The following is a 115343-nucleotide window of genomic DNA, read 5'->3' as shown; positions in this document are numbered from 1 at the left end:
ACTTGGAAGCGTATGAAAGCTTCTGCCAACTTTTGACCATATTTCATAATTTGGGGTTGAACAATGGGTACAACGCGCGACTCATTACTCCAATAAAGACGACTACGATGAATTTGACGATAAAGATTAGAAGATTTGAATAATGCTTTACTCAAGCGAGAGTATTTGCGTTCATCTCGTGGTATTACCCAAGCTGCTGTTCTTTGGAATACATAGAGCTGTTTAACATTTCCAGCTATTTCTGGAATATATTGAATCGCGCTACCACCAGTACCAATAGATGCGACTGATTTACCATTTAGGTTATAGTCATGTTTCCACTGTGAGGAATGAAAAACTTTTCCTTTGAATTTTTCGATGCCTTGAATATGGGGGATTTGTGGGATGTGTAGGGGGCCTGATGCAAAAACAACAAATTGAGCTTCAATGGAAGGCTGATTTTTAAAATCAAGAGTCCACAGGTGACGCATTTCATCATATTGGACATGAGTTACATAGTGGTTGAATTTACAGTAATTTTTAATCTTATATTTTTCTGTAATATCTTGAATATATTCAAATATCTCTGGTCCCTCAGCATAACGTTTCGACCAGTCTGTTTTAGGGGCAAACGAGAGAGAATACATATGAGATTGAACATCACATGCCGCACCAGGGTAACGATTTTCGCGCCAGGTTCCGCCGACATCGTTTGATTTTTCTAAAATAACAAAGTCTTGCTGTTGATTTTGCAGTAAGCGAATTGCCATTGCTAGGCCACCAAATCCAGCACCAATAATAGCGATTTTAGTTTTTTGAATAGCATCTTGCTTTGTGTTTAGCATTGGAAACCCTGCATAAGCTGAAAAGAGGATTGCAGGCAAGACTAACGTTTTTTGATCAGTTTAAACATGATTGTATCGACGTGAAAATTGATAGATTCGGCAATTAATTTTCTTTCTTCTTTATAGTAAAACATTTGAGTCTAGGGAAATTGATAGAAGAATGAAACGGTCGATACTTGGTTTAATGTATTTAATTCAAGGAATGCGCAATGCAGGCATTGATGTCGACTCACGTTTGGCTGGTATAGGAATTAAGGTTGATGCTTTAGATCCGAGTTCTACAATTCATGATCGCCTAGAATGGGATATACAACAAATTATTAGCGAAAATGTTGAGCCTGAAAAGGGTCTATTCATTGGACAGCATTATGCTTTGGCCGGTTACGGACCACTACTTATGTTGCTTGTAACAAGTAATGATGTTCAAACTGCATTAAGTAAAGGAATAAAATATCAAAGACTTACTCATTTGTTTGGTGCTTTAGGGCTTTATGAAACGGATGAGCGAACCATCTTAAATTATTTGCCTATTGATTTGAAAACCCAAGTGGGACAGTTGCGGGCACAATGTGAAGTTTCAGGAACTTATAAATTTATTCAAGATATTTATATGATGATGGGGTTAGAAATGCCCGCTATGCGTATAGAACTTCCATTTGAAAAACCAACGGATTCAGAGACCTTATCTCGCTATTTTGCATACTATGGCGATGATGTGCACTTTAATGGTAAATATGCAGCATTTAGCCTAAGCAAGGATGTGCTTGAAATCAAAATCCCTTCTGCAGACATCATTACACATCGTATTTATGAATCAAAATGCATTACAGAAATAACAAGATTAAATCAACAAGATCACCAAACTCCACATATCATACAATGTGTGCAAGATTATCTTGAGTTGCAACAAGGAATTATCCCGAGCATGGCGGAAACAGCTTTTGCATTGAAAATGCCTGAAAGGACTTTAAGGCATCAATTGCAACAGTTAAATACGAGTTATAAGCAAATTCGTGAACAAATTATCAAGAATAAGGCATTAAAGCTTATGGAATATAGAGAATACTCAATAGAAGTTATTGCCGACTTACTCGGTTATTCTGAACCAGCGGCATTTAATCATGCATTTAAACGATGGTTTGGGCAGAGTCCTCGACAATATGGTAAAGAGTCATCGTCGTAATTCTTGATGCTAAAAGCTAATGTGGTTGAACAAAATGTTCGCTATACTCCTATCAGTTAAAATTGAAATAAAACGATATGTTAAATTTAAAATCTTCTCATAGTACTGCATTCTCACCTTCTTCCCCAGCAGAACGCTATGCTGAGGCTTTAGCTTCAGGCCAGTTTATGGCAGATGAAGCGCAAGCACAGGCAGTGCAAGAATTAGACCGTGTATGGAAAGAACTTTTAAACCGTTATAAAGCCTCTAAAAAAGCTTTCCGTCGTTTTCGCCGCCAAACCTCACCTAAAGGTGTCTATATGTGGGGTGGAGTAGGCCGTGGAAAAACTTGGCTTATGGATCAATTTTATGAGTCAGTGCCATTTCGTCGTAAAACACGTATGCATTTTCATCATTTTATGCAACATGTTCATAAAGAATTAAACAAGCTTTCTGGTCAACGTAATCCACTTGAAATTGTGGCTGACCAAATTTATAAAGATGCAGTCGTTATTTGTTTTGATGAGTTCTTTGTATCAAACGTAACTGATGCAATGATCTTGAGTGATTTATTCCAAAAATTGTTTGTTCGTGGTGTGACATTGATTGCAACATCAAACATTGCACCAGACGGTTTATATAAAAACGGTATTCATCGTGACCGTTTCTTGCCAACAATTGAAATGGTTAAAAAGAACTGTACTGTTTTAAACGTAGATGCCGGTGTGGATTATCGTTTACGTGTCTTAAAGCAAGCTCAATTATTTAAATCACCATTAAGTAATGAAGTGCAAAGTTGGATGGCGGAACGTTTTAGCGCTTTAACTCACACACAAGCTCACTCTCAAGAGCCGATTGTGATTAATAATCGTGTGGTCGAGACTCTAGGACATACAGAGGATGTGTTGTGGTGTGAGTTTTCTGAACTTTGCTTTAAACCACGCAGCCCAGCAGATTTTATTGAAATTGCAAATATCTATAATACGGTTCTGGTAAGTAATGTTCCGCATTTAACAGATTTCTTATCTGAAGGTACACGTCGTTTTATCTACTTAGTCGATGAGTTTTATGATCGTGGAGTAAAATTACTTTTAACTTCTCAAGATAGTATTATTGATATTTATCAAGGTGAAAAATTAGCCTTTGAAATTGAGCGTACTCGTTCGCGTTTATTGGAAATGCAATCGGATGAATATTTGCATTCAGAACATCGCCATATTGATGAAACTAAAAACGCATAAAAATAGATTTAAAAAGCGCTCTTTATAGGGCGCTTTTTTTACAACAAAAATAGATAATTTTAGTTAAATAATGCTTTTTCATGCTGCAAAGTTTGATATAACTAAATACGCTTTAGAAAAATAAGATAGTGGAATTTTTTGTCTGTTAACAAAAAGTCTAGTTTCAGTATCTTTAAATATTGAATAAATTGTTGGGAATCCTAGTTAGAATTTTAATATTTCCTATATAGAAAAATTTATCTTTGTCAATAGTTTTACAAGGGAAAATGCTTACTATTTAGGAATGTGATATTAGTATTCAGCTTAATTTAAATCGGTATACTAGGATTCTCTTGGTATAAAAAGTAGCAACTTCAGGAAAGACAATGACTGCACGTATTCAAAAAGGCAAGTTAGCGATTGCTAAAGAACTTTACGATTTTATCGAAAATGAAGCTTTACCAGGTTCTGGTTTAGATAGTGAAACTTACTGGAAGAACTTTGAGCAAGTTGTTGTCGATCTTAGCCCAAAAAATAAAGCATTATTGGCTAAGCGTGATGAATTACAAGCAAAAATTGATGAATGGCATCGCAACAATAAATTTGAATTAGGTGCTTATAAGGCGTTCTTAACAGAAATTGGTTATTTATTGCCAGAAGTTGAAGACTTTCAAATTACAACTGAAAACGTTGATGAAGAAATCGCATTATTGGCAGGGCCGCAGTTAGTTGTACCTGTACGTAATGCACGTTATAGCTTAAACGCAGCAAATGCTCGTTGGGGCTCTTTATATGATGCACTTTATGGCTTCGATGTAATTTCTGAAGAAGGCGGAGCTGAAAAAGGTAAAGGATATAACCCTGTACGTGGTGCAAAAGTGATTGAGTTCGCTAAAAACTTCTTAAATGAAGTTTTCCCACTTGCACAAGGCTCACATGCAGATGCGACAAAATATGCGATTGAGCAAAACAAACTTGTTGTGACTTTGAAAGATGGTTCAAAAACAGGTTTAGCTCATGAAGCTCAGTTCGTTGGTTTCAACGGTGAAGAAGCGAACCCTACAGAAGTTGTTCTTTTAAGTAATGGCCTTCATGTCATTATCGAAATTGATGCATCTAGCCCAATTGGTCAAACTGATTTAGCGGGTGTAAAAGACTTAACATTTGAAGCGGCTGTAACTACTATTCAGGATTTAGAAGATTCTGTTGCGGCAGTAGATGCTGAAGAAAAAGTTGAAGGTTACCGTAACTGGTTAGGTTTAATGAAAGGTACGCTTCAAGAATCTATCGAGAAAAATGGTAAAACGATTGTTCGTGATTTAAATAAAGATCGCGAAATTAAAAACTTAATTGGTGGTACAACGAAACTTCATGGTCGTTCACTTATGTTACTTCGTAATGTAGGCCATTTAATGACTAACCCAGCGATTTTAGTAGATGGTGAAGAGATTTTCGAAGGTATTATGGATGCATTGGTAACACCATTGTTGTCAGTTGCGGACATTCGTAGTGAAAACGAAAATAAGAACTCTCGTAAAGGTTCTATGTATATTGTTAAGCCAAAAATGCATGGTCCAGAAGAAGTTGCGTTTGCTGTAGAGTTGTTTGAACGTGCTGAACAAGCGATTGGCTTACCGCCTAAATCGTTAAAAATCGGTATTATGGATGAAGAGCGCCGTACATCTGTAAACTTGAAAAACTGTATTGCTGCTGCAAAAGACCGCACGATCTTTATTAATACTGGTTTCATGGACCGTACTGGTGATGAAATTCATACTTCAATGGAAGCTGCACCAGTTGTTCGTAAAGAAGCCGTAAAAACACAAAAATGGATTGCTGCTTACGAAAACCGTAACGTTGCAATTGGTTTGAAGTCAGGTTTACAAGGTAAAGCACAAATTGGTAAAGGCATGTGGCCAAAACCAGATAGCATGAAAGATATGTTGGCAACTAAAGCTGCACATCCAAATGCGGGTGCTTCATGTGCTTGGGTTCCATCTCCAGCAGGTGCAGTACTTCATGCGATGCATTACCATCAAGTGAATGTTAAAGCACGTCAAGATCAGTTGAAAGCTGAAGAAATGTTGTCATTAGATGACTTGTTAACTCCTCCCTTTGCACCAGAAACAAACTGGTCAGCAGAAGAAATCAACAATGAGCTTGAAAATAACTGCCAAGGTATTTTAGGTTACGTTGTTCGTTGGGTTGACTTAGGCGTGGGTTGTTCGAAAGTTCCTGACATTAATAATGTAGGCTTAATGGAAGACCGTGCAACATTACGTATTTCTTCTCAACACGTAGCAAACTGGTTACGTCACGGTATTGTGACTCGTGAACAAGTTGAAGAAGTACTTAAACGCATGGCAAAAATTGTTGATGAGCAAAATGCGAATGATCCATTGTATAAACCAATGGCTGCTAATTTTGAAACTAACATTGCTTTCCAAGCCGCTTCTGATCTCATCTTTAAAGGTTGTGAACAGCCTTCAGGTTATACTGAGCCGTTACTTCATGCTGCTCGTTTAAAGTTAAAAGGTTATACAGGTGACTAATTTTAACCTGTCATAAAAAAAGCCTCTTCGGAGGCTTTTTTTAGTCTCGGTATATTTTTTGCTTAAACTAAGAAAATGTATCTCTAAAGGATTTTTGAATTTGATTAACTTGAAAAGTCTAGATCGTGAGAATTGGCTTCTATGCGCAAAATTATCATTGGATGAATCTCAAAAAGACTATGTTGCACCAAATGTTTATTCTATTGCTGAGTCTAAAGTGGAAGAACATTACTGTCCAAGAGTGATCTGTTTCAATAATGACGTCATTGGGTTCTTAATGTATTGCGTCGAAATTGATCCACCTGATGAGACATTATTCTGGTTATTTCGTTTTATGATTGATAAAAATAATCAAGCTAAAGGTTATGGTACCGAAGCATTGCAAATTGCAATTGATGAAATATTTACAAAAGGAGCTAAACAAATTCGAACTATGTATAAATCATCTAATCATTATGCTGGAAAACTTTATAAAAAATTGGGTTTTATAGAAACTGGAGAATATGATGAATGTGGAGATATTATTTTAGAGTTGAATATTTCCCTTCAAAAAAAACGCTAACCGAAAATTCCAGTTAGCGTATGAAGTAATAGAATAGATTTAAAAGCAATATTAGTTACTGCTCACAATTCCAATTTTGGTGACACCTAAACGCTGCGCTGTAGCCATGACCATCGCTACATTCTTATATTCAGCCATTTGATCTGGTTTAAGTTTGATCTGGTCTTGATCTTTTTTGGCAACCACACTTTGAAATAAAGTCTCTAGTGCGGTGCGGTCTGAAACCTGCTGGTTATTCCAAAACACTTTACCTGCTGCGTCAATTCTTACATCAATCACTTCAGGTGGCTTTTCATTTGTTGGAGGCGGTGTGCCGTTTGGCAAATTAATATTAATCGCATTGTTTGGTGCTGGGATGGTAATAATGAACATAATAATAAGTACCAACATGACATCAATAAGAGGCGTCATGTTAACTTCTAACATCACATCGTCATCATTATTTGAACCGACATTCATACCCATAAAATTCTCCTTAAAATAATTACTGGGAGGCTGGAGGGGTAGTAACAAATGCAATTTTGCCAATACCAGCTTGTTTGGTCGTGCTAATGACCTGATCTATCGCCTCAAAATGAGTAAGCTGATCTCCGCGAATATGAACTTCTGGCTGAGGCCTTTTTTGCGCAACTGCTTGAAGCTTTGATAGCAATATTTCTTTATTAGGCACATAACTTTCATTCCAGAAAATATCTCCTTTCTTGTTCACAGAAAGTTGAATATTTTCAGGTGTGGTGGCATATGGCGTATTTTTTTCTTCTGGTAGTTTCACTGGAACCGTATGTGTAACTACCGGAATCGTAATTAGAAAAATAATAAGTAAAACCAACATGACATCAACCAGAGGCGTCGTATTAATTGCACCAATCATTTCATCGTCATCTTCAGAACCAACACTCATACCCATAACGTTTGCTCCTCGTTATTTAATGCTGCGGTTAACCGAATTATTGGTACTAATTTCTCCGCTTAATAAAACTGCGTGTAAATCTGAACCAAATGAACGAACATTTTCCATAACGGCTTTATTACGGCGAGTTAGCCAGTTGTAACCAAGTACAGCGGGTACTGCGACTGCAAGACCAATAGCTGTCATAATTAAAGCTTCACCGACAGGACCAGCAACTTTATCAATAGATGCCTGACCTGAAATTCCGATGGCAGTTAATGCGTGATAAATTCCCCAAACCGTACCAAAAAGACCAACAAAGGGTGCCGTTGATCCAACGGTTGCTAAGAAAGCTAAACCACCACCTAAATGATTTTGTATTTTTTCAATTGCACGTTGAATTGATATGCTCACCCATGTATTAAAATCGATTCGCTCAAGTAAAGAGCCACCGTGCGATTTAGTTGAGTTAATGCCTTTTTCAGCAATAAAGCGATATGCGCTACTTTGTTCTAAATTATCAGCTGCATTATCTAGTGAAGTTGCTTCCCAAAAACTTTTCTCTGCCTCTTTGCCTTGTCGTTTTACTTTAGCTTGTTGTAAGAATTTTGAAATAATGATGTACCACGTGCCAATAGACATCAGTACTAATATAAATAAGGTAGATTTAGCGACTAAGTCTCCTTCACGCCAAAGCGCTTCTAGACCATAAGGGTTTTTAACAGTTTCGCTTGTTGCTGGTTTCGGTGGTGGAGTTGGAGTATTTGCATTTGAAGTAGCTTCAGCGGTTGCTGTTGCCACAGGAGTATTACTCGTTTCTTCTGCAAAAACCGAGTTTAATGGAAGTAATGAGCAAGCTGCGATTAAACTTGCAGAAGCGAAACGTACTAGCGGTTGAGTTGATTTTTTCATCATATTATCTCCAATATTTTTTAATTTCTGACTAATTCAATTGTTTATTCAATTACGAATGGATATTCAATTTCATACCAGTCTTGCTGAGGCACGCCATCTTTCATTGCTGGTTTGAATGTACATAAGCTGTAAGCTTTAGTTGCTGCTTTATCTAAGGTTTTGCTGCCACTTGATTTTTTTACTTTGGCATCAATGACTTTGCCTGAAGTATCAACCAAAACACGTATACGCACCGTACCTTGTTCTTCATTCATCAGTGCTTCACGAGGATATTCCGGTTTTTCACAGCCAGCAGAACCTTCCGAAACACCGCGAGTTACGCCAGCTGGTTTAGGAGCTGGGGCAGCTGCCACTGGAGCTGGTGCGGCAACAGGGCTTGGTGATGGGGTGCTAGGTGCAGCAGGAGCTGGAGTAGCAACTTTAGTTGGTTGAGCTACTGGTGTCGTTTTTTGTACCGGTGTCGCTACTTTCTCTACTTGTTTAGGCGGCTCAGGAACTTTGGCAACTTTTTCTACCATTTTAGGTGGCTCAGGTGGTTTTTCCTTAGGTTTTGGCTCCTCCGGTTTAGGTGGAGGAGGTGGTTTAATGTCTTGAATAATTTGTAATTCCACAGGTTTTTCTGCTGGTTTTTGAATATTGTTTGCTAAACCTGACATCAGAATATAGGCAACAATAAGATGCAGAAAAAGTACTGCGGCAATACCAATAAGGCGCTTTGCAGATTTATTTTCTATGTCTGTAAAAGTCATGCCCATAGTTACTCCTGAAACTTGAGACAAACAATTCTTAAATTAATGTTTGACTAAGGGTGAGTATTTGTTCTGCAAACACGATGTTTAAGTCATGTTTGCAGAACAACCATTTAGAACTTATATGTACCTCGTACAAAGTACGTACGCCCTAAAGGATCTGCGTAACGTGGGTCATATCCCATTTGAAAGTTATCAATTACATTAGAAGCAGGAGGGTCTTCATCAAAAATATTTTTAATACCAGCGGTCACTTCTAGATTTTTAAAGCCTTTATAAGTGCCTGAAATATTGTATGTTGTATAGTCGCTGACTCTATGGTTTTGGTCGTTAGAGTTTTGATCTTGGTACCCACGAGAGAAGTTTTGTTGCAGATTTAAAGCCCAGTTTTCATAATTCCAATTTAGGTTTGCGGTATGTTTCCAACGCAGAATAATAGATTGATAGTCTAAGCCGCTATATGACCCAGCAACACCTATCCATTCTCCATCTGGCTCGGCTTGGTATTTGTAGTCTGTTATATATGTACCATCAATGTTGAAACCGAATCGACCTGTAGCAGTCATTGGAGAAACCCAACTTAAGCCGACGTCGAAACCAGAAGTTTTAATTCCACCTAAATTTTGTTGTGTTGTAATAATATAATCTAATGAGCCATCAGGATTACGTACAAATTTGTCTGCATATTTCACAGGGTCATTAAAAATAGCAGTTTCCGAAAGTGTAGCAATTTGCTTGTCGACTTCGATATTGAAGTAATCAAGAGTGAAGGCTAAATTTTTAATTGGTTCAAATACTAAACCTGCAGTAAAAGACTTTGACTCTTCTGGATCTAGAGTTTTATTACCTCCATTTTGTCTATCAAATTGCATCTTACAATCACGTTCTTTTTGCCCTCCTGGTTGTACAACTCCACCAGGGCAAAGCAGTGGATCATTATATGATGCACCTGTATTGGTTATCGAATTTGCGCCATTAACTTCCCAAAGTGTTGGTGCTCTGAAACCTGTACTATAAGTTGTACGGAACATTAACTGTTTAATAGGTTCCCAACGAAGTGCAAATTTTGGATTAAACGTATCACCAAAATCGTTGTAGTCATCATAACGAGCGGCAATTTGAGCTTCTAAAGTTTTAAGAAGTGGGATATGAAATTCAGTAAATACCGATTTAATATTACGATCGCCAGTATTTACTGGTTCATCAGGATCGACACCTGTACTAGGTGCTACTCGGGCAACATCAGTAACGACTTTTGAAGTCCAATCTTCATAACGATAGCTTGCTCCAACTGCAAAACCAACATCTCCAGCTGGTAATTTAAATATAGGTCGGCTTGCAGTGAAATCAACCGTAGTTGTATCTAGGTTGGCTTTTAAATATTTACCTTCAACTCCTAACTCATTCCATACATTAGCATCTTCAGGGTTTTGTGGTCCGAATGGGTTTAAAATACCATTATTTAAAGCTTCTTGTGTTTTATCAAAGTTTAAATAGCCACTTACGATAGCATCCGATGCACTACTATGTGCATAGGTAACGCCTGAATTAATGTCCCAACCATGAGTTTCACCTTCAATACCAGCAAACAATCTATGTGATTGGTTAATACTGTTACTTATACGATTACCCGATTGTGAACGCAGATATAAAGGGATAGTTCCCTTCGCGCCTGCTAAAGCTGGAGTTATGCCGTTTCCTGGATAATATTTACTATTAGAGTCAAGCGTCAGATCAAAAAATACATCTGGCGCAACTGAAGTAGTGACTTCACTTCTTGCATATAAATATTCTGCAATCGCGTTAAAATTATCATTTAGTTTAAATGTAGCTCGGCCCATAGCTGAGATGTCTTCTGTTTTTGGAACAATTCCAATCACAGCTTGACTGTTATATCGACAAGTTCCATCATCGACACTATTAAGAGGGTTATTACCACAACCAGTGGATGCGTAAGGGTTACCTAAACCTGGGACATTGGCAGGGAATGAACCACTACTGGTTCTATTGACACCTAATTCGGGTAATATGCCTCCACGCCGACTAACTTTACGGTCTTTGGCCATGACATCATCGCCTTTGCGATAGTCCACCACACCAAAAACGTTATAGCCATTTTCGTCTAAATCACCGAAGCCACCAAAGATGCTGTAGTCTTGCTGCTCACCGCCTTTTTGTTCTGGTTTTTGATAACCAGCGGTCAGATTAAGTCCGGTAAATTGCTTTTTGGTAATAAAGTTAATTACCCCGCCAATTGCATCTGTTCCATAAATGGAAGAGGCGCCATCTCTTAGAACCTCAATGCGGTCTAACATTGCGAGTGGGATAATATTTAAGTTTGTGACGCCACTGTCATATGCATTTGCAGCTAATCGACGACCATTAAGTAAAACAAGTGTTTTATTGGCACCTAAGGCTCTCAAGTTTGCCGCTGAACCAGCTGTTTTACTTGCACCCACGTTACTGGCAGTAACAAAATTAGATTGGTTTGCACTAATTTTGGCTAAAGCTTCTTCAGTTGTAGTTACCCCTTGTTTTAAAATTTCATCCACTTTTACGATAGTAATTGGTGAAGCACTTTGAGCTGCAACTCCCTTGATTGAAGAGCCTGTCACAGCAACTTTTACAACTTTGACGGGTTTATCATCATTGCTTGATTGTTCTGTTTCTGCTGCTTGTGCCATGGTAAGACACATCATGCTTAAACTAAGGGTACTTAATTTAAGAATTGTTTTGCCAATCTTGGGGGTTACCTGAGATCGAACATTGTATTTTTTTTTCATCGTGGATTTGATCCCTTTTTGTTGTAGTTAGCGATATTGCTGGAAAGTTTTTAAGCAAAGCAAGTGCCAACTATATATTTTTCTTTTTTTAGTTTATGCAAAATATTGATATATATTGATTTTATTATGTTTGTGGTGAGGATTTAGTGTTTTATCTTCACCTAAAAAATTTTCCATTTGGTAAGTTTTTATACAGTGGCCAAAAGTTCCAAAATTATTTGTACAAAAAGTAATCATTATTGGATTGTTCATGTATCGATTCGTATCTTTTGTATCTTTTTAGAACTTTTTTAAATGTAATTGTATAATGTAACATTTCTTTTGTTTTTTTATTTTTTAATATAAATTAGTATCTTATGTTGATATTTCTTGTTTGGTCTATAAAAAAATTATGAACTAGAATGAAACATTCATGACTTTTAATTGTGCATTATAGGCTAATAATGGATAAGTTATATAAATATAATATTTGGCAAAAACTTACTTTTATTTATATAGTCCCAGAAGTTTTAAGTGCCTAATTAAAATGTAAATTTTAAATATTTCTATATGAATTATTCTTGATCATAAAATATGGCATGAAATTCGCTTTATATTAGATAGTTACAGCTTTCTAATTTCATTATGATGTTTTCCATTCGATCAAATAAAAGATTGAATAGAAAGGTTAATAATTTACAAAGAAGAAAGTAGTCCATTGAGAAAGAACTTTTCTTATTCGGATTTAGATGTTACTCAAAAGGATAATATCTTTAAAAAATTAATTAAGTAGGTAGGAACTTGAAATTAAAAATTTTTAAGCTCGCAATTCTAAGTCTGGCTATTACATCAGTTTCTTGTGCTTTCGCCCAAACGCCTGCGCAACCAAACAAAATATTACACGTTGCCTATGAAGCCCCAGATGATGGTTTTGACATGGTTAAAACCACCAATTTTTATAGTGCCAGTATCGCGGAAACCATATTTGAGCCTTTACTCAAATATGATTATTTAGCTCGTCCAGTACAGTTAGTTCCATATACGGCTGAAAGCCTGCCTAAGGTTGAACAAGACGGTAAAGTTTATACATTTAAAATTAGGCCCGGTATTTATTTTACCAATGACCCTGCTTTTAAAGGTAAACGCCGTGAGCTAGTAGCTGAAGACTACGTCTATACAATTAAACGCATTTTAGATCCTGAAAATAGGGCACCTTCAGTTTCTTTTATTGAGGGTAAATTATTAGGTGCAGATGCAGTTGTAGCTCAAGCAAAGAAAACGGGAAAGTTTAATTATGCTACTCCAATTACTGGGGTTAAAGCACTTGATCGATATACTTTACAATTTACTTTGACTCGCCAAGATTTTAATTTTCCTTATATTCTTGCCTATATTACCTTTGGTGGCGTTGCAAAAGAGGTTGTTGACTATTACGGTGACCGTATCGGTATGCATCCAGTTGGTACCGGACCGTACATGCTAAGTAAATATGTACCGAGAAGTAAGGTCGAATTAGTTGCCAATCCTGATTATCGAGGTTTTGTCTGGAATTTTAAGTCAACAGGCACGCCGTGGGATAACCAGCTTATTAAAGAAATGAGCGGTAAGAAAATGCCCCAAATTGGTAAGGTTGTAGTCAGTATTATTGAGGAACAACAGTCACGATGGTTAGCTTTTCAGTCTGGTCAATTAGATTTTGACAGACTTACAGCAGATGCTGTTCCTCAAGCTTTAGATGGAAATCAACTTAAGACTTCTTTTCAGAAAAGGGGAATTAAGCATTTTCCAAATAAAGAACCTGAAATGACCTATACGATGATGAACATGCGTGATCCGGTCATTGGTGGTTTTAGCCCAGAAAAGATTGCACTTCGTAGAGCAATTACGTTGGCATATAATCAAAAAGAAAGTATAAGACAGGCTTACAAAGGCCAAGCTGTTAGAGCAGAAATGTTCATACCTGAAGGTGTAAATGGATATAACCCCAAGTACAGAAGTAGCGTAGGGTATAATCCATTATTGGCAAATAAATTACTTGATTATTATGGTTATAAAAAAGGGGCTGATGGCTATCGAAACTTGCCAAACGGAAAACCTTTGGTTTTAAAAATTAATAATGAAAATAGTTCAGCATCGGTTATTCACTCCGAACTCTGGAAAAAAAATTTAGACGCGATTGGTATTCGCGCAGAATTCAAAGTGAGTAATTTTGCAGATAACTTAAAGGCTGCAACTCAATGTAAATATATGATTTGGAGCGGCGCATGGATTGCTGACTATCCTGAAGGAGACAATTTTGCACAATTACTGTATGGACCAAATGCTGGTCAGGGAAACCATGCTTGTTACCAGTCTAAAACATATGATGCCCTTTATAATCAAGCCACTCATTTACCACCCCAACAACGTCTACCATATTATGAAAAGCTTAACCGCCAGATTGAAGCTGATAATCCCTGGATTATTCATGTAACGCGAATTCGTAATTGGTTGATACGGCCACAAGTTCAGGGTTTTAAACCTCATCCAATAATGAACACAAACTGGCAATATCTTGATATTACCCCTGATAAAAAATAATTTTAGATAAAGATAAATATGACTGAAAATTTAATAAAACAGCTCAAGCATTGTGGTGTCAGTTTTTTACTTGCTAGCATGGCATTAACTGGTTCTACAGCTCTATGTGCTAAAAGCCCAGCCGATCCCAATAAAGTTCTACGTTACGTATTCCCGACAGCAGAAACAGGTTTCGACCCAGCTTATATTCATGATCTATATTCAGCACATGTAACCACTTCAATATTTGAAACTTTATATACCTATGACTACTTAGCAAGGCCAGCAAAACTTGTTCCGAAAATAGCCACAGCCATGCCAGAAGTCAGTCCCGATGGTCTGACTTATACCATTCACATAAAAAAGGGTATTTATTTTACACAGGACCCTGTTTTCAAAGGTAAACCACGAGAATTAACAGCCAATGATTATGCGTACTCTTTTAAGCGTTTATTGGACCCGAATTTACGTTCTCCAAATAGCTGGTTGCTAGAGAACAAAATTGAAGGTATGGATGCATTAATAAACGCAGCCAATAAAACTGGAAAATTTAACTATGACCAAAAAGTAATTGGTTTACAAACACCAGATAAATACACCTTGGTGATTCGTTTAGTTAAGCCAGATTATAACTTTCCTTTGTTACTGGCACATGACCCTACAGGTGCGGTGGCACGTGAAGTCATCGAAAAATATAAAGATAAAGCAGGTTATGTAATGGGCCATCCTGTAGGGACTGGACCTTATGTACTCAGTAAATGGGTACCAGCATCACGAATTGTTTTAAAAGCGAATCCTGATTTCCGTGGTTTTACTTGGAACTTTGCTGCCAGTAGCCCTGAGGATGAGGCAATTGTAAAACGCCTTAAAGGTAAAAAAATGCCTCAAATAGGCACAATTGATATTCAGGTTATGGAAGAAAATCAATCGCGATGGCTGGCATTTCAGCGTGGTGAAGTTGATATATTTCAACTTGAAGGTCAACTGATCGCAAAAGCAATTAAAGACGGTAAATTAAGACCTGAACTTGCTAAAGAAGGTGTGCAGCTATCTCGTATTGTTGATCCTGAAATTAGCTATATCTATTGGAACCTTAAGAATCCGGTCGTTGGCGGAATGAGTAAAGAAAAGATTGCTTTACGCCGCGCAATAGCAATGTCTCGTTCAATAGATCAAGAAATTAAATTAGTAAGAAATGATGATGCTCAGCGTTTAGATTTTCCAGTTCCACCAGGGGTAGTGGGTAACGATCCACAGTATAGAAGCAGTACGCCATATTCCGTGAAAGCAGCAAATTTACTATTAGATCGATATCACTATAAAAAAGATGCCTCAGGTTGGCGTACACAGCCAAATGGCAAGCCTCTCGTCATTGAATATATGGCGCGCAATGACAGTATTGGGCAGCAAAGTGCTGAGCTTTGGAAAAAGAACTTTGATAGTTTAAATATTCGCATGGTCTTTAAACCCATGCTTTTTGCAGACCTCATTCGAGCGCAAAAACAATGTGAAGGTATGTTTGGTTCTTCTGCATGGATCGCTGATTATCCAGATGGGGATAATTTTATGCAGAATTTTTATGGACCCAATACGCATATGACGAACTGGTCTTGTGGTTCGACACCAGAGTTTGATCAGTTATATCGTCAGACACAACAAATGCAAGCAGGTCCTGAGAGAGATGCGCTTTATCGAAAAATGACACGTTTATTAGAAGTGTATATGCCTGTTCAGGTCTCTTATGCACGCTATCGAAATATGCTGGCTCAACCACAAATCATTGGGTATAAAAAGCATCCAATTTTACATGCTGAGTGGATGTATTTTGATATCGATACACATACTAAATCTAATCATTAAATGAAAAAAATTGGAGATATGATGAAAAATAATGCATTGAAAATGACAACTTTATGTATGTTGACCATAGGTATAAGTCAGTTTGCAACGGCAGAGACAACACGTCCTACTTTGCCATTACTTAAAGCACAACAGCTCCCAGCATGGTGTGATGCTAATTTAAAAAAGATTCAACAGCAGATTACTATTTTTGAAAAAACGCCTGTTAAAGATAATGCAGCAGCAGCACCTATATTGGCAAAATGGGATAAAATTTTTGCGCATTTTGAGGATTTTTCAGGTCCGATAAGTCTATATAGTAACGTAGACCCAGATGCAAAATTACGTAAGGCAGCTGAAGACTGTGAAATCAAAATTAATCAGTTTCACACTGATATATTTCAGAACCCGAAGCTATATAACTTAATTAAAAATACACAAGCAACAGACCCAATTGACCAAAAATACCGCCAAGATATTCTAGATCAGTTTGAAGACACAGGTGTTCAACTTGAACCAGTAAAGCGTGCACGAATGAAGGCCATTCTGGATGAGTTGACCAAACTCGAACAAGAATATGCCCGTAATGTCCGTGATAATCCGGAGAAACTTGAGTTTACTCCTGAAGAGATGAAAGGCTTACCTCAAAGTTATATTTCAGCATTAAAGAAAAATGCTAAAGGTAATTATTTATTAGGTTTTGAATATCCTGAATATCGCCCTTTTATGGAGTTAGCAGATAATGATGATGCCCGAAAAAGATATCAAATTGCCTTTACTCGACGTGGTACTGAGCAAAATTTAAAACTACTCAAACAAGCAATTGATTTGCGTTATGAGCTTGCGCAGTTATTTGGAAAAGCAAGTTATGCAGATTGGGTTTTAAAAGATCGTATGGCTAAAACGCCTGAGGCTGTAAATCAATTTTTAGCAGAAGTCCAAAAAACAGTAGCACCACTTGAACGTAAAGAAGTCGAAGAACTCCGTGAATTTAAAGCACAAACCTTAAAAACCCCATTAGAAAAAACCGAGATCACACGTTGGAGTGAAGCTTACTGGAGCGAAAAACTTCGTAAGAATAAATATCAGATTGATCAGGAAAAACTTCGTGATTATTTCCCAACTTTAGCTTCTCAAAAATGGTTATTTGCCATTTCATCTGACCTTTATGGCATTGATTTTAAACCTGTCAAAGTTAAAGCATGGCAGGATGAAGTTGAATATTACGATGTAGTTGACAAAAAAACAGGAAAGCTTCTTGGCGGCTTATATATGGATAAATTTCCTCGTGAAGGAAAATATGGCCATGCTGCCGTTTGGGGAGTATACGGTGGCAGCACTTTAACCAATCGATTACCAGTTTCAGCATTAGTCACCAATTTTAACCGTAAAGGTTTAAACAGTGATGAGCTTGAAACTTTTGTTCATGAGTTTGGTCATGCTTTACATGGCATTTTATCAAATACACGTTATGCCAGTCAGTCAGGAACATCCGTAGAGCGTGATTTTGTAGAAGCACCGTCTCAAATGTATGAAGAGTGGGCACGCCGTAAAGAGACTTTATCTAAAGTGGCCGATTATTGTGATCCAGCATGTCCACGTGTTGATGACGAACTAATTGCCCGTTTAAAAGCTGTACATAACTATGGTCGTGGCTTGCGCTATGCGCGTCAGACTCTTTATGCACAGTACGATATGTCATTGCATACTGCCGATGCATTAAAAGTAAAACCTTTAGAAAATTGGCAAAAAATGGAAGCTGCTACAGCCTTAGGTTATGTACCAACAACAGAATTTCCTGGGCAGTTTGGGCATTTGATGGGCGGTTATCAAGCAGGTTATTACGGCTATATGTGGTCTGAGGTTTTAGCTTTAGACATGCTTTCTGCCTATGGTGACAACCTTAATAACCCGCAAGTTGGACAGCGTTACCGCCAAACTATTTTGTCGCAAGGTAGTCAAAAGCCGGCAGCTGAATTAGTTAAAGATTTCCTTGGCCGTGAACCTGATAACAAAGCGTTCTTTAATGAAATTACCGGACAACGGGTTAAATAAGGAATTATTACTATGCTGGCATATGTTATTCGGCGTTTATGGCAGATGGTTCCAACCATGTTGGGGGTAGTCTTACTTATTTTTATTCTTTTTAACTGGGTAGGTGGCGATCCTGCTTATATTTTAGCGGGCAAGATGTCTAATCCTGAGCAGATTGAAAACATTCGTAAGCAGCTAGGTGTCGATCAGCCTTATTACGTTCAGCTCTGGATTTTTATTAAGCAGATTCTCACTTTTGACTATGGTGCAAGTTGGAGTACTGGCGAACCTGTTTCTCAAATTATTTTAACCCGATTAGGACCATCGCTCACACTTTTAATTCCACTGACTATATTGCAGACGGTTATTTCAATTATTTTGGCATTAGCTGTTGCTGCGGTACGGGGATCTCTAACTGACCGTATGGTCATGATGTTATGTACCATCGGCATGTCGATCAGCATCTTAGTTTACATTATCGTTTTTCAATATGTTCTTGCGTATCAGCTAAGTTGGTTTCCTGTACAAGGCTGGAGCGATAGCTTTACTGATAATTTATTTAAGTTTGCCTTACTACCGATTCTAATCATGCTGGTGGTGAGTATTGCACCGACTTTACGTTTATATCGTAGCTTTGTGCTTGATGAAATTAATCAGGACTATGTTCGAACAGCACGTGCTAAAGGTGTAGGTGAAAGCCGAATTTTAGGTGTACATGTACTGAGGAACGCTTCAATTCCTATTATTACCGATGTGATGTCAACTTTACCTGCATTGCTCATAGGCGCATTTTTAATTGAACGTTTTTTTGGTATTCCCGGGATTGGTCGAGAGGTGATTATTGCAGTTGAGCGGAGTGATTTTCCTGTTATTAAAGCAATTACAGTTTACATCGCAGCTGCAACCATGATTTTTAACCTGATTGCCGATTTGGTCTACAAAGTGGTTGATCCACGTGTACAGTTGAAGTAGGTGGGCTATGCTGAGCGTTTTATCAAAAAGAAAACAACAAACAAAAGCCGAAGCTCATTCATCTGGCCTGTGGAAACTTGCCATGCGTCGTCTTCGGGCTGACAAGATCGCAATGTCATCGCTAGTGATTGTATTGCTTTATTTTATTATCTTAGTTCTATCAATGACGGGTGTGATTGCATCTGACTGGAATAAAGAGGTTGCAGTAAGTTATGCACCACCTACATTTATAGGCGCAGATAAGACAACAGGTGCAGGGCAAAATGCAGCATCGATTGAAGAAGAGTTACCGATAAATCCAGTTGATCCTTTAAAAGATGTAATTCACCAACTCAAGGCTGAAATTAAACAAGAAAAGAGCGCTGGAAATGCAATTGATTATTATGGTGTAGTTGACCCTTTAGCTGATGATATGAAAGCAATTGATCAGCAGCTGGGAGGACATTTACTTGATCAGCAAAGTGAACTTAAAAGCACACTTATATTTGGAGCTGACAAATGGGGACAAGACGTCCTTAAAAAGACTATTAAAGGTGCTGAAACATCAATTATTGTTGGGGTGATATCCGCTTTACTTGCGGTAGGCATCGGTACACTTTTAGGCGCAATTTCTGGATATTTTGGTGGTTGGGTTGATGACATTCTCAACTGGTTTTATAACATTTTTACTTCAATTCCATATTTATTATTAGTGCTTGCTATTGCTGCCGTACTTCAACAAAAAGGCATTTTATCCATTGTTCTGATTTTAGGTTTAACGGGCTGGACGGGTATTTATCGTTTAATTCGTGCCGAATATATGAAACATACTGCACGTGAGTATGTTCTTGCTGCTAAAGCAATTGGCGTTGGACACTTTCGCCGTATGTTCATTCATATTTTCCCTAATGTCAGCCATATCGCTTTGGTCCAAATGTCAATTTTGGTGGTGTCTTTCATTAAATCTGAGGTCATCTTGAGTTTCTTGGGCTTTGGTGTACCAGTAGGCGTAGTGTCTTGGGGGAGCATGTTAAATGAAGCACAAAGTGAACTTCTTTTAGGTAAGTGGTGGCAGCTTGTCGCAGCCTCTGTCGCGATGGCTGTTTTGGTAACGGCATTTTCAATGTTTACTGATGCACTTCGTGATGCATTAGATCCAAAACTAAAATAAGAGGAAGATCCAAATGATCGAACAAGAAAATAAGAATGCGCCGTTATTGCACGTTAAAAATCTACGAGTAAGTTTTAAAGGTGAAGATAAACAATATATTGAAACCGTAAAAGGAATTAGCTTTGACATTCCAGAAAATACCACGGTTGCTTTAGTAGGAGAGTCGGGTAGCGGCAAATCGGTTACTTCTTTGGCAACTATGGGATTACTGCCTGTAGGTCAGAGTAAAATTGATGAGCAAAGTAAAATTATATTTGAAGGTAAAGATTTGCTCAGCTTATCTCGTACAGAGATGCGTAAAATTTGTGGCAAAGATATTGCGATGATTTTTCAGGAACCGATGTCATCATTAAATCCTGTTTTTACGGTTGGCAATCAAATTGCAGAAGTGTTGTGTTTGCATATGGGATTGAGCCGTAAACAGGCCCGACAACGCGTTTTAGAGTTGCTTAAAGAAGTAGGTATTCCTTCACCTGAAACTAAAATTGATGCCTATCCAAACCAACTTTCGGGTGGTCAACAACAACGTGTCATGATTGCTATGGCGATTGCGTGTGAGCCTAAATTGCTGATTGCCGATGAGCCGACTACGGCACTTGATGTCACCATCCAAAAACAGATTATTGATTTACTCGAGTCATTGCGTAAACGCCGTCAAATGTCGATGCTTTTTATTACTCACGATTTAGCATTGGTCGGTGAAATTGCAGATAAAGTTATTGTGATGCGTCATGGGGAGATTAGAGAGCAAGGTGCTGCTGAAGAGGTTCTTGAACAGCCTAAAGATGTATATACGAGAGCTTTGCTCTATTGCCGACCGCAAATGTCACAACGACCTTATCGTTTACCAGTGACGAGCGATTTTATGCGTCAAGAAGACAACATCTTGGTCGAACAAAGTTTTGATGCTTCAGAAATTCCCGAGCGCAAACGTGGCTTAAATGGTGATGAGCAAATCATCTTAGAAGTAAAAGATCTGAAAAAAAGTTTTTATAGTCGTAAAGGTCTATTTGGCAAAGAAGAGTTTCAGGCAGTTAAAGGAGTTTCTTTTAAACTCGCTAAAGGAAAAACCTTGGGTTTAGTCGGTGAGTCAGGTTCAGGTAAAACGACTGTTGGACTATTACTCATGCGCTTACATCAGGCATCTGGTGGGCAGGCTTTCATCGAAGGTAAAGATATTCTTTCATTAACTGAAAAAGAGTTTGCAAAATATCAGCGAAAGATTCAGATCATTTTTCAAAACCCATATGCCTCTCTTAACCCACGTTTTACCATTGGGCAAATATTATTAGAGCCTATGCAAATTCATGGTATTGGTAAAGATGATGCTGAGCGCAAACAAATTGCGCTTGGTTTACTTGATAGAGTCAATTTACCTGAACAAGCTTATTATCGATACCCGCATGAGTTTTCGGGTGGACAGCGTCAACGTATTGCGATTGCACGTTGTTTAACATTAAAACCTGAAATTTTGATTTGTGATGAATCAGTTTCTGCGCTCGATGTTTCAGTCCAAGCGCAGGTACTTAACTTATTACAAGACTTACAAGATGAGTTTGGACTCAGTTACATCTTTATTTCACATGACTTATCGGTTGTGAAATATATCTCTGATCAGGTCATGGTCATGAATCATGGTGAAGTTGTGGAAATTGCCAATTCGGATGAGCTCTATGCACATCCTCAACATGATTACACTAAACGTCTATTGCAGGCGATTCCTCAAGGGATTCAAAACATTTCATAAGCGTAAAGTTATGTCGTTAAGGGCACTTTCGAGTGCCTTTTTATTTGGTTTATTGCCTAAATGCTTATAAAATAACAGAAGTAAATATAGAGTATTTTATTCTTGCTATGTGTGCCAACTTTAAACCTTTAACTCTTGCTCAATTACAGCAACTTCAGTTGCCTGTGGTTGGCTTTAGTTATGCCGAAGAGGTTTATCCTGCGGGAACAATGCCACTATTATTCAAATCACCACAAGGTCTTGAATGGCGTGAAGTCATGTTTGGCTTGGTTCCAAAGTGGGCTGAAGATACCAACATAGCGAAACATACCTACAATGCCCGTCATGAAACGATTTTCCAAAAACCGAGTTTTCAAGAGGCTGCTCTTAAATGTAAGTTTGGTGTAATCCCAGTGACCGTGTTCTATGAAAGTAAATATATAAATGATAAGCCGGAACGATGGGGTGTACGCCGTAAAGATGGGCAAGCTTTTTTCATTGCAGCGATTTATGAAATTTGCAAAATTAATGAGACGGTTATTCGTTCTGCAAGCATGTTAACTATGGATGCCATCGACCATCCCATGATGAAAGACTTTCATGAACCAGGCGATGTAAAAAGATCAGTGATTGTGATTCCACATGACCGACTAGAAGAGTGGTTAAGTTTAGAATCACCTGATATTTCCAGCTTTATCGAAGGCTTTCCGGTTGAAGAATTTGAATGCTCTCATGTGCCAAAAGAAAAAGTTATAAAACCGACACCACAGTTAAGCATGTTTGACTAATCTATCTAAAATAAGATGAGGTTATTGATATCAACTCTGAATCAATAACCTATATTGTTTATTCAATATTTTTACTTAATGTTTGTACTTCAGAATCCTGAGCTAGATAACTTAATTCAATGGGTGAAATAACAAAAGTTGTATTATCTGAGGTCTGTTTAAATACAAAACCATATTCAAAAGACTGGCTACTTTTGTTTGGTAACCAGAATAGATAAGGACATCCTGTATAACTACCATCCCAACCCATTTCTCTTGCTAAAGCTAAAGCTGTATCTGATTTTGCAATAATTTCTTTAAGAGATTCTTTATCTCTTGTTGAAACATCACCATCATCATCTGCAAATGTTTGAAGGAACTCATTTAAGGGAGTAAGTTCTTCCCAGTTACGTTCTATTGTCGAGAAATGATATCCATATAGCATCATGTGCACTTTCTTCCATCTTGTTATTGTGTGATTGAACATAGCAAGAAATACATTAAAAGGAAATGGATGGATCTGATTTAAGTTGTTTATTTTTCATAACTTATAGATTGTTTTTTGTACATAATGATGGTTTTTTTAACATCATCATTTTTCATATTAACTATATAGTGTACACACAAAATTTTGTTCATCTAATCATTAAGATAAATTACTTTTTTAGTAAATCAAACTGTTGGCGAATATTGAATTGTTCATAATTCACCTATAATAGAAATGAAACTATGTAGAGCATATTTATGTTTATAACAACTACACGCCCACAAGATACTTTGATTAATCAGCTTCTTCCAGTTTTGGAACAAGCGAGTCAGATCCTATTACAAGAATATCAAAATTATTCTGCGGGTTATGAGTTTACTATTCATGAAAAACAAGACGATTCACCTGTAACTCAAGCAGATTTAAAAGTGAATCTTTTCATATTAAAGCACTTGGCAGAGATTACCCCAGACTTGCCAGTTTTGTCTGAAGAAAGTGATTATAGTGCTCGCCATGACTGGTCTACGTGTTGGATGTTAGATCCGCTTGACGGAACTAAAGAGTTTATTCATGAGCGTGATGAATTCACGATAAACCTAAGTTTGATTAAGGGTAAAGAGACGATATTTTCAGTTATTGCTGTGCCATGTGAACAAGTCGTGTATTTAGGATATCTGCAAGATTTACCTTTTAAATATAGTTTTAGTCAAAAGCAGTGGTATCAATATCAGATAACTTCGCCTTCGCCAGATGCACCTATACAAATAGGACTTAGTCACGGCAGTAAAAATCCAAAATATCAAAAATTTATTCAACCTATCGAAAAAGAACATAATATTATTCGAAGAGAAGCTGGGAGTGCCTATAAATTTTGCATGATGTTAGAAGGTGAAATAGATATTTACCCGCGATTTCATCCCACTTCTGAATGGGACACAAGCTCTGGTCAAGGTTTGTTAGAGAGTATGGGGGGTGGTTTACTTACTCTTGATGGAAAACCTTTTGAATATAACCAGAGGCATACGGTTTTAAATAAGGGCTTTATCGCATTTCGTGATCAGGAAAGCAAAAAAATAGCATTTGAAGCATTAGCCCAATCGGGTGTTATAGATTGAGAGTTATGCCAGACATGTTATAGTGGCAAAGTATTGAAAAAAGATGACAAGATAACAATGGCACTCGATTTATTGCCTAAAAGTATGTTTGAAGCAATTGATTTATTGCCCGATGCTTCAACTCCCGTGACCTTATTTACGCGCCATTCTCTAAGAGAACTTGTGGACGGGCAGGGTTTAGCAGGATATGACCTCCAACTTACTCCTCAAGGGCGTGAGCTTGCGCAGGCATGGGGTAATTATTTAATTAAAAATACAGATCGTGTTATCCAGCATTGTATTTCAAGTCCAATACAACGTTGTGTCGATACGGCTGCGCTCATGATTGAAGGGGCTGATGATGTAAGTCCCGAATCTAATACGCATACCATTGAAATTATTGAGCAGGGACTACTGGTTGAACCCGGTAGCTTTGTACTAGATATACAGCAAGCTGCTCCTTATTTTAAAAAACAAGGCGCTTTGGGTTTTATTAATAGTTTTGTTAATAATGCATTACCTGGCATGAAACACCCCATTACTGGTGTTCTAGACGTGCTAGAGCTTATTTATCATACTCATCCGAAAACTCAAGGTGGACTTAGTTTAGCTGTCAGTCATGACACTATTATTGCTGCGATTGTTGCTGTAATTTCTGGTGAAAATAAAATTAAGAAAGAAGATTGGCCTGAAATGATGGAAGGTTTATTTGTATGGTTTGAGGGCGAAGAGTTTCCAAATTGCAAATTAAAATGGATTTGGAGAGGTAAGGCCTATGAGCTGAATGTAGCCAAATTTAACACAGGGCTATAAGCTCAAAAACGATAGGTAATAAAAAAAGCCCAATAGGGCTTTTTTTACATGCTTCAATTAGTTAGCTAACGCTTTAACTTGAGCATTTAAACGGCTCTTATGACGAGCAGCTTTATTTTTGTGGATGATGCCTTTATCAGCCATACGGTCGATTACAGGAACAGCTTTTTTGTAAGCTTCTGTAGCAACAGCATGATCACCACCAGCAATTGCACTTAAAGTACGTTTGATGTATGTACGAACCATAGAACGCAAGCTTGCGTTGTGTTTACGTGCAGTAACGTTTTGACGCGCACGTTTTTTAGCTTGAGCAGAGTTTGCCACTCTTGCACTCCTTGAAAATAAGTTGGTCTGGGCGGGCTGTGGTCAATCCAGTAAACTGGTGCAACCATCACCAGCCCGTAAACAAGTGCCATATTGTGATGAATAGACACCGTGAAGTCAAGCCTTGAGAGCATTTTAAGCGGTTTTAGGGGCTGCTAAAACCGTAAGAAAAGGTTAAATTTGATACAAACTTAAAGAGGGTTGGATAAAAAATGACTATAAGTACGAAAAAAGCAATTGTGATAGGTGCTACAGGACTTGTGGGTTTAGCTCTTGTCGAACAGCTTGAGCAAACACCAGAATTTGAAGAGATTACTGTTGTGGTAAGAAAAGAATCACAACTACTTAATACATATAAAAAAGTTAATCAGCTGGTTATAGAAGATTTCTTAATGTTGAATGATGAAGATGTGAACGGTCATACCCATGCATTTAGCTGTTTGGGAACAACATTAAAAAATGCAGGCTCAAAACAAGCCTTTTACGCTGTGGATTATGAAATCAATGCTCATTTGGCAGATTTGGTACAAGATAAACATATTCATTTATTGTTAGTGAGTGCACTTGGTGCAAATGCCAATTCACCGATTTTTTATAATAAAGTGAAAGGACAACTAGAAGATTATATTGAAAGCCTACAACTCGAGAAATTATCTATCTTTAGACCATCTTTACTTATTGGTAAACGCAGTGACGTACGATTCATTGAAGATTTAGGGCAAAGTCTATTTAAATTTATTGAGAATAAATTACAAAAACCATTCAAATATAAACCTGTAACTGCAGAGCAATTGGCTCATACGATGGTCGTAGCGGCGCTAACGCAAATTGAAGCCTTTAAACGATATGATAATCTGAGCATACAGAAAACTCGATAAGGGAGAATAAAAGTGTCGACAGTGCCATTTGTAACATGTGATTTATTAGATGATAACCCTGAAAAAGATTTACAGGTTGTAATTCCTTCAATGGATGGAAAGTTCTTTCAAAGCTATGGTGCACGTAAAACTTTTGGGGGGCAGGTTGTAACAGTAAAGTGCTTTGAAGATAACTCACGTGTAAAAGAGTTATTGGCAACAGATGGTACAGATAAAGTATTAGTTGTGGATGGTGGCGCATCTATGCGCTGTGCACTTATGGGTGATTTGATTGCTGAGTCAGCAGTTAAGAATAACTGGAATGGTGTCGTGATTTACGGTTGTGTACGAGATGTAGATGCGCTTGCAACTTTGGATTTAGGCGTACATGCATTGGCTGCAATTCCGCAAAAAAGTAATCGTAAAGGCATTGGTGAAGTAGATATTAATTTGTATTTTGGTGGTGTCACAATTCAATCAGGTGATTTTATCTATGCTGATAATAATGGAATTGTGATTGCAAAAGAAAAATTAGTCTAATTCTCTAATATAAAGGAACGCATGATGGTGATTCATCAAATTAAAGTACTTCAAGCAGTTGCATCTGCAATTGCTGAAGGTGGTAGGGGCGTAACAGGCACTGCTTTTCCTCAGCAACCTGTAAAAGCTTTGAAACTATATGAATTTGAAGGTTCACCATTTTGCCGCCGCGTTCGTGAAGTGATTACACTTTTGAATCTGGATGTCGAAATTTATCCATGTCCTAAAGGCGGAACAAAGTATCGTTCAGTTGTAAAAGAAAAAGGCGGGAAATTAAAATTTCCTTTTTTAATTGATGAAAATACTGGTGATGAGTTATATGAATCACAAGATATTATTCATCATTTATTTAAACACTACGGTAAGACTGGAAAGACACCTGAGAAATTTTCGAGTTACCCGAACATGCCGTATGTGGCATTTGCAGGGACCATATTAAATGGTGCTCGTGGAGTTTGGATCAATAAAAAAATTGTTGATAGAGCTGCGCCTGAGCAAAAACTTGAGTTATGGAGTTTTGAGGCAAGTCCTTATTCAAGAGTCGTAAGAGGTTTACTCTGTGAACTTGAGCTTCCATATATTTTGCATAATGTTGCAAAAGAGAGATGGCAAGATATGGGGCCTGCCATACTTCGTTTAAAGCCAGGTAAATATATACCTTTAAAAGATGGTAAAAGAGAAAAAATATTGCCTATTATGCAAGGTAAAATGCAGGTGCCGTATTTGGTAGATCCAAATACTGGAGTGAAGATGTTTGAGTCTGCTCAAATCGTAAAATATTTAAAAAAGCAGTATGGGCGTTAATTAATATGTATTTTAGTAAGAGTTTAAGGCGCTTTACTTAAACTCTTTACAACCTCAGATTTCATTACAAGATGTATGAAAAGAAAATGAGTATGCTAAATTAATAAGGTTAAATACCTAAAAGGCATATTTTATGGAATGTATGAGAATTCAGCCTGTAACGAGCGCTCCTGGTGAAAATGCATTATTTATTGTATTGGGACTGGCTCAAGGTGATTCTGTAATAGAAAAAGTAAAAGATTTTGCTGCTAATTTTTCAGCGCTAACCAGAAGTCTGTCTAATCGTTACCCAGAAAGTAAATTTAATGCGACGTTGGGTTTTAGTTCAAATGCATGGGATATTTTATTCCCAGAGCAAGCGAAGCCTCAAGAGTTACAGCCATTTCAAGAAATTAGAGGCCCGAAATATACGGCTGTCTCAACTCCAGGTGATTTATTTTTTCATATTCGTGCCGATCGTCAGGCTTTATGTTATGAGCTGGGCAATATAATTAATCAACAGCTTGGTAAAGTAACGTATCCAATTGATGAAGTTCATGGTTTTCGTTATTTTGACGGACGTGCAATTATTGGCTTTGTTGATGGGACTGAGAACCCTGAACCCGTTATTGCAGCGCAGTGGGCGTTAGTGGGGAATGAAGATCCTGATTTTATCGGGGGAAGTTATGCTTTTATTCAAAAATATACGCATGACATGGAGAAATGGCGTTCATTAACGGATGAAGAGCAAGAAAAAGTGATTGGGCGCAAAAAGTTCAATGATGTTGAACTTGGTGATGATGAAAAGCCTTTAACTGCTCATAATGTTGTAAGTAAAGCTCATGATGCAGAAGGTAATGAGCTTAAAATTATGCGAGCTAATATGCCTTTTTCAAATCCGTCTAGAAATGAATATGGCACATTCTTTATTGGTTACTCACGTAAATTTAGTACAACCCGACAAATGCTTGAAAACATGTTTTTAGGCAATGAGGATGGTAATCTTGATCGGTTGCTTGACTTTAGTACTGCCCAGACTGGTACATTGTTTTTTGTACCAACTGTCGATTTTCTTGATGATTTAGGCGATGAATAGTCGTTAAATTAGAAGGCTTAAGTCATGGAAGTATTTAGGTTGCTTCTATGACTTAAATTTAAAATTAATATGATGTGATGAAATGTTTAAGAAGATAACTCAGCTTTTTCAAGGCTCAAAACAAGCGCCAGAACAACTTTACTTGCAAGAGAATCAATTAAAATTTGATTCTGAACGAGGACCTATCATTAACGATGTAGTAATTAATGAGAAATGGTCAGAACATCTTGAGTATTTCTCAAACCGTAAATTACAAAATTTTGATAATCTTCAGAAGTTATTCCTCATCACTCCACAAATTAATGAAAAAATTGATCTGGAAATCGCAACCCAGCGCTATGTAGAAAGATTAGGAAATACACAAGAAAAGCTACTTCAGCTTAAAGCGATTATACAAATATTAAATCAATATTACGTTTTGTTTTTGCGTGATAAATAATCATAGTTAATTGATTAAAAAATATAAAAAGTAGGGCTAACTAGTAGTTTGATTTTCAAAAAAATAACTCAATTCACTAAAAACATCATGCTACTATTAGGCCTATATCTTCTTAGCTGATAAAAGCCATATACATGTTTCAACAAGAAATCTCTCAATTGAATTTACAACAGCTCAAGGCCGGTGAAAAGCGTTGGGTGGGGTCGTTATTAGGTTCATCTGCTGCATTACTATTTAAGGAAATTGCTGTTCAGCATTCGTCTTTACTTGTTGTGGTTGCCAGAAATAACCAGCATGTAGCTCAATTAGAAAGTGAACTTGAATTTTATGGCATAAAACCAACAATTTTCCCTGATTGGGAAATCTTACCGTATGATCGTTTGTCACCTCATCAGGATATTGTTTCAGAACGCCTCGCAATTTTATCTAATATGCCTCAGAAGGGGGTATTGCTCCTTTCAGCAAGCACTTTAGCCCAAAGAGTTGCACCATATTCATGGGTTTTAGGTGAGCATTTTGATATTCGTGTAGGTCAAAAATTTGATTTAGAACAGCAAAAATTACGTTTAGTACAAGCTGGTTATCATCTGGTAGATACTGTTTATGATCATGGTGAGTTTGCTGTCCGTGGCAGTATTATGGATATTTTTGCCTCAGGACAAGAAGCACCTATCCGTATTGATTTGTTTGATGATGAAATTGATACATTAAAATTCTTTGATCCAGAAACACAAAGAACGACTACAGCTTTAAAAAGTTTTACAGTTTTACCTGCAAAAGAATTCCCATTAAAAGAAGCCCGCTCAATTTTTAGAGATCGATATTCTGAACTTTTTCCTACTGCTAATCCTAAGAAAAACCCGATTTATCAAGATGTCTTAGAGGGAATTGCTTCACCAGGAATTGAGTTTTATTTACCATTATTTTTTGATAAAGCACAAATGCAATCGCAAAGTACACTTACAACGTACTTACCAAAGGATTGCATTGTAATTACAACTGATGATGTAGACACTGATTTAACTAATTTTTGGAAAGAAGTTTTCCGTCGCTACGAAGACAGACGTCATAATGTAGATCAGCCAATTCTTCCTCCTGAAGAATTATTTATTGCTCCAAACCATTTACTCAGTGCTTTAAACCAGTTTCCGCGTATGCTTGTAAGTGCCGAATTGGTTGAAGAAAAAGCTGGTGCATTAAATCTTAAGACTGAGCAGCCGCCAAAATTAGCAGTCGATCCAAAAAAGGAAAAACCGTTTACCGTCGTCAAAAAATATATTGATGAAGCAAATCATCCCGTTTTATTGGTTGCAGAAAGTGCAGGCCGACGTGAAAGCTTAAGAGATGGTTTACGTGCTAGTCTGGGAGATATCCCTAGTGTAGACAGTTTTGAACAATTTCAAACGAGTCAGTTTGCGATTGCTATTACAAATGCACCGCTCGACCGTGGCTTAGTTTTAACAGACCAATTAACTGTAATTTCAGAAAATCAGTTATATGAACATCGGGTAGTTCAGCGTCGTCGTAAACGTCAGCAAGAAGTTTCAGAAGAGTTCTTAATTCGCAGTTTGACTGAACTCAGTATTGATGCCCCAGTTGTTCATATTGATCATGGTGTGGGACGTTATGCAGGATTAGTTACTTTAGCAATTGAAGGGCAAGATTATGAATTCTTGCAACTCAATTATGCTGAAGGAGCAAAAGTTTATGTTCCTGTGACTAATTTGCATCTGATCAGTCGCTATAGTGGTGGCGATCCAGATCTAGCGCCACTTCATAAAATTGGAAGTGATGCGTGGAGTAAAGCTAAACGTAAAGCTTTAGAACAAATTCATGATGTAGCAGCCGAATTATTACATATACAAGCACGTCGTCAGTCAAAACCTGGTTTTGGTTTCGAACTCGATCAATCGCTTTATATGCAATTTGCTAGTGGATTTGCCTACGAAGAAACACTCGATCAGGCGAATGCTATTGAAGCGACGCTTCACGATATGCAGCAAGCTAGACCTATGGATCGACTTGTTTGTGGTGATGTAGGTTTTGGTAAAACTGAAGTGGCAATGCGAGCCGCATTTGTTGCTGTGCAAAATGGCAAGCAAGTTGCTGTTTTAGTGCCTACGACTTTACTTGCACAACAACATTATGAATCTTTTAAAGATCGTTTTGCTGATTGGCCTGTGCGTATAGAAGTGCTATCACGCTTTGGCTCAAGTAAAACCCATACAAAAAATATTGAAGATTTAATTGCTGGTAAAGTTGATATTGTGGTGGGAACACATAAACTTTTACAAGAAAATGTGCAATTTAAAGATTTGGGCCTAATGGTAGTCGATGAAGAACATCGATTTGGTGTACGTGATAAAGAGCGTATCAAAGCGTTACGAGCAGATGTAGATATGCTGACGCTTACAGCAACGCCTATTCCACGAACTTTAAATATGGCTTTTTCGGGAATGCGTGATCTATCTATCATTGCTACACCGCCAGCCCGTCGTTTAGCTGTTAAAACCTTTGTGCAAGAGCATACAGAAGCCTCTGTGAAAGAGGCGATTCTGCGTGAGTTACTACGTGGTGGACAAGTATATTTCTTACACAATGAAGTTGATACGATTGAACGGGCTGCTGAAAACATCCGTGTTCTTGTGCCTGAAGCTCGTGTGGCAGTTGCACATGGGCAAATGAGAGAAAGAGAGCTCGAACAAGTGATGCAGCAGTTCTATCACAAAGAGTTTAACGTATTGGTATGTTCAACCATTATTGAAACCGGAATTGATGTTCCAAATGCCAATACAATTTTGATAGAAAGGGCCGATAAACTTGGTTTGGCTCAATTACATCAATTACGTGGTCGTGTAGGGCGTTCACATCACCAGGCCTATGCTTATTTGTTAGTTCCTTCTATAAAACACTTAAAAGGCGATGCAGAAAAACGTTTGGATGCAATTCAGCGAGCTTCCACTCTCGGTGCTGGCTTTATGTTAGCTACAGAGGATTTAGAAATTCGCGGTGCTGGTGAGCTTTTAGGTGAACAACAAAGCGGTTCAATGCAGGCAATTGGATATAGCTTGTATATGGAAATGCTTGAAAAAGCCACTAAGGCAATTCAGCAAGGTAAAACACCGAATTTTGATGCACCTTTATCGCTGACTGCGGAAATTAATTTACATATTCCGGCATTGATTCCAGATGAATATTTAGGAGATGTGCATCAGCGTTTATTGTTCTATAAACGTATTAGTAATACAGACACACAAGAAAAACTCGATAATATCCGTATGGAACTTATTGATCGTTTTGGGGTTCCTCCGCAATCGGTTAAACATTTGTTTACTGTCCATCAGATTCGCTTGAAAGCCGAGCAACTGGGTATCACAAAAATCGATATTAATACTCAAGGTGGTAATATTGAATTTTCACCTGATACACCTGTTCAAGCGATTAGCATTATTCAGCTGATGCAGAAGCATCCGACCTATTATCGTATGGAAGGCGGACAGCGTTTAAAAGTTATGGTTCAGTTAGAAGAACAGGAAAAACGCATTCAATTTATTAATGATTTATTAGCTAAATTATTAAATGAATTACATGCTTAAATAGTGTTTCAAAGTGATTTTAATCTCATACAAATTTTTTAAAAGCTGATATCAGAATTTTATGCACGATTTCTCGGATCACAGGAGGAATAAGTGCATAAAATCATTGTTATTTGTAATCAAACCAGCCACTAGCAATACTCACATCAAAACTGATGTGATAGTATTAGCCATTATTGTTTATTGTCATTTATAAAAGATATGTTTAGTTTGCATCCACAACTTGCTCAAGATACTTTTTTTGTCGGCGATTTTCCGCTTTCAACATGTCGTTTAATGAATGATATGCAATTCCCGTGGTTGATTTTAATCCCTCGTGTACCGGGAATCACAGAATTATATGAATTGAGCCAAGCTGATCAAGAACAGTTTTTACGTGAATCAAGTTGGTTATCTAGCCAGCTAGCTCGAGTATTCCGTGCTGATAAAATGAATGTTGCAGCTTTAGGTAACATGGTACCTCAGTTGCATTTCCATCATGTTGTACGTTATCAAAATGATGTTGCATGGCCTAAGCCAGTTTGGGGAACACCTGCAGTTCCATATACAAATGATGTACTGGCTCATATGCGTCAAACCCTTATGCTTGCTTTACGTGGTCAAGGTGATATGCCTTTTGATTGGCGCATGGATTAAATCAATGCAATGCCACATTTATACGAATGTGGCTACATTGAGGTATGGAGGACAGGGTGCAATTAGAGAGGTTTATCGATAGAGAGCCTAAGCAGTTTGCATATTTTCATCGTTTGATGGGATATTCAATTCTGTCCTTAATTTTAGTGATCTATGCTTTTACCTCACCTAATACAAATTATCAGATCTACGTTCCTCCTTTTTTTCTCTTTTTACTTTTTATTAGTTCGAAGTTAGAACATTGGCTTCAATACCAATTCGATAAGAAAACTCAAAAAAGTGTCTTTTTTGCAATTGATGCAATTGTTGTAGCGGTTACCTTGGCAGGGCTGCATCTCAATTTAGTCCCTACATTTATTGCGGTATTTGCATTATTTTATTCTGCAATTAATAGTCGTATTTCTTTCGCAGTTATTTGTTTGACGAGCCTGCTAGGCGCGATTATTTTTTATTTAAGTACTTTTTTCCTATTTGGTTTTTATACATATTTTGAACCTACTAGCCAAGAGTTAACTGTAATTACACTCTTGGGTTTGGTCATGTTTATTACCATTGGAAATTACTACCAACATCGTTGGGTTAAAAAAATCAGTCAGCAGCGTCAACATTACTATGACCAAATGACCCGCTATATTGCTTTTGCTAATCAGTTAAGCCGATATGCACCACTACAGTTGTGGCAATCTATCATGCGCGGTGAGGCAGAAGCAAAAATTGAATATAAACGAAAAAAAATGACTGTATTTTTTTCTGATATTCAGGGTTTTACAGAATTATCAGAAACTTTAATCCCTGATGATTTGGCATTTTTGCTTAATGACTATTTAAGCCATATGACGGAAATTGCCAAGCAGTATGAAGCTACCGTCGACAAATTTATGGGGGATGCCATCCTCATATTTTTTGGTGATCCGAATTCTCAGGGTGTAGAGCAAGATGCAAAAGCCTGTGTAGAAATGGCAATCGCTATGCGTCAGCAAATGAAATTGCTGCGTGAGCGTTGGAAAAAAATGGGCTACTCAGCCTTACATATTCGCATGGGAATTAGTACTGGTTACTGCCACGTAGGGAACTATGGGGCAACACATCGTATGGCTTATACTATTGTAGGTCGTGATGTGAATTTGGCAGCTCGTTTACAATACGCTGCTGAAATAGATGAAATTTTAATTTCAGATGATACTTATCAATTAATTAAAAGTGATTTTCTTTGTGCTCCAAAAACACCAATTTACTTAAAAGGTATTCAAGGTGCTGTGAAGACATGGCAGGTAATGGAGAAATACACAGGGAATAAGTCAGATCATCAGCAATGGTTCGACTATGAATATAAAGGCTTTCATTTAGTACTTAATTTAGAAGAAGTACAAAACTATGAGTACCCTGAATTAGTAGAAGTACTTGAGAAAATGATTCAACGACTTAAAGTTCAACAAACTTTAATTAATACTCAAGGTATTGCACGTTTAAGACTTGAAGATGAAGTTAAGCCTATTGAAATTGATCAACAAGATCAGGTGTAAAGCTTAAAACGTGAAGTAAAAAAAAGCTGCTTTAAAAGCAGCTTTTTTATTTTAATGGCTTTCGGATGCGTGATTGATTGTATATTTAGGAATCTCAATTTCTAAATCTTCATCAACAATCTTCACTTGGCAAGAGAGACGAGAATCTGGTTCAAGACCCCAAGCGCGATCTAAAAGATCTGCTTCAACATCATCCATTTCTTCTAGGCTGTCAAAACCCTTACGAACGACTACGTGACAAGTTGTACATGCACACGACATGTCACAAGCGTGTTCAATTTTAATTCCTCGATCAAGCAAACTTTGACAAAGATTTGCATTTTGTTCAACTTCAAATTCTGCGCCTTCAGGGCAAAACTGAGCATGAGGAAGTACTTTAATACGGGGCATATTGATCACCTATACCTTTAGTTTGAATTTGACCAATCTTCAAGTTTTGTACCTTTTAAGGCGTGGTCAATATGTCGATTCATACGTAGTGCGGCAAAAGCATCACTATGTACTTTAAGTTGTTCTACAGCTTTTTCAATTGCTTGAATATCATTGCCTTCAAGCTGAACTTTTAGCAAATTTTCAGCAGTTTTAAGTGCTTCAAGCTGCTCATCATTAAGCAAATCAGCATCAACTTTGAGAGCTTGTTCTAATGCTTCAAGTTCACGTTGGGCTTCAACTTTGGTTTCTTTTAAATGGCGTAGATTTTTATCTTCTTCCGCGTGTTGGAAACCTTCAATTAATAAGCGCTCAGTGTCAGATTCTGATAAGCCATAAGATGGTTTAATATCAATTTGAGCCTGTACACCAGAAGTTGTTTCACGAGCTGAAACAGTAAGTAGACCATCTGCATCTACCTGAAAGGTAACTTCAATACGTGCTTGACCAGCCGTCATTGGTGGAATGCCGTGAAGGACAAATTTTCCTAATGAACGACAATGTTCTACCAAATCTCGTTCACCTTGAACCACATGAATAAGCATGGCAGTTTGGCCATCTTGATAAGTTGTGAATTCTTGACGACGTGCAACTGGAATAGCAGTATTACGTGAAATAAGGCGCTCTACTAATCCACCCATGGTTTCTAGACCAAGTGAAAGAGGAGTTACGTCTAAAAGTAATGAACCGTCTTGAGTGTTTCCAATTAATTGGTTGGCAGTAATTGAAGCACCAATTGCAACCACTTCATCTGGGTTGATCGTGCAAAGGGGTTCTTGATTAAATACATTACGAACCGCTTGTTGAACAGCATACGAACGCGTAGAGCCACCCACTAAAACAACATTTTGAATATCTGATAATTCAAGTTTTGCATCACGTAAAACACGCTTACAAACACTGATTGTTTTATCTAAAGCAACTTGAATAATACTTTCAAAAGTTGGACGGTCCAGTGTTAACACATTTTCAAGTAATTTTAACTGAACTGATTCTTGAGTAGATAATTGTTCTTTAGCTTGACGAGCAGCAACCATAAATACTGCATATGCTTCATCGCTCAAAGTATCAATATCTAACTGCTTTTTAGCCCATTTAACAATGAGACGGTCTAAATCGTCACCACCTAGAGCAGTGTGGCCACCTGTAGCTAATACTTCAAAGACACCTTGTGAGAAACGCAAAATTGATACGTCAAAAGTACCACCACCTAAATCATAAATTACGTAGTTATGATCTGTAGCTAAATTAGTTTCTTGGTCTAAACCATAAGCCACAGCAGCAGCAGTTGGCTCATTTAATAAACGTAGTACATTCAAACCAGCAAGTTGTGCTGCATCACGAGTTGCTTGTCGCTGAGCTTCATCAAAATAGGCAGGAACAGTAATAACTGCACCATTTACTGGATTTTGTAGGCTAGTTTCAGCACGATCTTTTAATTGTTTTAAAATTTCTGCAGAAATTTCAACAGGGGTTTTACGACCAGCACGTGTTTCAAAAGCTGGCATCTCATTTTCAGAACCCATTAATTCATATGGATGCTGAAATTTGATATCCGCTTTTGAACGACCCATAAAGCGTTTTACAGAAACAATTGTATTTTTCGGGTCGGCAATAAGGAAAGGCTTTGCTTCTTCACCGTAGTGAGTTGCATCGTTTCCATAGTGCACAATAGAAGGAAGGAGTCTTCTTTCTTTTTCATCATTGAGTACTTTAGGCTTGCCTGATAACACTGTCGCAACTAAGGAGTGTGTTGTTCCTAGGTCGATACCAATCGCAATGCGGTGTTGGTGTGGGGCACTGGATTGACCCGGTTCAGCAATTTGCAAAAGTGCCATGAGTTAAATCCCTTGAATATAAATTGGAAAAAGCAAAATTAAAAATCGTCGTCTAAATCAAAGTTGTCTTCGTCATCCAACATTTGATCTTCTGCTTTTTCAATATCATTAAGAACGCGCTGAAAGAACCGTAATTTACGTACAGTATCGCGAGCTTCACCCCAGTCTTCATCTGAGTAATCAATTTTAAATTCGCGAACTAAACTTTCTATCCATTGAAACACTTCTTGTTTAAGAGTGCTTAGATGTTCTGGGGAGGTTGCTTCATCAAGTTGCTCGCGAAGTTCCAAAGCTGATTGTAAGAACTCAAAATCGCTAATAGATTGATCAAGGTGATGATCTTGCTTTTTTAATGCTAAAAGATAAGCTGCGCGGCTATCTACTTGCGATAATGTTTTAAAAGCTTGATTGATTTCACTTGATTTGATCAATGCCTGATTTTTATCTTCTGCTTTATCTGGATGATATTGCTGCTGCAAATTCAAGAAACTAGATTTTAAGCTCGCCAAATCGATATCGAGTTCTACGGGTAAATTGAACAACTCAAAATGATTCATTAGAAAGGAGGTCCACGTTAATTAAATACATTAAAACAGTGCTATAAAAGACACTGTTTTAATGAGAGATGGAAGGAGATGGGTTATACAGTGAAAGACTCACCACAACCACATTCACCTTTTTTATTGGGGTTGTTAAATTCGAACCCTTCATTAAGGCCATTTTTGACGTAGTCCATTTCTAAGCCTTCTAAATAGACATGACTTTTTGGATCTACAAATACCTTAACGCCAAATTGTTCGAAAACTTCGTCATGTTCATCGACAGAATCAACAAATTCAAGAACGTAAGCCAACCCAGAACAGCCAGAAGTTTTCACACCCACGCGAATGCCTTCACCCTTACCCCGGTTTTTGAGGTAATTGCTAATATGAGTAGCAGCATTTTCAGTTAAATGAATCATGAAAACTCCAACGTTTACAGTAATAACAAATTAAGCTTTTGATTTTTTAGTGCGGTAATCTTCAATCGCAGCTTTAATCGCATCTTCAGCTAGTACAGAGCAGTGAACTTTTACTGGTGGAAGAGCAAGCTCAGTTGCGATATCAATATTCTTGATTGCTTGAGCTTCATCAAGAGTTTTACCTTTTAACCACTCAGTTACAAGTGAGCTAGAAGCAATTGCTGAACCACAGCCATAAGTTTTAAAGCGTGCTTCTTCAATCACACCGCTATCGTTTACTTGAATTTGTAAACGCATCACGTCGCCACATGCTGGTGCACCCACCATGCCTGTACCTACATTTTCAGAGTTTTTGTCTAAAACACCAACATTACGAGGGTTTTCGTAATGATCAATTACCTTTTCGCTATAAGCCATTTCGCTTCTCCAAACCTCGGGGTCAGCCTAATATTAATATGAGGGTAAAAACACTAATTTCAATGAATTAGTGTTCAGCCCATTCAACTGTAGAAAGATCGATACCTTCTTTGTACATATCCCAAAGCGGAGAAAGTTCACGTAATTTCTCAACAGCGGCTTTGGTAATTGTAAGCACATGGTCAATATCTTCTTCAGTTGTGTATTTACCAAAACTGAAGCGGATAGAGCTGTGTGCTAGCTCATCAGATAAACCTAATGCGCGAAGAACGTATGAAGGCTCTAAAGTTGCAGAAGTACAAGCAGAACCACTTGATACTGCAGCATCTTTGAGCGACATCATTAAAGATTCACCTTCAACAAAGTTAAAGCTGACATTTAAATAGTTAGCAACGTTTTGAGTTGGATGGCCATTTAAGAAAACTTGTTCAAGATCTTGTAAACCATTCCAAAGCTTGTCGCGAAGCTTGCGAATACGCTCTTGTTCTGCTTGCATTCTTTTGCCAGCAATTTCAAAAGCTTCACCCATACCTACAATTTGATGGGTAGCTAAAGTACCAGAACGCATACCACGCTCATGACCACCGCCATGAATTTGTGCTTTTAAACGAACACGTGGACTACGACGTACATATAATGCACCGATACCTTTTGGACCATAAATTTTATGAGCTGAGAAACTCATTAGGTCAATTTTCATAGTAGATAGGTCAATTTCAACTTTACCAGCAGCTTGAGCAGCATCTACATGAAAGAAGGTTTTATTGGCACGTGTTAATTCACCAATTGCTGCTACATCTGTAACTGTACCGATTTCGTTGTTTACCATCATAAGAGAAACAAGAACAGTATCAGGACGAAGGGCAGCTTTTACCATTTCAGGGGTAATTAAACCAGTTTGTGGTTCTGGTTCTAAATAAGTAATTTCAAAACCTTGGTCTTCTAATTCACGACAAGGATCTAGAACAGCTTTGTGTTCAATTTTACTTGTAATGATATGCTTGCCTTTAGATGCATAAAATTGTGCTACACCTTTTAGAGCAAGGTTATCTGATTCAGTTGCACCAGAAGTCCAAACGATTTCACGTGGATCAGCTTTAATTAAATTTGCAACTTGCTCACGTGCATATTCAACTTTCTCTTCTGCCTGCCAGCCATAAGCGTGGGAACGAGATGCAGCATTACCAAAGGTACCGTCGAAAGTTAAACACTCCATCATACGTTCTGCAACTTGCGGATCTACTGGAGTGGTTGCTGCGTAATCAAGATAAATTGGACGTTTCATATCAAATACCTGTACCCGATAAAAGAGCTGAATCTATGCCAGTCACATTTTGGCGTAATGCAACAGTTTGAACGTTGTCTCGGCTAATGAGGTCGGCAAGAGAGATTTTTGCTAAATAGTCGGCAATATGATGAGAGAGTTCTTGCCATAAATCGTGTGTGAGACACATTGCACCATTTTGGCAGTTACCTTTATGGTCGCAACGAGTTGCATCAACAGTTTCATTTACAGCTTCAATAATTTCTAACACAGTAATTTCATCAGCATTTCGAGCCAAATGATAACCACCATTTGCACCACGAACACTAGAAACTAACCCATGACGCTTAAGTTTTGCGAATAACTGTTCTAAATAAGCAACTGAAATGGATTGGCGAGCTGCAATTTCGGCGAGCGTGATCGTTTGTTCAGTTGGCTGCAAAGCTAAATCAAGTAGAGCAGTCACTGCGTAGCGACCGCGAGTTGTAAGGCGCATGATTCGATACACATGTTAAGACTAGATAATAGGATTTTATGAATCCCGACTAAAATAGTCAAGTTTTTTTATTTTTAATTCAAGTGCAGGAACAAAATGGAAAAATAATTTAAGCAACCCACAAATTATATATGAAATAAACAATAAATATCAGGCTAATTATACCAAAGGAGAAGTTAATATTTCGTTGACGCTGCTGTAAGCGAGTAATTCGATTTTGATATTGTTTAATTTCCACATGAAGTGAATTGATTTCTGATCGTTGTTGATCAATTTTTTCAAGCAATGGGGCAATTCTTTTGCGTGAAGCAAGAGCTTCAGCTTCATCATCAGGTGAATTAAACCATTGCTTCCAGTCTGCTAAAAGTTTAGGCAGAGTAAGGTGTGAAATTAAGTCTAATAACTCTTTTTTAGTTTCTTCATCACCATCAATACGCATATTTTTAAGACTGCGCTGGTTTGAAAAAGCGAAAATCTTAATTAAGTCGATAAGCGTACTATTGATTTCAAGATCAATACGTCGGTCAAAAGAATGGATATCGAATAGCAAACCCTTTTCTGTAAATTGAACATAAAAGTCAAAAAAAGGTAGATAGCTATTGATACGAATAGTCGTTTTGTTTGAAATAAACTTTTTCGCTTGCAAGCGAAGAACACCATCGTGGGTGAGAATAAATGAAAAGAAAGTTTCTAAAATAATTAGAACGATATTCAGCAACAGACGGGGATGTTTTTGTCTTTGTTGCGTTTCACTCATAAAAGTTTATCCTTACAAATAGCAGTTAACCGAAGAATGGGACATCCTATCCCAAACTTAACACAATGTCGTGTTAAATATATTTACATGACTTAATTGCTTTGTAGAACAGTTTTGTAAATGGATCAAGTCTTTACTTTGATATTATAGAAATATTTTGTGGTCAAATCAGTCATCATCTCTCTCATCTGATTAGGAGTTTAGATTAATGGATAATGCAAACATAGAGACACAGGCAGAAGAGTCAGAAGAAAAAAATAAATTAAAATCAAGAAGTTCAAGAAAATCAGCTCTGGATTTTAGAAAATATACCAAGCAAATTTGGTTAGCTGGACTAGGAGCTTTTTCACGTGCAGAAGAAGAGGGCAACAAACTCTTTGATTCCTTAGTCAAAGTTGGTGAAGAACTAGAGTCAAAAACTGGAGACTTAGCAGATAACACTGTAGGCAAAGTCACAGAAAAAGCAAAAGAATCTGTATCTGAAACAAAAGATAAAGTAGAGAAAATTCTCGATACCAGTGTAAACCATTCTTTAAACCGGATTGGATTGGTCACTCCGAAGGATTTACAGCACATTGAACAGCTCTTAGTACAGCTTCATATTAAGGTGGATGCTTTAATAGAAGAAAACCAGCAATTGAAAGAAAAATTGAATAAAAAGTAAAAAATGTTGGGATTTAGCAAATATATAACAGTTTTTTAGCATTTATTTTCGCTAAAAGCCCTGCTCTAGTATTGCGTTTTCCCCCAAAGCATTGCTATAAAGGCGTCATGGCCTTTTAAACTATAGCCTTGGACCTTAAACAAACGATATTAAGAGGATGTTTTATTCATGAATAAATCAGAATTAATCGATGCAATTGCTGAAAAAGGGGGAGTATCTAAGACTGATGCAGGCAAGGCACTCGATGCGACAATTGCGTCAATTACTGAAGCACTTAAAAAAGGTGACACAGTAACTTTAGTTGGTTTTGGTACTTTCAGTGTTAAAGAACGTGCTGCACGCACTGGTCGTAACCCTAAAACTGGTGAAGAGCTTCAAATTAAAGCAACAAAAGTACCTAGCTTCAAAGCTGGTAAAGGTCTTAAAGATTCAGTAGCTTAATCTTTTAAGATGATTAAACGCGCCAATATAGGCGCGTTTTTTATTAAAAATCTGAATTGACCAATATTGCTCATTCATTGATTGTGGTTTTTCAGTTAAAATTCTCCTCGAAATAAAATATTGGAATACTTATGGAATCGTTTCGTACAGTCATTAAGGGTTGGCTCGGCAAAGTCCTTCTAATTTTGTTTTTGACCCCTTTAGCACTTGTAGGTATTGAAGGATATTTTAATAGGGGAAACAAGGCTGATGTTGCAAAAACAGTAAATGGCCAAGAAATATCTAAAAAAGACCTTGAAACTTTAACTCAGTCTTACAAAGAACAATATTTAGCTGCTGTTAAAGGCGATGAGAGTTTACTTAATTTGCCTGTTATTCAGGCTAAGGCACTCGATATTTTAGTGTCGCGTAATTTACTAATTCAACAAGCTGAAAAATTAGGTATCTCACTTAGTGATACTCAAATTGAGCAAATGTTAGCTCAACAGCCTAGTTTGCAAGAGAATGGACAGTTCTCGCAAAAACTCTATGAAAATTACTTACGTTCTATTGGTATGACAAGTCAGGGCTTAATCGCTAGTCTTCGTCAAGATCATGCTTTAAAAATGCTAACATCAACTTTTTCTGATTACTCTTTAGTAAGTAAAGTTGATTTAATGCAAATTGCGAATTTGCAAACTGAACAACGTACATTACATTTGGCTAGTATTAAATTAGATGGTTATAAAACTGGTTTAACTGCTTCTAATCAAGAAGCTACAGATTATTACAACAAACACCAAAATGAGTTTAAACAACAATCTTCTGTTGATGTGGATTATGTGGTTGTATCGCCATCACTAATGGCTAAACCAGCTCCTGCAACTGAAGCTGAACTTCAACAAGCGTATAGCAAGTTTGTTGAAACTCAGAAAAAAGATGCTAAACGTACTGTGAAGCATATTTTAATTACTACTGATGCTCGTGATGATGCCGCAGCTCAAAAACTTGCTAAAGAAGTATATGCGAAAATTCAAGGCGGTCTGACATTTGCACAAGCTGCATCTCAGTTCTCTGAAGATCCAAGTTCGAAAGCAAAAGGTGGTTTAGTTGAAGCGTATGCACCAGGTGTTTTTTCCGATGCATTTGATAAAACTGTAGTGAGCTTGAAAAATGGACAGATTTCTCAACCAGTAAAAACTCAATATGGTTATCATATTATTGAGGCAGAAACTCAAGCTAGTCAAATCCCTTCATTCGAAGCAGAGAAGGCGCGTTTAACTGCTGAGGTTGAAAAGAATAAAGTTGCAACTGTTTATTCAGATACCGTAAACAGTTTAAATGAAACGATTGTTGGTAATGATTCTTTAGAAGCTGTTGTACAAGAAGTAAAAGGTACAAAAGTTGAATCATTAAATGGCGTAACTTTAGCTACACAAAATCCATATTTAAGTGATCCAAACGTTAAAATTAAATTGTTTAATGATGACGTGAAAAATGGTGACCGTAATGCATCCTCTAATATTCAGTTAGCGAATGGTGATACGGTATGGGTTAAAGTACGTGATTATCATGCTGCTGGTGTAAAACCTTTAGCACAGGCGATGAATGAAGCAAAAGCAAAAGTTATCGATGAAAAAGCGCGTAAAGCTGTTCAAGCTAAAATTGCTACAATGCTAGCTGAATTTAAAACTCAACCAGCAGATCAAGTAGTTGCTAAAAATAAAGTAGCATTTGAATCGGCTGGCGTATTTAGTCGTTCACAAGGATTAAAGCGTGAAATTGAGCGCGCGGCATTTAGTGCAGCTACACCTAAGCCAGGTATGTGGTCTGTTACAACTGCAAATTTACCAAATGAGCTAGTTGTTGTTGCAGTTTCAAATGTAAATTCATCTGCTGCGAATGCTATTCCTGCTGATCAGTTGCAGCAGTTAAAGCAACTTTATCGTCAGTCACGTGGTCAACAAATATTAGAAGATTACAGTCAATATTTAAAATCACATGCAAAAATTAAATAATAATTTGATTCAATAAAAAAAGCGCCTCGGCGCTTTTTTTATTGGTAGTTAATCTAAGCTGTGTCCAATATATTGCTGTCTATATTGTTTAGGAGATAAATCAAAAATTCGTTTAAAGGCCTGACTAAATGCTGTTTCGGATGAATAGCCAACCTTATTTGATATTTGCTGAATTGATAAATTACTTGTGCGTAAATACTGACTGGCTAAACGGAAACGGTAATGCTGTAAATAAGTTAGAGGTGGCTCACCAATAATACTACTAAACAAATTTGCAAATTTAGAACGTGACATACAACATTGTTCAGCTAAAGATTCAACTGTCCATGTGACTTCTGGCTGGCTATGAATCGCAGATAGCGCATTGCTTAGTTCGGGATGAGTTAAAGCATTTAACCAGTTTTGTTGATCTGTCATCCGTTGAATATGATCACGAATGCATTCGATGAGCAAAATACTGACTAAGTGATCAATAATTTTGTCGTGACCCGGCCTGATTTTTTGAGTTTCGATTGCTAGAAAATAAAGTCCAATTTGTAGCCATTCAGGTGGGGTAGTTTGATTTTCATGCTGAATATGCATGATGGACGGCAGGGCATTAATAAGTGGCCCAGCCATATGAGTATCGATTTGGCAGCGTAAAGATAGCAATAATGTATTATCTGGAGATGAAGTACCAAATTCGATGGCATCTTGTCTATGACCATTAAAAAGCGACGTTATATCTAAAGAATCTACCAACTTACTCGCTGTTGATTTTGAGTCAGTCGCACTATGTGCTTTCCCCGAAGGAATCAAAATAATATCTCCAGCAGTCGCAGTTATTTTTTCTGAAGTGTTAAGTTGAATATATACAGAACCAGTTAAAACAATATAAGCAAGTAAAGCAGATTGATCTTGTGTTTTAAAAGCCCATTCTCCTTGCGCTTTTAAATAGATGTATTCAGACTTATTCAGGTGAATATCATCAAAAAATTTACTTAGTGCATCCATATTTAAATGATCAATCATTATTTTAATAAAATTATAGTGAGCTATAAGAATAGATCAACATGTGTTTTTAGGACAGAAAAGTGGAAGAAAATGCCAAAGACTTTAACATAGGTTTTTTGGACGGTTACTACTGTTAACTAAACACTATTTCTTTAACTATATAGACATATAGAAAAAGGAAATATAGCTATGAATGCACCAGTAAATGTTCAGCACGAACTTATGCCAGTGCCTGCGTCTATGCGTGAAATAGATCGCAAACGCTTTTTATGGATGATTAGTCCTGCTTTACCTGCTATCGGTTTAGCTATTTTAGCTGGTTATCAGTTTGGTCCACGCCCTTTGAAGAAAGTCTTCGCATTAGGTGGTCCACTTTTACTACATGTCGTGATTCCTGCAATTGATACTATTATTGGGAAAGATGCTCGAAATCCGACAGATGAAGAAATTAAGCTTTTAGAAAAAGATCCATATTATTCACGTCTTGTGAAGAGCTTTATTCCTCTACAGTATGCTGCAAATGTTTATGCATGCTATTTAACAAGTCGTAAAACGACATCTTTTATTGATAAGATTTTACTTGGTATTTCAATGGGTGCAATCAATGGTATTGCGATTAATACAGCCCATGAGTTAAGTCATAAGCATGATCGTATAGACCATATTCTGTCTCATCTTGCTTTAGTTCCAACTGGCTATAATCATTTCCGTATTGAGCATCCTTATGGTCATCATAAGCGTGCAGCAACACCAGAAGATCCAGCTTCATCACGTATGGGTGAAACATTCTATGAGTTCTGGCCACGTACTGTTATTGGTTCTTTTAAGTCTGCAATTGAAATTGAAAAAAATCGTTTAAAACGTAAAGGTAAAGAGTTCTGGTCTTCAGATAATGAACTATTACAAGGTTGGGGAATGACTGCTGCTTTTCATGGTTCTATGGTTGGAATTTTTGGTAAAAGTACAATTCCATATTTAGCGACACAAGCATTTTATGGCATTAGTCTTTTTGAAATTATTAACTATATTGAGCATTATGGTTTATTACGTCAGAAAAAAGAAAATGGTCAATATGAACGTACAATGCCAGAGCATAGCTGGAACAATAATAACGTAGTAACAAACTTATTCTTGTACCAATTGCAGCGTCATTCAGACCATCATGCTTATCCGACTCGTCCATTCCAAGCATTGCGTCATTTTGATGAGGCACCAGAGCTACCAAGCGGTTATGCCAGTATGTTATTACCAGCATTAATCCCTTCATTATGGTTTAAAATAATGGATAAGCGAGTTTTTGATCATTATAAAGGTGATTTAAACAAAGCAAATATTTCGTCAAAACGACGTGCAAAAATCTTTAAGAAATTTGGTGTAGTTGATAAAGCGTTAGACAGTACAACTACCGAATAAATAAAAAATTTAATTCCTGAAATACGAAGCCCTCTAGTTTAATCGCTAGAGGGCTTTTAAGTTTTTACATAAAAACTAATAAAAGAAGGGGAAATTTCCCTTAATTATTATTTTAGTTCGCTAGAGGATTTACCCAGTTCTCGGCGGGCAATGATTAATTGCTGGATTTGCTGAGTACCTTCAAAGATATCGAGAATCTTCGAATCACGTGCCCATTTTTCAAGTAACTCATCTTCGTTATAGCCAACACTTGCTGCCAATTCGACACATTTTAAAGTGATCTCATTACCCACACGACCTGCTTTTGCTTTTGCAATAGAAGCTTCCTTAGAGTTTGGTTTTTTGTTATCTGCCATCCACGTTGCTTTTAACATGAGTAGGCGAGCGGCTTCCCACTCAGCTTCCATACGGTAGATTTGAGCTGCAAGGTTAGAAGCATGTAGGTAGGGGGTAGAGTAATTAGGATCGAGTTGATCTTTAAAAATCTCTTTAATACGTTCTAGTGAAGCTTTAGCACAACCGATTGCCATTGCTGCAACTAAGGGACGAGTATTGTCAAAAGTTTCCATTACTCCAGCAAAACCTTTAGCGACATCTACTTCGGCATTACCTAAAAGGTTTTCGGCTGGCACACGGCAATCAATAAAACTAATCACTGCCGTATCTGAAGCTTTAATTCCTAATTTATGTTCGAGACGTTCAACCTTCATTCCCGGTGTACCTTTAGGTACCACAAATGACTTAATCGCTGCACGTCCAAGTTTGCGATCAAGCGTGGCCCAAACGACGACAGAATCTGCACGTTCGCCAGAAGTCACAAAAATCTTTTCACCATTTAAAATATAGTCATTGCCATCTTTGGTTGCAGTGGTGCGGATCGCAGCAGAGTCAGAGCCGCATCCTGGCTCAGTAATGGCCATTGCTGCCCATGTTCCGTTAAACCGTTCTAACTGTTCATCATTTGCCACAGCAGCAATTGCTGAGTTCCCAAGCCCCTGACGTGGCATACTCAGCAATAAGCCTGTATCGCCATAACACATCTCAATAATTCCAAGAGCGGTCGACATGTTGGTTCCGTTACGAACACTTTCACTTTCTGTATCACCACGCTTTCCAGCACCTGCAGCTCCAGCATTAATACCTTCGCCACCTTCATTCATACCATCAATGAGTGAAGCGAGCATATCCAGCTCTTTGGGATAAGCATGCTCAGCCTTATCATATTTACGAGAAATAGGGCGTAAAACATTGATCGCAACATCGTGTGCCTGATCAATCATCATCTTGAATTTTTTAGGATTTTGTAAATTCATTAAAGTATCCTCTGATTGATCATTTAAGCATGTAAGCCAGATTGTAAAATTGCAGTAGCGCGTAGATCACGGTACCAGCGTTCAACTGGATGTTCTTTTGTGAAACCATGTCCACCAAGAATTTGCACACCATCTGTACCGATTTTCATGGATTTTTCAGCACAAAGTAGTTGGGCCAGATAAGCTTCGCGGTGAAATGGTTTGCCTGATTCTGCAAGGCTTGCTGCGTTTAAAACCAGCATACGCATTGCATCAATTTCAATAGCCATATCTGCAATCATGAAAGCGACACTTTGGCGATGAGAAATTGGTTCACCGAAAGCAGTTCGTTCATTGGCATATTTAATACAATAAGCTTTAACAGCTTCACATGTACCTACAGCCATTGCACACCACATTAAGTTCCCCAAATCTAAAAAAACAGTGTAATCAAAGTCTGTTGCGCCTAGTCTAAGAGCGGGTGTGTGATTAAAACGAAGAGTTGCAGTTTCTGTGGCTTTAAGACCCATGGCCGGAGTGTTTTTTATTGAAATTGTGTCACCGCATTGCACGACAAATACGTCTGGCTTGCCGTTAAAGTCTGCACTTACTAAAAATACATCAGCTAAATCACCTAAAATTACTAATGTTTTTTCGCCATTAATAAAAAACTGATCATTTTCAAGTGATGCTTTTGTTTTTAAAGCATAAGGATTAAATGCCGGAGTTGCTTCTTGAACTGCAAAGGTTGCTGTAATGTCTGAGTCTTCTGCAAAACAGGGTAGGTACATTGACTGAACTTCAGCAGAACCCCAACGTGTGATTGCATTGATAACGCTAAATGTACTGAGTAATCCTGCTGTAAGGCTAAAATCACCTTCAGCTAGTTTTTCAGCTATTAATAGATTACTTACAATATTTTGTTCGGTCGCGACACCGCCTAATGCCTCTGGAAGTGCATAGTAGTTAAGACCTAAATCTTCAACATATTGCCAAAGACTTTCAGGAAACTGAGCATTCTGGTCAGCTTCATGTGCTAATCCTAATAGAACCTCTTGAGCAAATTGAGACATTGCATCAGAGGTCATTTGTTGTTCTTCAGTTAGGCTTAAATCAAATAGATTTTTTTGTTGGCGAGGTAATCGCTGTTGGGAGATCTGTTTTGGTTTAAATGCTTTTTGAGTCTGGCTTAATGCTTTAAAACCAGCTTTTGAACCTTGATAAAGAGATTTTTCAACAAATTTACGCAACTTGAGTTGATCAAGTACATCGCTTCCAGCCAATCTGGTAATTAGCGATAAACCCAAACCCTGAGCTTTATTGATCATACTTGTCATGATTATGGTGTCCTAACACGTTGTTATTGTTTTATGCTGACACGCCTCATATTAAAAAACTATGTCGTTACTGACATTCAAATAATGAGTAGATAAATGGCAAATAGAAAATAATAAAATTATAAGTTTTTGATTTTATTTGTTTAAAAATATTTGATGATTGGGTGGGTTCAGAGGTATTGACTAGAATGACATGGAATCATTCTAGTCCTTTATTAAATTAAGCAAAGTTACGAATCATACGTCGCACATTTGTTTTTGCATCAATAACCGTCATAAACGTATAGGCCCCAATAAACTTACGGCTAATAAACATAAATTCTTTTGGAGGAACTGAGAAATAACGTGATGCCATTGATTTACTTGCTTGCTGCATAACACGGCTATGTAACTGACTTTTCTTCCAGTCATAACGTTCATGTTCATCCATAAGGCCAGCGGGCATATCTGGATTATTTGCAGGGGTACTAAATGCTTCTGTCGCGATTAAAAACACATCAGCCATGCCGGGTTTAATACTTTCAGGCATTGCATCAAAAAATTCATATCCAGTCATGGCTTGTACCATCGCATTTTTATCATGCTGATAACCTGCTTGAATGAGTTGACGTGCAACTGCTAACAGATGTTCATCAAACTGACGGATAGCACCAAAATCTAATAACACAATTTTGTCTTGAACGTCTTGGCCATTACCCAAACGAACAAGGTAATTACCAAAGTTAGGGTCAGTCTGCATTTCACCCCATTCAAAAATTTCACGAACTGCAATTTCGAGTGAAGCTTCACCGAGCTGATTACGACGCTCTTGAGGTAAAGACAACATCACAGGGCTATTGATTGGAACACCACGTTCAAAAGTCATGCAAAGTACTTGATTAGTGCAGTATTCATCTACAATTGTCGGAACAATATAACGCTCGTCATCTTTTAAGCGTTCACCGAAACGACGGGTAGTGGCAGCTTCAACATCATAATCAACTTCACGATGCATCATTTCACGTACTTCATCAAACCACTGATCAAATTCACGGGTTTGTGGCACCATACGTGTCAGTTTAAGCATGTTTTTAAACAAGCTCATATCTGAATCAATTGCATTTGCAACGCCAGGATATTGGATTTTTAAAACTAACTCTAAGCCGTCTGATTTACGTGTTGCACGATGTACTTGTGCGAGAGATGCAGTACCAATTGGTTCATGATCAATCGTTAAATCATTTAATTTAGCACCCAATTGCTCTTGTAAATGTGGCTTAATTGCAGGCCAATCTAAGGCAACGGTTTGGTTATTTAGGGTATTTAATGCTTGTGTAATCTCTTCTGGTAAAAAGTGTTCACCATAAAGAGCCATCATTTGGCCAATTTTAACAATAGAACCCTTAAGTTTACCTATTTCAGAAACCAGATAGTTAGCTTGTTCGCTCATCGCTTTTTTGCGTTTCTTTTCTTTTTCTTCTTCATTAGAAAATAAAGAAGAGGCACTTGCAGTTGCCCAACGTGTTCCTGCAAGTAAAGAAGCTTTCGCGATTGATAAGCGTCGATCCATGGAAGAAGTTTTTAAACTCTTAAGCTTATCTTTCTGATTTGACATGAAAATAGAATCCTATGCGCATCATGCAGCCAAACGCTGGTGATCTAAAATTGTAACGAATATTACATGTTTTGAGCGTATTAAAATAGTTCTCTCAGACTGAATGATAGGCCGAAATGGTCATCTTTATTCCAATAATTCTTAAATAGCCTAAGCAATTCGGAAATTTAAGAAATTAAAACAATTCAGATGACTAAAACTAAGATAAAACAGATCTTTGATAACAAAGTGGATTACATTTTAAATTGAATCTTTAATTCAGATTTCTGCATCAAATGCAGGCGATTGGTCTGAATATGTTGCAATAACATCTGTTTGACTGAATCATGCATAAAGCCAAGTGCATGAGCTTTTACTATAATGATGCTAGGAAGGGTATAAAAGAAGTACTTAACATCATCAAGAGTTGCGTTATTAAAAATACCTTGTTCAATTAACGTCTGCTGCAAAAAATGCTTTTCATTTAATACAGAATCTGAAGATTCATCCCAAAAACGGTGACGCATCGCCATCAGATTGTTGTGTTTATAACTCATAAAATTGTCAGCTCAGACTTCAAATCTAAATAAAATATATGGAGTCGAGCAACGAATATCAAGTTGAGATTATTTTTTCTTCAGTTGCTGTTTGAATTTTTATGTAACTCTTGTAAATAGCCTAAGCAAATTTAAAAATTTTTCTAAAAAAACTATAATCGAAACAATTTCATCTATAACACCACTTATCATGACTCCTGCATGTAGATTGTTAAAAAGTAATAAAATCGAATTTTCTATTCATGAATATGAACATGATTCAAATGCCAAAAGTTTTGGATTAGAAGCAGCCGAAAAATTAGATTTAGATGTAAACGAAGTATTTAAAACTCTAATGGTAAGTGACGATAAAAATTATTTCGTTGCTGTCTTGCCAGTTAATCACCAATTAAATTTAAAAAAAGTAGCTACGGCGTTTGGATGTAAAAAAATACAGATGGCTAATCCTAAAGATGCCGAACGTTTAACAGGATATTTAGTAGGAGGGATTAGTCCTTTAGGCCAAAAGAAACGATTAAAAACGGTCATTGATGCATCCGCTCAAAACTTTAATAAAATTTATGTAAGTGGGGGAAAAAGAGGGCTAGATATTGGTTTAAATCCAAAAGATTTAGCTCAGCTTTTAAATGCTCAATTTGTTGATGTACTTGATCAATAATAATGGTTTAAAAACTTACTTTAAGAACTAACCATGATTCTCTATCTATATTGAGAAAATACTTTATGCAGATCTTTTTTTAAAAGAGAGAAGCACAAATAATGAAAAAAAGCTTGAACTGTCAAATGAAAATGATTATCATTATTGTTGATGGCAGTGTAGTTATTTTCTAATAAGGAGCAAAGACATTGGTTGTAATATCAATCTTATATTCTATTCGTTCATGCTCATTTTCTTACGAATTTTAGAGTTATACCAGAAGCACCAATAATGAGAATAGCGAAAGGTGAGTTGATTCCTGGTATGTGACACCTGCGAGACATTATAAAAATATGCAGGTTCAAGTAGCGGTAAATGGAACTAAGAAAAATAAATACTATCAGCGCAACAAAAAGAATAAACCAAGAGTGGCAAGCGAGGATGGCTTGCTACTCTTGTATTTACAGTTAGCTTCATACTTATTCATATTGTTCAACCTTTTTAGAGTTTTAACTCTGCTCAGTAACAGATCTCTTATATTTTTGATTAAAAAATAACCACTAATGTTTCATTTATTAATATCCCGCCTTTTTAACCAATTTTTTGTATACCCTGAATAAAACATGATCAAAAAAGAGGAAAAAGCGTGCTTATTTTTCATGGAAAACCTGTTCATGGAGCAATTTTTGATATGGATGGGACAATGTTTGATACTGAGAGGTTGCGGTTTCAAACATTGCAACATGCATCTCAAGAACTCATTGGACAGGAGTTTTCACACGAATATTTAATGCAATGTTTAGGTTTAAGTGCAACTACGGCTGAGCAATTGGCTCAACGGTTATATGGTGTAAATGTTCCCTATAAAGAAATTCGAAAAAAAGCTGATGAAATGGAACTCGAATATATTCGAAAACACGGCGTACCGATTAAAAAAGGTTTGGTTCAAGTTTTAGAACGTTTACGAAAATCTGGTTTAAGAATGGCTGTGGCTACTTCAAGCCGTAGAGCAATTGCCGAAGAATATTTAATTAATGCGAATGTTTATAAATTTTTTGATGTGGTTACCTGTGGTGATGAAGTAGAGCAAGGAAAGCCACATCCAGAAATCTTTTTAAAAGCGGCTAGTCAACTTCACTTGGACGCTAACCAGTGTCTTATGTTTGAAGATTCTGAAAATGGTTTAACTTCAGCTCACACTTCAAAAGGTTTAACCATTTTATTAAAAGATATTAAAGAACCAAATGACGAAATGCTGGAAAAAGCACATTTTTATTATGATCAGATGTATGACTTTTTAACCGATCTCGACCAATTTATTCCTGTTATGGATATGCCAGAGATGCAGGAACCTTTTCCGCAAAGCCTAAATCAACTGACGGTTGGAATACATGGTTTCGGTGCTATTGGCGGTGGTTATATAGCGCAAATCTTGTCACATTGGGATGGGTACACAAAACCCAAGAGAATTATTGCTTCAACACGTAATAGTCTTTTTCGAGAAGCTGTGAATGCATTTGGAACTTATAGTATTCGCTATGGACAGTTTTCTTATGATGAACGTATTGAGAATATGACCATTGTTGATTCTGACAATGAGCAACAAATGCTAGAGATGTATACACATTCAAGTTTGATTGCACTTTGCTTACCTGAACAAGCGATCGAGACTGAAGCAAAAATAATTGCAAGAGGATTATATGCGCGTTTTAACTCGCCACTTGAAACATGTATTGAACCGCTAACTTTTCTAATTATTTTAAATAAAGTTGGTGCGAAATATTTGGTTATGAAGCATCTTAGAGAAGCTCTACTACAGTTAACCAACGATGAAGATGTAACTGAGCATATTTTAAAAGAACATTACTTTTGTGACACCGTTGTAAACCGCATGGTTTCAAAGCTATCTAATCAGAATTTATATCGTCAACTTCGTATTAAGCATCACTTTCTTGAACAGCATTTATCTGATGTGGAGCATGAAGAACAAGTCGAAATTGAAGATTGCAATAAACTGTCCCAAGATCAGCAAAATCAGGCATCTTTATATGTTGATAACATGCGCCGTAATTTCCAGCCAGGTCATATATTACAAAGCATGGACCTAATTCTGTTTCATAGCGAAACGGATATGCCAATTTATGTAGAAAAAGGCAGCCCTCTACTCGAAAAGTTACGTCAACTTGTCTTGGTTAATCAGATTACAGATATTCAATTAATCAAAAACCGACTATGGAATGGCGTGCATGCCATGCTTGCTTGGTACGCATCTTTACTAGGTTATGAATCTATTGGTGTTGCCATGGGTGATCATTCAGTTAAAGCCTTTGCAGAAAACTTAATTATAGAAGTAAAACAGGGGCTTGCAATTGTATTGCCTAACTATGCAAAAGATCTGAACCGAATGGCTCAAAGTTTTCTAGACTCATGTGAATACGCATTTAAAGATCCGTGTCAAAGAGTAGCTCGAGATCCATTACGCAAACTCAACCATAATGAACGTGTCATGGCATCAATTGAAATGAACATAAATCATGATTTACCTTATAAAAATTTATTAAAAGGTACTGCTCTAGGTTATGCCTATGCGATTCAATTTTTAGAAATTGATGATAATGCTGCTATTCAGCATTTACAGCAACAAATTCTAAAATTAGATCTGAATATGACTCAAAAAAGACAGCTTGAAGTTGATTTGGTCCAACACATTCAATATTTGTTTTCTGAACAAGACCAACAGCTTTTGGATATGAAAACTAACAAATCCAGAACGACAGCTACCCAATATGTTTGAAGGCATTTAATGATTTAACACTCTACAATTGAAAGGCAAACATGTTTTAATACAAAACTTAAGTGACTTTGAATTAAAACTGTGCTGCTAAAACCTACGACGTTCATGGTGCCAACGACTATACGGGATTATCCGGAATGGCACCTAGGACGTCAAAATTATGCTTTGTGGTATCTAGAGCTTAATGATCAGAAATTAGTTGATTATCTAGATGTCTTACGTACACATTTTTCAGAATTTTTATTAGAACCGAATAACCGTCAATATCATGTCACATTATTTGTATGTGGATTTTTAACCCATGAACCTCGTGTTTATAGTGATGACTTTAGTTTCCATGATTTCTCAAAACAAAGAGAAATTTTAAAAAAAGAAAATATTTCACCATTTCGATTAAAAATTGGTTCAGTTGATAGTTTTAGTAGTGCTTTATTTGTAGAAATCCAAGATACCGATAATTTTTTATCTCACATACGTCAAAAATTAGGCATAGTTTCTAATGAAATTGCTGCTTTAGATTACTATCCTCATATCACGTTAGGCTTATATAAAAACATCTATAGTAGTGATTTGATTTTGCAAAAAATTTCTCAATTACCTGTACAATACAAAAACGCTGAATTTGAACTGAAAGTTGAGCATTTAACGTTTGGTTTTTATGAAGCTCAAACTTTACAAGGTAAGCTGTTTTCGTATCAGCATTTGTTTTTAGGTGATTCATGTTGCAACTGATTTTGGGCGGTGCCCGCTCTGGCAAAAGTCGACTCGCTGAACAAACGGCAATATCTACACAATTACCTGTGACTTATGTGGCGACAGCGCAAGCGCTTGATCCAGAAATGCAAAGTCGAATTGAACACCATCAAAATCAGCGTCCTGCTCACTGGTCTTTGGTTGAAGAACCATTATATTTAGCAAATGCTCTACAAAAAATTGATCGACCTAATCAAATTATTTTGGTGGATTGTTTAACGCTTTGGCTAACCAATTTGTTACTTTTAGATGATCAAAGTGTTCAACAACTTGAGTGTGAGCAGCTGTTAAATGTTTTACCTACGCTTGAGTCAGAAGTTATTTTAGTAAGTAATGAAACGGGTTTAGGCGTTGTGCCACTCGGTGAGATAAGTCGACGATTTGTAGATGAAGCAGGCAGACTACATCAAGCTCTAGGGCAAATTGCAGATAAGGTTGTGTTTTGTGTGGCTGGTTTTCCAATGATTTTAAAAGGTGAGAAATAAAATGAACTGGTGGTTAGAATCTGTAAAGCAACCTAATTTGGACGTGAAACAACAAGCTGAACAACATCAACTCCAGCTCACCAAACCTACTGGTGCCTTAGGTGATTTAGAACTGATAGCAGTTAAACTTGCTAGTTTACAGTCAAATGCACATCCACAAGTTAACCATCCATGGATTACAATTTTTGCAGGCGATCATGGTGTGGTTGAAGAAAATATTTCTGCATATCCTCAAGCCGTAACCCGTCAAATGCTGCAAAACTTCACGACCGGTGGTGCAGCAATTAGTGTCATTGCCAAATATCATCAAGCTCATTTGCAAGTGATTGATTGCGGTACCGTAGGCGAAGCATACGAATACGTAGGTGTTGAGCGTCATTGTATTCGTGCTGGGACAGCAAATTTTGCCAAACAAGCCGCAATGAATGCTGATGAATGTCGTGCTGCTTTAGAGTTGGGAAAAAAGAGTGTAGATACAGCTAAAGCCGATGGCGCAGATATTTATATTGCTGGTGAAATGGGAATTGGAAATACTTGTTCCGCTTCTGCCTTAGCCTGTCTTTTATTAAATGATACTGCTGAACAATTAACTGGAGTCGGGACAGGAATTGGTGCCGATCAGCTAAGACACAAAATTGAAGTCATTGAACAAGCAATTGAACTTCACCATAAACATGTTACTGGTGATGCATTCAAAACATTGTGTGCAGTTGGTGGATTGGAAATTGCGGCAATTGTAGGTGCTTATATTCGATGTGCGCAGATGGGCTTACCTATTATTGTGGATGGCTTTATTAGTTCGGTTGCTGCTTTATGCGCGGTACGAATGAACCCTAAAGTACGTGACTGGATGTTGTTTGGTCATCAATCGGCTGAATACGGTCATCGCCGTATTTTACAAGAATTCAATGCTGAGCCAATTTTAAAAATGAATTTACGGTTAGGTGAAGGTAGTGGTGCTGGTACTGCCTTAGCATTAGTTAAAATGGCATGTGTATTACACAACCAAATGGCTACTTTTGCTCAAGCTGCCGTAAGCGGGGATAAAATTGGGTAAATTCAGAATCGATTTACTCAGACATGGCGAGAGTCAATATAGCCATACTTTACGTGGCCATTTGGATGATGAGTTAACGGAAAAAGGTTGGCAGCAGATGCAGTCAACCATTCAGCAAGTTGCAAATCAGTCATGGGATGTCATTATAAGTTCATCATTAAAACGTTGTGCTTGTTTTGCTGAGAAACTTGCAAAGACAACTCAGCTACCTTTACTTTTAAACCATGACTTAAAAGAAATGTATTTTGGTGAGTGGGAAGGTGTCTCAACTCAGCAAATTTATGAAACTTCACCGGAATTACTGGCAAATTTTTGGCAAAAACCGAGTCAATATTGTCCACCGCATGCAGAAACATTAATGCAATTTCAAACAAGGGTGCTTAAAGGCTTTCAGGAACTACTTGTAGAGATGCAAAACCAAAACTGGCAACATGCATTGGTTGTTACCCATGGCGGTGTGATTAAGCTATTAGCTTGTTTGGCCACGCAACAACCTTTAGATGATTTGCTAAAAATGCCGGCAGAGCTTGGGAAATTATATTCATTCGAATTTTCTGAAACAGATGGTCAATTAACTTTCATGTTGAGATAGCAACCTTATATTTCTCTACACATGTAAGTTATTATTTTTATAAAAGATATTTGAGTGATTGTAATAGAACTGTCATTGCTAAAAATTAAGCTATTGGCATTTCTTATTAATCACTCATCTGACTTATGAATATTTTATTTAAAACGACTGTGCTCGCAGCATCATTATTACTTGTGGCTTGTAACAATAATGATGATCAAAACATTCAAACAGCTGCCCCAACAAATTCATCAAAATATTATCAAACTAAAACGCCTTACCAACCACAACAAGAAATAAAAAACTATGAACAAGCACCCAATGGGTTCCAGCCAGTTTTTACAGAATTAGTGGCACGTCACGGTTCAAGAGGTCTCTCAAGTCTGAAATATGATTTGGCACTTTATAATTTATGGAAACAGGCAAAAGCAGAAAATGCCTTAACACCATTAGGTGAACAATTGGGTGCTGATTTAGAAGCAATGATGAAAGCCAATATCTTATTAGGCTATGGCGTGGAAGGAATCCGCCAGTACGGTTATGGAAATGAAACCATGACAGGTATTTTAGAACACCGCGGCATTGCAGATCGTTTATTACAACGCTTACCAAGTCTTTTAAATTCGCAAGCATCTATATTGGTACAAAGTTCTGGGGTGGATCGTGCGGTAGATAGTGCTAAGTTCTTCACGGCTGAACTCATTCAACAACAACCGCAACTTAAAGATAAAATTGTACCAACGTCTTATACCAATTTATCGAGTGCAAGCGTTCCAAGTGTTGAAGATGGTGGTGTTGATCGTTTTAAACTCTATTTTCATAGTTTGAATGCAGATGAAGATTTAACTCAGCCATTGAGTCCTAATCAACAAAAAATTTATGATGCTAGTCAGGCCTATCAAGATTTTGAAGAAAATAATAAAGATTTAGCCCAAAAGTTAGATGAGTTATCAAAAAATACAGCAGCTGAAAAAACGGCCCAAATTGTACTTAATATGATTTTTAAAGCGGATTTTATTAAAAAACTGGGTACAACAGGTTATAGCTTTAGCAATACCGGATCCTTTACGGTAACTTCACCTAAAGGTGAGCAAATTATTGAAAAAGGTAAGGGGAAAAATACGATTGCCAGTGCAGTTGATGCAGCAGCTTATATTTATGAGCTCTATGCAATTTCTGGTGGTATGAAAGATGAGTTAAAAGGTATCGATTTTGATAAATATATGCCGTTAGATGCTGCGAAATTCTACGCTGAATTTAATGATGCAAACGATTTTTACGAAAAAGGCCCAAGTTTTACCGAGTCAAATCAAGTCACAAGTGAAATTGCTCAAGGACTTAAACAGGACTTGTTCCAACAAGTTGACGCCGTGGTAAATAAAGCTCAGCCTTACAAAGCAGTTTTACGGTTTGCCCATGCTGAAATTATTATTCCTTTGGCAACCAGCCTAGATTTACATAATATGATGCAGCCTTTACCACTACGTCAGACTTATAATTACTCAACCAGCGCATGGCGCGGTGAAGTAGTTTCACCTATGGCAGCAAATGTCCAATGGGATATTTACCAAAATAGCCAAGGCAATACTTTGGTAAAAATGCTTTATAACGAAAAAGAAACTTTGTTCAAATCTGTATGTAACTATGCGCGTTATACACCAACTAGTTTTTACTACGACTACATTAAATTGAAACAGTGCTATCAAATGCAATAGATTTTCAGTTTTTGGAGTCTTTAACCGGAATAGGGATTGCTATTCCCATTTTTATTTATTCATAATCCAATTTGTTTTTAAATATAGATCAGTTAGAGACTTGGATATGACACCTTTTTGGATTGCATTGCAATTTTTAACTGTTCTGCCTATTGAGCTAAAGACAATGCCAACGGCGCAACAAAATGGCCGAGCTATTTTGTTTTATCCTTTAGTCGGGCTGATTATTGGTGGCATTCTTTTTCTTATGTCGTGTCTTTTAGCCAAACTCCCGATTGTTTTACTTGCTGCAATCATACTCATTTTATGGATTTGGCTGACAGGGGGATTACATTTAGACGGGCTAGCAGATACGGCAGATGCATGGGTAGGCGGTTTTGGAGACAAACTACGTACTTTGCAAATTATGAAGGATCCAAGTTGTGGTCCAATTGGAGTGCTAAGTTTAGTTATTATTTGTTTGCTCAAGTTTGTACTGATTTATGTGTTGATTGAACAGCATCAAACGTTATTTTTAGTCTTTGTTCCCGTACTTGGCCGTGTTGCACCGTCTATTTTGTTTTTAACTACACCATATGTCCGTGAAAAAGGTTTAGGCCGTTCATTGACTGATCATTTACCTAAAACAGCCTCATGGATAATAACTGCGATAGTTTTGTTATTGGCTTTATATTGGGAATGGCAAGGACTCATCGCCATTATTTGCTTTTTGATCAGTCTGGTTTATTTAAGACATCTTTTTATTAAAAGAATTGGCGGTATTACAGGTGATACAGTCGGGGCAGCGATGGAGCTTAGCGAAACCGTGCTGCTTTTTTCTTTTGTGGTGAGTTATTTTTATTTATAGCTAGATAAAAGCTTGTGGCCAAATTGATGACCACAAACTTAAAGTTGATTAATCACCAAAGTGATAGCGTAGACCTAATAAATAAGTACGTGGTGCAGCTGGCGTATAGCTCACTTCATTATTGCTAAAAGAAGTACTTTCAGCATAATGAGTATCTGCCACATTTAAAATCTGACCATATACCTCATAAGCTTTTTTACGATAGTTCGCACGAAGATTGAGTACTGTGTGTCCGTCATATTTTTGTGTATTAGCATCATTAATCCAATATGAACCTACATAGACACCTTCTGCTGAAAGTAGTAGTTCGGGAATTGGTTTAATTTGATATTCCAGCGTACCAAAAGTTTTTGGGGCACTTGGCATATCATTACCACTATAGTCGATAGTGGATGATGGCTGAAATTGTTCATAACGATGGCTAGCCCAGCTACCTGATAGTTTCAGTTTTTGGTCAAGCTGATCGGAAATTTGCCAAGTTGCACCCACTTCAATACCTTCGTGACGAGTTTTACCCGCATTCCGTGGTTCACGGCTATTATCTGGCTTGGTATAACTAATTACTTCATCTTCACCATTTAAACGATAAAGCGTAATTTCACCGTCCAAACGATCATTCAATGTTTTAAAGCGAATACCTGCATCAATATTGGTAAAAGTTGCTTCAGTCAAATTTGGTGTGACTAAATTTGCGCCGTAAAGGCTACTAACTTCTGGTGGGACAAAGCCTTGTGACCAGTTTGTATAGAAGTCAATTTGTGGTGTTACGTTCCAAATTGCACCTAGTTTCGGACTGGCCTTATGAAAGTTTCGCGTTTCATCTGGTGCGCCCGTAACATTAGATGGAGTTAAATTATTTTGATAATCATAACGAATCCAGTCATAACGAGCGCCGCCGACTAAGTTTAAAGTAGGTAGAGCTTGCCAGTTAGCTTGGGCGTAGATTGCTTCATTATCAACATCGACATCAAAATCACGTAAAAGTTTTCGCTGTTTAAAACCGGTATAAATACGGGTAACTGGATCTCGAAAAACTTCAATGTCATTGGTTCGACCTTGGGTCGGAGAATGCTCAGCCATGCCACCGACAACTAACTTAACTTGGCCTAACGTTGCTGAATGCTGTAAGTTAAGCCCATAGGACTGAAAACTATTGTATGTTGTTTGTCCGCTGTATGTTCCTGTTGCAACTCCATCTTTCTTATCTGTTTTTATGTTATAGCTTGGGTTTTGCTCAGTTGTATTGTCTCGATAATATAAAGTAATTTGGCTTTGTTGCTGATCATTCCAGTCATGGCTAAGCTGGGAAGACAATCGAGTTGCATCTACTTCACGGTAGGTAAATGTCTGATAGCTATAGCCAGGGCGTTGACTATAATCTTCAGCATTTAAACTACCTGTCATATCTGCATATAAGTGGTTATAACTAAAAATGTTTTTCAGTTTAGTTGTGTCTGAAATTTGCCAATCATGACGTAAGGTAACGCTTTGTTTATCTGATTCGGCATGATCTTGCCAGCTATCACCGCGATCACTGGCATAGGCAGAAATTCTTAAACCATGTGTTCCGTTGTTTGTATCAAAAGTATCAGATGCCCCTACATCTACACGGCGATAACCTTCGCTACTCGCACTCAGGCCAATATCAGCTGTTGGTGTTGTACTTGGCGCCTTTGTTAAAAAATTAATAGTTCCGCCAATGGCATTGCTCCCATAAACACTACTCGCAGGTCCACGCAAAATTTCAATATTGTCCACGCCAGCCATATTCATTTCGTATAGGGCATTGTGGTTAAACACGCCTACAGGACGAATTGAAAGACCATCTTCTAAATATTGATATACAGCTGCGGTTGTCATGGGTTGGCGTATAGACATCATGTGCTGCTCATTACCAAGGTCATTCATTAAAACCCCTGGTGTCTGGTTCACAAGTTGTCCAATAAACGTGGCATGTTTATTTTCAATTTGGTCATTATTAATTTGGCTAATCGCTGCTGGTGTTTTATTGAGTGTTTCACCTTCACGGCTTGCTGTGACTACAATCGTAGTTAATGTTTTTGTGTCACTATTTGCTGGTGTTAAATCTTCAGCAAAAATAATAGGGCTGGCTGAGGCAGAAAAGCACGCCGCACTTAAAACAGATAAGCGGAATTTGAGGGATAACATATTTTGGCCCTATAAAAAGCAATAAGTTTTGAGTCCTTGAAAATCAAGGATGGTAAAAGTTGCGTTTTTACAGAGCAGCAGGTGGGGCGTGTTTAATCGGTAAAATATAGAAGGTAGGGGGAAGTTCTAGCTGTATTGTCCACGTATGGCACAGGCATCGTACACGGGTAAACCAACGTAAAATTAAAACAAAAATCAAAGCAATTAAAGGAATTAAAATTGCTGCATCTAGACCATGCGTACAAAGCGGACAATGTTTCATGATTTGAGTAGCTAGAGCAAAAACTTCTTGAGCATGCGAACTATGAAATTTATCTTGAACAGATTCCATATGGTGATGGGCATGTGAAGAGTGATGCTGCTGAGTATTGAAATTTTGTTGGTGAAATGAATGCTCTAGCGTGACTGGCTGACAGTGACTAGGCATGGTGTATAACTCAGGTACGATGCCAATTTGCACTAAAGTAGGCAAAAAAATGTGCCATAGTAAACACAGCAAAGTGATAGCACTTAAAAGCGTGCGCCACTTCAGCAAATGTTGACGGAAACTCAGCACCATATTCTAGGCGGTCGTAGTGGAAAAGCTCGCCGAAGTATAATCAAAAAAGAAAAGTCATCATAGATAAATTCCGACAAAGAAAAATAAAAAAGCCCTCAAAAATGAGGGCTTAATTGATCTTCTTAAAAAGATGAATTAACGATTTGGTAAAACGTCTTTTAAAGCTTCATGCATTTCAAGTAATGTTTTTTCAGTCGTTTCCCAGTCAATACAGCCATCAGTCACTGATTTTCCATATTCGAGATCACAAAGATTCTCAGGAATATCTTGGCGGCCGCCTTTTAAGTGACTTTCAACCATAAGACCAACAATTGACTTATTACCATCTAAAATTTGTTCAGTAATATTTTTAAGAACAAGTGGTTGTAAGTACGGGTCTTTATTTGAGTTTGCGTGGCTCGCATCAATCATGATTTTAGTGCTAACTTTTGCTTTTGCTAAAGCATTTTCTGCTTCTTCAACAGAGCCAGCATCGTAGTTTGGCTTACCATTACCACCACGTAATACTACGTGTGCGTAAGGGTTACCACTCGTATTAATAATCGAAACTTGTCCGTCTTCATTAAGGCCTAAGAAGCTATGACCATATTTAACAGACTGCATCGCATTGGTTGCAACAGTTAAACCGCCATCTGTACCATTTTTAAAACCTACTGGTGATGATAGACCAGAAGACATTTCACGGTGAGTTTGGCTTTCGGTTGTACGTGCACCAATTGCAGACCAAGAAATTAAGTCTTGGTAGTACTGCGGAGAGTTCGGGTCAAGTGCTTCAGTTGCACATGGTAAACCTTTTTCATTTAATTCAAGCAAAAGCTTACGACCAATGCGTAAACCTTTTTCAATATTAAAAGAGTCATTCATGTCAGGGTCATTAATTAGACCTTTCCAACCAATTGTTGTACGTGGTTTTTCAAAATAAACACGCATAACTAAATACAATGAATCTTTAACCTTTTCACTTAATGCTTTTAAACGATCGGCATATTCGTGAGCAGCTTTTGGATCATGAATAGAGCAAGGACCAATAACGACAAACAAACGCTTATCTGAACCATCTAAAATATTACGAATGGTATCGCGACCTTTTAGAACAGTTTGTGAAGCAACATCAGATAAAGGAAGTTCTGACTTAAGTTCAGCTGGTGTTACAAGAGTTTGAATGCTTTTAATATTAACGTCGTCGATATCTGGCTTTGAAACGGAATTTGAATGTGTAGTCATTGCTGTCACTGGTTCGATCATACTAAAGGTTGTTTTGTGTACTGAATATACCATGAAATAATTATGAAAATCCTACATCTCATGGTATTTCAGTTTGGAAAAATCTTATTGATTTTGCTATCTTTCAGTTGAGTTGCTTGTTTTTTCAGCAACCACAGCTTGTTGTTGTACCACAGGTGCTTTCGGTTTTGCTTTGACTGGGTGAATCATAAAGTTAACACCGAGGGCAAATAGGGTAATCCCTAAAATTTTTCGGATTAAACGTTCTGGCATACGAGAACTAATGAGCGTACCAACAATAATTGCAGGAATTGAACCCACCAATAACCACATAAGAAGCGTAAAGTCGACGTTACCAGCACTCATATGTCCAAGGCCAGCCACTAAAGTGAGCAATACGGCATGTACAACATCGGAACCAATAATTCGAATCATTGGTAAGTTTGGGAACATGATCACGAGTGCCATAATCCCAAATGCACCAGCACCGACTGATGAAAGCGTTACGAATACACCTAAGATGATGCCCATAACCACGATAAAGCTACGTTTCTTATGGATAGCTAAATGCTCAGTCTCAGTTTGAGTGACTTCTTTATTTCTAAAACGACTGAAGAACTTCTCAATACGAGAGCGGAAAATGATAGATACACCAGTTAAAGTCAGCATAAAACCTAACACCATGGTGAGTACAGCTTTATAGTGTGTTGACTGACTTAAATAATGCTCAAGTACCCATGTAGTACCGAAAGATGCAGGAATACTACCTACTGCTAACCATAAAACAATTGGCCAGACAATATTGAGCTTTCTAGCGTGAACCATTGATCCACAAAATTTTGAAATTGCGGCATAAAGTAAATCGGTACCAATTGCGATATGAGGTTCAATTCTAAAAAGGCCAATTAAAATTGGAGTCATTAATGATCCACCACCAACTCCTGTAATCCCTACACAGAAACCAACTAACATACCTGCTAAGATAAATTCAAAAGCACCAGACATCTTTATCGCCACTTATCACGAAACGCACATATCTTATTCCTTTTAGAGATAAACAGTTGTCATGAATAATGATTTGCTTATGCAAAAAAAAGCTAAGCAATCAAAATATTGCTTAGCTTGTTCTATTTTTCATCATTTTTTAAAGAAAACGATTATTTCGAAGACTTTAGAGGATTAACTAAAAGTATAAGAATAAAAGTTAACGGCGTTGCAAAGATCCACCAACTGACAAAACCAATTGAAAATTTATAGTGTTGAATAAGAATTAATGCACATAAACCAAATAATATGAATGCAGCTATTTTAAAGCATCGATAATACTTTTGAGCTAAAGATTTGAAATGTCCTGTCGATTTCGGTGATCGATATTTTTCGCTCGCCATAAATAACAAATACATACCTAATAAAATTAAGATGAAAGCTATAAGAATCATGAGCTCACCTCAGTATTTAGTTTATTCAGTTTTTTTTGAATCTTTGCGACAGCTTTATGCTGGATAGGTTGAATTTTGCAGAATATAAAAATTGCTAAAGCTGCAAAGATCCATAAAAATATATCTACACGTGCAAAGGTCCAATAATCTCTGAGGCTTTGAACATACTCATGTTTAAGCAAATAACTTAGATTTAAGATGGGAAGTGCAATACTGAGCATAATAAAAACGCAAAGTTGAGTTCGCCATAAATGCTGCTTTCTAGTGATTAAAGCAATGATTAAGCTGATTAACCAAACTAAGAAAAAGCTATAAATTTCATAATTGATCGTGGTTGAAGTGACTGTAAACAATCGATTGGCGCTTAAATAGGCGACAGTTGCACAAGGTAATCCAACAAACGCTGCAACATTCAATCGGTCAACTAAATAGTGCCCGAAATGAAACTTACTATTCTTATTTTGAATTTGTCGTTTAAGACTCCACAGTAACAAACCAGAGGCAATCATTACACAGCCTAAAATGCCTGAGAAAAAGAATCCTAAACGAAGTAAAGGCTGAGCAAATGTCGCCATATGTAGCCCATAGACACCCGCATTTAACGTTGCAATAGGACTATTATTACGTGTGTCTTCTAAGACTTTGCCAGTTGAAGCATTTAATGTAATTTGAGCTTGATTACGAGTAATAGAGCGGTCTTCTTGCTGAATAAATGTAATTTGCGCCTGATTGGTATTCGGGTTTTTCACACTAATCGTTGATAAAGGTTGATTACCCCAACTTTGTTGAACTTGGTTCAATAGCTTATCAATAGCTAAGTTTTGAGCAGGCTGGATTGATTGATTCTCAAGTACAGTCTTTGTACGGATTTCGGTAAAATATTGATAAGGGTTTTCAGGGTAAATCTTTTGCATTCCCCAAGGTAGATATAAATAAAAGAAAATAGCTAAGCCCGTAAATGTAATGGTTAAAAAGAAGGGCAGTGCAACGACTGAAGAAATATTGTGAAAGTCTAACCATGAACGCTGAGACTTAAATGTGCGTAAAGTAAAAAAGTCGGTAAATATTTTTTTATGGGTAATAATGCCCGAAACTAAAGCAATCAGCATAATAAATGCGGCAAGACACACGACTAATCGCCCAACTATTATTGGAATGCCAAAAAGTTGGTAATGGAAGCGGTAAAAAAAATCGCCGCCTAGAGTTGCCGAAAGTTGAAGTTCTTTTCCCGTGTTAGCATCAAGTGTGGCATTGCCATAACCGCCGTCAGCTTTTTCCCAATACATAGTGTTGACGGGACTTTCAGGTGTAGCCACAGTTAAATACCAAGATTTGGCATCTGGAGCGTTTTCTTGTAAATATTGATATGCTGTTTTAATGGCAATATCTTGTTTTACTTCATATTGTGCAAGTGCAGGCTGCATCCATAAATTAATTTCATGGCGGTAATAGGACAAACTTCCCATTAAGAAAATGGCAAATACGAGCCATCCAAATATTAAGCCAGTCCATGAGTGTAGCCATGCCATAGATTGACGTATACCTTTATGCATAACCCACCATACGCGTCATAAAAAAGAAAAGGGCACACAAAACAATTGATAGCCCAGTGAGTTTCAAAAGTGATTGAACGCAGAAACCAACAACCACAAAGATGACGTAAAATAGAATTGCTATAAATGCTGCGAGATATATAGCTTCAGCTTTGTCGAGGGTCAAAAGGAAAATTCCAATGAGTCCAAGACTTAAATATGCCATACAGGCAAAGCCCATACCGAAAACTAGCAAGAATCGATAGAAAACTTTTATACGATATGACAATGGGAGATTTACAGTTTTGGACATCTTTACTGACACATACACAAAAATAATAAGTAAAGCCAATCCCTAAATTGGGATTGGCTACGATATTAATATTTAAACTTTACAGCAACTGTATAGTTGGCAGAAGGACCATAAAAAGCTTGGCCATCTGGAAAACTATTTAAATATTTCTTGTCAAAAATATTATTACCATTTGCTTGAAGCGTAATATGATCGTTGACTTCATAGCTCGCCATTAAATTAACTAAAGCATATGCATCTTGTTTAATCGTACTATTAACATTTGAATCATATAACTTTATCCCATCTTGCCATTGTAAGCCTGCACCAACTTTTAGCTTCGGTAAAACTGGTGGCGTGTAGGTGGTTAGCATGTTAAGTGTCTGGTTTGGATTATAAGTTCTTGCCTCGCCGCCATTTTTAATATCTTTAATACTAAATTGAGCATAGCCGAAAGAAAGATTCACATTATTTGTGATTTGACCTGATAAGCCGACTTCTACACCTTGTGACTCTAAATCACTGGTTGGTACTTTTCGATTAAGTGGATTTCCGTCAGAGCTACGTAGAGGGTAATTATTTTGTTCAGTTTTAAATACTGAAAGTGTTCCTGTTAAACGGTCATCTAACCATGAACTTTTTATGCCCATCTCATAGCTTTTACCATCAATAGGTTTTAAAGCTTGATTGGTATCTTTATCAATACCAGTTTGAGGACGGAAAATTGAGGTGTAACTCATATAACCTGTATATTCAGGTGTAAAGTTATAAGTTAGTCCAACATAGGGTGAGACTTTACTTTCACTATATGACATTGGTGAACCATAACTTTCACCTTTACTTTCAGCTTGGACATAGTTTGCACCAAGTAAAAGTTTTAAATCTTCATTAAGATGTAAGCGTGTCGCAGCATAGATGGAATTAATATTCTGCTTATAGTTTGCGGCTTCTGTGAAGTCTGACCAAGTTACAGATTGCGGTGTCCAACTTGACCAATCCGTAGTGGTTGATTTTATAACGTTACTATCGTTAATCGTTCCTGTAGATTGTTTATCTTGCTGATGATTACGTACATAGCTGTAGCCTAAAGATGCTTCATGTTCTCGATTGAAAAGTTTATATGTTCCTTCGAGATTAAAATCGACAGCATGTTTTTCTTGGTGCTCTTGACCACCCCAAGGAGTTAGAGAAACACCTGATCCATCAGCTTTTGGATAACCATAATAATAAAGAAGACGACTATTATGCTTGGTATCAAGATAGTTATAGGTCAGCTTAGCGGTCCACTGATCATTAATTTTTTGCTTTAATTCAACAAAAGCATTTTGTGTTTCATTATCCCAGTGTGCCCAGTCAGGGTTAGGGTTATATGAGCGATCATATGAAATTTGTTTACCATTGGCATCTAACAAAGGCAGAGCACCCCAGTTGTTTGCATTGGGTTTATTTTGTTCTTGGCTATAACCTGCGGTCAGTAAAGTACTATCTGTCAAATCAGCTTCAATAATACCCGAGAAACCATTTCTCTCTGACGAATATCGATCAAGGTAAGAATCACCAGTTTGCTCATAGCCCATAATACGGCCACGTACTTTTCCACTCGGTATTATTGCGCCCGAGACATCAGCTTCATAACGCTGCGTATCCCAAGAACCATAACTTAAACCGCCACTTGCTTGGAATTCTTGAGTCGGGCGTTTTCTAATATTATTGATTGTTGCGCTTGGATCACCGAAGGCGTTAGTTAAAGAATCAGCACCTTTAACAACTTCTACACGATCATAGAAATAAGTATCAGGATTCGTATTGTTATAGTTATAACCTGAGAGGGGAAAACCCACGCCGTCAGTTAATATATTTGAAATCTCAAAACCGCGAGCCATATAAGTAGTTCGCTCAGTTTCTTGATTAGATACGGTTACACCTGGGGTATTTTTTAAAACATCTCGGGTGCTGGTAAGTCCAAAATCTTCAATTTGCTGACGAGTAACGACATTAATAGTTTGAGGAGTTTCTTTAGCCTCTATATTAAGCTTGGTTGCGCTACTTGAGTTCTTAACATTATATGCTTTGGTTTGTTCAGAAGACTGCTCAGCATTTGATGCTTTAACTTGGATCGTTTGTAAAGATTGTACCTCTGAGTCTTGAGCATAAGAGAGGTTTGCATAACAAATCGCGCAGGCGATTACAGTAAGCTTAAATGGTCGAGGTGGGATATTCATAAGATTAAGGATAATGTAAATAATTCTCATTTATTTTATTGTTTGTAAATGTAAGCTACAATTCAAATTGCATTGTTAATTTAGATTAAAATATGGTGAATGAATGTAATTTTAGATAGCTTGTGCTGTAGCTGCTCTTGGTAAGTACATATAGATCAAGTTCAAGATTGATAAACCTCTATGCTAGAATGCATTATTTCAAATTCTTGGGTAAATCACCTTGGCAAACCGAAAACTTAAAATAGGCATTGTAGTTGGGGAAGTTTCTGGAGATACGCTTGGTGTGAAACTTATGCGTAGTTTTCGAGAACAAGGAATCGATGCCGAATTTGAGGGAATCGGTGGTCCTCAAATGATTGCTGAAGGTTTTAACAGTTATTACCCAATGGAAACTCTGTCTGTGATGGGGATTGTTGAGGTATTAAAAGACTTAAAAAAATTATTCGCCGTGCGGGATGGTCTAATTAACCAATGGACTCAAAATCCAGTTGATATTTTTATTGGTATTGATGCGCCAGACTTTAACCTCAGACTTTCTAAAAGTATTAAAGAAAAGAATCTTCCAATAAAAACAGTTCAATATGTCAGTCCTTCAGTTTGGGCGTGGCGTCAAGGACGTGTTCATGGCATTAAACAGAGTATAGATTTAGTACTTTGCTTATTTCCTTTTGAAAAAGTTTTTTATGAACGATATGAAGTTCCAGCAGCGTTTGTAGGTCATCCATTAGCTAAACAATTGCCACTTGAGAACCCAATTCAAATTGCCAAACAGCAATTAGGTCTTAATGAAAATCAAAAACATATTGCTTTGTTACCAGGTAGCCGAAAAGGTGAGGTAGAACGACTTTTGCCTATGTTGCTTGGAACTGCCAATATTCTGCATAAGAAATATCCAGATATTCAATTTTTAATTCCCGCAATTAACGATGCACGGAAACAACAGATTGAGCAGGGTGTTGAACAATTAGCGCCTAATTTGAAAACTGTAATTCATATTTTAGAAAATACAGATAGTGAGTCTAAAGTTGGCCGTATGGTCATGAATGCAAGTGATATCATTGCCTTAGCTTCTGGGACTGCAACATTAGAAGCCATGCTCATGCATAGACCAATGGTCACTTTCTATAAATTGCATTGGTTGACCTATATAATTGCTAAGCTTTTGGTGAAAATTCCTTATTATTCTTTGCCTAATATTATTGCGGGTAAGAAAGTCATTGAAGAGCTGATTCAAGCTGATGCCACACCAGAACATTTAGCAAGTGAAATAGAAAAACTAATGAATGTTGAGACAGCTCAAATTCAAGTGATGCAACATTTAACCATGCATAAACAACTTATTTCTGGAAATACAGAAGATCCGGTACAAGCCATTTTGCAATGTTTGAATCGCTAATTTTTAAGATTTGATTGGCTAATTGCTTTTAATCCTGCTAATGAAAATTTTTTAAAATGTTCAACTAAATCATGTAATGGCATCTGGGCAATATTTTTAAGCGGCTCAGGTGCTTGAGCATTAGGTCCGGCAATAATGAGCATCATGCAAGGTGTCATCACGCTTAAAATACAAGGCAAAACAGCTGGATCATTTTCATCTAAACCAGCAACTTGACTAATGAGCCTACGAATAAGAAAAAATTTCCTCATACCTGCAAGTTCAATAAAATTTAATAAATGCTCAGAAGGTGAAAAGAGTTCACGAATAAAGACTTTGCCATGCCAAACATCTTTTTCGGTTAATTTATGCAGCAAGGTCTCAAGTAATAAGCTTAGCTTTTCTTCTGGTGACTGAGTGCTTTCAACAAGTTCTAGTAAATATTTTTCATCTAGATAGTGAGCGTGAGCTTCCACTAACACAGCTTGATACAGCCCTTCTCGACCATCAAAGTGATAATTAATTGCAGCCAAATCAACATTCGCAGCGTTAGCAATTGTTTTGTTCGCTGTCTTTGCAAAACCATATTGGGCAATTAAAGGTCCTGCTGCCTCAATAATTTTGGACTTGGTTAAGTCACCATCACTTCGTCTAGATCTGGACATATTTAACCCTAACTTTGATTCACCATAAAAGTATATCTTTTATTCAAAGATTGGAGTAATTTAAATTTAAATTGAATTTAAACTAATAAAATTTGAATTTAATAAGAAGGCCAATAAGATGAATAAAAAACTGATTGTCGTCGTCTTGGTTGTTATAGCTGTGGTTATCATCGGCTTTTGGGCATGGAAATATAATAATAAAAATCAAAAAGATAATGTATTAACATTATATGGAAATGTTGATATTCGCCAAGTTTCACTTGCATTTGAACAGTCTGGTCGTATAGAAAAACTGTTAGTACAAGAGGGTGATAAAGTTAAAGCAGGGCAAGTACTAGCGACTCTGAATACCAATGCACTACACATTCAGGCAAAGCAAGCTCAAGCACAACTTAAAGCTCAACAAGAGGCAATTGTTAAACAAGATGTGGGTGCTCGCCCAGAAGAAATCACTCAAGCAAAAGCACAACTTGCATCTGCCCAAGCTGAGCTTGATAAAACCAATAAAAACCTGCAACGCTTACAAATTTTGGTAAGTAGTACTGATGGTCGGGCAATTAGCCAACAGGAGCTCGACTATGCCAAAAGTAATAAAGATAGTGCCGAGGCAGCAGTCCGTGAAAGACAAGCTAATTTAGAATTGATCATTAAAGGTGCTAGACAAGAAGATCGTGAAGCGACCAAAGCACAGTATGAAGTAACCAAAGCTAATTTAGATTTAATTAACTATAACCTTACTCAAGCTGAACTAAAGTCTCCTGTAAATGCAGTGGTAAGAGCTCGGTTACAAGAAGTTGGGGATATGACAACTGCGCAAAAGGCCGTTTATACATTGACTTTGACCGATCCCAAATGGATTCGTGTGTATGTAAATGAACAAGATTTAAGTTCTATCAAGATGGGTGGCACGGCCCAAGTTATTCGTGATTCTGATTCTAATCAGCCCATTAATGGAAAAATTGGTTATATATCTTCAGTGGCAGAGTTCACCCCTAAAACAGTACAGACCGAAGAGATTAGGACAACACTGGTTTATGAGGTTCGAGTGTATGTAAATGATCCGAGTGATCAATTGAACATGGGCCAACCTGTGTCTGTAAAAGTGCCACTTGCTTCAGGTGAAAAAGCTCATGACTGATGGAACAGTAGTGGTTCAAGCTCAAAATTTGTTCATGACTTTTAAGGCTGAGAGTAAAAAGACAGCAGAAATTACGGCAATTGTTGATTTGAATATGCAAATTAACAACGGAGAACTTACCGCTTTGGTAGGTCCGGATGGCTCGGGAAAAACAACTTTATTAAGATTAATTGCAGGATTATATAAAGCGACTTCTGGTTCATTAAATGTACTTGGAATTGAAGTAAGTAAAAATCCGCAAGCTGTACAAGACCGTATTAGCTATATGCCACAACGTTTTGGACTATATGAAGACTTAAGCGTACAAGAGAATTTAGATTTATATGCCGACTTACATGGCGTTTCAAAGGATGTACGGGGGCAAAGGTTTAAACGCTTATTGGAAATAACGGATCTTACTCAATTCACTCAACGCCTAGCTGGGCAACTTTCTGGTGGGATGAAACAAAAACTAGGGCTGGCATGTACTTTAGTTCGTTCCCCAGAGTTACTGTTACTTGACGAGCCTAGTGTTGGAGTGGACCCTTTATCAAGGCGGGATTTATGGATCATTATTGAACAGCTTGTTCAAGAAGAAAACTTAAGCGTAATTATAAGTACTGCTTATATGGATGAAGCAGAAAAATGTGCTCACGTGTATATCATGCACGAAGGCAAAATTTTAAAACAAGGTTCACCTGAACAATTAAAAGAAATAGTAAGTGGACAAACGTGGAATATAAAACCTTCAGAGCTGATTAAGGCTCGGACCTTACAAGCCCAGTTACTTGATAACCATGTAGAGATTATTGATGCTGTTCCAAAGGGTGAACAAGTAAACTTTATTAGTCGTCAAAAAGAGCTATCAGCCGATATTTTACCTGAAGGGCTAAAAGCCAATGTGCGACCAGCAGAACTTGAAGATGCGTTTATGTTGTTGTTACAGCAGACTCAAAAGCAACCAAAACATATACCTATTTCTGAGCAAGCTTTTCAATTAGAACAAAACAATAATTCCAAGTCAGAGCAACCTATCATTGTAGTTAAAGATTTAGTCCGAACTTTTGGAGATTTTACTGCTGTTGCCAATACATCATTTACTGTACAACGTGGCGAAATATTTGGATTACTTGGGCCCAATGGCGCGGGTAAAACGACAACATTTCGAATGTTATGTGGATTACTACCGGCAAGTAGCGGGTATTTGGAAGTTGCTGGTAAAAATTTACGGACAGCTCGTGCTGAGGCAAGAGCCAAAGTGGGGTATGTCTCTCAAAAATTTGCACTGTATAGCAATTTAACTGTCTTAGAAAACTTGAAGTTTTTTGGTGGAGCATATGGGCTATCTGGCAAAAAACTAAATCAACAAATTGATAAAGCCTTACAGCAATACGATTTAAAGCCTCATAGTAAAAGTGGTGATTTACCGGGTGGATATAAACAACGGCTATCAATGGCTGCTGCACTATTACATGAACCAGAAATTTTATTTTTAGACGAACCCACGAGCGGAATTGACCCGCTTGCACGGCGTTCATTTTGGTACAGCATTGGTGAACTGGCAAATCAGGGCATTACCATCATTATTACCACGCACTTTATGGAAGAAGCAGAGTATTGCGACCGCATTGCCATACAAGATGTTGGAAAGTTATTAGCCTTAGGCTCTCCCCAACAAGTCCGTAAATTGGCAAGTAAAGATAAACATATTGCTGACATGAATGAGGCTTTTATAGCAATTGTGGAACAAGCACGCGCGTTAAGGCACGCTGGTTAGGAGGTCTACAATGAGCTTTGGATTTTGGAATCGGCTGACAGCATTAGTTCGTAAAGAAACTAAGCAGCTCATTCGTGATAAAAGCAGCCTCGGGATTGGACTCGTTTTGCCTGTTATTTTAATTCTACTGTTTGGTTATGGACTTTCCTTTGACTTAAATCAGGCCCGAGTCGGTGTTGTTGTCGATCAGTCTTCACCGCAGATCAATCAGGCTTTAGCTGGTTTAAATGGCTCACGATATTTAGCCAGTCAAGAGTTTCATAATTTGCCTGAAGCAGAGCAGGCCATTAGAGATGGCGAAATTGATGCTATTTTGCATTTTCATTCAGATTTTGCCAGTCAGGTACAGCAAGGTAATGCCAAGGTTCAACTATTATTAAATGGTACATCCACTACCATAGCAACAGCTCTAGAGGGATATGTTGCAGGTGCTTTAGCTACCGCGCCGTCTATACAGTTTGACCGTAGCCCAATATTAGCAACGTCAAGTGCCGTTAATATTGAACAACGAATATGGTTTAACGAATCTGGTAACAGTACTTGGTTTTTAGTCCCTGGCTTAATGGTACTCATTTTAACTTTAATTGGCGCATTTTTAACTGGTTTACTTATTGCCCGTGAAAGGGAACGGGGAACTCTAGAAGCTTTATTTGTCACACCTGTACGGCCATTTGAAATTGTATTAGCAAAACTCATTCCTTATGTGGTGATCGGCATGATTGATATCGTGATCTGTATTGTTGCTGCATATTTTATTTTTGAAGTACCTATGCGCGGTTCATTATTTTCAATTTTATCGGCTTCATTTCTCTATTTAGTTGTTTCTTTATTACTTGGTTTAACTATATCTGGCTTTGCTCAAAGTCAGTTTCAGGCAAGTCAAATTGCTTTATTGGCAAGTTTTATGCCCGCACTTATGCTTTCAGGATTTGTTTTTGATACCCGTAACTTACCTTTGGTTGTGCAAATTATTAGTCAGTTACTACCGGCTACACATTTTATGATTTTAATTAAAACCTTATTTATGGGAGGTGATGATTGGAAGTTATGGTTTAAAGAGTGCGGTTTTCTGTTGGGATATATCGTTGTTTTGATATGTGCTGTGAACTTTTCACTGAAAAAACGGTTGAGATAAAGTTATGTGGCAGCAACTAATCTCTTGGCTAAAACATTTAAGTTTTTTGGTCAAAAAAGAATTCTTAACCATTTTTAGTGACCCTGCAAATAGAGTCATTTTATTTGTACCAGCCCTCATGCAAGCACTTTTATTTGGTTATGCTGCTACTTATGATGTTAACCATGTCGATTATGCAATTTTAGACCAGAGCAATGGGCAGGTCTCACATGAACTCATCTCAAAATTAGATGGTTCTGGTATTTTTAAGCGTGTTGCAACACTTGAATATACCGATCAAATCAAACAAGTTATTGATAATCGTCAGGCACTGGTTGTAATTACGATACCGTCTGACTTTGAGAGTAAATTAAATAATAACCAAAGTTCATCTATACAAGTGATTGTTGATGGCAGGAACTCATCAACTGCTGTTGTAGCTGGTTCATATCTAAATAAAATTGTTGGTCAGTTTAATCAGCAAAAATTTAACTCAGCTCTGCCGATTAGCCTTGAAACAAGAACATGGTATAACCCAAATCAAGAGTCTCGATGGAGCCTAATGCCCTCATTAATTGCAGCCTTAAGTATGATGCAAACATTACTTTTATCAGCCTTATCAGTCGCGCGTGAACGTGAGCAAGGTACATTTGATCAGTTATTAGTGACACCGTATACACCATTACAAATTATGATTGGTAAAGCCTTACCGCCAATTTTTGTAGGGCTGATGCAATCAACCATTATTTTATTGATTATTTTGTTCTGGTTTAAAATTCCCATGAATGGCTCTATAGGGCTGCTTTATTTTGGTTTATTGAGTTTTAATGTGGCTGTAGTTGGTGTGGGCTTATCAATTTCGGCATTATCTTTAAATATGCAACAAGCTATGTTATTTACGTTTTTAATCATTATGCCTTTAATGTTGCTTTCAGGTTTATTAACTCCTGTAGAAAACATGCCAGAAGCACTACAAATAGCAACGTACGCAAATCCTTTAAGGTTTGGAATTAACTTGGTACAACGAGTTTATTTGGAAGGTGCAAGCTTTGCACAAGTTAAATTCAACTTTATTCCAATGATCATACTTGGACTGGTCACTTTACCTTTGGCAGCTTGGTTATTTAGAAACAGATTATCTTAATTAAAAAGCCCCATTTTAGGGGCTTTAAAACTTACTTAAGCACGTACAATCAGCTCGTAACCTGTATATTTACGGATATTGATAACACCGATATCAAAAATTAAATATTGACCTTTAATACCTTGTAATACACCGCGAATTTTTGGTGTTTTATCTAAGTTTAAAGACTTAATTTTTTCAGGATATTGTTCAACTGGATAAACAAACTCACGTGGCAATTCATTTTCTAGTAGTTCAACCGTTTCGTTAAATTCAAGGTTTTGACTGAATTCCTCACGAATAGTTTGAATTTTCGGTGCAAACTCTTCGATTAACTGATCACGTTGTTCAGTCAGTTTTAGAGGTTCAGCTTCTCCTTTAAGGAGTTTACGCCAGTCAGTTTTGTCAGCAACTAAAGAACCAAACATAGTTTCAAGCTGACCAGATAAACGGCGGGATCCAACTTTTAAAATTGGTAAGGCTTGTGTTGCACCTTGATCTAACCAACGGCCTGGCATATGGCTAACACGAGTAATACCCACTTTTAAAGCACTCGAATTTGCCAAATATACAATATGAGGTTGGAAACAAACATTGTGGGCAAAGTCATCTTCACGACATGTACCTAAATGATAGTGGCATGTTTCAGGTTTCATAATGCATAGGTCACATTCTGCTTTAGTTTTAAAGCATTTAAAGCAGTGGCCTTGAGAATAAGATTTTGGTGTTTTAGTGCCACAAGAAGTGCAATAAATATTACCTGTCCATTCGATTTCTAGTTCTTGTCCTAAATTAAAAGGAAGATCAATTTCTGAACGGTCTAATACAAATTTGTATTCAACATTTGCCTTGGTTGTCTGTTGATCAGTTACACTAGCATCTTTTAGGCCTGCATGCATTTTATGGCAAATGCCTTGTAGTTCCATAAAGTTTAAACTCACATCTTTCAATTAAGGGTTGCAGTTATGGCTGAACAAAATGTCATCACTTCTATGCTAGACGATTTATCAAACGAACAGCCCATTCATACTGCACTTTGTATTGGCCAGAAAATTGACCAGAATAACGCAATTCAATGGCACTATTTTACCGTAACTGAGCTTTTAAGTCTGCCTTTTACTCAGCGTTATGACTTGGGTTTTGTATTGTTTGATACAGATGAAATGCAGAACATAACTGAACTACAAAAGTCACAATTATTAGTGAAGCTAAGAGATTTATTAGCAAAGCGAATTGTTGTAGTGAGTAAACGCAGTGATGAACAGTTATTACGTTCTTTAGGTTTCACGCAACTCATTGATAAAACTTCACATGATAGTGATTTTGCTTTATGGCAATTTAACATCTTGACTTATAAGCATGTTCCAGATTGGTTTAATTCAAAGTTCTGGGCAAACCCAGAGAACTGGAATAAATTCCGCTGGTAAAAGAGCACTAAATCTCTTTCAAAATTTAACAATTTGGCTTTTGCTGTCTTCACAAGAATCCGCGTATGCTCGTGTATAAACCATACATAAGAGTTACACATGACAAATTTAAGCAACATTGTAGAAGTTTTGGCTCAGCAGGCTTTAGGTGGGAACCAGCAAGCATCAGGTCAAGGTGGTTTAGGTGGAATTTTAGGTTCAGTACTCGGACAAATGGGGGGCAATACTTCTTCTGGCACACAAGGTGGTCTTGGAGGCGTACTAGGTTCTGTATTAGGTCAAGTGACTGGAAATAATAATAACGCACCTCAAGCAGGTGGTGGCGTACAAAGTTTATTAATTGCAGTTGTACCTTTAATCTTAGGTTGGGTTCAACAACAAGGTGGTTTGCAGGCTGCTTTAGAAAAGCTAAAAGGTGCAGGTTTAGGTAATCAAGTTCAAAGCTGGGTTGATCCAAATCAAAGTAATAGCGAAGTTCCTACTCAACAATTGCAGAGTTTATTTAATCCAGCTGACATTGAGCAAGTTGCTGCGCAAGCTCAAGCTCCAAAAGAGCAAGTTTACGGTGCAATTGCTTCAGTCTTACCTCAAGTCATTGACTCATTAACACCTCAGGGTGAAAGTACCGATCATCAAGAAGCAAACCAAGACATTCAAAACGTTATGAATCTTGTAAGTGGTTTCTTAAAATAAGCTACAAAGTAAAAAAAGCCGATATAAAAATATCGGTTTTTTTAATCTGAACAATAAAATAAAAGGGCGTTAGCCCTTTTATTTTAGATATGAATCAAAAATAACTAATTAGAAGTTATATTCGATACCTGTACCTACAACAGTTTGCTTGTCATCGTCATTCAACCAGTCGCGTTTTTGTTGAGCAACGATGCCGTAGAAACGAGCTTGCTTGTTGATTTGGTAATCAAGACCTAAACCGTACAAGTCGATTTTACGATCTGATTGACCACTTACTTGTGTTTCAGCTGAAGCATATTCTGCTTTCACTTTAAGTTTAGTGTTAGGAATTTTATAAGCAGCTGTTACTGCATATGCTTGTTCCTCTAAACCGCGGTAAGCTTTACCAGCTTTATCGATTGAACCATCTGATTTATATGATTGACCATATGCAGTCAATTCATCAGTAGGTTCAGCATGTTGCCATAAAGCACCTACAACAAAACCTGATTTTGCGATGTCATAAGAACCAGTTACACGGTAAGCATCTGTATAAACATCTTTCAAACCGTAAGCAGCATATTTACCTTTAATACCAAAGTCACCAGCAGCAGCTACTGCTAAACCAAGGTCTTTATTTTCATAACCAAGCGCAGTAGACACAGAGTCAAAGCTGTCATTCTTACTGTCTTTACCAGTTTCACCTTGTTTGCTGTCAGAGGTGCTTTCACCAGTTTGAGCCATAATGTTGAAAGTTAAACCAGCTAATAATTTTGGATCTAATTCAAAACCAACTACGTTATCTAAGCGGTTTTCACCGTACATGATATTGGTAATATCTAAACGTGTATCGTCATTAAAGATGTCTTGGTTACCACCAGCAGCAGTTTTAAAGTAAGAGTCGTATTTACCTACTTTTAAAGTACCAACACCTTCAGTTTTTAAACCGATGAAACGGTTACGAGCGCTAAGGTCAGTATCAGAACCTGAACCATCAGTAGAAATTGCCCATTCAGCTAAATAAACAGCAGATAATTTGTCAGTTAATTTCTCTTCGCCTTTTACCCCAATGCGAGAAGAGTTTGAGTTAACTTCGGTAACATCACTTTTACCATCGAAATTTTTATTATCAACTTGGTTAATAGAAACATTTAGTTTGCCATACAAAGTTGGCGCTGCTTGCACCGCGTTTATGCTCAAAGTTGCAACTGCGGCAGCGAGTAGCAATTTCTTCATTGAGATTTCTCCAAAAGGTATTTAAAAATGGCGTATGCCTAGTTAACTATTTATTTTGTAGTTGACTTATGTACAAAAAGTTACAAAAGCTCACCAACTTGCTAAGCAGTATCGGCAAACTTTGTGACAGAGGCGTGAAAAATAAATGACAGTTTTATGACGATTAAAATTTAGAAATAAATTAATTATTTTAGGTTTTTATATTTTTTAGACGAAAAAAAGCGGAGTCAAAACTCCGCTTTAATATTTTAAAAATCAAAGAGCTGCTTTAATTTTCTCAGCTAAAGCTTTAATTTTTTCTTGATCGCCTAATTCTACAGCATGTCTTCCAAGTTGATGCACATTTGTAGGAATAAGGTGAAAATGAACATGCGGAACAGTTTGTCCTGCTCCTGCTCCAGAAAGTTGCATCAAGACAATACCTTCTAAATTGAAGGCTTTTTCCATTGCTTTCGCAATTTTCTGAACAATTTGGATGGTATATGAGGCTGCTTCTGGGGGTAAATCAAGCAGGGTTACAGCAGGTGTTTTTGGAATAACTAATGTATGACCATCGGCTTGAGGCATAATATCCATAAAAGCTAGAACTTGATCATCTTCATAGATTTTTATCGCTGGAAGTTCATTGCGTAAAATTTTTGCGAAGATATTTTGATCATCGTATGCCATGTATTAGTCCTTTAAAATTATTTACATTTCAATTCTTTCTGACGCTCTTTAATAGCATCAAGACGTTGTTGCTCTTTGTCAGAAAACTTTGGTTTTGTCGTATGACAGTTTTCATTACCATATTTTTCTTTAGCATCAGGATCTTTAAAACAAAAGCCTTTTGATGCATAAATCAAATTATAGTCGTCTTGCAATTTCTGACATTCTTGCTCAGGCGTTGCAGCTTGAACGCTTAAACCAGCCATGCTCACCATGCCAGTAAAGACTGCAACCATAAATTTATTCATGAGCGTTTCCTCAGTTAAAGGTATGAACCTGTACTCAATATAAGGTTTATTACCAATATTTCAATGATTATTAATTACTCAAATGTCATTTTGGGTGATAATTTGTTCATAAAACAAATAAAAACTTTAGATATCAATAATTTATAAAAATCAAATAAAAACATAAACTTAAGAGAAATTATATATATTTTTTTAGAATTTGATTCTTTTTAATTCACTTTTAACTTTCATTGGCAATATAAAAATATGCTTCTGATTGAGGTAATCAGATATAAAAAATTTTAGAAAAAGATGAGAACTTATAGCCTATTCCATTTGCTAAATAGACAGATGAAGTTTGAAATTAGGTCAATGAAAAAGGGGATAAGCAATGACATCATCAAAAACACAAAACGTGATAATTATCACAGTTTGTGTTTTTAGGATTAAGTGGAATTCACTGGGCCCATTTTAATTTAGACGGAAATGGGCTTTTTCTTTTAAGCTGTAAAATATTAATAGGCCAAAAGTAATCTTATTTTACACTTCAAGTGAAAGATGTATTGATTTTGCATGTTTTAACTTCTATTATATAGTCCTTAAATTGCTGCGTTTGATAGTTTTTTGTTTTTGTAGCCCATTTCTAAAATTGAGATGGGTTTTTTTTATTTAAGTTATTTCGAAATATATTAATTTAGCCTCACTATTGAGAGTTGTAATTAGCTATATGTTTAATTAATGTGATGCATTTCGCATACAACTTTCACTTTTACTATGGTGGTTACTTTTTAGTCTAACCTACTTACATATAGCAATGTTATATTCATCATACTTCCTTAAAGGATCTGATTATTTATCGGAGACAGGATTAAAAGGAAATAGAGAATGTCACAGTTTTTACTCGTTGCTGAAAGAGTTTATAAAAAATCTGAAGAAGAAAAGCTTTTCTCAGAGGATATTATTGAGCACTTGAATCGCTTAGTTAGTATGATCCGACAAGAGATAAAAGATACTTCATATAAATTAAAATATAACTTTATTGATTTCGAAGAATGTTTAAATAAGCCAGCCAATGAATGTTCAGCCAAACTCGATATCAGTTTAATGCCAACATATAAAAATAAAGGAGAATATATTATGTGGTTGGCTAGTTTTATTGAAAAAATAACATTAGGAGGAAGAGAAAAGTTTCCACCACTTACTAATACTTTGCTTCCCAGCTGTATGCTTGCCAATCCTTATTCAGCAAAAATGGAACAAGCTAAGGTTGTATCCGAAAAAAGTGCGCAAATGATTGTAAATTATTTTAGATCCTCAGATTATAAAAAGGTTAATAAAGTACCTACGTAGTATAAAAATAATAATCTTTCAGTTGCTTAGTGATTCCATATATACAAAAAATTTCGTAATGAATGAAATGAGTTTGCATGTTTAAGGTTTCATAGTATTTCTTAGTGAGCCTATTAAAATTAAGTTTAATAGGCAGCCCTCTAAAAGATTAAATTTACTCTAATGTAATCTTTGTCCACGCTTCATACATTTTAACTGCCGCAGAGAAGTCACTGTTATCTTCAGCAGTTAAGTGAGCAGCTTGGATTAAACTTTGCGTTAAAGACAAAAGCGGGGCAGGAAGCTTTGCTTGCTTGACTAAATCCAAAGCAATTCCTGTGTCTTTGGCAAGAAGAGGTAAGCCAAAGGTTATTGGAAATTCACGACTCAATACACGCTGTGGGAAGATAGTCTCTGTTACCAGACTTTTACCACTTGAAGCGTTAATGCACTCTAAAGCTTCGTTCAAGCTTACCCCATGCGCTTTTAAAGCACTGAAACCTTCTGCAACAGACCAAAGATTAACCGCGAGTAGCATATTATTAACTGCTTTTACTGCAAATCCAGCGCCAGACTCACCGACATGTTTAATTAATTTTCCTACCGCTTGTAGAGCTGGTAATGCGCGTTCGAAAACTGCTGCATCACCACCCACCATTACAGTCAGAGTTGCATTTTCAGCTCCTACGGTTTGACCGCTTACTGGAGCATCCAGAAAATCAACATTTAATTGCTTTAATGAGCTAGCTAATGCAAGGGCAGAGTCCGGAACCCCGCTGGTACAGTCTATCCAGATTGCTCCAGATTTAATTTCTACATTGCTAATTAGCGTTTCTACATCAGTGCTTGTCGGTAAGCATGAAAAGATAATATCTGCTTGTACAGCTTGCTCTAATGAGACAGCCTTAGTGCCATAGTCTGCTGCATGTTGTTTGGCTTTTTCAAAATTTCGATTCCATACATAGACAGTATCGAAGTGTTTTGGTAAATGCGCTGCCATACGGTAGCCCATTGCACCCAGACCAATAAATGCAACAGATTGACTCATGACCTTATCCTTAAATTTGTGTTGAACGTTCGGCGAGCCATCCAGCCAGTTTCGGCCAAAACTCCAGAGCACTTGCTTGACTCGACATTAGGCCTAAATGACCACCGGGGATGAGAGTAAACGTGACATCCTGACTGCTTGTCAATTGACTTAATGGCGAAGCAGCGTCAGCAGTGACCAATTGATCACTACGACCCGCGCCAACTAAGAGAGAACAATCTATATTTTTTAATTCGATTTTCTTATCTTTTAACTGAATAAAGCCACGTTTTAACGGATTTTGTAGCCAGACATTAAACAACATGTCCTGATTAATACCACCCGGATAGTCAATCATATTATTTAAAAAGTTACTTAGGGTGGCATGCTCTTGTACAAATTGCAGGTCATCAAGATTCTTTAGCAATTGCACATGTCCATCTAACCAACCTTTAGGATCAAGAATTTTGAAACCTAGTGAATTTAAAATTCCGGGACTGTGGATCAGACGTTTTGGCAATCCAGAGTAAATACGTTCCTGAATTTTCTTATTGCGACTAATCAACTGATTTATGGTTTGATAGAGCTTACCAATATGGCCAGATGCATAACTATCTATTGGACTACCAAGAACAATTAAATTTTTAATATGATTGGGTTGGTTCAGAGCAGCATATAAAGTAACGAATATGCCTGCCATACTCCAGCCATGGAGCGAGATTTGCTCACTTCCTGAATGTGCACGAACGAGTTCTATTGCTTTTGGAATGAAATCTTCAATAAATGATAAAAAGTTAAGATATCTATCTTTAAACTTTAAGCGTCCCCAATCGACCAAATAGACATCAAAACCTGCATTTTGAAAGTATTTAATAAGAGAACGATAAGGATATAAATCATAAATCGCCATATTAATTGCGAGTGGGGCAACAAAGACTAATGGTTCTTTAAATTTTTTTTGTGTTGCTGCGTAATAACGAATACGGGTTTGATTGAATTCGCCAATCACCTCAAAGGGGGTACTTTGTGATAGTACTAATGTTTTTGAATGAAATAGTCGGGCAGAAAGGTGCTTGATTTGGCTTTGTTCTGAGACAAGGGACTTTAAGCGTTTCATCTTGCTTTACCAACTATTTACTAAAATTAAATAAAGTCTAAGCGATAATTTTAATGTTTACCTTGACCTTAAATACCTTAGACACTCAAAATGATGATAGTTTTTTAGTACATGACCAGTAAAGGCGAACATTTAATGAACCAGTCTGATGATTTAGAATACCAACTTGATACTTTAGCCATTCGTACCGGACATACTCGTAGTTTTGAAGGTGAGCATGGCGAACCGATTTTTTTGACATCATCTTTTGTATATGAAAATGCAGAAGAAGCTGCAGCAAAATTTTCTGGTCAAGTTCAAGGAAATATCTATTCTCGTTTTACCAATCCGACTGTATCGATGTTCGAAAAACGCTTAGCGGCTTTAGATGGTGCTGAACGTGCTGTTGCGACAAGCTCTGGAATGGGCGCGATTTTGTCAGTTACTATGGCATATCTCAAAGCGGGTGATCATGTTATTTGCTCAAGAGCAGTTTTTGGTTCAGTTGTTGCCTTGTTTGAAAAATATATTGCCAAGTTTGGTGTAGATATTACATTTGTCGATTTATGTGATTTGGACGATTGGAAAAAAGCAGTACGTCCAGAAACTAAACTTTTATTTGTTGAGTCGCCGTCTAATCCTCTAGCTGAGATCGCAGATATTCAAGCGCTTGCAGATATTGCTCATGTGAATGGCGCATTACTTGCGGTTGATAACAGCTTCTGTACGCCTGTTTTACAGCAACCATTAAAGTTTGGGGCAGACCTTGTCATTTACTCTGCGACTAAATATTTAGATGGACAAGGGCGCGCACTAGGCGGTGCTGTTGTCGGTAATCATCAGTTATTAGAAGAAGTTTTTGGTGTTGTCCGTACGCTTGGACCATCAATGAGTCCATTTAATGCATGGGTTTTCTTAAAAGGTTTAGAGACTTTACGTTTGCGTATGAAGGCACACTGTGAGAGTGCTCAAATTCTTGCAGAATGGTTATCTACTCATGAAAAAGTAGAAAAAGTTTACTACGCTGGTTTACCAGCTCATGAAGGCCATGAACTTGCGGCTAAACAGCAAACAGGTTTTGGTGGGATTGTTTCTTTCGTTGTTAAAGGCGAACGTGAAGGTGCTTGGAAGGTTATTGATAATACTAAGTTTATTTCGATTACTGGTAACCTAGGTGATGTGAAGTCAACAATTACCCATCCTGCAACGACTACACATGGCAAACTTTCTGCTGATGCGAAAGCTGCGGCCGGTATTCAAGAGGGGTTAATCCGCGTATCTGTAGGCTTAGAAGATATTAATGACATTATTCGTGATATCTCACGTGGTCTTGATCTGATTTAATTATCCTTATCGAAATAATTCTTTTGGGTTATTTTTTCATGAAACCATCTCTTTAATTGAGATGGTTTTTATATTTAAATGTTACTCAAATTTCAGAATTACAATAAAAAAACTACATTTTTGTTTAAATGAGGGGTAAGAGTACAAGGTATAAAGACTGTAAATTTAATTAAAAGAAATGTGAGTTTTAAAATGCTTAAGCCTATTGCTATTGTCGTTGTAGTGGGGGTAATCGGGGTAGTTGGATACAAATTGCTGACGAAACCGAGTCAGCACCCAGTGAATGAGACAACTTTATTGATCAACAATGCAGAGAAGTCTGTTCAAGAAGCAGATAAATCTATTCAAGAAGCAAATACCTCCTTTAAGAAAGTTCCCTTAAGTGAATATAAAACAATTGATAAAGGTCTACAGGCATCTCAATAGTGCTATGAGTTTTTACAAGACTTTAATGTATGCCATCTAAATATTTAGGAAGTGTACCTAAGTATGAGCATGTTACTCATGTCGCTACGTAAAATAGAGCTAGAGATACTGATAGAAAACATTAGCCTATTGTGTCAGAATTACGGATTAATTTGAGTTCAATGCACTAATCTGTATGTATTTTAATCGCATAGGTTGGTTCAATGAGATTAAGTTTTTATAAAGTATTACCAGATAACGCATAATACTTTAAAGATTTGATAGAGATACGGAGTAAAGTTATGAATATCAATATGCTCATGCAGCAAGCGCAGCGCATGCAAAAAGATATGGAAACAAATATAAAAAAGGCGAAAGAAGAGCTTGCTCAAACTGAAGTTCATGCAGAAGCTGGTGGCGGTTTGGTTAAAGTAACTATGACTGGGCGCTATCTTGTAAAACGTATCGAAATTAACCCTGAATTACTTCAAGATGAACCAGATATGATTGAAGATTTGATTGCTGCAGCGGTAAATGATGCTGTACGTCAAGCAGAAGTTATTTCTGAAGAAAAAATGCAAAAAGCGAATTCTGGTATGGGCTTGCCACCTGGCTTAGCGGGCATGTTCTAAGGAAATTCTGTGTTTAGCGATAGATTTGAACAACTCGTTCAAGCTTTACGTATATTGCCTAGCGTTGGTCCGAAATCGGCTCAACGTATGGCATTACATCTTTTGATGAAAAATCGAGAAGGTGCGTTTGCATTAGCCCATGCTTTACATGAAGCTTCAAGTTATATTCATGAGTGCAGCGTTTGCCATTCTTTAACTGAACATGAAATTTGTGATATTTGCGCCTCAACTGAGCGAGAAGATCAACTATTGTGTGTGGTTGAATCACCAGCAGATGTAATGGCGATTGAGCAAAGCGGAAGTTTCCGTGGTAAATACCATGTTTTAGGTGGGCATCTATCACCTTTAGATGGTATTGGTCCAGAAGAAATTGGTATTCCTTATCTGATTCAGCGTTTAAGCCAAGGCAAAATTGAAGAAGTGATTCTGGCAACAAATGCGACTGTAGAGGGACAGGCAACCGCTCATTATTTGGTAGAAGCGACTAAGCATTTACCTATACAAATGACACGTATTGCTCAAGGTGTACCGCAAGGTGGTGAACTTGAGTATGTAGATAGCCATACCTTAAGTCAGGCAGTTCATAATCGTATGAGAATGAAATAAGCATTTCGATGCTTGTTTCATTGATGTCATATAAAATTGAATTAGATTTATTAATTTAGTTATAAAAGATGAATGTTATTTTGTCTTTAATTAAAAAAGTTTAAATAAAATATGAAAGCCCATAAGAATGAAAAAGATCTTATAGATTTTAAACAATGAATATTTGGAGTTAACTTTAAAAATATAAATAAAAGATCAAAAAGTTATCTATTTTCGAAAAATTGTTCAAAAATAGAGTATTCATAAAGGTTTAAGTGGTAATTTCCTACTTCTATGTTATATATACCAGAGTTCTAAGCACTCTTTGCATTTACTTGAGAAAGCATGTTTCAGTTTATCCAACAGCAAACCGATTTGGTTGATGTTCTTCAAAAAATGGATCAATGTTCGATATATGGACTTGATACAGAATTTATTAAGGTTGACACACTCTGGCCTAAACTTGGAGTATGCCAAGTTAATGTAAATGGCGATGTCTATCTGTTGGATGGTGTTTCATTAGATCTAAGTCAGTTTTGGAAAAAAATATTTCTCGCTCAGCAGAACATTTTTCATGCATGCGGGGAAGACATTGATTTAATCTATCATTACGCTGATCAAGAAGATCTGCTTAATGTGTTTGATACTCAAGTGGGCCTTTCTTTCTTAGGCCATGGGCTGCAAGTAAGTTACCAAGGTGCATTGAAGCTTTGTCTCGACATTGACATTGAAAAAGATCAAACAAGATCTGATTGGTTAGCTCGGCCTTTATCGCCTCAGCAACTTTGTTATGCGGCAAATGATGTTCTATATATAATGAAGTTAGCGCATCATATTCAAGAACAGCTTAAGCAGAAAGGGCTTTATGACTATGTTCTTGAAGATTGTAGTAGTTTAACTAAAGAAATTATTAGTGAAACGCCGACTGAGTTGCTTTATACAGATGTTGGTAATTATCGTCATTCGCGCCGTCAATTGATGCAACTGCAAAATTTAAGTGAATGGCGCGAATACATTGTTAAAGCAACGAATCAGCCACGCAGTTTTATTCTTAGAAACTCGACCATGATTGATATGGTTGAAAAGAATCCACGTAATAGTTTTCAACTCTCGCAAGTTAAAGATATTCGCCCAAATGTAGTTCGTGAATATGGAAAAACTATTTTAGAATTACTTAAAGATTTACCGATTGAAAGTGAATGGCCAACAAGAATTGCCAAACCTTTTAAAGTAACATCTAAAGAAACTTTGCATAAAATGGATATGGTACTTGCCCATGCAATAAGTGAGACGTCTATTCCTAAAGAAGTATTGCTTAGAAAGAAATGGCTAAATGCAATTCATCAACATGTTCTTTCTCAAGGGGATGAACAAGATTTGCCTGATTATCTTTTGGGTTGGCGTTACGAGCTATTAACTCAACCATTAATTCAGTTATTTCAAGAAGAAAAACAAAGTCTATCCATTTAAAATGATGTGACAGTTAAAATTTAAAAGCTCATCTTCGTGATGGGCTTTTTTAATGAACAGTAATGAATAATTTAAATTGAGTAGTTTTTATTTATAAATAATAGATATTCAATATTAATAGTTAATAAAGTAAATGTTTATGTTAGCTATATTAAATAATTAACCTTATTAAAAAGCTAGTAAAGTGATGGGTTGAAGTAATTTTAATTTGTAAAATTGATAATGAATTAAATTAACTTCTTCAATGAGAAAAATTCAATTGATTAAACATACAGGTCTGTATATTCTTGGTTGTAAGAAAAACAATTTCAATATAAATAATATATAACTATAAGTTTGTTTCGGTGCAGAAATAAAAAAGCCAACCCAATTGGGTTGGCTTTTTATTTTTAATCATACAATTCAGTTAAAAAGTCAGTAGGTTATTAAATTTTAAAAATTAAGGACTCATATTTTACGAACTTTCTGTATATGAAGCGGAAAGTTCAGCTACGAGTTTCTCTGCTTTTTGAAAAGCATTTTCTAAAGATTTTAGATGTCGTGCATCTCCAAATTCTTGATATTCTGAAGCAATTTCATAAACTTTCTCTACGCCTAAATATTTGCTGAGCGTGCGAAGGTGAGGTACAAGATGATTCATGTGATGGCGGATGCCTTCTTTCTCAAAACCAAACTCTCCACTAGAGGTGATAATGATTAAAATTTTTCCAGATAGAAGCGGTTGTAAAGGAAAGTCTCCTCGAGCAAGATCAAAATCAAATGTTTTATTAATCCGAATAATTTGGTCGAACCATGCTTTAAGTTGAGCAGGCATACCATAATTGTACATAGGGGAAGAAATTAAAATGATATCTGAACTCGAAACTTCCGCGATTAACTGATCTGATATAGATAAAACATCACATTGAGCTTGAGTTCTTTTATTTTCAGGTGTAAATACAGCATCAATCCAGTCTTGAGTAATAAATGGTGGCGGATTCATTCCTACATCACGATAGATATATTCATCTATAGGCAGTTGCTTTTTCCATGAGCTGACTAATCGACTGGCAATATTTTTAGAAATCGAATTATGGTTTGGATTGGGGTTAATTGCAGCTCTTACACTAGCATCTATATGTAATATTTTACTCATCATAAATTCCAAAAAAGTTAAGGTTTAATTTATTTTGAGTTTTAAAAGATAAGTAGACAAACGAGAAAATTACATTTATAGATGAGTTTAGTTCACCTATAAATGTAATTTTGGAGAAAGCATGCAAGTCTCTTTGCAAGCACTTAAGGCATTTGAATCAGCCGCTCGATTGGGGAGTTTTAAATTGGCTGCTGAAGAACTTTCATTAACACCGACTGCGATTTCACATCATATTACTAATCTAGAAAGCAGATTAAATGTTGATTTGTTTCATCGACAAGTAAGAAAAATAACGCTTACAACCATCGGAGAGAGACTTGCTGGGGCAATTTCTGAAGGGTTTCGTAAAATTGAAGATGCATTAGATGAAATAACAGTAAATGGAAATGTAGTGAGAGTGGCTAGTACGTCTTCACTCGCTGCAATGCTGTTAATTCCTTCAATAAATGAATTTTATCAATTGCACCCCGATATCTCAGTTGAATTCTCTACAGGCGAAGCTTTAGAAAGTCATTTATATACATTGCCTATTCGATATGGTGATGTATCTTCAGTACCAGCTAAAGATGTCCTTAAATATGAGTCTTTTAATGTATTTGGTGCATCTAAACTTGCTCTGACCAAAGATGCGAGTGAGCCAATAACGTTATTTACCACAGAATGGAAAAATAAAGCATTACCAAGTCCACCATTAGACACATGGCTTGAGGTGAATGGATGGGACCAAAAGAAGGTGATAATTAAGAAATTTGATCAGGAAATTTTTGGCATACATGAGGCTTTATCTGCCAATGGATTAGTATTTTGTTCTGCTACACTTACCCATAGGTTCGTTAAGGCGAATCTCTTACAGGAGTTTAAAACCAAACCCATTCAATCAGAGCTGTGTTACTACATTCCAAATAAGGAAGATTTTAAAAATAGAAATGCGAGAAAATTTATTGAATGGGTAGAAAGTTTATTTAACCAATAAACTTATATCTTTGATTGGTTTTAACTACACAACACTAAAACTCATATAGCCTTTTTATGCTATAAACTTAGATAAATTAATAATTAGAGAGATAAATATGCTTAACAACTTTAATGCTGAACAAGCTCGTCAAAATGCTAAAAACTTTAAAATAAATCAAGACGTCATATTGGAAAAAATTTTAACTGGTACTGAGTCTGAATCTAAGGAAGGAAAGCGAAAAGCAACTTTCTGGTTTCCTGTTGATGCTATAAGCCCTGATCATCTTACTCTGGTTGAAGAGGAGCTTAAAAACAGAGGGTTTAATGTCTCAACTGATATTGAGCACTCTGGTACCACGATCACAATTGAAATAAGCTTCTAATTATCGTTGTGTTTTAACCAAACCATCCTTAAAACAAGGGTGGTTTTTTATGCATGATTTTTCGTGATTTAAGGGAAGTAAATATAAATTTATTTACAATTAAATTTATATTAATCAGGATATTATTTGACAGACTCCATCTTCTTCTGTAGCTTTACTTTTTGAGTGGAATATGGATATGAACTTCCAAACAATACTTTTATCTTTCAAAAATCAATCTACTGGTACAGATGCATTTAAAGATTTAAAAAATGCTTGTGAACAGTCTCTTAAAGAATCTCAAAATACAAAAGAAAAAGCAGCCGTCTATTTAATCTATGGTTTTGCGCGTAGCTACGTGATCTTATATGAAGATGAAGCCGTAACGTCTGAATTTGCCAACACCTCTAAGTCTATGCTTATAGACTACATGGAATGTTTAAATGAAGCTCTATTAAGTCAAAATGATAGCGCTATTTTGAATGCCTTAAATCAAGTAAGCGATGACTATATAAAGAGCTCTCGAGTTTTCTAAACACTATTAATTTATTTTTGATGAAAATACTTCTTTAGCCCAAGCTAAAGAAGTATTTAATGTTTGTTTTAGTGAGACTTTTTCTTACCGCCACCATCTTGTTTATTGACAGTAGACCATGCAATTCGTTCAGCTTCTTCTTGAGAATGACCTCTGTCTACTTCACTCTCAACAATATGTTTAGCCTGACGTTTTTGCTTTGCTGTATAAGCTGTTTTATCACCGCGAGGCATAAGTTCATCCTCCACATCTATGATTAAGATACTTAATATTTAAACATGCTAAGAATTTAAACCAGTTAAGTAATGTCTCCCAATGTATATTAAGTGGTTAGAAGTTTTACTTAAATGTGAATTAAAAAGGGTAATACCTCACTTTAATATCATAAATTTCATAATATTAATGTGTGTAAGTATTAAAAATAGATCACAAAAAGTACTCAGTAACGAACATTTTTTCTTTTTTCCTAAAAATTGTTTTTATTTTATTAATGTTGAAAACTATGTTTAATGTTTAAAATCAACTGTTTATTAATTTACTTTGGAAGGTGCTTTTTATCTGGAACAAAGTTATTATCGACCTTAATCAATGTTGTAGGTTAATATTTCCCAAGAATTAAAAAAACGACTGATGCGTAAACAAACCTGCGTGTGTGAGTCGTTTTTTTTCATGTATGCTGTCCTTAGTTCAAGAGTTGATTTGAAATGCACTGTGATATTTATAGATCGAGCAAAAAAGATGAAATGTACATGTATATTGCTCGTCCAAACTATCCTGACGATGCGGAACAAGCTGATCCGTTTGAAAATGTTCCTGAAGCTGTTTTACAAGCGTTTGGTCGTGCAACGTTTGTCATGCATTTAGAATTAGCTCCAACACGTAAATTGGCGCGTGCTAATGTTTTACATGTTTTAGACTCATTACAAACAAAAGGTTTCTTTATTCAGATGCCACCAGAAGGGTTAATTAACCCAAATGCGGTTGAACCAGAGGGCTTACGTGGTGCGTGAAGATCAAACTGGAATAATGAATCAATTATTCTCTTTTTGGGATGTTGTTCCTGAAGGTGTTATTGCTTTAACAGCTTACGGAATAGGCGCTATTATTGCTTTATGGTGTTGGTGGCGATTAATGCGTCGCCTTCCTACAACTTTTGGTGCAATTAGCTGGCTTATTGTATTTGCTATTTTAGTTACCCCAACAGTGTCTGAAGGACCAAATGCATCGGTAGCACCTGCTATTTTTGGACTTCTATTTGGTGTTTTAACCAAAGATAGCCCTCTAATTTGGTCAAATTTATCTTTAATTCTGTTTGTAGTTGGTCTAGGTTTGGTTGTTGGCTATTGTTGGTCAAAATATTCAACAAACAAAAGCATGCGTTCCATCTAACCATTGAAATAGAAAAATAAGGTCTTTACATGTCTGCTGATACCCAACATTTTACCGGTACAGATCAATATATCGCGACTGATAGTCTTAAGCTCGCTGTAAAAGCAGCTCGTGCTTTACAAAAGCCTTTACTCATTAAGGGTGAACCTGGCACGGGTAAAACTTTACTTGCTGAACAAGTAGCACAAAGTTTGGGTTTAAAACTGATCACTTGGCATATCAAATCGACAACCAAAGCGCAGCAAGGGTTGTATGAATATGATGCGGTTTCTCGTTTACGAGACAGCCAGTTGGGTGATGATCGAGTTTACGATATTAAGAACTATATTAAACCCGGTAAACTGTGGGAAGCTTTCACGAGTGAAGAGCGTTGTGTTTTGTTAATTGATGAAATTGACAAAGCCGATATCGAGTTTCCAAATGACTTGCTGCATGAACTCGATAAAATGTCTTTTTATGTTTATGAAACCAATGAAACAATTACGGCAACACAGCGCCCAATTGTAATTATTACTTCGAATAATGAAAAAGAATTACCAGATGCTTTCTTGCGTCGTTGTTTCTTTCATTACATTGAGTTTCCAGATGAAGCTACAATGCGAGAAATCATTGCTGTTCATTTCCCAAATATCTCTGCAACCCTAGTAAACGAAGCTTTACAGGTTTTCTTTAAACTACGTGAAATTCCTAATTTGAAGAAACCACCATCAACCTCTGAGTTAATTGATTGGTTAAGCTTACTCATGGCAGATGATATGCCAGAAGATGTATTACGCAATCGAGATACATCAAAAGCGATTCCACCTTTATATGGTGCGCTGATCAAAAACGAGCAGGATGTGCAACTCCTCGAACGTTTGGCTTTCATGTCTCGACGTTAAAGGAGGGAATAACCCATGTTTGTGCGGTTATTTTACACCTTACGTAAATACGGTGTTCCAGTTACAACTCGTGAACTCATTGACTTAAACCGTGCTGTGAGTGAAGGCTTAGTTTTTGCTGATCAAGAAGAGTTTTATCAACTTGCTAAAACAATTTTAGTTAAAGATGAGCGCTTTTTTGACAAGTTCGATCGTGCCATGAAAGATTACTTTGATGGCATTGAAACTTTTGATCTGGATGAGTTGCTCAAGCAAGTTAATAAGTTACCAAAAGACTGGTTTGATTTAGAACTTCTAGAAAAGCATTTGACTCCTGAACAACGAGCAGAACTCCAAAAAGCAGGTTCCTTAGAAGAACTGATGAAAATGCTGGAAGAGCGGTTACGCGAACAGCATAAAAAACATCAGGGTGGTAACCGCATGGTGGGTACTGGTGGTACTTCACCTTTTGGGGCCTTTGGAGATCATCCAGAGGGCGTCAGAATTGGTGGACCAGGGCGTAAACGTTCGGCAGTTAAAGTCTGGGAACAGCGTAAATACCAAAATCTAGATGACGACCAAGTTCTTGGTACCCGCCAAATGCAAATTGCTTTACGACGTTTACGTAAATTTGCAAGACAAGGTGCTGCCGAAGAGTTAGACGTTGACGGTACAATCCGTGAAACGGCCAAGCAGGGTATTCTTGACGTTCAAATGGTGCCAGAGCGTCGAAATCGAATCAAAGTGCTCATGTTGTTTGATGTAGGCGGTTCAATGGATGCACACATTGCCCAATGTGAAAAGTTATTTAGCGCAGCTAAAACAGAATTTAAAACGCTTGAATACTTTTATTTTCATAACTGTCTCTATGACTATGTTTGGAAAGATAACTACCGAAGAACAGCAACCCGCATGAATACATGGGATCTGTTCCATACTTACGGACGCGACTATCGTGTAATTGTCGTAGGTGATGCCAGTATGGCACCGTATGAGTTGAAATCGGTGGGTGGCTCGGTTGAATATATGAATGATGAAACAGGTGAGGTTTGGTTACGTCGGCTACGTCAACATTTTGATAAAACAGCGTGGTTAAACCCTGAAACAGAAGGGTATTGGCATTACACTCAAACCATTGGTTGGATTAAAGAGATTTTTGAAAATCATATGTATCCAATGACGCTAAAAGGCATTGAGGATTTGACGCGTTACCTTTCTCGATAAGCTTAATAACTTTAATAATTTAAAAAAGAGGGATGATATGCAACATCAAATTAACGGTATTGCTTTGCCGAATGAAGAAGGATTTTTTGGTGAATATGGCGGACAATTCATTCCTCCACATTTAAAAGAAGCAATGGATGAAATTAATGTTGCCTATGAAGAAATTCGCCATACATCTGAATTTCAAAATGAACTATCAGACCTCTTTATAAATTATGTAGGCCGTCCAAGTCCCTTATTTCATGCGAAGCGTTTGTCTGAACAGTTAGGTGGCGCACAAATTTACTTAAAACGTGAAGATTTGAACCACACGGGCGCCCACAAAATTAATCACTGCTTAGGTGAAGCTTTACTTGCTAAATATATGGGCAAAAAGAAAGTTATTGCTGAAACAGGTGCTGGTCAACATGGCGTTGCTTTGGCAACCGCTTGCGCATTAGTAGGCATTCCCTGTGAAATTCATATGGGTCAAGTCGATATCGAAAAAGAACATCCAAATGTGGTCAAAATGAAAATTTTGGGTGCTCATTTGGTGGCAGTTACACGTGGTACAGCAACATTAAAAGATGCTGTAGATAGTGCGTTTGAAGAATATTTAAAAGACCCTAAAAACTTTATATATGCCATTGGTTCTGTTGTGGGCCCACATCCATTTCCTAAAATGGTTCGAGATTTTCAATCTATTATTGGTAATGAAATTAAAGATCAAACGCATCAAAGATTTGGAAAAAGCCCTGATTATGTAGTGGCATGTGTAGGTGGTGGTTCAAATGCAATAGGTGCATTTACTGCATTTTTAAATGACTCAGATGTAAAACTTGTTGGGGTTGAGCCAGCTGGACATGGTTTAGAAACCAATATGCATTCGGCAACGCTAACTTTAGGTAAGCCAAGTCAAATTCATGGTATGGCGTGTTATGTGCTTGAAAATGAGGCGGGTGAACCTTTACCTGTGCATTCTATTGCTTCAGGACTAGACTATCCGGGTGTTGGGCCACAACACAGTTTTTTAAAAGATTTAGGTCGTGTTGAATATAGCACTGCAACTGATCAAGAATGTTTAGATGCTTTTATGACACTTTCTCGTGTTGAAGGCATTGTTCCAGCGCTTGAAAGCTCACACGCTGTTGCATGGGCAATTCGTGAAGCGCCAAAACTGTCGAAAGAAACCATGATTGTGGTGAATCTATCGGGCCGTGGAGATAAAGATTCTGATTATGTTGCCGAAAAGCTTAAGCTTTAAGCCGACTAATCTCCAAAAGCGGTCAGTATTTAAAGGCCGCTTTTTTATTTTAAAAATTTAAATCAATCTCTAGTTAAAAGTTCATTATTTCTTAATTAAAACAAAGTATTCTGATTTTAACGTGTGATTGTTAGAGATCGGCATGTAAAACTCCTGTTCACAAGGCAAAGCGTTGCTTTGCTGTACCTCACTCAGTAGAATAGTCACTTTGCAAAATTTGCCTTTGGAGACGCCTAAGTGGAGCGACCGACGATTAGCCCTGAAAATTTACAGGAAGCGGCTGAAAATTTATCAACAATTCGAGATTTTATTCGTTTTGGGGTATCAGCATTACGTCAACATGATGCACATTTAGGACAAGGTACTGAAGATTATTTTGCAGAAAGCTCTGCATTAGTTTTACAAACCTTATCTCTTGAATGGTCAGCAGACGCAGAAATTCTAGATGCGAAGTTATTACCAAGCGAGAAAGCAGAATTTTTAAGCTTATTGGAACGCCGTATCAATGATCGTATTCCAACATCTTATTTATTAAACCTTGCTTATTTCTTTAATAAACCATTCTATGTAGATGAGCGTGTATTGATTCCACGTTCACCAATTGCAGAATTAATTGAGCAACGTTTTGCACCATATTGTTTAGATGAAAATGGTCAAATGCGCGAAGCTCTCAATAATTTGCCAGAAAATGCAAAGCCTAAAACTCCGCACCGTATTTTAGATATGTGTACAGGTTCTGGATGTATTGCAGTCGCTTTGGCTTATGCTTATCCAGACGCTGAAATAGATGCAACAGACATCTCTAAAGAAGCTTTAGAAGTTGCTTCAATTAATACTGAACACCACAATAAGCAATATCAAGTTGCATTGCTTGAGTCGGATCTATTCGCCAAGATTCCAGCTGAAAATCAGTATGATTTGATTGTAAGTAATCCACCGTACGTTGATGCTGAAGATATGGCCGACTTACCAGAAGAATTTTTACATGAACCTGAACTTGCATTGGCAGCGGGCCAAGATGGTTTAGACTTAGTTCGTAAAATGCTTGCACAAGCGGCAGATTACTTAACTGAAGATGGCCTCATTGTCATTGAAGTAGGTAATTCTGAATGGTCAATGCGTCAGAACTTTAATACGATTGATTTTAACTGGCTCACTTTCCAAAAAGGTGGTTCAGGTATTTTTGCTTTGACTGCTGAACAATGTCGCCGTTATAGAAAACTATTTGAAGAGCAAATATAAGGAGTTGGGCATATGGCAGGGAATAGTATTGGACAACTCTTTCGTGTAACTACTTGTGGTGAGTCTCATGGCGTTGGCTTAATGGCAATTGTTGATGGTGTGCCACCGGGCCTTGCGTTAACCGAAGAAGATCTACAAAAAGATCTAGACCGTCGTAAGCCAGGTACATCAAAATTTGCGACTCAACGCAAAGAGCCTGATCAAGTTGAAATTATTTCAGGTGTATTTGAGGGTAAAACCACTGGTACACCAATCGGTTTATTGATTCGTAATACTGACCAAAAATCGAAAGATTATGGCAATATTGCCCAAACTTTTAGACCTGGCCATGCCGACTATACATATACGCAAAAATACGGTTTCCGTGACTATCGTGGCGGTGGCCGTTCAAGTGCTCGTGAAACTGCTATGCGTGTTGCAGCAGGTGCAATTGCTAAAAAATATTTAGCAGAAAAATTTGGCGTTTTGATTCGTGGTCATGTGACACAAATTGGTAATGAAGTTGCCGAAAAACTGGATTGGAATGAAGTTCCGAATAATCCATTTTTCTGTGGTGATGTCGACGCTGTTTCACGTTTTGAAGCTTTGGTGACTTCTTTACGTGAACAGGGAACAAGCTGTGGGGCTAAGCTAGAAATTTTAGCTGAAAAAGTTCCTGTAGGCTGGGGTGAACCGGTTTTTGACCGTTTAGATGCTGATATTGCTCATGCGATGATGAGTATTAATGCGGTTAAAGGGGTAGAAATTGGTGATGGTTTTGCAGTTGCTGGACAGTTTGGTCATGAAACACGTGACGAATTGACCAGTAATGGCTTTTTAGCGAATCATGCTGGTGGGATTTTGGGTGGTATCTCAAGTGGTCAATCCATTCGAGTTGCTATTGCACTAAAACCAACAGCAAGCATTACGACCCCAGGTAAAACGATTAATTTAAATCGTGAAGATACCGATGTGTTGACTAAAGGCCGTCATGATCCATGCGTAGGCGTACGTGCAACACCGATTGCAGAAGCAATGCTAGCTATTGTTTTAATGGATCACTTCCTACGCCATCGTGCTCAAAATGCAGATGTTATTCCGCCATTTGCGCCAATTGAACCTTAATCATATTTTTTGATTATAGTACATGAAACCCCGTATTTAATTTAAATATGGGGTTTTAAGTTTTTATTACACCGAAGTTTGATTAAATTTTAAATTATTGTCTTGTCTTATAATATTTATATAAATATAATATTCTACGATTTATTTTTGAATATATTCATCTGTAAAAATCAGCAATTAAATATTGTTAATTTTTACTACACCAGATTTTTATATTTATCAAATAAAGTTAATTTAATCAAATTGCTTTTATATAAGCTTACTACATATTTAAATTTTTAATACTTTAAACAAAGAATTTTCAAAGTCATCATTGAAATTGGGGAAATATCAATGAATCAATGCACATATAGAATTGGCTGTATGTCAAAGGATAGGCTATTGCCTAAAAATTTAGAGGCAATGATAAAAGTTATTCATGACTTATCTTTGTCATCTCATCTTTTAGGGAATTGGATATACAGCGAAGACAATCCAGACATACATATTATTGATTTAGATAGCGGTTATACCAATATACTTATTCCCAAAAAAATTAAGATCGTATTAAGTAATAATCCTGAACTTTTAAAAGGCTACCAATATGGTTTGAAGAGACCAATAAGGTATCAGGAGCTTCTCAATATTTTACAAGATATTGAGAAGAATGAATATTTTAAAATAAGTCATCAAGAACGTATAACAAATAATGAGAATATCGTTTCTAAAGATCATTTGGAGACAAAGATTCTTTATAAACTTGTTTGTTATCCAAACTTTAAAAACATTCATGCAGAGCAGATTGTTAATGTTACTAGAGTTTGTGCTTTATTATCTATTGAGTCAAAAACAGCTCAAGAAATTAAGAGGTTTTTGAATTTATCCCTTGATGAAATACAAAAAATTATAGAAATAATAAAAAAAGAAGCTTATCCAAATTATGAAACAATACATGAAAATATTGTTTCGATTTTACCATTTTCGGCTGAAACCATTTCTACTGTGCCGCAGAGAATAGAACAAAATTCATTTTTTTATTTTTTAATTAAATTTTGGAAGAAACTGAAGAGAGGGTTTTAATGAAGTGGAATTTTTCTACATTATATGGATTGGAGCCTATAATTTTTATTATCTAATACAAAAGTTAATTAATTGAAAGTCGCTAAATTTATTAAGTTTATATAAGCCATTTTTAACGGATGGTTTAAAACTTAAATAAAAGAGATTTTCGTATGTAATGATTCTAAATTGTTTTTTAGCTTTGCCACGGATGGAAAAGCTAATTATTTATATTGAGTCATTTCAAATGTAAGTCAGACTTTTTAAGTTAAATCTACAATTTGTTCTTCGTTTACAGCAATCTTATATTGATTACGCCCATTCGTTTTTGCCTTATACAAAGCATGGTCAGCGCGTGCTACGAAAGCAGAAATTGAATCGTTTAGGCGTGGAATCGTGGTTGCCACTCCAACACTAATAGTGACTTGTGGTGAAACATCACTACATGGGTGTTTAATTGCAATTTTATCAATAGCATTCATTAAACGTTCAACCTGAATCAAGGCTTGCTGAGAATTTGTCATTGGAAATAACAGTAAAAATTCTTCGCCACCATAACGAGCAACCAAATCACCACTACGTGCAGCAATAGAGGAAATAGCAATAGCGATTTCTTTTAAGCATTCATCACCCTTTAGATGCCCTAAAGTGTCATTGTAAGCTTTAAAATAGTCGATATCGACCATCATGATGGTAAGGGGTGTTTCATGCCGTAAAGCACGGCGCCATTCGTTATCCAGTGTTTCGTCTAGATAGCGTCGATTGGCTAAACCGGTGAGTGCATCTTGCTGGGAAAGCAAAGATAATTGCTGTGCTTGCTGCATCAGTTCAATGCGATTCAGCTCGATCATGCAGTTTTGTAAGTAGTTTTCTCGATGTTGGCGGTCAGTTGCATAGGCAAGGGTCATTCCCAAGAAGCTACTGAAGGTGTAAGTTCGGTTCAAGAAAGTCCAGTCGATCACCCCATTTAAGTAGTTACTTACCAAAATTCCAACAAGTCCTCCAACCCATCCAGCAAATATGGCGGTATAAAAACGCATACCTACTGCACCATAGATAATTACAATCGCATACATCATCGCCGCATGAAAAAGAACGTTCTCTTGGCCATTTTCTATAACGTTAATTAAAATAAAAGTAATTGCGACTGCTAAAGCTGAGCCAATTCCTACATAATAATCAAAATACTGATTTAATTTTTTAATAAACGATAAAATCCAGGCAAGGAAAATAATTACACCCACCCAAGAATAATAACTAAACCAGGGTAAAACTTGCTCAGTTGGCAATACTTGATATATACCAAAGCTTAAAAATATATATAATATTAAAATAATAGGCGCTCTATAGCGGAACTCATAGGCAGCACCGTTTTGGTATTGAAAACGATAAATCGTTTCAAGCTGCTTTGGAAACCATACGAAATTTAATCCTCGTGTGGTTAATAAATCTATTTGTTCCTGTCCCAATATATTGGAACCCTGCAACTTCATAATTAATGCTCTCTATATTGGAAGTTGTCATAAAATGAGACTTATTTTTAGTAAAGTTCCATCTAAAAATATTGATTATATAATGTGTGATTTATTCAAAATAATAATACAGATTTTTTAAAAAAGTAATGATTTTTATCTGAGTTAAATGTGATAAAAATCACGACATTTCAATGATTAGCGTAACAATTATCTAAAGCATCGCAATCCATCGAAAAAAGTTACAAATGGTCGATTAACGATTGTATCTTTATCATTTTCGGATAGACTTATAGCGTGAAATACAGATGATTGCTGTCATATAAATAGGAAAATTAGCAATGACTGCTCTAAATCAATATGGAATGCATTTAGAAATTACACCGCATAATGGATGGTCACAGCAGTTCTGGGATGACCTGCTACCAGCGAAAGAACGGGTAAGTAAACATCCGTTTTTTTCGGAAATGGCCAATGGGGGATTGAGCCTAAATAGTTTCCGTTATGCTTTACTTAATTTCTATCCATTAGTCGCGCATTTCCCGTCATATATGGCTGGGGCGTTAGGCAAAGCAACAGGGTTTTCTGAACCTGGCGTTACAGAAGCACGAGATTGGTTAATCCAAAATATTAAGGTCGAAGAGCGGCACTTAAAATGGTATCGCGATTGGGCTGGAGGTTTTGGTTTAACTGTAGAAAAGCTTGATAGTGTACGGCCACCAGCTGCGATGAATGCAGTAAACCATTTCTTATGGAATATGAGTCATCGCGGTAATTTGGCAGAGTGTCTTGCTGCAACAAATCTTGCAATTGAATGGGCAACTGGAGACTGGTCTATTCAGGTCTATAAGGGTATTCATGCATACACTGATCATCCTGAAGTAACGATTGATAAACGTTCTTTGGCTTGGTTACGTGCACATGCGCATTATGATGATCTTCATCCTTATGAAGCCATGGAGCTGATTAAGCGTTTATGTAATGATCGTCCTGACTGGCAGCAAAAAGCATTTCATGCTGCTGAAGAAGGGCTGCGTTATTATGAATTAGCTTTAGATGATTGTTATCGGGTGCAGCTTCAAGCTTCTGCTTGATCTCATCTCAATAAAAGGGAGAATATCGGATAAATATTCTCCCTTTTATTTTATTCGAGTAATTTTAAAAGTTTAGTTCGATAAGGTGTTTCTTCTGGTAATAATTCAAGTAAACGTTCAACAGCATCTACACGATCTGGCACACGACTGACCACTCGTAATAGTTGATCAACATCTTCAATTTGATAAATCACATGACTCAAGCGAGCATCAAAGCAATCTCGCCATGCACACAAAAATGGGCTTTCTGATTTAGCTAAAAAACTTCCTCTATAGAGAGTAAGAGTAGTCGATGTGAAGCCTAGGTTTAATGCTTGCTCTGCCATTAAGAAATCACATTGAATTTCACAGTTAAGTTTATAAGGGCGAGACTCGATGACATCGGGGATTAGGTTTCTAAGTTGAGAAAGTTCTGCTTTTAAGGTGGTGGTACTTACTGGTCGATCGCCATATAAAGCATAGTGAAGTTCTTCAAGATTAATTCCCTCAGGACAAAGGGTTAGAATGCACAGAATTTCAATCTGACGTTGAGTCAACGTCAGGCTATGCTGATTATATTGAACTTTAGGAGTACCAAAGGCCTTAATATATAAAATATTTTTCTGATGAAGCTGAATTGCTTGTTTCACAATATCAGCGCATCTTTCAACAGCTAAAAGCCCAAGAGAATTATGTTTTTGATATTTGGTCGACAAATTCATAATGCCATAAAATTGGCCTGTATTTGTATCGGTAATAGGTGCTGCATAGCAGACCCAATCTCTTACACTATTCATTTGGTTTTCGTGTGAGTAAACGCAGTTAGCTGAATGAGTATTTAATGCTAAACCAATTGCATTTTGACCTACTGCCTGAGTTGACCACTGTCCACCTTCCACAAAATGGACTTGCTCTGCCGATGAGCGCATCGGTGTACTACTCCATGTCCAAAGTAGAGTGCCATGGGGGTCGGTCACACCAATTGCCATATCGGCATCTTCGGCAATATGCATTAAATTGCGATGACACTCGTGAATCGAACGACCAAACAACGAATGTTCCCATTCTTCGGTTAGGTCAAATAACGGAGCCGCTTCGAGGTCAACTGGTGGTTTTTTTCCTAATTGTTGAGAATGAGATGACTTTTCTGGCCGGAATAATGACGGCGTGGTATCTAAAAAAGGTGATGATAATTGTTTTGACATATCCATATCGAAATTCCTTTATCATTGAAATGGCGTATCCGTAGCCGCTCAACCGTTATAACTTTCTTATTGTGACTATTTCCTAGTTATCTCCTTACCTTAAATAATTTTATAAGCCTTGACCATTATCCTATTGGATAAGTTTTGTTAATTGCCTGATTTAAGATAAGACATCTTGTCGGCTGAAAGGCTTTGGTACTTCTTCTCCCACATATTGTCGATCAGCAAAGTAGCTAGAACGGACCATAGGCGCACTCCAAATATTTTTAAAACCTAATCGCTTACCGTGTCGCGAGTATCTTTCAAATTCTTGTAAATTTACAAACCGATGAATAGGTGCATGTGACTTTGAAGGCTGTAAGTACTGTCCAATAGTAATAAGGTCTACCTGATAATCTTTTAAGTCGTTCAGTAGAGCAAGCACTTCTGCTTCAATTTCTCCTAATCCAACCATTAAACCAGACTTGGTTTTGATATCGGGACAATATGCTTTAAAGCGTTTTAGTAACTCTAGTGAGTGTTGATAGTCTGAGCCAGGGCGCATCGCTTTATATAAACGCGGAACTGTCTCAATATTATGATTAAACACATCTGGAGGAGATAAGCTCAAAGTCGAAAGCGCTGTCTCTAAACGACCACGAAAATCTGGTACTAAAATCTCAATCAAAGTTTCTGGGCAGCGTTTTCTTATTTCTTCAATGCACTTTACAAAATGTGCAGCACCGCCATCGTGTAGATCATCACGGTCTACAGAGGTAATCACAACATACTTTAAGTTTAGGTTTGCGACTGTTTCTGCCAAATGCTTAGGTTCATCTTCATCTAGCGGTTTTGGGCGACCATGTGCTACATCGCAGAAAGGGCAACGTCTAGTACAGATATCTCCCATAATCATAAATGTTGCCGTACCTCCACCAAAACATTCAGGTAAATTGGGGCATGCTGCTTCTTCGCAAACACTATGTAACTTCTGTTGGCGCAGTAAATTTTTTATGCGCTTGATTTCTTCAAAATCGGTTATTTTGGCTCTAATCCAATCAGGTTTAGTCGGTAACTCTTCTGTAGGTAAAATTTTAATCGGAATGCGAGCGACTTTATCTGCTCCTCTTAATTTTATACCAGTTTCTACTTGTCTTTTAAAATCCATATTCATAATTCCATTTTATTTAAAACCCGCTTAAACTCCTATATTTTTAATTTAATTAGATCATATTGAAAAGCGCAATTAATTAAAAACACAGGGTGTGGCGAGTATTATAAAATAAGAAAGGTTGGTTAAAGGTTTGTTTTATAACTTAATGAAAATTATAAAAATTTTTAAAATTATTTTTGATAATTAAGTTTTTGAAATTTAAAAAATAATTACATATATTTTAATTAAAAACTTTTTAGTCTAATAGATTGATTATTAATTTTGAGTTTAATTATTTATAGCGAATTAGATTTTCGCTTGAAACTTGGTTGAATTTTTAAAATCAAGATAATAAAGGAAAAGGATATGCAATTAACGGAAGAGCAATTACTCGCAGCATATAAACGTATGCGTGATATTCGTGAATTTGAGGATCGACTTCACGAAGAAAATACCAATGGTGATATTCCAGGTTTTATTCACTTATATAGTGGTGAAGAGGCTGTAGCAGTCGGGATTTGTGAAAACCTAACAGACAAAGACTATATCACTTCAACCCATCGTGGACATGGTCACTGTATTGCAAAAGGCTGTGACATTCACGCCATGATGCTGGAAATTTTCGGTAAAGATGACGGGCTGTGCCGTGGAAAAGGCGGTTCTATGCATATTGCCGATTTGGATAAAGGTATGCTCGGTGCCAACGGAATTGTGGGTGGTGGGCCTCCTTTAGCAATTGGTGCAGCGTTGACAGCAAAAACCTTAAAGACAGGTGGTGTCGGACTATCTTTTACAGGTGATGGTGGTTCAAACCAAGGTCTTACTTTTGAAGCAATGAACATGGCGGTTGTTCTTAAACTTCCAGTCATTTTCGTTTTCGAAAATAACGGTTTTGGTGAAGGGACTGGTCATGATTACGCAGTAGGAAGCAAAGACATTGCTGGTCGTGCAGCAGGTTTTGGTTTACCAGCGGTTAAAGTTGATGGTACTGATTTCTTCGCAGTTTATGAAGCTGCTCAAACTGCCATTGATCGAGCGCGCCGTGGTGAAGGGCCGAGTGTTATTGAAACCATTACAAACCGTTTTTATGGCCACTTTGAAGGTGACCCTGGCTTGATTCGTTCTAAGGAAGAAGTCGAGTTCATTAAAGAAAATAAAGATCCTTTGAAAATTTTCCGAGAGAAAGTTAAAGGCAAAATTGATGAAGCTAAGCTAGACGAGATTGATGCAGCCTCTAAGGCAAATGTTGATGATGCAGTTGCAAAAGCTCGTGCTGCAGCTTACCCGCAACCAGAACAACTCCTTACCGACGTCTATGTCTCTTACTAAAGGAATAGTAAAGATGCCAAATAAAAGTTTTCGTAATGCGATTAAAGAAGCCATTGAATCAGAAATGCGCCGCGACCCAACAGTTTTTGTAGTTGGTGAAGATGTCCGCGGTGGACATGGTGGTAAAAATACCGAAGATAACGAGCTTGAAGGCTTTGGTGGAGTACTTGGTGTGACCAAAGGTTTATGGACAGAATTTGGTTCAGAGCGTGTTATTGATACACCAATTACCGAATCTGCAATTATCGGTATGGCTGCCGGTGCTGCGGCCACCGGTTTACGTCCTGTTGCTGACTTAATGTTTATGGATTTCTATGGCGTGTGTCATGACATGCTCTATAACCAAGCCGCTAAGTTCCGTTATATGTTTGGCGGAAAAGCAAAAGCGCCAATGGTTGTACGTGGCATGATTGGTGCTGGTTTTTCTGCGGCAGCTCAGCATTCGCAGTCACCATATAACGTATTCGCCGCGGTTCCGGGCTTAAAAGTTGTGGTTCCATCTAGCCCATATGATGTGAAAGGGCTGTTAATTCAGGCTATTCGTGATGACGACCCTGTGGTGTTCTGCGAGCATAAAATGCTTTATGACATTAAAGGCGAAGTTCCAGATGATGCCTATACCATTCCTTTTGGTGTAGCAAATTATACCCGTGAAGGGACAGACGTGACCATTATTGCGTTAGGGCTGATGGTACACCGTGCCAATGAAGTGGCAGACAAACTGGCAAAAGATGGTATTTCGGTTGAAGTGGTAGACCCTCGTACCATTTCACCTCTGGATGAAGAAGGAATTTTAGAGTCTGTTGCGTCGACTGGGCGAGTGGTCATTGTGGATGAATCAGCGGCACGCTGTGGTTTTGGGCATGATGTTGCTGCACTGGTCGCGCAAAAAGGTTTCCACTATTTGAAAGCACCTGTTGAACTCGTAACGCCACCACATACGCCTGTTCCATTCTCTCCAGTTTTAGAAAAAGAATGGATTCCAAGTGTAGAGCGTATTGAGCAAGCTGTACGAAAAACATTGGAGGCTTAGGATGAGCGAAATTAAAACGCTGGAGATCCCGAAATGGGGATTATCCATGGAAGAAGGCACGATCGCCCAATGGTTGATTAAAGAGGGTGATAGCTTTAATAAAGGCGATGAAATTTGTGAAATTGAAACCACAAAAATCGTCAATGTATTAGAAGCACCTTTTGCAGGAACGCTCCGTAAAATTTTAGCAAAAGATGGTGATACTTTACCTGTTGGTGGCCTTATTGCCGTATGTGCTGATAGTGAAATTTCTGATGCAGAAATTGAAACGTTTATTGCATCATTAGGTGGTTCAGCAGCTAAGGCCCCTGAAGCACCTTCGGAACAAAGTAAATCGGAAACATTTGCACCTGTTGCTGAAAAAGCAGAACAGTCACAGACTGCTTCAGCTCCTGCAAAGGTAGCTAAAGGTGACTATGCTGTACCTGAGTCATTACAAGGCTATCAAACGTCTGATGAGTTGTTTACAACACCGCATGCGTTAAAGCTTGCAGAAAAGCACAATGTAAACTTGGTAAAAGTCACAGGTTCTGGTCGTGAAGGACGTATTAGTGTTCAAGACATCCAGAAAGCTGTGCAGGCTGCTGGAGGTCAATGGCCTGATGTTAAACAGCAAACTCAAGCTAAAGTGGTTAAATCTACTGCCGACGATAGTCAAGTTTCAGCAACACCTGTAGCACGCCGTTTAGCAAAGCAATGGGGCATTAACCTAAATGACTGCCGTGTTTCAGGTACTCGTGGCCGTGTCTGTAAAGAAGATGTTGAAGCGGTTTATTACCGTAATAATCCAACCTCGGTAAATGAACAATCTGCTCAATGTGCTGCTCAACCACAATCGACCGTTACTACTATGGCGATGAATGGTATACGTAAAGCGATTGCTTCACGGTTACAGGCTGCAAAACGTAATGCACCGCATTTCCGCTTAGTGGTCGATCTAAACGTTGAAGCTTTGCAAAAACTACGTAAGCAGATTAATGAGACCGTTCCACAAGTGAAACTTTCAATTAATGACATGCTAATTAAAGCAGCTGCTGCGGCACTGATTAAAGTACCTGAGGTAAACGTTCAATTTGATGAGGCGACTCAATCAATTTTACAGTTCTCTCAAGCGGATATTTCGGTGGCCGTAGCGATTCCAAACGGTTTAATTACACCCATTGTAAAAGCAGCAAATCAGAAGTCTTTAGCGCAGATTTCCGACGACATGCGTGATTTGGCAACGCGTGCCAAGACTGGCAAGTTACAACCTGATGAGTTTCAGGGCGGCAGCTTTAGCATTTCAAATTTAGGAATGTTAGGCATTAAACAGTTCGATGCCATTATTAATCCACCGCAAGGTGCAATTATGGCATTAGGTGCTTCTGAATCACGTGCTGTTGTTGAAAATGGCAATGTAGTGGTTCGTGAGATTGTCACAGCGACGTTGTCATGCGATCACCGTGTCATTGATGGTGCAGTTGGGGCGAAATTCTTGGCCAGCTTTAAGCAGTTTGTTGAAAATCCTGCTTTAATTTTGGTGTAGGAGAACCCGCATGTCAGAAGCTCAATTTGATTTAATTGTGATTGGCGCGGGACCGGGTGGGTATGTGGCTGCAATTCGTGCAGCCCAGCTCGGCTTAAAAACCGCAATTGTAGAAGAGCAACATTTAGGCGGAATTTGTCTAAATTGGGGCTGTATTCCAACTAAAGCTTTGCTTGCAGGGGCAGAGCTTGCAACTCAGTTTAAACATGCAGGACAGTTTGGTTTTCAGGTATCTCAACTCGATTTTGATATACAAAAGCTTGTGCAACATAGTCGCCAAGTGTCAGCTCAGTTAGTACAAGGCATCGATTATTTACTTAAAAAGAATCAGGTGACCGTGTTTAATGGTCGTGCTCAGCTTACGGCAAAAGAAAAAATTGCAGTGACCGATGCTCAAGGTAACAGTCAGGATTTGAGTGCACCACATATCATTTTGGCAACTGGAGCTAAAGCCCGACATGTTTCTCAACTTCCTGTCGATGGAACATATGTCTGGAGCTATAAAGAAGCGCTTGTTCCAGAGCAGTTACCGAAAAGTTTACTGGTTGTAGGTTCAGGTGCAATTGGTAGTGAGTTTGCTAGCCTTTATCAAGATTTGGGTTGTCAGGTCACGCTTATTGATTTAGCCAAGCAGATTTTACCAACTGAAGATGCGGAAGTTGCCCAATTTGTCAGAAAACAATTTGAACAAAAAGGTATGAAAGTCTTAACCGATGCTGTCGTTCAAAGTATTCAGATTGAAAATGAGCAAGTCCACTGTGTGGTTGAAACAGCAAGTGACGTTCAAACGCTTGTTTTTGACCGCGTGCTTTCGGCAATTGGTGTACAGCCTAATACCACGGGGCTAGGACTAGAACGTTTAGGTGTAGAACTCAATCCACAAGGTTTTGTGGCAATTGATGACTATTGTAAAACCAACGTAGCAGGGCTTTATGCAATTGGTGATGTTGCTGGAGCGCCGTGTCTCGCTCATAAAGCAAGCCATGAAGCCATGATATGTGTTGAGAAAATTGCTGGTGTAGCAAACGTCCATTCACTCGATCGTAGCCAGATTCCGGGTTGTATTTTTACTCATCCACAAGTGGCGAGTATCGGTTTAACGGAAAATGCAGCAAAAGCTAAGAATTTACCTATACGAATCGGCAAGTTTTCTTTAACAGCAAATGGCAAAGCTTTGGCAATTGGTGATGCATCAGGTTTTGTGAAAACGGTGATACATGCAGAGACGGGTGAATTACTTGGTGCACATATGGTCGGCCATGAAGTGACTGAACATATTCAAGGCTTTGCCATTGCTAAATATTTAGAAGCAACTGATGAAAGTTTAGCTCAAGTGATTTTCCCGCATCCAACCTTATCAGAAGCCATGCATGAATCCATTTTGGCCTCAATGCAACGAGCGATTCATATGTAGAAATTCTACATTTACAGGAGTTGAACATGGTTAAGGGATTAAAAAATAAAGTCGTTTTAGTGACTGGGGCAGCTCAAGGCATTGGCCGTGGGATTGCCCTGCGCTTGGCGCAAGAAGGAGCACATATTGCATTAGTTGATATGAAACAAGATCGATTGAACGATGTGCAGCAGGAAATTCAGGCTTTAGGTGTAAATGCGAGCACATTTATTGCCGACGTAAGTGACCGCGAGCAAGTGTATTCCGCTATAAATCATGCTGAGCAGACACTTGGCGGGTTTGATGTCATGATTAATAATGCTGGAATTGCACAAGTTCAAGCGATTGCTGATATCACACCGGATGAATTTCAAAAAATTGTTGATATCAATATTGGTGGAGTGCTGTGGGGCATACAGGCTGCTGCTGCAAAATTTAAGCAACGTCAACATAAAGGAAAAATCATTAATGCTTGCTCAATTGCAGGCCACGATGGGTTTGCTTTACTCGGTATTTACTCAGCAACCAAATTTGCGGTACGAGCACTTACCCAAGCTGCGGCAAAAGAATATGCCAGTCATGGTATTACGGTAAATGGATATTGCCCCGGAATTGTCGGAACAGACATGTGGGTTGAAATCGATAAACGTTTTGCTGAAATTACCGGTGCAGCAATCGGTGAAACTTATAAAAAGTATGTGGAAGGCATTGCTTTAGGTAGAGCTCAAACACCAGATGATGTAGCTGCATTAGTTGCTTTTCTGGCAAGTGAAGATTCGGACTATATTACGGGTCAATCCATTTTAACGGACGGCGGCATTGTCTATCGCTAAAACAACATCCTGATTTGAGGGAGATAATAATGAAAGCAGCGCGTTTTTATGACAGAGGCGATATTCGTATTGAAGATATCCCTGAACCAGAAGTCACTCCCGGTACTGTAGGTATTAAGGTAGCTTGGTGTGGAATATGTGGTACAGATTTGCATGAGTTTATGGAAGGGCCGATTTTTATTCCACCGTGTGGACATCCGCATCCTATTTCAGGCGAATCTGCGCCGATTACTATGGGACATGAGTTTTCAGGTGTGGTTTATGCCGTAGGTGAAGGTGTTGATGATATTGAAATTGGTCAACATGTCGTCGTAGAGCCTTATATTGTGGCCGATGATGTGCCGACTGGACCGGGCGATAATTATCATCTTTCCAAAAATATGAACTTTATTGGTTTAGGCGGTCGTGGCGGTGGTTTGTCGGAGAAAATAGCAGTTAAACGCCGTTGGGTGCATCCAATTTCCAATAAAATCCCGCTAGATCAGGCAGCCTTAATTGAACCTTTATCGGTGGGTCATCATGCTTTCGTACGTAGTGGCGCAAAAGCTGGAGATATTGCACTGGTTGGAGGTGCGGGCCCAATTGGTTTATTGCTTTCGGCAATTTTAAAAGCGAAAGGTCTTAAGGTTATCATTACCGAGTTAAGTGCCAAACGTAAAGAAAAAGCCAAAGAGTCGGGAGTCGCAGATTATATTTTAGACCCGTCAGAAGTTGATGTTGTTTCTGAGGTCATGAAAATTACTAATGGTAATGGCGTCGATGTCGCGTTTGAATGTAGTAGCATTAACAAGGTGTTAGATACTTTGGTCGCGTCAGTCAAACCAACAGGTGTTATTGTTATTGTTTCGATTTGGAGCCACCCAGCATCAATTAATGTGCACAGTGTGGTAATGAAAGAACTTGATGTACGAGGCACAATTGCCTACGTAAATGACCATCAAGAAACCATTAAACTGGTCGAAGAAGGTAAAATAAATCTGGAACCTTTTATTACCCAGCGCATTCAACTTGATGATTTGATTTCACAAGGTTTTGAAACCTTAATTCATAACAATGAGTCAGCCGTTAAGATTATCGTACATCCATAAATAGACACTTAAACCTATAAAAAAAGAGCGAATCATCGCTCTTTTTTTATTAAAGTAAGTTGTTGTTTTGAGCTTCAATAATAGGGGGTAATGGTTGTCCTAAAGAGCTTAAAGACTCCCGTTCAATTAAACGTACAATTGAATCGAGCGGTAAATCATTTTCTTGCAAACCAAAAGGTTCTTCAATTTGAGCACTTAAGGCATCTAAACCTAAAAACATATAAGCGATTAAGCCCACAATAAGCGGTGTCCAAATACCTAAAGCAGCTTCAAGGCTAAACGGTAAGATGAAACAAAAACAATAAACAGCACGATGTAAAAGTACTGAATATGAGTAGGGTAAAGGTGTTCCAGCAATCCGGTCACAACCTGCTTGGATATTGCCTAGCTCAATAATATGTCGATTTAAGGTACTATAGATAATGTCACTAATTTCGCCGTCTTTTAGAGATTTGACTAAATCTTTTTGAATATTTTCGAGTACAAACTGTGGTGCATTAATATGATCATTTAAATAATCGAGTGAAGAGTTATTTAAATACGCATGTTCAAGAAATTTGGTTGGTTCAGCAGTTTGCTGGCGCAGTCGATCACGTAGTAAATTACTAAAAATTAAGACCTGATGAATTAAATGTTCACGTTGTTCATTGGTAAGAACGTAACTATCTCTAACAATATGTCTGGCATTTGCAATTAAAGCTCCCCAAAGTTTACGACCTTCCCACCAACGGTCATAACACGCATTATTTCTAAAGCCAGTACAAATCGAAAGAATCACACCAAAGATGGTAAATCCGATCGCAGGTACTGTAGGTATTTGAATCCAATGATAATAAGAGAGCCAGACCACACATGCTGAAATAAGTACAACAAAACTTAGTGCTGGCAAAACCTTGGGTAAAACAGTTCCTTTCCATGCAAATAAGAGTTTAAAAACGCTGCTTTTATCGCGAACAATCATAGAAAGCCTTTGAACTAACGGACCTAACCAACTGCAATATGATACGCCTTAGATGAGTTAAATACCTAGCTAAAGCTTGTGCTTTTGTCTATATCGCCAAAGAGTAGTGCGGCTAATTCCAAAAATATTCGCGACCATATTCAGGTTATTGTTATATTTTTCTAAAGCAGCTTGCACATTTTCTGGACTAAGCTCGGTATTTGTCTCAGGCAATTTAACGTAATCGTCAGCATTTAAGAGCTCATTTGGTAAGTCTTCAACTTCAATCTCATCCTTACCATTTGCCATCGTTAACGCATAAAGTAGGGTGTTTTTAAGCTCACGAACATTTCCGGGCCAGTCATAATTTAAAAGAACTTGCATGGCCTTTTGATTAACATGGCGAGGCATTGTGTCGAGTTGGGTTGAGCTTTCTTTTAAAATCTGATCGACAATGAGAGGTATATCGACTTTTCGCTCTCTGAGCGGTGGTATAAAAATTGGAATCACACGCAAACGGTAAAGCAAATCGTGACGGAAACGCCCAGCCTTAGCTTCTTCTCGTAAAGCTTTGTGTGTTGCTGTAATAATGCGGACATTGGCTTGAATAGGTTTTTCACCACCTACAGGAGTAAATTCACCTGTTTCTAATACCCGTAATAATTTAGCCTGAAGCTCTAAAGGAATCTCGGCAATTTCATCCAGAAACAGTGTTCCGCCTGCGGCACGTTCAAACACACCTTTATGGTCGCGAATTGCTCCCGTAAAAGCACCTTTCACATGCCCAAAGAGTTCACTTTCTAAAATATTAGCATTAAGAGCGGCACAGTTAATCGCCACAAAAATTTTATTTTTACGTTGGCTATAATCATGAATTGCTTTTGCCACAAGCTCTTTACCACTACCAGATTCACCGCGAACAAGCACTGGAAACTCAGTAATTGCCACTCTTTGAATGATTGAAAACATACGGGCCATTTCTGGTGAACAACTATTGAAAACTTTAGCCAAGTCTTGTAATTGTTCTGTGAGCTCTAGTTGATCAGCGATATCATTCTCTATGCTAATGGGCTGTAGAATATGCAATTTCCCGATAATGCGATGCTCGGCAATATAAATATCATGTTCTTGATAGATAAATCGCTTTCTCATTTTAGGAGTATTGATTTCGAGATATTGATTGTGATGGTCTTGAGTAAGCGCTGCCATACTCTCAACAGAAATGTCATCTGTATTAAATTTATAGTGAATTGCTTGAGTCGTTGTGTCAGCGAGAAACAGACTCGCATTTGGGAGTAAAGCTTTTAATTGCTCAAATAAAGTAAAAAAATCTTGTTCTGACTCAAAATTTAACTTTGCCATTTCATGTGTTTCATAATCGTTTCATTGAAACATACTTGAGTTTCATAGGAACATCAAGCTGAGTTTGTTTTCTAGCTTAGAATTTACTTATTATTATAAATATTTGATTTTTATATTTATTATTTAATTTTAAATAATTGGCATCTTATTTGCAAAATATAGGAAAGAAATAAATTATTAGGGTATAAATCATGTTCTTTAAGCAGTTTTTTGAAAAAGAAAGTTCGACTTATACATATATGCTTGGATGTGAAGAAACACGAGAGGCTGTTTTAATTGATCCAGTCGCATCAGATATTGAGATTTATGCAAAAGAATTAGAGCAGCATCAATTTACGCTCATCTATACCTTAGATACCCATGTCCATGCAGACCATATTACTGCTGCGAATTTGCTTCGTGAACGTTTTCATTGCAAATCAGTTTTACATCGAAACTCAGATGTGAGTTGCGGAGATATTTTAATTACAGATGGTTGCATGCTTAAAGTCGGCAATCTCAGTATTGAAGCACGTTATACACCAGGTCATACCAATGCTTGTACGAGTTATTTGGTTGAAAACATGGTTTTCACGGGTGATGCATTATTAATTGATGGATGCGGTCGAACTGACTTCCAGCAAGGTAATGCAGGGACACTTTATGACAGTATTTATAGACAACTTTTCAGCCTACCTGATGAGACTATTGTGTATCCGGGACACGACTATAAGGGTCGTTTGTCTTCAACGATTGGTTATGAACGTTTAAAAAATTCACGTTTAGGTCAGAATCGCTCACGAGAAGATTTTATTAAATTGATGAATAATTTAAATCTGCCATATCCAAAACAAATCGATAAAGCGCTACCTGCCAATCAGGCCTGTGGCTCAACTTCACAATCATAAGGTGGCGATATGGAACTTAAACGAGTTAATCAAGAATTTTATGTTGCTGACCAGATTACTG

At 37.3% G+C, this 115343-nt stretch carries 110 protein-coding genes (2 of these 110 cut by a window edge); 67 read left to right on the top strand and 43 right to left on the bottom strand.

All coding sequences use genetic code 11. The annotated features are described in order from the left end of the window. Positions 1-863: the 5' portion of an NAD(P)/FAD-dependent oxidoreductase gene (locus QLG01_RS14855; RefSeq protein WP_282496834.1), read on the bottom strand. The gene continues 685 nt to the left of window position 1, outside the view; only the first 863 of its 1548 coding nucleotides appear in the window; the start codon lies at positions 861-863; the stop codon falls past the left edge of the window. 121 nt (positions 864-984) lie between these two features. Between QLG01_RS14855 and QLG01_RS14850 the strand changes: the two genes are divergently transcribed. The 4 genes from QLG01_RS14850 to QLG01_RS14835 all read left to right on the top strand — a co-directional run bounded on the left by QLG01_RS14850 (position 985) and on the right by QLG01_RS14835 (position 6320). Continuing rightward, on the top strand, positions 985-2007 hold the full coding sequence (locus QLG01_RS14850) for an AraC family transcriptional regulator (protein ID WP_282496833.1): 1023 nt from the start codon (positions 985-987) through the stop codon (positions 2005-2007). Between the two features lie 77 nt (positions 2008-2084). Next, a complete protein-coding gene (gene zapE, locus QLG01_RS14845; protein ID WP_005304748.1) occupies positions 2085-3227 on the top strand; it encodes a cell division protein ZapE in 1143 nt (380 codons plus the stop codon). A 365-nt stretch (positions 3228-3592) separates the two neighbouring features. Further along, the gene (locus QLG01_RS14840; RefSeq protein WP_013198069.1) at positions 3593-5758 is read left to right on the top strand and encodes a malate synthase G; all 2166 of its coding nucleotides are present in this window, start codon (positions 3593-3595) and stop codon (positions 5756-5758) included. Positions 5759-5858: 100 nt separating this feature from the next. Next, on the top strand, positions 5859-6320 hold the full coding sequence (locus QLG01_RS14835; RefSeq protein WP_013198068.1) for a GNAT family N-acetyltransferase: 462 nt from the start codon (positions 5859-5861) through the stop codon (positions 6318-6320). A 51-nt stretch (positions 6321-6371) separates the two neighbouring features. Here QLG01_RS14835 and QLG01_RS14830 read toward each other — a convergent pair whose 3' ends face one another. The 5 genes from QLG01_RS14830 to QLG01_RS14810 form a co-directional block, all read right to left on the bottom strand. Beyond that, positions 6372-6785, bottom strand: coding sequence for a biopolymer transporter ExbD (locus QLG01_RS14830; RefSeq protein WP_013198067.1), 414 nt, complete (start codon positions 6783-6785; stop codon positions 6372-6374). A 19-nt stretch (positions 6786-6804) separates the two neighbouring features. Next, on the bottom strand, positions 6805-7227 hold the full coding sequence (locus QLG01_RS14825) for a biopolymer transporter ExbD (RefSeq protein WP_004792697.1): 423 nt from the start codon (positions 7225-7227) through the stop codon (positions 6805-6807). A 15-nt stretch (positions 7228-7242) separates the two neighbouring features. Then, positions 7243-8124, bottom strand: coding sequence for a MotA/TolQ/ExbB proton channel family protein (locus QLG01_RS14820; RefSeq protein ID WP_005304760.1), 882 nt, complete (start codon positions 8122-8124; stop codon positions 7243-7245). Positions 8125-8165: 41 nt separating this feature from the next. Then, the gene (locus tag QLG01_RS14815; protein WP_005304763.1) at positions 8166-8879 is read right to left on the bottom strand and encodes an energy transducer TonB; all 714 of its coding nucleotides are present in this window, start codon (positions 8877-8879) and stop codon (positions 8166-8168) included. 107 nt (positions 8880-8986) lie between these two features. Then, a complete protein-coding gene (locus QLG01_RS14810; protein ID WP_005304765.1) occupies positions 8987-11656 on the bottom strand; it encodes a TonB-dependent receptor in 2670 nt (889 codons plus the stop codon). Between the two features lie 780 nt (positions 11657-12436). On the opposite strand from QLG01_RS14810, the gene QLG01_RS14805 reads away from it, so the two are divergent. The 7 genes from QLG01_RS14805 (at position 12437) to QLG01_RS14775 (ending at position 22703) form a co-directional block, all read left to right on the top strand. Further along, positions 12437-14215, top strand: coding sequence for an ABC transporter substrate-binding protein (locus QLG01_RS14805; RefSeq protein WP_005304768.1), 1779 nt, complete (start codon positions 12437-12439; stop codon positions 14213-14215). Positions 14216-14233: 18 nt separating this feature from the next. Continuing rightward, positions 14234-16054, top strand: coding sequence for an ABC transporter substrate-binding protein (locus tag QLG01_RS14800; protein ID WP_282496831.1), 1821 nt, complete (start codon positions 14234-14236; stop codon positions 16052-16054). After that, entirely contained in the window at positions 16055-18088 is a 2034-nt protein-coding gene (locus tag QLG01_RS14795; protein ID WP_282496830.1) for a M3 family metallopeptidase, read from the top strand. A gap of 12 nt (positions 18089-18100) precedes the next feature. Beyond that, positions 18101-19039, top strand: coding sequence for an ABC transporter permease (locus tag QLG01_RS14790; protein WP_174740294.1), 939 nt, complete (start codon positions 18101-18103; stop codon positions 19037-19039). Between the two features lie 7 nt (positions 19040-19046). After that, positions 19047-20189: an ABC transporter permease gene (locus tag QLG01_RS14785; RefSeq protein WP_282496829.1), complete on the top strand. Its 1143-nt coding sequence runs from the start codon at positions 19047-19049 to the stop codon at positions 20187-20189. A gap of 13 nt (positions 20190-20202) precedes the next feature. Next, positions 20203-21936: an ABC transporter ATP-binding protein gene (locus tag QLG01_RS14780; RefSeq protein WP_282496828.1), complete on the top strand. Its 1734-nt coding sequence runs from the start codon at positions 20203-20205 to the stop codon at positions 21934-21936. A gap of 107 nt (positions 21937-22043) precedes the next feature. After that, complete coding sequence (locus QLG01_RS14775) at positions 22044-22703, top strand: SOS response-associated peptidase family protein (RefSeq protein ID WP_282496918.1); 660 nt, start codon at positions 22044-22046, stop codon at positions 22701-22703. 58 nt (positions 22704-22761) lie between these two features. Here the strand turns inward: QLG01_RS14775 and QLG01_RS14770 are convergent, their stop codons facing one another. After that, entirely contained in the window at positions 22762-23130 is a 369-nt protein-coding gene (locus QLG01_RS14770; RefSeq protein WP_004792677.1) for a hypothetical protein, read from the bottom strand. 296 nt (positions 23131-23426) lie between these two features. Here QLG01_RS14770 and QLG01_RS14765 point away from each other — a divergent pair, with 296 nt between their 5' ends. Both QLG01_RS14765 and QLG01_RS14760 read left to right on the top strand, forming a co-directional pair. Next, entirely contained in the window at positions 23427-24284 is an 858-nt protein-coding gene (locus tag QLG01_RS14765) for a 3'(2'),5'-bisphosphate nucleotidase CysQ (protein WP_282496827.1), read from the top strand. Between the two features lie 57 nt (positions 24285-24341). Then, on the top strand, positions 24342-25076 hold the full coding sequence (locus QLG01_RS14760) for a histidine phosphatase family protein (protein WP_151962710.1): 735 nt from the start codon (positions 24342-24344) through the stop codon (positions 25074-25076). Between the two features lie 57 nt (positions 25077-25133). On the opposite strand, the gene rpsT is transcribed toward QLG01_RS14760, so the two are convergent. Further along, positions 25134-25400: a 30S ribosomal protein S20 gene (gene rpsT, locus QLG01_RS14755; protein WP_004792670.1), complete on the bottom strand. Its 267-nt coding sequence runs from the start codon at positions 25398-25400 to the stop codon at positions 25134-25136. 212 nt (positions 25401-25612) lie between these two features. On the opposite strand from rpsT, the gene QLG01_RS14750 reads away from it, so the two are divergent. The 8 genes from QLG01_RS14750 to QLG01_RS14715 all read left to right on the top strand — a co-directional run bounded on the left by QLG01_RS14750 (position 25613) and on the right by QLG01_RS14715 (position 34870). Beyond that, positions 25613-26278 carry an NAD(P)H-binding protein gene (locus QLG01_RS14750; protein WP_282496826.1) on the top strand — a complete coding sequence of 222 codons (666 nt, stop codon included), beginning with the start codon at positions 25613-25615 and terminating at the stop codon, positions 26276-26278. A gap of 12 nt (positions 26279-26290) precedes the next feature. Next, the gene (rraA, locus tag QLG01_RS14745; RefSeq protein ID WP_005304796.1) at positions 26291-26797 is read left to right on the top strand and encodes a ribonuclease E activity regulator RraA; all 507 of its coding nucleotides are present in this window, start codon (positions 26291-26293) and stop codon (positions 26795-26797) included. 21 nt (positions 26798-26818) lie between these two features. After that, complete coding sequence (locus tag QLG01_RS14740; protein ID WP_151822719.1) at positions 26819-27601, top strand: glutathione S-transferase N-terminal domain-containing protein; 783 nt, start codon at positions 26819-26821, stop codon at positions 27599-27601. 142 nt (positions 27602-27743) lie between these two features. Further along, complete coding sequence (locus tag QLG01_RS14735; protein ID WP_107880363.1) at positions 27744-28676, top strand: Dyp-type peroxidase; 933 nt, start codon at positions 27744-27746, stop codon at positions 28674-28676. An 82-nt stretch (positions 28677-28758) separates the two neighbouring features. Beyond that, positions 28759-29115, top strand: a complete 357-nt coding sequence (locus tag QLG01_RS14730; protein WP_199942155.1) for a hypothetical protein — start codon at positions 28759-28761, stop codon at positions 29113-29115. A gap of 134 nt (positions 29116-29249) precedes the next feature. Next, the gene (gene mfd, locus QLG01_RS14725) at positions 29250-32711 is read left to right on the top strand and encodes a transcription-repair coupling factor (RefSeq protein ID WP_282496825.1); all 3462 of its coding nucleotides are present in this window, start codon (positions 29250-29252) and stop codon (positions 32709-32711) included. A 201-nt stretch (positions 32712-32912) separates the two neighbouring features. Beyond that, the gene (locus QLG01_RS14720) at positions 32913-33347 is read left to right on the top strand and encodes an HIT domain-containing protein (protein WP_004792657.1); all 435 of its coding nucleotides are present in this window, start codon (positions 32913-32915) and stop codon (positions 33345-33347) included. Positions 33348-33403: 56 nt separating this feature from the next. After that, entirely contained in the window at positions 33404-34870 is a 1467-nt protein-coding gene (locus QLG01_RS14715; protein ID WP_023274248.1) for an adenylate/guanylate cyclase domain-containing protein, read from the top strand. Positions 34871-34921: 51 nt separating this feature from the next. On the opposite strand, the gene fdx is transcribed toward QLG01_RS14715, so the two are convergent. The 8 genes from fdx to QLG01_RS14675 all read right to left on the bottom strand — a co-directional run bounded on the left by fdx (position 34922) and on the right by QLG01_RS14675 (position 41032). Beyond that, positions 34922-35260 carry an ISC system 2Fe-2S type ferredoxin gene (fdx, locus tag QLG01_RS14710; protein ID WP_004792653.1) on the bottom strand — a complete coding sequence of 113 codons (339 nt, stop codon included), beginning with the start codon at positions 35258-35260 and terminating at the stop codon, positions 34922-34924. Between the two features lie 17 nt (positions 35261-35277). Further along, the gene (gene hscA / locus QLG01_RS14705; protein WP_151826383.1) at positions 35278-37137 is read right to left on the bottom strand and encodes a Fe-S protein assembly chaperone HscA; all 1860 of its coding nucleotides are present in this window, start codon (positions 37135-37137) and stop codon (positions 35278-35280) included. A 38-nt stretch (positions 37138-37175) separates the two neighbouring features. Continuing rightward, on the bottom strand, positions 37176-37694 hold the full coding sequence (gene hscB, locus QLG01_RS14700) for a Fe-S protein assembly co-chaperone HscB (protein WP_005304822.1): 519 nt from the start codon (positions 37692-37694) through the stop codon (positions 37176-37178). Between the two features lie 83 nt (positions 37695-37777). After that, a complete protein-coding gene (gene iscA, locus QLG01_RS14695) occupies positions 37778-38098 on the bottom strand; it encodes an iron-sulfur cluster assembly protein IscA (RefSeq protein ID WP_004792648.1) in 321 nt (106 codons plus the stop codon). A gap of 30 nt (positions 38099-38128) precedes the next feature. Next, positions 38129-38515: a Fe-S cluster assembly scaffold IscU gene (iscU, locus tag QLG01_RS14690; protein WP_004792646.1), complete on the bottom strand. Its 387-nt coding sequence runs from the start codon at positions 38513-38515 to the stop codon at positions 38129-38131. A 67-nt stretch (positions 38516-38582) separates the two neighbouring features. Further along, positions 38583-39800, bottom strand: a complete 1218-nt coding sequence (locus QLG01_RS14685; RefSeq protein WP_005304823.1) for an IscS subfamily cysteine desulfurase — start codon at positions 39798-39800, stop codon at positions 38583-38585. Between the two features lies 1 nt (position 39801). Then, positions 39802-40275: an Rrf2 family transcriptional regulator gene (locus QLG01_RS14680; protein ID WP_004792640.1), complete on the bottom strand. Its 474-nt coding sequence runs from the start codon at positions 40273-40275 to the stop codon at positions 39802-39804. A gap of 109 nt (positions 40276-40384) precedes the next feature. After that, the gene (locus QLG01_RS14675; RefSeq protein WP_282496824.1) at positions 40385-41032 is read right to left on the bottom strand and encodes a hypothetical protein; all 648 of its coding nucleotides are present in this window, start codon (positions 41030-41032) and stop codon (positions 40385-40387) included. Positions 41033-41240: 208 nt separating this feature from the next. Here QLG01_RS14675 and QLG01_RS14670 point away from each other — a divergent pair, with 208 nt between their 5' ends. The 3 genes from QLG01_RS14670 to QLG01_RS14660 all read left to right on the top strand — a co-directional run bounded on the left by QLG01_RS14670 (position 41241) and on the right by QLG01_RS14660 (position 44134). Continuing rightward, positions 41241-41696, top strand: coding sequence for a phasin family protein (locus QLG01_RS14670; RefSeq protein ID WP_049836542.1), 456 nt, complete (start codon positions 41241-41243; stop codon positions 41694-41696). A 168-nt stretch (positions 41697-41864) separates the two neighbouring features. Beyond that, positions 41865-42137: an HU family DNA-binding protein gene (locus QLG01_RS14665; protein ID WP_001043034.1), complete on the top strand. Its 273-nt coding sequence runs from the start codon at positions 41865-41867 to the stop codon at positions 42135-42137. Positions 42138-42268: 131 nt separating this feature from the next. Continuing rightward, on the top strand, positions 42269-44134 hold the full coding sequence (locus QLG01_RS14660) for a SurA N-terminal domain-containing protein (RefSeq protein WP_151988016.1): 1866 nt from the start codon (positions 42269-42271) through the stop codon (positions 44132-44134). Between the two features lie 48 nt (positions 44135-44182). Here QLG01_RS14660 and QLG01_RS14655 read toward each other — a convergent pair whose 3' ends face one another. After that, the gene (locus QLG01_RS14655) at positions 44183-45145 is read right to left on the bottom strand and encodes an AraC family transcriptional regulator (protein WP_151988018.1); all 963 of its coding nucleotides are present in this window, start codon (positions 45143-45145) and stop codon (positions 44183-44185) included. Positions 45146-45316: 171 nt separating this feature from the next. Here QLG01_RS14655 and QLG01_RS14650 point away from each other — a divergent pair, with 171 nt between their 5' ends. Continuing rightward, positions 45317-46540 (top strand): alkane 1-monooxygenase, encoded by a 1224-nt coding sequence (locus QLG01_RS14650; protein WP_049836544.1) that lies wholly within the window; start codon positions 45317-45319, stop codon positions 46538-46540. Between the two features lie 107 nt (positions 46541-46647). Here the strand turns inward: QLG01_RS14650 and QLG01_RS14645 are convergent, their stop codons facing one another. From QLG01_RS14645 to QLG01_RS14630, 4 genes are all read right to left on the bottom strand, one after another. Next, the gene (locus QLG01_RS14645; protein WP_282496823.1) at positions 46648-47853 is read right to left on the bottom strand and encodes an acyl-CoA dehydrogenase family protein; all 1206 of its coding nucleotides are present in this window, start codon (positions 47851-47853) and stop codon (positions 46648-46650) included. Positions 47854-47876: 23 nt separating this feature from the next. Next, positions 47877-49160 carry an acyl-CoA dehydrogenase family protein gene (locus QLG01_RS14640; protein ID WP_171496053.1) on the bottom strand — a complete coding sequence of 428 codons (1284 nt, stop codon included), beginning with the start codon at positions 49158-49160 and terminating at the stop codon, positions 47877-47879. 229 nt (positions 49161-49389) lie between these two features. Continuing rightward, entirely contained in the window at positions 49390-50763 is a 1374-nt protein-coding gene (locus QLG01_RS14635; RefSeq protein ID WP_005304840.1) for an AarF/ABC1/UbiB kinase family protein, read from the bottom strand. Between the two features lie 233 nt (positions 50764-50996). Further along, positions 50997-51299 (bottom strand): hypothetical protein, encoded by a 303-nt coding sequence (locus QLG01_RS14630; RefSeq protein WP_005304842.1) that lies wholly within the window; start codon positions 51297-51299, stop codon positions 50997-50999. Between the two features lie 190 nt (positions 51300-51489). On the opposite strand from QLG01_RS14630, the gene ybaK reads away from it, so the two are divergent. From ybaK to QLG01_RS14590, 8 genes are all read left to right on the top strand, one after another. After that, positions 51490-51957: a Cys-tRNA(Pro) deacylase gene (gene ybaK, locus QLG01_RS14625; protein WP_151767297.1), complete on the top strand. Its 468-nt coding sequence runs from the start codon at positions 51490-51492 to the stop codon at positions 51955-51957. A 625-nt stretch (positions 51958-52582) separates the two neighbouring features. Further along, complete coding sequence (locus QLG01_RS14620) at positions 52583-54730, top strand: HAD family hydrolase (RefSeq protein ID WP_282496822.1); 2148 nt, start codon at positions 52583-52585, stop codon at positions 54728-54730. Positions 54731-54835: 105 nt separating this feature from the next. Beyond that, positions 54836-55462: a 2'-5' RNA ligase family protein gene (locus QLG01_RS14615; protein WP_199942633.1), complete on the top strand. Its 627-nt coding sequence runs from the start codon at positions 54836-54838 to the stop codon at positions 55460-55462. Then, positions 55450-55968, top strand: coding sequence for a bifunctional adenosylcobinamide kinase/adenosylcobinamide-phosphate guanylyltransferase (gene cobU, locus QLG01_RS14610; RefSeq protein WP_282496820.1), 519 nt, complete (start codon positions 55450-55452; stop codon positions 55966-55968). Before QLG01_RS14615 ends, cobU begins: the two co-directional genes overlap by 13 nt. 1 nt (position 55969) lies before the next feature. Beyond that, a complete protein-coding gene (gene cobT, locus QLG01_RS14605; protein WP_282496819.1) occupies positions 55970-57025 on the top strand; it encodes a nicotinate-nucleotide--dimethylbenzimidazole phosphoribosyltransferase in 1056 nt (351 codons plus the stop codon). Beyond that, complete coding sequence (locus QLG01_RS14600; protein WP_282496818.1) at positions 57018-57617, top strand: histidine phosphatase family protein; 600 nt, start codon at positions 57018-57020, stop codon at positions 57615-57617. The genes cobT and QLG01_RS14600 overlap by 8 nt, the downstream gene beginning before the upstream one ends. Before the next feature lie 125 nt (positions 57618-57742). Next, positions 57743-59311 (top strand): histidine-type phosphatase, encoded by a 1569-nt coding sequence (locus tag QLG01_RS14595; protein ID WP_282496817.1) that lies wholly within the window; start codon positions 57743-57745, stop codon positions 59309-59311. A gap of 106 nt (positions 59312-59417) precedes the next feature. After that, a complete protein-coding gene (locus QLG01_RS14590) occupies positions 59418-60158 on the top strand; it encodes an adenosylcobinamide-GDP ribazoletransferase (protein ID WP_282496816.1) in 741 nt (246 codons plus the stop codon). 48 nt (positions 60159-60206) lie between these two features. Here the strand turns inward: QLG01_RS14590 and QLG01_RS14585 are convergent, their stop codons facing one another. The 4 genes from QLG01_RS14585 to QLG01_RS14570 all read right to left on the bottom strand — a co-directional run bounded on the left by QLG01_RS14585 (position 60207) and on the right by QLG01_RS14570 (position 65115). Further along, positions 60207-62327 carry a TonB-dependent receptor gene (locus QLG01_RS14585; RefSeq protein ID WP_282496815.1) on the bottom strand — a complete coding sequence of 707 codons (2121 nt, stop codon included), beginning with the start codon at positions 62325-62327 and terminating at the stop codon, positions 60207-60209. A gap of 67 nt (positions 62328-62394) precedes the next feature. Then, positions 62395-62886 carry a hypothetical protein gene (locus QLG01_RS14580; RefSeq protein ID WP_198307949.1) on the bottom strand — a complete coding sequence of 164 codons (492 nt, stop codon included), beginning with the start codon at positions 62884-62886 and terminating at the stop codon, positions 62395-62397. Positions 62887-63021: 135 nt separating this feature from the next. Beyond that, positions 63022-64131: a 3-deoxy-7-phosphoheptulonate synthase gene (locus QLG01_RS14575; RefSeq protein ID WP_013198033.1), complete on the bottom strand. Its 1110-nt coding sequence runs from the start codon at positions 64129-64131 to the stop codon at positions 63022-63024. A gap of 96 nt (positions 64132-64227) precedes the next feature. Beyond that, entirely contained in the window at positions 64228-65115 is an 888-nt protein-coding gene (locus tag QLG01_RS14570; RefSeq protein ID WP_250374219.1) for a sulfite exporter TauE/SafE family protein, read from the bottom strand. 61 nt (positions 65116-65176) lie between these two features. Between QLG01_RS14570 and QLG01_RS14565 the strand changes: the two genes are divergently transcribed. Continuing rightward, positions 65177-65293: a hypothetical protein gene (locus QLG01_RS14565; protein WP_282496814.1), complete on the top strand. Its 117-nt coding sequence runs from the start codon at positions 65177-65179 to the stop codon at positions 65291-65293. Here QLG01_RS14565 and QLG01_RS14560 read toward each other — a convergent pair. The 4 genes from QLG01_RS14560 to QLG01_RS14545 all read right to left on the bottom strand — a co-directional run bounded on the left by QLG01_RS14560 (position 65268) and on the right by QLG01_RS14545 (position 69595). After that, positions 65268-65549 carry a DUF1634 domain-containing protein gene (locus tag QLG01_RS14560; protein WP_282496813.1) on the bottom strand — a complete coding sequence of 94 codons (282 nt, stop codon included), beginning with the start codon at positions 65547-65549 and terminating at the stop codon, positions 65268-65270. The two genes, QLG01_RS14565 and QLG01_RS14560, sit on opposite strands and share 26 nt — an antisense overlap. Continuing rightward, positions 65546-67102: a PepSY-associated TM helix domain-containing protein gene (locus QLG01_RS14555; RefSeq protein ID WP_215903566.1), complete on the bottom strand. Its 1557-nt coding sequence runs from the start codon at positions 67100-67102 to the stop codon at positions 65546-65548. The genes QLG01_RS14560 and QLG01_RS14555 overlap by 4 nt, the downstream gene beginning before the upstream one ends. Further along, positions 67095-67394, bottom strand: a complete 300-nt coding sequence (locus QLG01_RS14550) for a hypothetical protein (protein ID WP_282496812.1) — start codon at positions 67392-67394, stop codon at positions 67095-67097. Before QLG01_RS14550 ends, QLG01_RS14555 begins: the two co-directional genes overlap by 8 nt. A 65-nt stretch (positions 67395-67459) precedes the next feature. Continuing rightward, on the bottom strand, positions 67460-69595 hold the full coding sequence (locus QLG01_RS14545) for a TonB-dependent siderophore receptor (protein ID WP_282496811.1): 2136 nt from the start codon (positions 69593-69595) through the stop codon (positions 67460-67462). Between the two features lie 220 nt (positions 69596-69815). On the opposite strand from QLG01_RS14545, the gene lpxB reads away from it, so the two are divergent. Next, positions 69816-70991: a lipid-A-disaccharide synthase gene (lpxB, locus tag QLG01_RS14540; protein WP_282496810.1), complete on the top strand. Its 1176-nt coding sequence runs from the start codon at positions 69816-69818 to the stop codon at positions 70989-70991. Here the strand turns inward: lpxB and QLG01_RS14535 are convergent. Beyond that, a complete protein-coding gene (locus QLG01_RS14535) occupies positions 70988-71635 on the bottom strand; it encodes a CerR family C-terminal domain-containing protein (RefSeq protein WP_013198026.1) in 648 nt (215 codons plus the stop codon). The two genes, lpxB and QLG01_RS14535, sit on opposite strands and share 4 nt — an antisense overlap. Before the next feature lie 118 nt (positions 71636-71753). Between QLG01_RS14535 and QLG01_RS14530 the strand changes: the two genes are divergently transcribed. Genes QLG01_RS14530 through QLG01_RS14515 form a run of 4 tightly spaced genes read left to right on the top strand, consistent with a single transcriptional unit; the run spans position 71754 to position 76787 of the window. Next, positions 71754-72773 (top strand): HlyD family efflux transporter periplasmic adaptor subunit, encoded by a 1020-nt coding sequence (locus QLG01_RS14530; protein WP_282496809.1) that lies wholly within the window; start codon positions 71754-71756, stop codon positions 72771-72773. Then, positions 72766-74529 carry an ATP-binding cassette domain-containing protein gene (locus tag QLG01_RS14525; RefSeq protein ID WP_013198024.1) on the top strand — a complete coding sequence of 588 codons (1764 nt, stop codon included), beginning with the start codon at positions 72766-72768 and terminating at the stop codon, positions 74527-74529. Before QLG01_RS14530 ends, QLG01_RS14525 begins: the two co-directional genes overlap by 8 nt. Positions 74530-74539: 10 nt before the next feature. After that, a complete protein-coding gene (locus QLG01_RS14520) occupies positions 74540-75664 on the top strand; it encodes an ABC transporter permease (protein ID WP_199944588.1) in 1125 nt (374 codons plus the stop codon). 4 nt (positions 75665-75668) lie between these two features. Then, the gene (locus QLG01_RS14515; RefSeq protein WP_013198022.1) at positions 75669-76787 is read left to right on the top strand and encodes an ABC transporter permease; all 1119 of its coding nucleotides are present in this window, start codon (positions 75669-75671) and stop codon (positions 76785-76787) included. 35 nt (positions 76788-76822) lie between these two features. On the opposite strand, the gene QLG01_RS14510 is transcribed toward QLG01_RS14515, so the two are convergent. Then, entirely contained in the window at positions 76823-77692 is an 870-nt protein-coding gene (locus QLG01_RS14510) for a DUF2797 domain-containing protein (protein WP_013198021.1), read from the bottom strand. 39 nt (positions 77693-77731) lie between these two features. Between QLG01_RS14510 and QLG01_RS14505 the strand changes: the two genes are divergently transcribed. Both QLG01_RS14505 and QLG01_RS14500 read left to right on the top strand, forming a co-directional pair. Next, positions 77732-78193: a DUF6231 family protein gene (locus QLG01_RS14505; RefSeq protein WP_005304907.1), complete on the top strand. Its 462-nt coding sequence runs from the start codon at positions 77732-77734 to the stop codon at positions 78191-78193. Between the two features lie 99 nt (positions 78194-78292). Continuing rightward, positions 78293-78886, top strand: a complete 594-nt coding sequence (locus tag QLG01_RS14500) for a YidB family protein (RefSeq protein WP_049836562.1) — start codon at positions 78293-78295, stop codon at positions 78884-78886. Positions 78887-78994: 108 nt separating this feature from the next. On the opposite strand, the gene QLG01_RS14495 is transcribed toward QLG01_RS14500, so the two are convergent. The 3 genes from QLG01_RS14495 to QLG01_RS14485 all read right to left on the bottom strand — a co-directional run bounded on the left by QLG01_RS14495 (position 78995) and on the right by QLG01_RS14485 (position 81057). Next, on the bottom strand, positions 78995-80101 hold the full coding sequence (locus QLG01_RS14495) for a porin (RefSeq protein WP_049836563.1): 1107 nt from the start codon (positions 80099-80101) through the stop codon (positions 78995-78997). Between the two features lie 255 nt (positions 80102-80356). Next, positions 80357-80770, bottom strand: coding sequence for an HIT family protein (locus tag QLG01_RS14490; RefSeq protein WP_282496807.1), 414 nt, complete (start codon positions 80768-80770; stop codon positions 80357-80359). Between the two features lie 17 nt (positions 80771-80787). Further along, positions 80788-81057 carry a YARHG domain-containing protein gene (locus QLG01_RS14485; RefSeq protein ID WP_005304919.1) on the bottom strand — a complete coding sequence of 90 codons (270 nt, stop codon included), beginning with the start codon at positions 81055-81057 and terminating at the stop codon, positions 80788-80790. 864 nt (positions 81058-81921) lie between these two features. Between QLG01_RS14485 and QLG01_RS14480 the strand changes: the two genes are divergently transcribed. Further along, the gene (locus QLG01_RS14480; protein WP_250374208.1) at positions 81922-82386 is read left to right on the top strand and encodes a hypothetical protein; all 465 of its coding nucleotides are present in this window, start codon (positions 81922-81924) and stop codon (positions 82384-82386) included. Positions 82387-82540: 154 nt separating this feature from the next. Here the strand turns inward: QLG01_RS14480 and QLG01_RS14475 are convergent, their stop codons facing one another. Both QLG01_RS14475 and QLG01_RS14470 read right to left on the bottom strand, forming a co-directional pair. Further along, a complete protein-coding gene (locus tag QLG01_RS14475; protein WP_282496806.1) occupies positions 82541-83413 on the bottom strand; it encodes an NAD(P)-dependent oxidoreductase in 873 nt (290 codons plus the stop codon). 10 nt (positions 83414-83423) lie between these two features. Then, positions 83424-84509: an alpha/beta fold hydrolase gene (locus tag QLG01_RS14470; protein WP_282496804.1), complete on the bottom strand. Its 1086-nt coding sequence runs from the start codon at positions 84507-84509 to the stop codon at positions 83424-83426. Between the two features lie 135 nt (positions 84510-84644). Between QLG01_RS14470 and QLG01_RS14465 the strand changes: the two genes are divergently transcribed. The 5 genes from QLG01_RS14465 to QLG01_RS14445 all read left to right on the top strand — a co-directional run bounded on the left by QLG01_RS14465 (position 84645) and on the right by QLG01_RS14445 (position 88924). Continuing rightward, positions 84645-85832 carry an O-succinylhomoserine sulfhydrylase gene (locus QLG01_RS14465; protein WP_282496803.1) on the top strand — a complete coding sequence of 396 codons (1188 nt, stop codon included), beginning with the start codon at positions 84645-84647 and terminating at the stop codon, positions 85830-85832. 192 nt (positions 85833-86024) lie between these two features. Continuing rightward, on the top strand, positions 86025-86258 hold the full coding sequence (locus QLG01_RS14460; RefSeq protein WP_013198012.1) for a hypothetical protein: 234 nt from the start codon (positions 86025-86027) through the stop codon (positions 86256-86258). A 281-nt stretch (positions 86259-86539) separates the two neighbouring features. Further along, on the top strand, positions 86540-86869 hold the full coding sequence (locus tag QLG01_RS14455; protein ID WP_005304937.1) for a YbaB/EbfC family nucleoid-associated protein: 330 nt from the start codon (positions 86540-86542) through the stop codon (positions 86867-86869). A 9-nt stretch (positions 86870-86878) separates the two neighbouring features. Then, a complete protein-coding gene (gene recR / locus QLG01_RS14450) occupies positions 86879-87475 on the top strand; it encodes a recombination mediator RecR (RefSeq protein WP_004792557.1) in 597 nt (198 codons plus the stop codon). A gap of 324 nt (positions 87476-87799) precedes the next feature. Then, positions 87800-88924: an HRDC domain-containing protein gene (locus QLG01_RS14445; RefSeq protein ID WP_111853826.1), complete on the top strand. Its 1125-nt coding sequence runs from the start codon at positions 87800-87802 to the stop codon at positions 88922-88924. Positions 88925-89378: 454 nt separating this feature from the next. On the opposite strand, the gene QLG01_RS14440 is transcribed toward QLG01_RS14445, so the two are convergent. Next, a complete protein-coding gene (locus tag QLG01_RS14440; RefSeq protein ID WP_282496801.1) occupies positions 89379-90062 on the bottom strand; it encodes an NAD(P)H-dependent oxidoreductase in 684 nt (227 codons plus the stop codon). Positions 90063-90180: 118 nt separating this feature from the next. On the opposite strand from QLG01_RS14440, the gene QLG01_RS14435 reads away from it, so the two are divergent. The 3 genes from QLG01_RS14435 (at position 90181) to QLG01_RS14425 (ending at position 91910) form a co-directional block, all read left to right on the top strand. Continuing rightward, positions 90181-91032, top strand: coding sequence for a LysR family transcriptional regulator (locus tag QLG01_RS14435; protein WP_282496800.1), 852 nt, complete (start codon positions 90181-90183; stop codon positions 91030-91032). Between the two features lie 97 nt (positions 91033-91129). Continuing rightward, positions 91130-91396 (top strand): hypothetical protein, encoded by a 267-nt coding sequence (locus QLG01_RS14430; protein WP_005304955.1) that lies wholly within the window; start codon positions 91130-91132, stop codon positions 91394-91396. A gap of 178 nt (positions 91397-91574) precedes the next feature. Then, positions 91575-91910, top strand: coding sequence for a hypothetical protein (locus tag QLG01_RS14425; RefSeq protein ID WP_081402159.1), 336 nt, complete (start codon positions 91575-91577; stop codon positions 91908-91910). 68 nt (positions 91911-91978) lie between these two features. On the opposite strand, the gene QLG01_RS14420 is transcribed toward QLG01_RS14425, so the two are convergent. Next, positions 91979-92143 carry a hypothetical protein gene (locus QLG01_RS14420; protein WP_002113596.1) on the bottom strand — a complete coding sequence of 55 codons (165 nt, stop codon included), beginning with the start codon at positions 92141-92143 and terminating at the stop codon, positions 91979-91981. A gap of 471 nt (positions 92144-92614) precedes the next feature. On the opposite strand from QLG01_RS14420, the gene QLG01_RS14415 reads away from it, so the two are divergent. The 8 genes from QLG01_RS14415 to QLG01_RS14380 all read left to right on the top strand — a co-directional run bounded on the left by QLG01_RS14415 (position 92615) and on the right by QLG01_RS14380 (position 100031). Beyond that, a complete protein-coding gene (locus QLG01_RS14415; RefSeq protein WP_005304960.1) occupies positions 92615-92920 on the top strand; it encodes a YcgL domain-containing protein in 306 nt (101 codons plus the stop codon). After that, complete coding sequence (locus QLG01_RS14410; RefSeq protein ID WP_282496799.1) at positions 92913-93299, top strand: hypothetical protein; 387 nt, start codon at positions 92913-92915, stop codon at positions 93297-93299. The genes QLG01_RS14415 and QLG01_RS14410 overlap by 8 nt, the downstream gene beginning before the upstream one ends. A 29-nt stretch (positions 93300-93328) precedes the next feature. Then, positions 93329-94180: a MoxR family ATPase gene (locus QLG01_RS14405; RefSeq protein WP_002113662.1), complete on the top strand. Its 852-nt coding sequence runs from the start codon at positions 93329-93331 to the stop codon at positions 94178-94180. A 15-nt stretch (positions 94181-94195) separates the two neighbouring features. Then, a complete protein-coding gene (locus tag QLG01_RS14400) occupies positions 94196-95383 on the top strand; it encodes a VWA domain-containing protein (protein ID WP_151988074.1) in 1188 nt (395 codons plus the stop codon). A 37-nt stretch (positions 95384-95420) separates the two neighbouring features. Further along, positions 95421-96626, top strand: coding sequence for a tryptophan synthase subunit beta (gene trpB / locus QLG01_RS14395; protein ID WP_282496798.1), 1206 nt, complete (start codon positions 95421-95423; stop codon positions 96624-96626). A gap of 237 nt (positions 96627-96863) precedes the next feature. Continuing rightward, the gene (prmB, locus tag QLG01_RS14390) at positions 96864-97868 is read left to right on the top strand and encodes a 50S ribosomal protein L3 N(5)-glutamine methyltransferase (RefSeq protein WP_003651622.1); all 1005 of its coding nucleotides are present in this window, start codon (positions 96864-96866) and stop codon (positions 97866-97868) included. Positions 97869-97880: 12 nt separating this feature from the next. Then, positions 97881-98972 carry a chorismate synthase gene (gene aroC, locus QLG01_RS14385; RefSeq protein WP_282496797.1) on the top strand — a complete coding sequence of 364 codons (1092 nt, stop codon included), beginning with the start codon at positions 97881-97883 and terminating at the stop codon, positions 98970-98972. 333 nt (positions 98973-99305) lie between these two features. Next, on the top strand, positions 99306-100031 hold the full coding sequence (locus QLG01_RS14380; RefSeq protein ID WP_004792533.1) for a hypothetical protein: 726 nt from the start codon (positions 99306-99308) through the stop codon (positions 100029-100031). A gap of 242 nt (positions 100032-100273) precedes the next feature. Here QLG01_RS14380 and QLG01_RS14375 read toward each other — a convergent pair whose 3' ends face one another. Further along, a complete protein-coding gene (locus QLG01_RS14375) occupies positions 100274-101503 on the bottom strand; it encodes a GGDEF domain-containing protein (RefSeq protein WP_005304984.1) in 1230 nt (409 codons plus the stop codon). A gap of 320 nt (positions 101504-101823) precedes the next feature. Between QLG01_RS14375 and QLG01_RS14370 the strand changes: the two genes are divergently transcribed. Continuing rightward, complete coding sequence (locus QLG01_RS14370; RefSeq protein WP_049836577.1) at positions 101824-102576, top strand: iron-containing redox enzyme family protein; 753 nt, start codon at positions 101824-101826, stop codon at positions 102574-102576. Between the two features lie 50 nt (positions 102577-102626). Here the strand turns inward: QLG01_RS14370 and QLG01_RS14365 are convergent, their stop codons facing one another. After that, a complete protein-coding gene (locus QLG01_RS14365; RefSeq protein ID WP_013198000.1) occupies positions 102627-103766 on the bottom strand; it encodes a hypothetical protein in 1140 nt (379 codons plus the stop codon). Positions 103767-103920: 154 nt separating this feature from the next. Continuing rightward, positions 103921-104907, bottom strand: coding sequence for a lipoyl synthase (gene lipA, locus QLG01_RS14360; protein ID WP_282496796.1), 987 nt, complete (start codon positions 104905-104907; stop codon positions 103921-103923). A gap of 351 nt (positions 104908-105258) precedes the next feature. On the opposite strand from lipA, the gene QLG01_RS14355 reads away from it, so the two are divergent. The 6 genes from QLG01_RS14355 to QLG01_RS14330 are packed head-to-tail and all read left to right on the top strand — an operon-like array spanning position 105259 to position 112093. Next, a complete protein-coding gene (locus tag QLG01_RS14355; RefSeq protein WP_004792523.1) occupies positions 105259-106221 on the top strand; it encodes a thiamine pyrophosphate-dependent dehydrogenase E1 component subunit alpha in 963 nt (320 codons plus the stop codon). A gap of 13 nt (positions 106222-106234) precedes the next feature. Then, the gene (locus QLG01_RS14350) at positions 106235-107254 is read left to right on the top strand and encodes an alpha-ketoacid dehydrogenase subunit beta (RefSeq protein ID WP_005304999.1); all 1020 of its coding nucleotides are present in this window, start codon (positions 106235-106237) and stop codon (positions 107252-107254) included. Between the two features lies 1 nt (position 107255). Continuing rightward, positions 107256-108779, top strand: coding sequence for a 2-oxo acid dehydrogenase subunit E2 (locus QLG01_RS14345; RefSeq protein ID WP_282496795.1), 1524 nt, complete (start codon positions 107256-107258; stop codon positions 108777-108779). A 10-nt stretch (positions 108780-108789) separates the two neighbouring features. Continuing rightward, positions 108790-110193, top strand: coding sequence for a dihydrolipoyl dehydrogenase (gene lpdA / locus QLG01_RS14340; RefSeq protein ID WP_151283163.1), 1404 nt, complete (start codon positions 108790-108792; stop codon positions 110191-110193). A gap of 26 nt (positions 110194-110219) precedes the next feature. Then, positions 110220-111005, top strand: coding sequence for an acetoin reductase (locus tag QLG01_RS14335; protein WP_198308075.1), 786 nt, complete (start codon positions 110220-110222; stop codon positions 111003-111005). Positions 111006-111034: 29 nt separating this feature from the next. After that, a complete protein-coding gene (locus tag QLG01_RS14330) occupies positions 111035-112093 on the top strand; it encodes a 2,3-butanediol dehydrogenase (protein ID WP_282496794.1) in 1059 nt (352 codons plus the stop codon). A gap of 49 nt (positions 112094-112142) precedes the next feature. Here the strand turns inward: QLG01_RS14330 and QLG01_RS14325 are convergent, their stop codons facing one another. Beyond that, positions 112143-113054: a bestrophin family protein gene (locus tag QLG01_RS14325; protein WP_282496793.1), complete on the bottom strand. Its 912-nt coding sequence runs from the start codon at positions 113052-113054 to the stop codon at positions 112143-112145. A gap of 69 nt (positions 113055-113123) precedes the next feature. Beyond that, positions 113124-114395 carry a sigma-54 dependent transcriptional regulator gene (locus QLG01_RS14320; protein WP_282496792.1) on the bottom strand — a complete coding sequence of 424 codons (1272 nt, stop codon included), beginning with the start codon at positions 114393-114395 and terminating at the stop codon, positions 113124-113126. A gap of 191 nt (positions 114396-114586) precedes the next feature. On the opposite strand from QLG01_RS14320, the gene QLG01_RS14315 reads away from it, so the two are divergent. Both QLG01_RS14315 and QLG01_RS14305 read left to right on the top strand, forming a co-directional pair. Beyond that, positions 114587-115282 (top strand): MBL fold metallo-hydrolase, encoded by a 696-nt coding sequence (locus QLG01_RS14315; RefSeq protein WP_069036985.1) that lies wholly within the window; start codon positions 114587-114589, stop codon positions 115280-115282. A gap of 9 nt (positions 115283-115291) precedes the next feature. Continuing rightward, on the top strand, positions 115292-115343 hold the 5' portion of the coding sequence (locus QLG01_RS14305; RefSeq protein ID WP_348994506.1) for a TIGR01244 family sulfur transferase. The gene runs 1604 nt beyond the window's last position; the window shows 52 of its 1656 coding nt (coding positions 1-52); the start codon lies at positions 115292-115294; its stop codon lies beyond the right edge, outside the window.

It is taken from the genome of Acinetobacter sp. V89_4, from assembly GCF_029967875.1.
In the GTDB taxonomy this organism is placed as follows: domain Bacteria; phylum Pseudomonadota; class Gammaproteobacteria; order Pseudomonadales; family Moraxellaceae; genus Acinetobacter; species Acinetobacter oleivorans.
Note: the sequence above shows the minus strand (reverse complement) of the source record. Positions and strands in the feature narration are given on the sequence as shown.

Bases quoted from the DNA above. Each gene is read 5' to 3' on its own strand.
- iscA (WP_004792648.1), bottom strand. From the start codon at position 38,098: ATGATTCATTTAACTGAAAATGCTGCTACTCATATTAGCAATTACCTC.
- QLG01_RS14435 (WP_282496800.1), top strand. From the start codon at position 90,181: ATGCAAGTCTCTTTGCAAGCACTTAAGGCATTTGAATCAGCCGCTCGA.
- QLG01_RS14515 (WP_013198022.1), top strand. From the start codon at position 75,669: ATGTGGCAGCAACTAATCTCTTGGCTAAAACATTTAAGTTTTTTGGTC.
- QLG01_RS14640 (WP_171496053.1), bottom strand. From the start codon at position 49,160: ATGATCAATAAAGCTCAGGGTTTGGGTTTATCGCTAATTACCAGATTG.
- cobU (WP_282496820.1), top strand. From the start codon at position 55,450: ATGTTGCAACTGATTTTGGGCGGTGCCCGCTCTGGCAAAAGTCGACTC.
- QLG01_RS14375 (WP_005304984.1), bottom strand. From the start codon at position 101,503: ATGAAGTTGCAGGGTTCCAATATATTGGGACAGGAACAAATAGATTTA.
- QLG01_RS14325 (WP_282496793.1), bottom strand. From the start codon at position 113,054: ATGATTGTTCGCGATAAAAGCAGCGTTTTTAAACTCTTATTTGCATGG.
- QLG01_RS14490 (WP_282496807.1), bottom strand. From the start codon at position 80,770: ATGGCATACGATGATCAAAATATCTTCGCAAAAATTTTACGCAATGAA.
- QLG01_RS14510 (WP_013198021.1), bottom strand. From the start codon at position 77,692: ATGGAACTACAAGGCATTTGCCATAAAATGCATGCAGGCCTAAAAGAT.
- QLG01_RS14415 (WP_005304960.1), top strand. From the start codon at position 92,615: ATGCACTGTGATATTTATAGATCGAGCAAAAAAGATGAAATGTACATG.
- QLG01_RS14765 (WP_282496827.1), top strand. From the start codon at position 23,427: ATGTTTATAACAACTACACGCCCACAAGATACTTTGATTAATCAGCTT.
- QLG01_RS14750 (WP_282496826.1), top strand. From the start codon at position 25,613: ATGACTATAAGTACGAAAAAAGCAATTGTGATAGGTGCTACAGGACTT.
- QLG01_RS14455 (WP_005304937.1), top strand. From the start codon at position 86,540: ATGAATATCAATATGCTCATGCAGCAAGCGCAGCGCATGCAAAAAGAT.
- QLG01_RS14675 (WP_282496824.1), bottom strand. From the start codon at position 41,032: ATGAGTGAAACGCAACAAAGACAAAAACATCCCCGTCTGTTGCTGAAT.
- QLG01_RS14800 (WP_282496831.1), top strand. From the start codon at position 14,234: ATGACTGAAAATTTAATAAAACAGCTCAAGCATTGTGGTGTCAGTTTT.
- QLG01_RS14775 (WP_282496918.1), top strand. From the start codon at position 22,044: ATGTGTGCCAACTTTAAACCTTTAACTCTTGCTCAATTACAGCAACTT.
- zapE (WP_005304748.1), top strand. From the start codon at position 2,085: ATGTTAAATTTAAAATCTTCTCATAGTACTGCATTCTCACCTTCTTCC.
- QLG01_RS14720 (WP_004792657.1), top strand. From the start codon at position 32,913: ATGTTTAGTTTGCATCCACAACTTGCTCAAGATACTTTTTTTGTCGGC.
- QLG01_RS14850 (WP_282496833.1), top strand. From the start codon at position 985: ATGAAACGGTCGATACTTGGTTTAATGTATTTAATTCAAGGAATGCGC.
- iscU (WP_004792646.1), bottom strand. From the start codon at position 38,515: ATGGCTTATAGCGAAAAGGTAATTGATCATTACGAAAACCCTCGTAAT.
- QLG01_RS14735 (WP_107880363.1), top strand. From the start codon at position 27,744: ATGAGAATTCAGCCTGTAACGAGCGCTCCTGGTGAAAATGCATTATTT.
- QLG01_RS14320 (WP_282496792.1), bottom strand. From the start codon at position 114,395: ATGGCAAAGTTAAATTTTGAGTCAGAACAAGATTTTTTTACTTTATTT.
- QLG01_RS14770 (WP_004792677.1), bottom strand. From the start codon at position 23,130: ATGATGCTATATGGATATCATTTCTCGACAATAGAACGTAACTGGGAA.
- hscA (WP_151826383.1), bottom strand. From the start codon at position 37,137: ATGGCACTTTTGCAAATTGCTGAACCGGGTCAATCCAGTGCCCCACAC.
- QLG01_RS14645 (WP_282496823.1), bottom strand. From the start codon at position 47,853: ATGAATTTACAAAATCCTAAAAAATTCAAGATGATGATTGATCAGGCA.
- QLG01_RS14355 (WP_004792523.1), top strand. From the start codon at position 105,259: ATGCAATTAACGGAAGAGCAATTACTCGCAGCATATAAACGTATGCGT.
- QLG01_RS14530 (WP_282496809.1), top strand. From the start codon at position 71,754: ATGAATAAAAAACTGATTGTCGTCGTCTTGGTTGTTATAGCTGTGGTT.
- QLG01_RS14780 (WP_282496828.1), top strand. From the start codon at position 20,203: ATGATCGAACAAGAAAATAAGAATGCGCCGTTATTGCACGTTAAAAAT.
- mfd (WP_282496825.1), top strand. From the start codon at position 29,250: ATGTTTCAACAAGAAATCTCTCAATTGAATTTACAACAGCTCAAGGCC.
- QLG01_RS14545 (WP_282496811.1), bottom strand. From the start codon at position 69,595: ATGAATATCCCACCTCGACCATTTAAGCTTACTGTAATCGCCTGCGCG.
- QLG01_RS14500 (WP_049836562.1), top strand. From the start codon at position 78,293: ATGACAAATTTAAGCAACATTGTAGAAGTTTTGGCTCAGCAGGCTTTA.
- QLG01_RS14585 (WP_282496815.1), bottom strand. From the start codon at position 62,327: ATGTTATCCCTCAAATTCCGCTTATCTGTTTTAAGTGCGGCGTGCTTT.
- QLG01_RS14480 (WP_250374208.1), top strand. From the start codon at position 81,922: ATGTCACAGTTTTTACTCGTTGCTGAAAGAGTTTATAAAAAATCTGAA.
- QLG01_RS14825 (WP_004792697.1), bottom strand. From the start codon at position 7,227: ATGGGTATGAGTGTTGGTTCTGAAGATGACGATGAAATGATTGGTGCA.
- QLG01_RS14330 (WP_282496794.1), top strand. From the start codon at position 111,035: ATGAAAGCAGCGCGTTTTTATGACAGAGGCGATATTCGTATTGAAGAT.
- QLG01_RS14440 (WP_282496801.1), bottom strand. From the start codon at position 90,062: ATGATGAGTAAAATATTACATATAGATGCTAGTGTAAGAGCTGCAATT.
- QLG01_RS14665 (WP_001043034.1), top strand. From the start codon at position 41,865: ATGAATAAATCAGAATTAATCGATGCAATTGCTGAAAAAGGGGGAGTA.
- QLG01_RS14680 (WP_004792640.1), bottom strand. From the start codon at position 40,275: ATGCGCCTTACAACTCGCGGTCGCTACGCAGTGACTGCTCTACTTGAT.
- QLG01_RS14365 (WP_013198000.1), bottom strand. From the start codon at position 103,766: ATGGATATGTCAAAACAATTATCATCACCTTTTTTAGATACCACGCCG.
- QLG01_RS14785 (WP_282496829.1), top strand. From the start codon at position 19,047: ATGCTGAGCGTTTTATCAAAAAGAAAACAACAAACAAAAGCCGAAGCT.
- QLG01_RS14730 (WP_199942155.1), top strand. From the start codon at position 28,759: ATGTTTAAGAAGATAACTCAGCTTTTTCAAGGCTCAAAACAAGCGCCA.
- QLG01_RS14535 (WP_013198026.1), bottom strand. From the start codon at position 71,635: ATGTCCAGATCTAGACGAAGTGATGGTGACTTAACCAAGTCCAAAATT.
- ybaK (WP_151767297.1), top strand. From the start codon at position 51,490: ATGACTCCTGCATGTAGATTGTTAAAAAGTAATAAAATCGAATTTTCT.
- QLG01_RS14740 (WP_151822719.1), top strand. From the start codon at position 26,819: ATGATGGTGATTCATCAAATTAAAGTACTTCAAGCAGTTGCATCTGCA.
- QLG01_RS14370 (WP_049836577.1), top strand. From the start codon at position 101,824: ATGACTGCTCTAAATCAATATGGAATGCATTTAGAAATTACACCGCAT.
- QLG01_RS14335 (WP_198308075.1), top strand. From the start codon at position 110,220: ATGGTTAAGGGATTAAAAAATAAAGTCGTTTTAGTGACTGGGGCAGCT.
- QLG01_RS14420 (WP_002113596.1), bottom strand. From the start codon at position 92,143: ATGCCTCGCGGTGATAAAACAGCTTATACAGCAAAGCAAAAACGTCAG.
- QLG01_RS14430 (WP_005304955.1), top strand. From the start codon at position 91,130: ATGCTTAACAACTTTAATGCTGAACAAGCTCGTCAAAATGCTAAAAAC.
- QLG01_RS14760 (WP_151962710.1), top strand. From the start codon at position 24,342: ATGGCACTCGATTTATTGCCTAAAAGTATGTTTGAAGCAATTGATTTA.
- QLG01_RS14685 (WP_005304823.1), bottom strand. From the start codon at position 39,800: ATGAAACGTCCAATTTATCTTGATTACGCAGCAACCACTCCAGTAGAT.
- QLG01_RS14650 (WP_049836544.1), top strand. From the start codon at position 45,317: ATGAATGCACCAGTAAATGTTCAGCACGAACTTATGCCAGTGCCTGCG.
- lipA (WP_282496796.1), bottom strand. From the start codon at position 104,907: ATGGATTTTAAAAGACAAGTAGAAACTGGTATAAAATTAAGAGGAGCA.
- QLG01_RS14595 (WP_282496817.1), top strand. From the start codon at position 57,743: ATGAATATTTTATTTAAAACGACTGTGCTCGCAGCATCATTATTACTT.
- lpdA (WP_151283163.1), top strand. From the start codon at position 108,790: ATGTCAGAAGCTCAATTTGATTTAATTGTGATTGGCGCGGGACCGGGT.
- QLG01_RS14550 (WP_282496812.1), bottom strand. From the start codon at position 67,394: ATGTCCAAAACTGTAAATCTCCCATTGTCATATCGTATAAAAGTTTTC.
- QLG01_RS14815 (WP_005304763.1), bottom strand. From the start codon at position 8,879: ATGGGCATGACTTTTACAGACATAGAAAATAAATCTGCAAAGCGCCTT.
- QLG01_RS14315 (WP_069036985.1), top strand. From the start codon at position 114,587: ATGTTCTTTAAGCAGTTTTTTGAAAAAGAAAGTTCGACTTATACATAT.
- QLG01_RS14465 (WP_282496803.1), top strand. From the start codon at position 84,645: ATGAACCAGTCTGATGATTTAGAATACCAACTTGATACTTTAGCCATT.
- QLG01_RS14840 (WP_013198069.1), top strand. From the start codon at position 3,593: ATGACTGCACGTATTCAAAAAGGCAAGTTAGCGATTGCTAAAGAACTT.
- QLG01_RS14655 (WP_151988018.1), bottom strand. From the start codon at position 45,145: ATGATTGATCATTTAAATATGGATGCACTAAGTAAATTTTTTGATGAT.
- QLG01_RS14635 (WP_005304840.1), bottom strand. From the start codon at position 50,763: ATGTCAAATCAGAAAGATAAGCTTAAGAGTTTAAAAACTTCTTCCATG.
- QLG01_RS14425 (WP_081402159.1), top strand. From the start codon at position 91,575: ATGAACTTCCAAACAATACTTTTATCTTTCAAAAATCAATCTACTGGT.
- QLG01_RS14505 (WP_005304907.1), top strand. From the start codon at position 77,732: ATGGCTGAACAAAATGTCATCACTTCTATGCTAGACGATTTATCAAAC.
- QLG01_RS14460 (WP_013198012.1), top strand. From the start codon at position 86,025: ATGCTTAAGCCTATTGCTATTGTCGTTGTAGTGGGGGTAATCGGGGTA.
- QLG01_RS14795 (WP_282496830.1), top strand. From the start codon at position 16,055: ATGAAAAAAATTGGAGATATGATGAAAAATAATGCATTGAAAATGACA.
- QLG01_RS14830 (WP_013198067.1), bottom strand. From the start codon at position 6,785: ATGGGTATGAATGTCGGTTCAAATAATGATGACGATGTGATGTTAGAA.
- QLG01_RS14520 (WP_199944588.1), top strand. From the start codon at position 74,540: ATGAGCTTTGGATTTTGGAATCGGCTGACAGCATTAGTTCGTAAAGAA.
- QLG01_RS14555 (WP_215903566.1), bottom strand. From the start codon at position 67,102: ATGCATAAAGGTATACGTCAATCTATGGCATGGCTACACTCATGGACT.
- QLG01_RS14380 (WP_004792533.1), top strand. From the start codon at position 99,306: ATGAATCAATGCACATATAGAATTGGCTGTATGTCAAAGGATAGGCTA.
- aroC (WP_282496797.1), top strand. From the start codon at position 97,881: ATGGCAGGGAATAGTATTGGACAACTCTTTCGTGTAACTACTTGTGGT.
- cobT (WP_282496819.1), top strand. From the start codon at position 55,970: ATGAACTGGTGGTTAGAATCTGTAAAGCAACCTAATTTGGACGTGAAA.
- QLG01_RS14475 (WP_282496806.1), bottom strand. From the start codon at position 83,413: ATGAGTCAATCTGTTGCATTTATTGGTCTGGGTGCAATGGGCTACCGT.
- QLG01_RS14615 (WP_199942633.1), top strand. From the start codon at position 54,836: ATGGTGCCAACGACTATACGGGATTATCCGGAATGGCACCTAGGACGT.
- QLG01_RS14445 (WP_111853826.1), top strand. From the start codon at position 87,800: ATGTTTCAGTTTATCCAACAGCAAACCGATTTGGTTGATGTTCTTCAA.
- QLG01_RS14580 (WP_198307949.1), bottom strand. From the start codon at position 62,886: ATGGTGCTGAGTTTCCGTCAACATTTGCTGAAGTGGCGCACGCTTTTA.
- hscB (WP_005304822.1), bottom strand. From the start codon at position 37,694: ATGAATCATTTTGAGTTGTTCAATTTACCCGTAGAACTCGATATCGAT.
- trpB (WP_282496798.1), top strand. From the start codon at position 95,421: ATGCAACATCAAATTAACGGTATTGCTTTGCCGAATGAAGAAGGATTT.
- QLG01_RS14660 (WP_151988016.1), top strand. From the start codon at position 42,269: ATGGAATCGTTTCGTACAGTCATTAAGGGTTGGCTCGGCAAAGTCCTT.
- QLG01_RS14405 (WP_002113662.1), top strand. From the start codon at position 93,329: ATGTCTGCTGATACCCAACATTTTACCGGTACAGATCAATATATCGCG.
- fdx (WP_004792653.1), bottom strand. From the start codon at position 35,260: ATGCCCCGTATTAAAGTACTTCCTCATGCTCAGTTTTGCCCTGAAGGC.
- QLG01_RS14590 (WP_282496816.1), top strand. From the start codon at position 59,418: ATGACACCTTTTTGGATTGCATTGCAATTTTTAACTGTTCTGCCTATT.
- QLG01_RS14820 (WP_005304760.1), bottom strand. From the start codon at position 8,124: ATGATGAAAAAATCAACTCAACCGCTAGTACGTTTCGCTTCTGCAAGT.
- QLG01_RS14350 (WP_005304999.1), top strand. From the start codon at position 106,235: ATGCCAAATAAAAGTTTTCGTAATGCGATTAAAGAAGCCATTGAATCA.
- QLG01_RS14670 (WP_049836542.1), top strand. From the start codon at position 41,241: ATGGATAATGCAAACATAGAGACACAGGCAGAAGAGTCAGAAGAAAAA.
- QLG01_RS14630 (WP_005304842.1), bottom strand. From the start codon at position 51,299: ATGAGTTATAAACACAACAATCTGATGGCGATGCGTCACCGTTTTTGG.
- QLG01_RS14570 (WP_250374219.1), bottom strand. From the start codon at position 65,115: ATGTCTGGTGCTTTTGAATTTATCTTAGCAGGTATGTTAGTTGGTTTC.
- QLG01_RS14485 (WP_005304919.1), bottom strand. From the start codon at position 81,057: ATGAATAAATTTATGGTTGCAGTCTTTACTGGCATGGTGAGCATGGCT.
- QLG01_RS14400 (WP_151988074.1), top strand. From the start codon at position 94,196: ATGTTTGTGCGGTTATTTTACACCTTACGTAAATACGGTGTTCCAGTT.
- QLG01_RS14560 (WP_282496813.1), bottom strand. From the start codon at position 65,549: ATGATTCTTATAGCTTTCATCTTAATTTTATTAGGTATGTATTTGTTA.
- QLG01_RS14575 (WP_013198033.1), bottom strand. From the start codon at position 64,131: ATGATCGAACCAGTGACAGCAATGACTACACATTCAAATTCCGTTTCA.
- QLG01_RS14565 (WP_282496814.1), top strand. From the start codon at position 65,177: ATGAATAATGATTTGCTTATGCAAAAAAAAGCTAAGCAATCAAAATAT.
- QLG01_RS14495 (WP_049836563.1), bottom strand. From the start codon at position 80,101: ATGAAGAAATTGCTACTCGCTGCCGCAGTTGCAACTTTGAGCATAAAC.
- QLG01_RS14790 (WP_174740294.1), top strand. From the start codon at position 18,101: ATGCTGGCATATGTTATTCGGCGTTTATGGCAGATGGTTCCAACCATG.
- QLG01_RS14810 (WP_005304765.1), bottom strand. From the start codon at position 11,656: ATGAAAAAAAAATACAATGTTCGATCTCAGGTAACCCCCAAGATTGGC.
- QLG01_RS14345 (WP_282496795.1), top strand. From the start codon at position 107,256: ATGAGCGAAATTAAAACGCTGGAGATCCCGAAATGGGGATTATCCATG.
- QLG01_RS14525 (WP_013198024.1), top strand. From the start codon at position 72,766: ATGACTGATGGAACAGTAGTGGTTCAAGCTCAAAATTTGTTCATGACT.
- QLG01_RS14470 (WP_282496804.1), bottom strand. From the start codon at position 84,509: ATGAAACGCTTAAAGTCCCTTGTCTCAGAACAAAGCCAAATCAAGCAC.